The sequence below is a fragment of the Streptomyces sp. NPDC015345 genome, from assembly GCF_043078805.1.
In the GTDB taxonomy this organism is placed as follows: Bacteria; Actinomycetota; Actinomycetes; order Streptomycetales; family Streptomycetaceae; genus Streptomyces.
On sequence record NZ_JBIBTX010000007.1, the window covers coordinates 457,822 to 573,164 of the forward strand.

A 115,343-nucleotide genomic window follows, 5' to 3' on the forward strand; every position below is an offset into this window, starting at 1 on the left:
ACTCCCTGCGCAACGGCGACTGCACGCTGGCCGTCGCCGGCGGCGTCACCGTCATGTCGACCCCCCGCCCGATGGTGGAGTTCAGCCGCATCAGCGGCCTCTCGCCGGACGGCCGCTGCAAGGCGTTCTCCGCCGAGGCCAACGGCATGGGCTTCGCCGAAGGCGTCGGCATGCTCGTCGTGGAGCGGCTCTCGGACGCCCGCCGCAACGGCCACCGGGTCCTCGCGGTGCTGCGCGGATCCGCCCTCAACCAGGACGGCGCCTCCAACGGCCTGACCGCGCCGAGCGGCCCCGCGCAGCAGCGCGTCATCCGCCAGGCGCTCGCCAACGCCGGACTCACCGCCGCCGACGTCGACGCCGTCGAGGCGCACGGCACCGGCACCCCGCTCGGCGACCCCATCGAAGGACAGGCGCTCCTCGCCACCTACGGCCAGGACCGCCCCGAGGACAAGCCGCTGCTGCTCGGCTCGGTGAAGTCCAACATCGGACACACCCAGGCCGCGGCCGGTGTCGCGGGCGTCATCAAGATGGTGCTCGCGCTGCGCCACGGCGTCGTACCGCGCACCCTGCACATCGACGAGCCCACCTCGCACATCGAGTGGGACTCCGCCGGCGTGCGGCTCGCCGACGCGCACGTGCCGTGGCCCGAGACGGGCAGGCCGCGGCGCGGCGCCGTCTCCTCGTTCGGCATCAGCGGCACCAACGCCCACGTCATCCTCGAACACGCCCCCGAACCCCGGCCCGAGACGGTCGAGGCAGCCGATGCGGATGAGGCGGCCGAGGCAGTCGCGGCCGCCGAGGACACCGGTGTCCACCTGCCGTGGGTGATCTCCGCCAAGAGCCCGGAGAGCCTTCGCGAGCAGGCCCTGCGGCTGCACGCCCACGTGAGCGCCACCCCCGGGACGGCCGCCGTCGACATCGCGCACTCGCTCCTGACCACCCGGGCCCGCTTCGAGCACCGCGCCGTCGTCATCGGCCGCGACCGCGAGGAACTGCTGACACGCCTCGCCGCGTTCGGCCGCGGCGACGAGAGCCCCGGAGTGATCCAGGGCACCGCGGCACGCGACACCCGGACCGCGTTCGTCTTCCCCGGCCAGGGATCGCAGTGGGCCGGCATGGCGACCGGACTCCTGGACAGCTCCCCGGCCTTCGCGGAGCGGTTCGGGGAGTGCGCGGCCGCGCTGGCGCCGCACATCGACTGGGTGCCCGCGGACGTACTGCGCGAGCGCGAGGGAGCTCCGTCGCTGGACCGGGTGGACGTGATCCAGCCGATGCTGTGGGCCGTCATGGTCTCGCTCGCCGAGGTGTGGCGCGCGCACGGCGTCGAGCCCGCCGCCGTCGTGGGCCACTCCCAGGGCGAGCTGGCGGCCGCCGTGGTCGCGGGCGTGCTCTCCCTCCAGGACGCGGCGCGCATCGTCGCGCTGCGCAGCCGGCTGATCGGGCGCGAACTGGCGGGGCAGGGCGGCATGGTCTCCGTGCCGGTCGGCGAGGACACGGCGCGGGAGCTGATCGAGCCCTGGGCGGGCCGGATCAGCGTCGCCACGATCAACGGCCCGCAGTCCACCGTCGTCGCCGGTGAGGCAGCGGCCCTCGACGAACTCATGGCCGCCTGCGAAGGCGACGGCGTACGGGCCCGCCGCATCCCCGTGGACTACGGCTCCCACACCCCGCAGGTCGAGCGGTTGCGCGAGGCCCTCCTCGACCTCGCCGCACCCGTGACGCCGCGCCCCGCCCAGGTGCCGATGTACTCGACCGTCACAGCGGAGCTCCTCGCGGACGGCGCGGCCGACGCCGAGTACTGGTACCGCAACCTGCGCGAGCCCGTCCGCTTCCAGCAGACCGCGCAGGCCCTGGCCGACGCGGGCCACGGCGTCTTCGTCGAGGTCAGCCCGCACCCGGTCCTCACCGCCGGCATCGAGACCAGCCTCGCGGACCGCGCGGCCGCCCCCGTGGTCGCGGGCACCCTGCGGCGCGACGACGGCGGCCGCGGCAGGCTCCTGACCGCCCTCGCCGAACTGTTCGTCGCCGGCGCCCCCGTGGACTGGTCGAGCACCTTCGACGGCGGCAGGGCCGTGGACCTGCCCACCTACGCCTTCCACCGGCAGCGCTACTGGCTGGACGCCCCCGCGCCCGCGCAGGGCACCACGGGCTCCGGCACCGACGCCTTCTGGACGGCCGTCGACGGCGGGGACACCGAAGAGCTCGCCGCCGCGCTCGGCGTGGCGGACGACTCCGTGCGCTCCTCGCTCGCCACCGTCCTGCCCGCGCTCTCCGCCTGGCACGGCAAGCAGCGCGAGGAGTCCGCCGTGGACGCCTGGCGCTACGGGATCGAATGGACACCGGTCCAGGACACCCGGGCCCGCCTCACGGGCACCTGGCTGCTCGCCGTGCCCGAGCAACGCGCCGACGACCCCACGGTGCTGGCCATCGGCGCGGGCATCGAGCGCCGCGGCGCCACCGTCCGGCGGGTCCTGCTCCCCGCCGAGCACGCCGAGCACGCCGCCCCCACGGGCGAACTCCCGTACGTCGCCGAGATCTCCGTACGACTGCGTGCCGTCGAAGGACACGAGCAGGCGGCCGGAGTCCTCGCGCTGACCGGGGACGACGAGGACTCCCACCCGGCACACCCGGGCGTGCCCCTCGGCTTCACCCGCACCCTCGGGCTGATCCAGGCCCTGGCCACCACCGCCGTCGCCGCCCCCATGTGGTGCGTCACCAGCGGCGCGGTCACCACCGGCGGCGGCGCCGAACTCACCGCACCCCGGCAGGCGATGGTGTGGGGCCTCGGCCGGGTCGCGGCCCAGGAGTACCCGGACCGCTGGGGCGGCCTGATCGACCTGCCCGCCCAGCCGGGGGAGCGGGACATCGACCGGCTCTGCGCTCTGCTGACCGGCGAGACGGGCGAGGACCAGCTCGCGGTGCGCCCCTCCGGCGTCCGCGCCAGGAGGCTGGTGCGCGCCGCCGCCTCCACGGGACGCGGCGGCTGGCGGACTCCCAAGGGCACCGTCCTGATCACCGGCGGCACCGGCGCGCTCGGCGGCCACATCGCGCGCTGGCTCGCCGGACGCGGCGCCGAGCACCTGCTGCTCCTGAGCAGGAGCGGCGAGCAGGCGGAGGGCGCGGCGGAGCTGCGGGCCGAACTGACCGCGGCCGGGGCCCGGGTGACCATCCGGTCCTGTGACGCGGGCGACCGCGACGCGCTGGCGGCGGCACTGGCCGCCATCCCCGAGGAGCTGCCGCTGACCGCGGTCTTCCACACCGCGGCCGCCCTGGACGACGGCCCGCTGGAGACCCTGACCGTGCCCCGCGTGGCGGCCTCGCTCCGCTCGAAGGCCGGCGCCGCCTGGAACCTCCACGAGCTGACCACGGACGCGGACCTGTCGGCGTTCGTCCTCTTCTCGTCCACGGCGGGCACGTTCGGCGCCGCGGGCCAGGGCAACTACGCGCCCGGCAACGCCTATCTGGACGCGCTGGCCTGGTACCGCAGGGCCCGCGGCCAGGTGGCGACCTCCATCGGCTGGGGCGCCTGGGACCAGGGCGGCATGGCGGAGAAGGACGCCGTCGCCGACCTGCGCCGCAGGCACGGAGTGCCGCTCATGTCGCCGCGCCGCGCCACCCTCGCCATGGAGCGCGCCCTGGCGGGCGACGACACCTTCGTGGTCCTCGCCGACATCGAGTGGGACAAGTTCCAGCTCGCCTACACCGCCGCACGGCCCAGCCCCCTGCTGTACGGCCTCGCGGAGGTCCAGCGCCCCCAGGAGGCGGCGGGGGACGGGCCGGGCACCGGCGGCACGGCCGGCCCCGCGCTCGCCGAACGCCTGCGGGGCCTCGCCCGCAAGGAGCAGGACCGGGTGCTGCGCGAGGCGGTCCGTACCCACGCCGCCGCCGTGCTCGGCCACGACGGGGCCGAATCGGTGCCGCTCGCCCGACCGTTCGGGGAGCTCGGCCTTGACTCGGTGACCGCCGTGGAGCTGCGCAACCGGCTCGGCAACGCGGTCGGCCACAAGCTGCCCGCAGGCCTCATCTTCGACTACCCGACGGTCGCCGACCTCGTCGCCTACCTGCACGACCTGCTGTGCGGCGACGCGACGTCCACCAGCCCGATCGTCGCCGAACTGGAGCGGCTGGACGTCGAGTTGGCGACCCTGCGGGACGACGACCCGGCCAGGGGAGAGGTGGCGGAGCGCCTGGAGAAGCTGCTGCGCCGCGTCAGCCCCGACTCGGTCGTCACCTCGGGCGGCGGGGCCGCGCAGGGCTGGGACCTGGGGGCCGCCTCCCAGGACGAAGTGTTCGCAATGATCGACGAAGAGCTGGGGGAGTCGTGATCCGGACCGGCCGGACGCCCTGCGCGCCGCCCTTGTGACCCGACCCGGAACACGACTGCCGACCCTTTAGTGCGCAAAGGAATGGACCCGTCCCCCATGGCGAATGAAGAGAAGCTCTTCGACTACCTCAAGCGCGTGACCGCCGAGCTCAAGGAGACCAAGTCACGGCTGCGCGAGGCGGAGTCGGCGACCGCCGAACCGGTGGCGATCGTCGGCATGAGCTGCCGCTATCCGGGGGGCGTGGCCTCGCCCGAGGAGCTCTGGCGACTGGTGGCCGACGGCACCGACGCCATCTCCGGCATCCCGCTCGACCGCGGCTGGGACGTGGCGGACCAGTTCGACGTGAGCGGCGAGCGCCCCGGCACCTCGTACGTCGCCGAAGGCGGGTTCCTGCACCAGGCCGCCGAGTTCGACTCCGCCTTCTTCGGCATATCGCCGCGCGAGGCGCTCGCCATGGACCCGCAGCAGCGGCTCCTCCTGGAGACCTCCTGGGAGCTGCTCGAGCGCTCCGGCATCGACCCCACCGCGTTGCGCGGCAGCGACACCGGCGTCTTCGTGGGCTCCAGCTTCCACGGGTACGGCGACCAGGCCACCGCCCCCGACGAGGTGCAGGGCTATCTGCTCACCGGCCGCGCCGACAGCGTCATCTCCGGCCGGATCTCCTACACGCTGGGCCTCGAAGGTCCGGCGCTCACCGTCGACACGGCCTGCTCCTCCTCCCTCGTCGCGCTGCACCTGGCGGTCAGCGCCCTCCAGCGGGGCGAGTGCTCGCTCGCGCTCACCGGCGGCGTGATGGTCATGTCGACGCCCGAGGTCTTCGTCGGATTCAGCCGCCAGCAGGGGCTCTCCCGCGACGGCCGCTGCCGCGCCTTCGCGGACAGCGCGGACGGCACCGGGCTCGGCGAGGGCGTCGGCCTGCTCCTGGTCGAGCGGCTCTCCGACGCGCGCCGCAACGGCCACCAGGTCCTCGCCGTCGTCCGCGGTACGGCCGTCAACCAGGACGGCGCCTCCAACGGCCTCACCGCGCCCAACGGCCCCTCCCAGCAGCGCGTCATCCGCCAGGCCCTGGACGCCGCCGGACTCGCCCCCGCGCAGGTCGACGTGGTCGAGGCGCACGGCACCGGCACCACTCTCGGCGACCCCATCGAGGCCGACGCCCTGCTCGCCACCTACGGCAAGGACCGCCCGCGGGAGCGCCCCCTGCTCCTCGGCTCGGTGAAGTCCAACATCGGCCACACCCAGGCCGCCGCCGGCGTCGCAGGCATCATCAAGATGGTCGAGGCCATGCGCCACGGCACGGTCCCCGGGACGCTGCACGTCGACGAGCCCACGACCCATGTCGACTGGGCGTCCGGCGCCGTCGAGCTGGTCACCGGGAGCCGCGCCTGGCCCGACACCGGGCAGCCGCGCCGGGCCGGCGTCTCCTCCTTCGGCGTGAGCGGCACGAACGCGCACGTCATCGTCGAGCAGGCGCCCGCCGATGAGCCCGAAGAGCCCGCGGATCCCGCCGAGCCGGTCCCGGCGGCCCCGGCCGGGCTGGTGGCCACCGGCACCGTCGTCCCCTGGCCGGTCTCCGGGCAGTCCGCCGCCGGACTGCGCGGACAGGCCGCGCGGCTGCGGGAGTTCACCGACGCCGCCGGCACGTCCGCCGTCGACACCGGCTGGTCGCTGGCCACCACCCGCGCGGGCCTCGAACACCGCGCCGTGGTGCTCGGCGGCACCGCCGACGAGTTCGCCGCGGGCCTGGCCGCCGTCGAGAACGGCGAGCCCGCCGCGGGCGTCGTCTCCGGCGTCCTGTCCGGTGAGCTCTCCTCCGACGTGGTGTTCGTCTTCCCCGGCCAGGGCGCGCAGTGGGCGGGCATGGGCACCGAGCTCCTCGACTCCTCACCGCTGTTCGCAGCCCGCTTCGCCCAGTGCGCGGCCGCCCTCGCCCCGCACATCGACTGGTCGCCCGAGGACGTGCTGCGCGAGCGGGAGGGCGCCCCGTCCCTCGACCGGGTCGACGTGGTCCAGCCGCTGCTGTGGGCGGTCATGGTCTCCCTGGCCCACCTGTGGCGCGGCCACGGCGTCGAACCCGCCGCCGTGGTGGGCCACTCCCAGGGCGAGCTGGCGGCCGCCGTCGTCGCCGACGTGCTCTCGCTCGACGACGCCGCCCGCGTCGTGGCGCTGCGCAGCCGGCTCATCGGCCGGCAACTCGCGGGCCAGGGCGGCATGGTCTCGCTGCCGCTGCCCCGGGCCGCCGCCGAGGAACTCATCGGCCCTTGGGGTGGCCGGATCGACGTCGCCACCGTCAACGGCCCGCAGTCCACGGTCGTGGCCGGTGAGGCCGCGGCTCTGGACGAGCTGATGGCCGCCTGCGAACGCGACGGGACACGCGCCCGCCGCATCCCGGTGGACTACGCCTCCCACACCGCGCAGGTCGAGCGGCTCCGCGAGGACCTGCTCGAACTCGCCGCCCCGGTGACCCCGCGCCCGGCCCAGGTGCCGATGTACTCGACGGTGACCGGCGAACTGCTCGCCGACGGCACGGCCGACGCCGAGTACTGGTACCGCAACCTCCGCGAGCCCGTCCGCTTCCACGACACGATCGAGACCCTCGTCCGCGAGGGCAGCACCACCTTCGTCGAGGCCAGCGCCCACCCGGTGCTGACCGCCGCCGTCGAGGACGTGGGCGGCGCGCTGGACACCGAGGTCGTCGCCGTCGGCACCCTGCGCCGCGGCGAGGGCGGCCCGCGCCGTCTGCTCGCCTCCCTCGCCGAGCTGTGGGTGCGCGGCGTGGAGCCCGACTGGTCCGCCGTGTTCGCCGGGACCGGCGCGGCCCCTGTCGCCCTGCCCACCTACGCCTTCCAGCGCCGCCGCTACTGGCTGGACAGCGCGGCGGGCACCGCCGACGTCTCGGGCGCCGGGCTGACCGCCCTCGCCCACCCGGTGCTGTCCGCGGGCATCGCCCTCGCCGACGGCGAAGGGTACGTGTGCACCGGCCGCCTGGGCCTGGACTCCCACCCCTGGCTCGCCGACCACACGGCGGCGGGCCGCACCGTGGTGCCCGCCTCCGTCCTGCTCGAACTGGCCCTGCACGCGGGCGAGCACCTGGGCGCCGACCGCCTCGCGGACCTGGAGATCCACCAGCACCTCGTGCTGCCCGACGCCGCGCTGGGCAGCACGCCCGCCGTCGACATCCAGGTCGTCGTGGACGCCGCCGACGAGCACGGTGACCGCCGCGTGCGGATCTTCGCGGGCGCCGACGCCTCCGACGAGCCCGAGCGCACCTGGATCCCGCACGCCACCGGCACCCTCGGCACCCGCTCCGACGCAGGTGCCCCAGGTGAACTCGGCGGCGCCTGGCCGCCCGTGGGCGCCACCGCGGCCGACCCCGATGAGCTGTACGCGCGCCTGGCCGAGGCAGGCCTCGCCCACGGCCCGGTCTTCCGCGGCCTGCGCGGACTCTGGCACAGCGGCCGCGACACCTTCGCCGAGGCCGAGCTCGCCGAGCCCGCGACTGGTGACGCCGCGCGGTTCTGTGTGCACCCCGCCCTGGTGGACGCCGCGCTCCAGCCGGACGAAGGGTCGAGCGCCGCCGCCTTCAAGGGCGTCGAGCTGCACGCCACCGACGCGACCGCCGTCCGCGTACGACTGCGCTCCACCGGAGCCGACACGGCCGAGCTGCTCCTGACCGACCCCACGGGCCGCCCCGTGCTCACCGTCGAGCAGGTGACGACCCACCCGTTTGACGCCGCCACCGCCGAGGTGGCCGGGACGCCGCAGGCCCTGTCCTCGCTGTACGAGGTCTCCTGGACGGCACTGCCGGACGCAACCGCCGTACAAGGCAACGGCGTTCAGGCAGTCCTGGGCGGGGGACAGGCACCCGAGGGCGCCGCCCTCCTCGCCGACCTCGACGCGGTGCGCGCTGCCGTGGCGGGCGAAGGCGGGGCCACCGCACCCGACACGGTGTACCTGACCGTGCCGACCACCGCGGGCACGGGAGCGGACACCGGGGCCGGGACCCCGCAGGCCGCCAGGGCAGCCGCCGTCGACGCCCTCGAAGCCGTCCGCGCCTGGCTGACCGACGACGCCCTCGAAGCCGTCCACCTCGTGGTGCTCACCCACCGCGGCACCGCCGTGTCCGCCGACGAGCCCGTAGAGATCCCCGCGGCGACCGCGCGCGGCCTGGTGCGCTCGGCCGCCGCCGAGTATCCCGGCCGCCTCACCCAGATCGACCTCGACGGCACCGCCGCCTCCCTCGCGGCCCTGGCCGACGCCGTGACGGCGGCGAAGGCCGCCGGGGAGCCGGAGGTCGCGCTGCGCGAAGGCGACGCCCGGGTGCCCAGGCTGTCCCGGGTCCGCGACGCCGAGCCCGCGCCCTTCCCGCGCGACGGCGAGGGCCCCGTCCTGATCACCGGCGGCACCGGGGTGCTCGGCGCCGCAGTGGCCCGCCACCTGGTGACCGAGCACGGCGTGCGGGACCTCGTGCTCACCGGCCGCCGCGGCCCGAAGGCCCCCGGCGCCCGGGAGCTGGCCGCCGAACTGGCCGGGCTCGGCGCCGAGGCCCGCGTCGTGGCCTGCGACGTCGCCGACCGGCACGCCGTGGCCGAACTCGTCGCGTCCCTGCCCGGACTGCGCGGCGTCGTGCACGCCGCCGGTGTCCTGGACGACGGCGTGCTGTCCACCCTCACCCCCGAGCGCCTCGACACCGTCCTTCGCCCCAAGGCCGACGCCGCGTGGCACCTGCACGAGCTCACCGGGGACCTGGACTTCTTCGTCCTGTTCTCGTCCGCCGCCGGCGTCTTCGGAGCCCCCGGCCAGGGCAACTACGCGGCGGCCAACGCGTTCCTCGACGCCCTCGCCCAGCATCGCCGCGCCCAGGGTCTGCCCGCGCACTCCATGGCCTGGGGCCTGTGGGCCGACGCCAGTGCCATGACCGGCGTACTGGACCAGGTCGACCTGCGGCGCATCGGCAGGTCCGGCGTCCGTCCGCTGGACACCGCGACCGGGCTCGCCCTGTTCGACGCCGCCCTCGGTCTCGACCGGGCGCTCACCGTGCCCATCGGCCTCGACCTGGCCAAGGCCCGCACCGCCGACACCCTGCCCGCGCTGCTGCGCGGCCTCGTCCGCCCGCGCCGCGTCCTCGGCCGCGCGGCCGCCGAGAGCGCCACCCTGGAGCTCGGCGACCGGCTCGCCGCGCTCCCCGAGACGGAGCGCCGCCGCACCCTCGTGGAACTGGTGCGCGCCCAGGCCGCGGCCGTGCTCGGGCACGACGACACGGGCGAGGTCGGCGCGGACCGGCCGTTCAAGGCTCTGGGCTTCGACTCGCTCACCGCCGTCGAACTGCGCAACCGCGTCAACACCGCCACCGGCGTACGGCTCCCCGTCACCGCCGTGTTCGACCACCCCACGCCCCTCGCGCTCGCCGCGCACCTGCTGCCGCTGGTGCTGCCCGACGCCGCGCCCGCGACCCAGGACCGCCCCCTCACGGTCACCGCGGCCCGCGCCGACGACGAGCCCATCGCCATCGTCGGCATGGGCTGCCGCTTCCCCGGCGGCGTGGCCTCGCCCGAGGACCTGTGGCGGCTCCTCGCAGAGGAGACCGACGCGCTCAGCGACTTCCCCACCGACCGCGGCTGGGACCTGGACGCCCTGTTCGACGCGGACCCGGACCGCGCGGGCACCTCTCACACGCGCACCGCCGGCTTCGTCGACGACGTCGCCGGCTTCGACGCGGAGTTCTTCGGGATCTCGCCGCGCGAGGCGCTCGCCATGGACCCGCAGCAGCGGCTACTCCTGGAGACCACCTGGGAAGCCATGGAGCGCGGCGGCATCGACCCGCTGAGCCTGCGCGCCACCCCGACCGGCGTCTTCATCGGCGGCGCCGTCTCCGGTTACAGCACCGACCTGTTCACGGCGGAGGACGGCCTCGACGGCCATCTGCTCACCGGCAACGCGACCAGCGTCGCCTCCGGCCGGCTCTCGTACACGTTCGGGTTCGAGGGTCCGGCGGTGACGGTGGACACGGCGTGCTCCTCGTCGCTGGTGGCGCTGCACCAGGCGGTGCAGGCCCTGCGGCAGGGCGAGTGCGGCCTCGCCGTGGCGGGCGGCGTCGCCGTCATGCCCACCCCGCGGCTCCTCGTCTCCTTCAGCAGGCAGCGCGGGCTGTCCCAGGACGGCCGCTGCAAGGCGTTCGCCGCGGACGCGGACGGCACCGGCTTCGCCGAGGGCGTCGGCGTCCTGCTGGTGGAGCGGTTGTCGGACGCGCGGCGCAACGGTCATGAGGTGCTGGCGGTGGTGCGGGGTTCGGCGGTGAACCAGGACGGTGCGTCCAACGGTCTGACCGCGCCGAACGGCCCGTCGCAGCAGCGGGTCATCCGGCAGGCCCTGGCGAGCGCGGGTGTGCGGGCCGCCGAGGTCGACGTCGTCGAGGCGCACGGCACCGGTACCCCGCTCGGCGACCCGATCGAGGCCCAGGCCCTGATCGCCGCCTACGGCCAGGACCGGGCGCCGGATCAGCCCCTCCTCCTCGGGGCCCTGAAGTCGAACATCGGTCACACGCAGGCCGCCGCGGGTGTCGCCGGGGTCATCAAGATGGTCGAGGCGATGCGGCACGGTGTGGTGCCGAAGACGCTGCATGTCGACGAGCCGACCCCGCACGTGGACTGGTCGGCGGGCGCGGTGGAGCTCGTCACCGAGAGCCGCGCGTGGCCGGAGACCGGCCGCCCGCGCCGGGCGGGCGTGTCCGCGTTCGGAATCAGCGGTACGAACGCGCATGTTGTCCTCGAGCAGGCGCCTGCGACGGAGCCCGTGACGGACCCTGCGGCGGAGCCCGTGGTGGAGGGCGTGCTGCCGTGGGTGCTCTCCGGCCGCACCGCCGCCGGGCTGCGCGGACAGGCCGCGCGGCTGCGGGAGTTCGCGGCCACGACGGACGCCGCCGACATGGACCTCGCCTGGTCGCTGGTCTCGACCCGGGCGAGCCTCGAACACCGCGCCGTCGTGCTCGCCGAGAACCGCGCCGAACTCCTGGCCGGGCTGGACGCCCTGGCCGCCGGAGAGCCCGCCGGGAACGTGGTGCGCGACATCGCCGCGGGCGACCGTCGCCTCGCCCTGGTGTTCTCGGGGCAGGGGGCTCAGCGGGTCGGTATGGGGCGTGAGTTGGTGGGTGTGCCGGGGTTCGGTGAGGTGTTTGAGGAGGTGTGCGGTGCTTTTGACGGGGTGTTGGAGGTGCCGTTGCGTGAGGTGTTGTGGGCTGAGGAAGGTTCGCAGTTCGCGGGGCTGCTCGATGAGACGGTTTATACGCAGGCCGGGTTGTTTGCGTTCGAGGTGGCGCTGTTCCGGTTGTTGGAGCGGTGTGGGGTGCGTCCTGATTATGTGATGGGCCATTCGGTGGGTGAGTTGGCTGCGGCGTATGTGGCGGGTGTGTGGTCGCTTGAGGACGCGGTGCGGGTGGTGGCTGCGCGGGGCCGGTTGATGCAGGGCCTGCCTGTGGGTGGGGTGATGGTGTCGTTGGAGGCGTCGGAGGAGCAGGCGCTGTCGTGGATCGCGGAGGCTGCGGCGGGTGGGCTGGTGTCGTTGGGGGCGGTGAACGGGCCGTCGTCGGTGGTGGTTTCGGGGTCCGGGGTGGCTGTGGAGCGGGTGGTGGAGCTGGCTCGGGCGGCTGGTTGCCGTTCGCGGAAGCTGCGGGTGAGTCAGGCGTTCCATTCGCCGTTGGTGGAGCCGGTGCTGGAGGAGTTCGCGGCGGTGCTGCGGGAGGTGTCTTTCGGCGAGCCGGGTATTCCGGTCGTGTCGAATGTGACGGGTTCCCTGGCTGGTGAGTTGGGGAGTGTCGAGTACTGGGTGCGTCATGCCCGTGAGGCGGTGCGGTTCGCCGATGGTGTGGAGTTTCTGGTCGCGCGGGGTGTGACGGAGTTTGTCGAGGTGGGTCCCGAGGCCGTGCTGAGCGGTCTGGTGCAGGGCCGGGGTGAAGGTGTGGTCGCGGTGCCCGCGGTGCGGGTGGGCCAGGGTGAACTGGCTTCTTTCGCGCAGGGGTTGGCGCGGCTGCATGCGCGTGGCGCCTCGGTGTCGTGGCCGACGCTGCGTCCCGGGCGCCGGGTCGCGCTGCCCACGTACGCCTTCGACCGGCAGCGCTACTGGCCCCGGCGCTCCGCCCCGGCCGGTGTGGACGCCGCCGTCGGGTCCGTGGGGCTCGAAACCACCGGGCACCCGCTGCTCGGCGCCAGGGTCGGCCTGGCCGATGGCGACGGCGTGCTCCTCACCGGCAGGCTCTCACTGGCGGAGCAGCCCTGGCTGGCCGACCACGCGGTGCTCGGCACCGTGCTCTTCCCCGGCGCGGGCTTCGTCGAGATGGCGCTGCGGGCCGGCGACGAGGTCGGCTGCGACGGCGTCGAGGAACTGACGCTGCACGCCCCGCTGGTCCTGCCCGAGGGCGTCGCAGCGCGGGTCCAGCTGACGGCGGACGAGGCGGACGACGACGGACGGCGCCCCTTCGCGGTGTACGCGAGGACCGGCGACGCCGGAGCCTGGAGCACCCACGCCACCGGAGTGCTCTCCCCGGCCGAGGCGGCCCCCGAACCGCCGCCCGCGGCCCAGGTATGGCCGCCCGAAGGCGCCGTACCCGTCGAGGTGGACGGGCTCTACGACACGATGAGCGAGGGCGGTTTCGCCTACGGCCCCACTTTCCAGGGGCTCACGGCCGCATGGCGGCGCGGCCCCGAGGTCTTCGCCGAGGTGCGGCTGCCCGAGGGCGGGGAAGCGGGCGAGGCGGGCGACTTCTGCCTCCACCCGGCCGTGCTCGACGCGGCCCTGCACGGCGTCTCCCTGCTGGAGGGCTCCGGCGGCGGTGAACCGCCGCGCGGCCTGCCGTTCGCCTGGGAGGGCGTGCGTCTGTACGCCACCGGCGCGGCCGCCGTGCGCGTCAGCCTCGCCCCCGCGGGCACCGGCGGCGTCACGGTCACCATGACCGACGGTGCGGGGCTGCCGCTGGCCTCCGTCGACACGCTCGTCCTGCGCCCGGTCACGGGCGACCAGCTGCGCGCGGCGCGAGGGCACGACGACTGGCTGTACCGGACCGGTTGGGCGGAGGTGTCCCCGGTGGCGGGCGACGGCTCTCGGCCCGCCTGGGCGGTCGTCGGCGACGCGGCCGCGGCCCTCACCCGCGCCGTGGACGCCGACACAGAGGCGTACGGGGATCTCGCGGACCTGGCCGCGGCGATCGACGCGGGAACCGCCGTGCCGGACGCCGTCGTCGTCGCCTGCCCCGACTCCTTTGCCGACGTACCGGAGGCCACGAAGGCGGCCACCGCCTGGGCGCTGGAGACGACCCAGACCTGGCTCGCCGACGACAGGTTCACCCCGTCCCGCCTGGTGCTCCTCACCCGCAACGCGGCGACCGTCGAAGGCGGCACCGCCGCGGGGCAGGGCCTTGAGGGGTCGGACGGGCAGGGCTTCGACGGGCAGAGCCCCGACGGACACGCCCCCGACCCGGCGCACGCCGCGGCCCGCGGGCTGGTGCGCTCCGCCCAGTCCGAGCATCCCGGCCGCATGGTGCAGTTCGACCTGCCGGCCGGCCCCGCCGGCGACGGCACGACGGCGGCGGCACTCGCGCCCGCGATCCGGACCGCCCTCGCGGCCGGCGAACCCGAACTGGTGGTTCGTGGGGATGCGTTGTGGGCGCCCCGGCTGGCCCGTGCCGCGGTCCCCGCGACGCGGAGCCATGACGAGCAGGCACCGGTCTGGGACCCCGACGGCACCGTCCTCATCACCGGCGGCACCGGCGTCCTCGGCAGCGCCGTCGCCCGTCACCTGGCGGGCGAGCACGGCGTACGCCATCTGCTGCTGCTCGGCCGACAGGGCCCCCGGGCCGCGGGCGCCCAGGAGCTGGTGTCCGAACTCGGCGGACTCGGCGCCGAGGCCACCGTCGTCGCCTGCGACGTGGCGGACCGGGAGAGCCTGGCCGCCGTCCTCGCGAACATCCCCGCCGACCGACCGCTGCGCGGCGTGGTCCACTCCGCGGGGGTCGTGGACGACGGCGTCATCTCCTCGCTGACCCCGGAGCGGGTCGACACCGTGCTGCGCCCCAAGTCGCAGGCCGCCTGGAACCTGCACGAGCTCACCGAGGACCTGGACTTCTTCGTCCTGTTCTCCTCCGCGGCCGGCATCCTGGGCGCGGTGGGCCAGGCCAACTACGCCGCCGCCAACACCTTCCTCAACGCCCTGGCCGAGCACCGCAGGGCCCAGGGGCTCGCCGCGCACGCCCTTGCCTGGGGCCTGTGGGAGCAGCGCAGCACGATGTCGGGCGTCATGAGCGAGCAGGACCTCGCCCGCGTCTCCCGCGGCGGCATGTCGGCCCTGTCCATCGAGGACGGCCTCACGCTGTTCGACGCGGCACTCGCCGCGGACGAGCCGGTACTCGTCCCCATGGCGTTCGACCCCGCAGCCGTCCGCGGCGAGGCCGCCGGAATCCCCCCGGTGATGCGCGGCCTCGTCCGCGGGCCCTCCCGGCGGGCCGTGGGCGCCGAGCCCGCCGGCGGGCTCCGCGACCGACTGCGCACCCTTTCCGCCGCCGCCCGCGAGGAGGCGCTGCTGCGGCTGGTGCTGCGGCACGTCACCGCCGTGCTCGGCCACGCCCCCGACAGCGACCTGGAGCCCGACCGGGCCTTCTCGGACCTCGGCTTCGACTCGCTGACCGCGGTGGACCTGCGCAACCAGCTCGCCAACGCCAGCGGAGTACGGCTGCCCGCCACCCTCGTCTTCGACTACCCGACGCCCGCGGCACTCGCCCGCCACCTGCGCTCCGAACTCTTCGGCGAGGCGGGCCCGGAGATCACAGCGGCGGCCCCGGGCCGTACGGCGACTCCGGTGGCGTCCGGTGACGACGACCTGATCGCCATCATCGGCATGAGCTGCCGTTACCCCGGCGGCGTCCGCACGCCCGAGGAGCTGTGGCAGCTGGTCGCCGAGGGCAGGGACGGCGTCACGCCGTTCCCCGAGGACCGGGGCTGGAACGTGCGCGAACTCGTCGACCGGGACGGCACGCGCCCCCACACCAGCTACGTCGGCGAGGGCGGATTCCTGCACGACGCCGCCGAGTTCGACCCCGAGTTCTTCGGGATCTCGCCGCGCGAGGCGCTCGCCATGGACCCGCAGCAGCGGCTCCTCCTGGAGACCACCTGGGAGGCGTTCGAGTACGCGCACATCGACCCCGCCGCCGTGCGTGGCAGCAGAGTCGGCGTGTTCGCCGGACTCATGTACCACGACTACGCCGCCCGCCTGCACTCCGTCCCCGAGGAGGTCGCCGGCTTCCTCGGCAACGGCAACACCGGCAGCATCGCGACCGGCCGCGTCTCGTACACGTTCGGGTTCGAGGGTCCGGCGGTGACGGTGGACACGGCGTGCTCGTCGTCGCTGGTGGCGCTGCACCAGGCGGTGCAGGCGCTGCGGCAGGGCGAGTGCACCCTGGCCCTGGCGGGCGGCGTCGCCGTGATGGCGACCCCGGACTCCTTCGTCGAGTTCAGCCGCCAGCAGGGCCTCGCCCCCGACGGCCGCTGCAAGTCCTTCGCGGCCGGCGCCGACGGCACCACCTGGTCGGAGGGTGTGGGCCTGCTCCTGGTGGAGCGGTTGTCGGACGCGCGGCGCAACGGTCATGAGGTGCTGGCGGTGGTGCGGGGCTCGGCGGTGAACCAGGACGGTGCGTCCAACGGTCTGACCGCGCCGAACGGCCCGTCGCAGCAGCGGGTCATCCGTCAGGCCCTGGCGAGCGCGGGTGTGCGGGCCGCCGAGGTCGACGTCGTCGAGGCGCACGGTACCGGTACCCCGCTCGGCGACCCGATCGAGGCCCAGGCCGTCCTTGCCACCTACGGCCAGGACCGCACCGACGGACAGCCGCTCCTGATGGGCTCCCTGAAGTCCAACTTCGGTCACACGCAGGCCGCGGCCGGTGTCGGCGGAATCATCAAGATGGTCGAGGCGATGCGGCACGGCGTGGTGCCGAAGACGCTGCATGTCGACGAGCCGACCCCGCAGGTCGACTGGTCGGCGGGCGCGGTGGAGCTCGTCACCGAGAGCCGCGCGTGGCCGGAGACCGGCCGCCCGCGCCGGGCCGCCGTCTCGTCGTTCGGCATCAGCGGTACGAACGCGCACGTCGTCCTGGAGCAGGCACCGGTGGAGCAGTCCGCCGAGCCGGTCGTGGACGAGCCGCCCGCCGAGCCCGCCGAGAACGGCACGAGCGCCGTGGTGCCCTGGGCGCTCTCCGCACGGTCCGCCGCCGGGCTGCGCGGACAGGCCACGCGGCTGCGGGAGTTCGCGGCCACCGCGAAGGCGTCCGACACGGACATCGCCTGGTCGCTGCTCTCCGCCCGGTCCGCCATGGAGCACCGCGCCGTGGTCACGGGCCGCACCCGCGAGGAGCTCCTGCGTGGCCTCGACGCCGTCATCTCCGGCGACCCCGCCCCGCACACCGTCCTGGACCGCGCGAAGCCGGGCCGCTCCACGGCTCTGGTGTTCTCGGGGCAGGGGGCTCAGCGGGTGGGCATGGGGCGTGAGTTGGTGGGTGTGCCGGGGTTCGGTGAGGTGTTTGAGGAGGTGTGCGGTGCTTTCGATGGGGTGTTGGAGGTGCCGTTGCGTGAGGTGTTGTGGGCTGAGGAGGGTTCGCGGTTCGCGGGGCTGCTCGATGAGACGGTTTATACGCAGGCTGGGTTGTTTGCGTTCGAGGTGGCGCTGTTCCGGTTGTTGGAGCAGTCGGGGGTGCGTCCGGATTACGTGATGGGCCACTCGGTGGGTGAGTTGGCCGCCGCTCATGTGGCGGGTGTGTGGTCGCTTGATGACGCGGTACGGGTGGTGGCCGCTCGGGGCCGGCTGATGCAGGCGCTGCCCACCGGTGGCGTGATGGTCTCCCTGGAGGCCTCGGAGGAGCAGGCGGGGGAGTGGATCACGGAGGCTTCGGCCGGCGACCAGGTCTCGATCGGCGCGGTGAACGGACCCTCCTCCGTGGTGGTCTCGGGCGCCGAGGCCGCTGTGGAGCGGGTCGCGGAGCTGGCGCGGGCGGCCGGTTGCCGTACGCGGCGGTTGCGGGTGAGTCAGGCGTTCCATTCGCCTTTGGTGGAGCCCGTGTTGGAGGAGTTCGCGGCGGTTCTGCGCGAGGTGGCCTTCGACGAGCCGTCCATCCCCGTGGTGTCGAATGTGACCGGGGCGGTCGCGGACGCGGGCGAGCTGGGTTCGGTCGAGTACTGGGTGCGTCATGCGCGTGAGGCGGTGCGGTTCGCCGATGGTGTGGAGTTTCTGGTCGCGCGGGGTGTGACGGAGTTTGTCGAGGTGGGTCCCGAGGCCGTGCTGAGCGGTCTGGTGCAGGGCCGGGGTGAAGGTGTGGTCGCGGTGCCCGCGGTGCGGGTGGGCCAGGGCGAACTGGCTTCTTTCGTGCAGGGGTTGGCGCGGCTGCATGCGCGTGGCGCTTCGGTGTCGTGGCCGACGCTGCGTCCCGGGCGCCGGGTCGCGCTGCCCACGTACGCCTTCAACCGGCAGCGCTACTGGCTGGACGCCCCCGCCGGCACCGGCGATGCGCACGCTTCCGAGGTCGACCAGGCCTTCTGGTCCGCGGTGGAGGGCGAGGACATGGACGTCCTGGCCCGCACCCTCGGCGTCGACGAGGCGGAGCGGCAGGCACCGCTGCGGGAGATCCTGCCGGTCCTCGCCGACTGGCGCCGCAGGTCCAAGGAGCGTTCGGACCTCGGCGAACTCTGCTACGACGTGCACTGGCGCCCGCTCGCCGAACCGGCCGCACAGCCGACCGGCACCTGGGTGCAGATCACCGCGGGCGGGCCGGTGGCCGCCGCGTGCGTCGCCGCGCTGGAGCGGCAGGGCCTCGACATCGTCACTGTGGACGTCTCCGCCGACCTCGCGGGCGCCACAGACCCCGACGCCCTCGCCGAGCGGATCCGGGCCGCGCTCACGGACACGTCCGTGCGCGGCGTGCTGTCCCTCCTCGCCCTGGCGGACGGCCAGGACGACGCCTGGCCGCTGGCCGCCACCCACGCGCTGGTGCGCGCCCTGGGCGCGGCGGCGGTGACGGCGCCCCTGTGGTGCGTCACCCGGGGCGCGGTCGCCGTCACCGCCGATGAGCAGGCCGGGCCGGGCCAGGCGCAGGTCTGGGGCCTCGGCCGCGTGGCGGCGCTGGAGCACCCGGAGCGCTGGGGCGGTCTCGTCGACCTGCCCGAGGAGTTCGGGGCGCGGGACGCCGCACGGCTGGCCGCCGTCCTGGCCGGGACCACCGGTGAAGACCAGGTGGCGTTGCGTGTCGGCGGGCTCCTCGCCCGGCGGCTGCGGCGCGCCCCGCTCGCGGTCACGGCGGGCGGCGCGGGCTGGACCCCGCGCGGCACCGCCCTGGTCACCGGTGGCACCGGCGCCCTGGGCGCCCACGTGGCCCGCTGGCTGGCGCGCTCGGGCGCGGAGCACCTGGTGCTGACCAGCCGCAGGGGCCCGCAGGCACCCGAGGCGGCGGCCCTGGAGGCCGAGCTGACCGGCCTGGGCGCCCGGGTGACCATCGCCGCGTGCGATGTCGCCGACCGGGGCGCGCTCGACGCGCTCCTCGGCAAGCTCGCCGCCGACGGTGTCCGCGTCAGCTCGGTGCTGCACACCGCGGGCGTCGCCCAGTCCACCCGCATCGACGAGACGCGAGCGGACGACGTGAGCGCCATCAGCGCGGGCAAGGCCGACGGCGCGCGCCACCTCGACGAGGCGTTCGCCGACACGGAGCTGGACGCGTTCGTGCTGTTCTCCTCCACCGCCGGCGTCTGGGGCGGCGCGGGACAGGGCGCCTACGGAGCCGCCAACGCCTACCTCGACGCGCTCGCCGAACGGCGCAGGGCGCGCGGCGCCGTCGCCACGTCGGTGGCGTGGGGCCCGTGGGGCGAGGGCGGCATGGCGGCCCAGGGCGACGCCGAGGCGCACCTGCGCCGACGCGGCGTGCGGGCACTCGCCCCGGACACCGCGCTGACCCTGCTGCGGCACGCGATCGACCAAGGGGTGGCCTGCCTGACGGTGGCCGACGTCGAGTGGGAGAAGTTCGCCCTGTCGTACACCTCGACGCGGCCGAGCACCCTGCTGTCGGACATCCCCGAGGCGCTGCGGGCACAGACACCGGCCGAGCCCGCCGAGGACGGCGCCGACGAATTCGTCCGGCGTCTCTCCGGGCTCTCGGAAGCCGAGCGGCAGCAGGCCCTGACCGAGTTGGTGCGCACGCACGCGGCGGCCGTACTCGGGCACTCGGGGATCGCGGCGATCGAGGCGGACAAGCCGTTCCGCGACGTGGGCTTCGACTCACTGGCGGCCGTCGAGTTCCGCAACCGGCTGACCGGGGCCACCGGCCTCGCCCTGTCGGCCACCTCGATCTTCGACTATCCCACCCCGGCCGAGCTCGCGGAGCACCTGCGCTCCGAACTGGGCGAGGACGAACTGTCGGAGAAGTCGGTGCTGGCCGAGATCGACCGCCTCGAGGGCAGGCTCGCCGCGGTCGCGGCGCAGGCCGCCCCCTCCCCGGACGTCCTGGCCAGGCTGACGGCCCTGGTGGAGCGCTGGTCCTCGGACGCGCCCCGCGAGGCGGCGGCCGAGCACCTGCGGTCCGCGTCGCGGGACGAGGTCTTCGACTTCATCGAGAACGAGCTCGGCCTGTGAACGACAGCGGACCGGGCGGCACGAACGGGCCGGCACACACCGGCGGAACCGCGCGCGGCGGCGAGCGGCAAGGCGTAAGGCGGCGAGACACACGAATGGGACCCACCATGGATGAGGACAAGACTCTCGACTACCTCAAGCGGGTCACCGCCGACCTGCACAAGGTCCGCGGCCGGCTGCGCGAGGTCGAGGACGCCGAGCGGGAGCCCATCGCCATCGTGGGGATGAGCTGCCGGTTCCCCGGCGGCGTCGGCTCCCCCGAGGAGCTGTGGCAGCTGGTGCTCCAAGGGGCCGACGGCGTCAGCGGGTTCCCCGAGGACCGCGGCTGGGACCTGCCCGCGCTCTTCGAGGGCGGCCCCGGCCAGGAGGCCGGATCGGCCACCCGCGCCGGTGCGTTCCTGCACGACGCCCCCGACTTCGACGCGGACTTCTTCGGGATCTCGCCGCGCGAGGCCCTCGCCATGGACCCGCAGCAGCGCCTTCTCCTGGAGACCTCCTGGGAGGCCATCGAGCGGGCCGGGCTCGACTCCAAAGCCCTGCGCGGCAGCAGGACCGGTGTGTTCGTCGGCACCAACGGCCAGGACTACGCCACCCTGATGCTCGGCAACAACCAGTCCGAGCTGGCCGGCTTCATGGGCATCGGCAACGCGGCGAGCGTCGCCTCCGGCCGCGTCGCCTACACCTTCGGCTTCGAGGGCCCCGCGCTCACCGTCGACACGGCCTGCTCATCGTCCCTGGTCGCGCTGCATCTGGCCGCGCACGCGCTGCGCAAGGGCGAGTGCACGATGGCCCTCGCGGGCGGCGTGACGATCATGTCGACGCCCAGCATGTTCACCGAGTTCACCAAGCAGCAGGGGCTGGCGTCCGACGGCCGCGTCAAGGCGTTCGCCGCCGCGGCCGACGGCACCGCCTGGGGGGAGGGCGTCGGCGTACTGCTCGTCGAGCGGCTCTCGGACGCCCGCCGCAACGGCCACCGCGTCCTCGCCGTGCTGCGCGGCTCCGCCGTCAACCAGGACGGCGCGTCCAACGGCCTGACGGCACCGAACGGCCCGTCGCAGCAGCGCGTCATCCGCCAGGCGCTCGGCAGCGCCCGCCTGTCGGCCGCCGAGGTCGACGTCGTCGAGGCGCACGGCACCGGCACCACCCTCGGCGACCCCATCGAGGCGCAGGCGCTGCTCGCCACCTACGGCCAGGACCGCCCCGAGGGCCGCCCGCTGCTGCTCGGCTCCGTGAAGTCCAACATCGGGCACACGGCGGCCGCCGCGGGCGTGGCGAGCGTCATCAAGACGGTGCTCGCCCTCCGGCACGGTGTCGTACCGCCCACCCTGAACGTGGACGAGCCCACCCCGCACGTCGACTGGACGGCGGGCGACGTCCGCCTCGTCACCGAGGCCACCGACTGGCCGAGCACCGGTCAGCCGCGCCGCGCCGGCATCTCCGCGTTCGGCGTGAGCGGCACCAACGCCCACGTGATCCTGGAGCAGTACGAAGAAGAAGCCGCCGAGCCCGAGCCCGCCGACGCGTCCTCCCCGGCCCCCGCCCCGCTCGCCGCCGACGGCGCCACCGTGCCGTGGGCCGTCTCCGGCCACACGCCCCGCGCGCTGCGTGAACAGGCCGCCCGACTGCGTGAGTTCGCCGCCGGTACCGAAGCGGACGCCGGTACCGAGGCGGACACCCTCGCCATCGGCCGCGCGCTCGCCCTGCGCCGCACCGCGCTGCGCCACCGCGCCGTCGTCCTGTCGGGCGAGCGGGACGGGCTGCTCTCCGGCCTCGACGCCGTCGCCGGGCAGGAGACCTCCGCGCACGTCGTGACGGGCGAGGCCGCCTCCTCCGACGCCAAGGTCGTGTTCGTCTTCCCCGGCCAGGGCTCCCAGTGGGCGGGCATGGCCATCGACCTCATGGCCGCGTCCCCGGTGTTCGCCGAGTCCATGCGCGAGTGCGCCGACGCGCTGGCGCGGCACCTCGACTGGGACCCGATCGAACGGCTGCGCAGCGGCGAGAAGCTGGAGCGCGACGACGTCGTCCAGCCCGTGCTGTGGTCCGTCATGGTCTCCCTGGCCCGGCTGTGGCGCTCCCTCGGTGTCGTGCCCGCCGCCGTCGTCGGCCACTCCCAGGGCGAGATCGCCGCCGCCTGCGTGGCGGGCGCGCTGTCCCTGGCCGACGGCGCCCGCCTCGTGGCCCTGCGCAGCCGGGTGTTCGACGAGCACCTGTCGGGCAAGGGCGCCATGTACTCGCTCTCCGCCACGCCCGAGCAGGCCGCCGCGCTCATCGGGGACCGCGCCGGGGTGTGGATCGCCTCGACCAACGGCCCCGAGTCCACCGTCGTGGCCGGCGACCTCGACGCGCTCGCCGAGGTGAACGCCGAGGCCGAGGCCGCCGGACTGCGGCCCCGGAAGGTCGGCATCGAGTACGCGTCGCACACCCCGCACACCGAGCGGGTACGCGAGCAGCTCCTCGACCTCGCCGCGCCGGTCGCCCCGCGCGCCGGGGACACCCCGCTCTACTCGACCGTCACCGCCGCGCCCGCGCGCGGCGAGACGCTGGACGCCGAGTACTGGTACCGCAACCTGCGCGAACCCGTCCGCTTCCACGAGACCATCCGGCTCCTCCTGGACGAGGGCAACACCGCCTTCGTGGAGGTCAGCCCGCACCCCGTCCTGATGACCGCCGTCCAGGACACGGTCGCGAACCAGCCGGCGGGCGCCCGCGCCGTCACCGTCACCGGCACCCTGCGAAGGAACGACGGCGGGACCCGCCGCCTGCTGACCTCCCTCGCCCAGCTGTGGACCGGCGGCGTCCACGTCGACTGGGACGCGGTGTACGGGCCGGTCCCCACCGACGCCGTCGACCTGCCCACCTACGCCTTCCAGCGCAAGCGCTACTGGCTGCCGGCGGGCACCGGCGGCGCGGCCGACGTCTCCGGCGCTGGGCTCTCCCTCGTGGGGCACCCGCTGCTGTCCGCGGGCGTCGAGGCCGCCGACGGCGACCGCTACGTACTCACCGGCAGGATCTCCACCCGCACCCACCCCTGGCTCGCCGACCACCAGGTCCTCGGCCGCGTCCTCGTACCCGGCACCGCCCTGCTGGAACTCGCGCTGCGCGCCGGGGAGTACGCGGGCTGCGACCAGGTCGCCGAACTCATCCTGGAGAGCCCGCTCGCCCTGGCCGCCGAAGGACCCGGTGCCGACGTCCAGGTCACCGTCGGCGAGGCCGACGAGAGCGGCGCCCGCCAGGTGCGGATCTTCTCCCGTGCCGCCGGTACCGAAGGCGGCACGCGGGAGTGGACGGGCCACGCCACCGGCACCCTGACCGCCGAGCCCGCCGCCGCGCCCGCGCCCGAGGAGGCCGCCTGGCCCCCGGCCGACGCGACGCCGGTGCCCGTCGAGGGCCTGTACGACCGGCTGACCGAGTGGGGCTACGCGTACGGCCCCGTCTTCCAGGGGCTGAGCGCCCTGTGGCGGCGCGGCGACGAACTCTTCGCCGAGGTCGCCCTGGACGAGCGGGGCGGCGCCGAGGCCGCCCGGTTCGGCGTGCACCCGGCGCTGGTCGACGCGGCGCTGCACAGCCAGATCGCCACCGCCCTCGACCAGGACGGCGGCGCCGAGCCGAGGCTGCCGTTCTCCTTCGGTGGCGTACGCCTGCACGCCACCGGAGCCACCACGGCCCGCGTGAGGCTCACGCCGACCGGCGCCAACTCCCTGTCCCTGACCATGACCGACCCCGCCGGTCTGCCCGTGCTCACCGTCGACGAGCTCACCTCGCGGCCCGTGGCCGCCGCCGACGTCCGCGAACGCCCGCGCGTGGACGGCCTTTTCCGCCTCGACTGGGTGGCGCTGCCCGAGGCCGCCGAGGCCACGCCTCTGGCTGTGCTCGGTGGCGCGGGCGACCTTCTCGAAGCCGCCGGGGGAACAGTCCGCTTCGACGGACTCGCCGCGCTCCAGGACGCCGTCCGCGCCGGCGATGAGCCGCCCGGCGTGGTGCTGCTGCCCGTGCCCGCCGGAGGCGACGACACCATGGCCGCCACACGTGAGGTGACCGGCGCCGTCCTCGACGCGCTCCAGGCCTGGCTCGCCGCCGAGGAGACCGAGGACATCCGCCTCGCGGTCGTCACCCGCGGCGGCGCCGCCGCCGTGCCCGGAGACAGCGTCGACCCGGTGCACTCCGCGGTCCGCGGCCTGGTGCGCTCGGCCTGCTCCGAGAACCCCGGCCGGATCGTCCAGGTGGACCTGGACGGCGACGCCCGCTCGGCCGCCGCCCTGCCCGCCGCGGTCACCGCCGCCGTCGCCGCGGGGGAGACGGAGAGCGTGGTGCGCGCGGGTGCCCCGCTGGTGCCCCGGCTCGCCCGCGTGGCGCCCGCCGACACCCTCGTCCCGCCCGCCGACGGCGCCTGGAGCCTCGACGTGGACGGCAGCGGCACCCTCGAAGGGCTGCGGCTCGTGTCGTGCCCGCAGGCCGAGGCACCGCTGACCGAGGGCCAGGTGCGGGTGGAGGTCCGCGCCACCGGAGTCAACTTCCGGGACGTGCTGCTCGCCCTCGGCGTGGTCGACGTCGCCAAGTCCTTCACCGAGATGGCCTTCGGCTCCGAGGGCGCGGGCCTGGTCACCGAGGTCGGCCCCGGCGTCACCGGAGTCCGTGTCGGCGACCGCGTCATGGGGCTGCTCTCCGGCTCGTACGCGGGACCGCTGGCCGTCACCGACGCCCGCACCATCGCGCCGGTCCCCACCGGCTGGTCCTTTGCCCAGGCCGCCGCCGTGCCCACCGTGTTCCTCACCGCCTACTACGCGCTGCAAGACCTCGCCCGCGTCAAGGAGGGCGAGTCGCTGCTCGTGCACGCCGCGGCTGGCGGCGTCGGCATGGCCGCCGTCCAACTGGCCCGCCACTGGGGCATCGAGGTGTACGCCACCGCCAGCGAGCCCAAGTGGCCGACCGTGCGGGCCTCCGGCATCCCCGCCGAACGCCTCGCCTCCTCGCGCACCCTGGCCTTCGCCGAGACCTTCCGCGAGGCCGGCGGCGGCCGGGGTGTCGACGTGGTCCTCAACTGCCTTGCACGGGAGTTCACCGACGCCTCGCTCGACCTCCTCGCACCGCACGGCCGGTTCATCGAGATGGGCAAGACCGACATCCGCGAGCCGGAGGCCGTCGAGGCCTCCTGGCCCGGCACGTTCTACCGCTCCTTCGACCTCGGCGAGGCGGGCGCCGAACGGATCGGCGAGATGCTCACCCACCTCGCCCGGCTCTTCGAGGAGGGCGTGCTCACCCCGCTGCCGGTGACCACCTGGGACGTCCGCCGGGCCCCCGAGGCCTTCCGCCACCTCAGCCAGGCAAGGCACGTCGGCAAGGTCGCCCTCACCCTGCCCACGGCCACCCTTGACGGCACCGTCCTGGTCACCGGTGGCACCGGCTCCATCGGCGCCTCCGTGGCCCGGCACCTGGCCGAGCGGCACGGCGTCACGGACCTGGTGCTCACCAGCCGCCGCGGACCCGACGCGCCCGGCGCCGCCGAACTCGTCGCCGAACTCGCCGGACTGGGCGCCACCGCCCGCGTCGTGGCCTGCGACGCCGCCGAACGCGCCGACCTGGAAGGCCTGCTGGACGGCATCGAGGACCTGCGGGGCGTCGTGCACGCCGCGGGCGTCATCGACGACGGCGTACTCACGGCCCTGAACCGCGGGCGGTTCGACACGGTGCTGCGGCCCAAGGCCGACGCCGCCTGGCACCTGCACGAACTCACCCGCGACAAGGACCTCGCCCTCTTCGCGCTGTTCTCCTCGGCCTCCGGAGTGTTCGGCGCGCCGGGCCAGGCCAACTACGCGGCGGCAAACGCCTTCCTGGACGGCCTCGCGCACCACCGCCGCCGCCTCGGACTGCCCGCGCAGTCCCTCTCCTGGGGACTGTGGGCGCAGGCCAGCGGGATCACCGGCGAGCTCGACAAGGCCGACCTCGACCGGATGGCACGCACCGGCGTCCGCGCCCTGTCCACCGGCGACGGCCTCGCCCTCTTCGACGCCGCCACCGGCGACAACCACACCCACACCGTGCCCGTGCAGCTGGACCCCTCCCGGTTCACCGGCGACGTCGCGCCCCTGCTGCGCGGCCTGGTCAAGGCCCCCGCCAAGCGGGCCGCGTCCACCGCGGCCGCCACCGAGGCCGGGGCGGGCGCCGGGCTCGCCGAACGCCTGGCGCGGCTGTCCCCGCAGGAGTGCGAGGAACTGCTCACCGAAGAGGTGCGCAGGCAGGCCGCGGTCGTCCTCGGCCACGACGACACCGAGACCGTGAGCGCGGAGCGGCCGTTCAAGACCCTCGGCTTCGACTCTCTCACCACCGTCGAGCTGCGCAACCGGCTCAACGCGGCCACCGGCCTGCGGCTCCCGGTCACCCTGCTGTTCGACCACCCCACGCCCGCCGCCGTCGCCGCGCACCTCAAACAGCAGCTCCTGCCGGAGGTCGACCCGGCCGCGCTCGCCACGAGCCGGCTCTCCGCCCTGGAGGCACTGCTCGACGAGGTCCCCGAGGACGACCCGGGGCGCGCCAACCTCACCGTGCGGCTGCGCGCGGTGCTCGCGAAGTGGACCGAGAAGGAGGTGGCGGGCGACTCCGTCGACCTGGACGACGCCACCGACGCGGAACTGTTCGAGCTCATGGACAACAAACCCTGGTCCAGCTGACCGGCAGGCGGGCCACCCCGCCGCCATGTGAACCCACCTGCTGACCGCATTCGTTGGATCGGAAGAGGATTGGATGTCGAACGAGCAGAAGCTCCGCGAGTACCTGAAGCAGGCGGTCGCCGACGCCCGCGACTCCTACGCACGGCTGCGCGCCGTCGAGGAGGCCGCCCGTGAGCCGCTCGCCGTCATCGGCATGAGCTGCCGGTTCCCCGGCGGGGTGCGGACCCCCGAGGACCTGTGGGAGCTGGTCGCCGAGGGGCGCGTGGGCATCGCGGACTTCCCCGCGGACCGCGGGTGGGACCTGGGGGCCCTCTACGACCCGGAGGGGCTGCGCCCGCACAGCTCGTACATCCGCAAGGGCGGATTCATCGACGGCGCCGCGGACTTCGACGCCGAGTTCTTCGAGATATCCCCGCGCGAGGCCCTCGCCATGGACCCGCAGCAGCGGGTGCTCATGGAGGCCTCCTGGGAGGCGTTCGAGCGGGCCGGGATCGACCCGGGCACGCTGCGCGGCGAGAGCGCGGGGGTCTTCGTCGGCGGCGTCCTGTCCGGCTACGGCTCGAACGTGGGCAACACGCAGGACAGCGAGGGCTACCTCCTGACCGGCAACGCCTCCAGCATCTTCTCCGGCCGCCTCTCCTACACGTACGGCTTCGAGGGTCCCGCCGTCACCGTCGACACGGCCTGCTCCTCCTCGCTGACCGCGCTGCACCTCGCGGCACAGTCGCTGCGCAACAAGGAGAGCTCGCTGGCCCTGGTGGGCGGCGTGATGGTCATGTCGACACCGGCCGCCTTCACCGAGTTCAGCAAGCAGCGCGGGCTCTCCCAGGATGGCCTCGTCAAGGCGTTCGCGGCCGCCGCCGACGGCACGGCCTGGGGGGAGGGCGTCGGCGTACTGCTCGTCGAGCGGCTCTCGGACGCCCGCCGCAACGGCCACCGCGTCCTGTCCGTCATCCGCGGCTCCGCGGTCAACCAGGACGGCGCGTCGAACGGCCTGACCGCGCCCAACGGCCCCTCGCAGCAGCGGGTCATCCGTCAGGCGCTCGCCAACGCGGGCCTCGCCGCCTCCGACATCGACGCCCTGGAGGCGCACGGCACCGGCACCACCCTCGGCGACCCCATCGAGGCGCAGGCGCTGCTCGCCACCTATGGCCAGGACCGCCCCGCGGACAAGCCGCTGCTGCTCGGCTCGGTGAAGTCCAACATCGGCCACACGCAGTCGGCGGCCGGTATCGCGGGCGTCATCAAGATGGTGCTCGCCCTCCAGCACGGCGTGGTCCCGCCCACCCTGAACGTGGACGAGCCCACCCCGCACGTCGACTGGACGGCGGGCGCCGTCCAGCTGGTGACGGACGCCGTCGCCTGGCCCGAGACGGGCAGGCCGCGCCGCGCCGCCGTGTCGTCGTTCGGCATCAGCGGCACCAACGCCCACGTCATCCTCGAACAGGCCCCGGAGCCCACGGAGTCGGAGTCGGAGCCGAAGACCGGGGAACCGGCCGCGGGCGACGCGGTGACCCCGGTGCTCACCGGCGTCACCGCGCCCTGGCCGCTGTCCGCCAAGAACGAGGCCGCGCTGTACGAGCAGGGCGCCAGGCTGCGCGCCTTCCTCGCCGACGCGGGCGCACCCGACGCGGACGCCGTCGCCGCCGCCCTGGTCCGCACCCGCGCCTCCTTCGCCCACCGCGCCGTCGTCTTCGGCGACGAGCGCCCCGCGGCCCTCGCCGCGCTCGCCGACGGCACGGCGGACGTGCCCGGCCTGGTGCACGGCACCGCACGCGCCGGCGCCAAGGTCGCCTTCGTCTTCCCCGGCCAGGGCGCCCAGTGGACCGGCATGGCCACCGGACTGCTCAAGACCTCGCCGGTCTTCGCCGACGCCCTGCGCGCGTGCGCCGACGCACTGGCTCCGCACACCGACTGGCGGCTGCTCGACGTCCTCGGGGACGAAGAGGCCCTGAAGCGCGTCGACGTGGTGCAGCCCGCCCTGTGGGCCGTCATGGTCTCGCTCGCCGAGGTCTGGCGGGCCGCGGGCGTCACCCCCGATGTCGTGGCGGGCCACTCGCAGGGCGAGATCGCCGCCGCCTGCGCCGCGGGCATCCTCTCGCTGGAGGACGGGGCGCGCCTGGTCGCACTGCGCAGCCGCACCATCGCCGAGGACCTCGCGGGGCAGGGCGGCATGGTCTCCCTCGCCGCCTCCGCCGAGCGCGCCGCCGAACTCCTCGGCGGCCGCGACGGCGTGTGGGTGGCCGTCGTCAACGGCCCCGGCGCGACCGTCGTCGCCGGCGCCCCCGACGTACTCGCCGAAGTCTCCGAGGCCGCGGAGGCGGCGGGGATCCGGGCCCGCACCATCCCGGTCGACTACGCCTCCCACACCCCGCACGTCGAGAGCCTCCGCGACCGGCTCCTGCGGGTCGCCGAGCCCATCACGCCCCGCGCCGGATCCATACCGATGCACTCGTCGGTGACCGTGGAACCCCTCGCCGACGGCCAGGCCGACGCGCGGTACTGGTACCGGAACCTCCGCGAGCCCGTGCGGTTCGCCGAGACGGTCACCGCGCTCCTCGACCGGGGCATCGACACGTTCGTCGAGATCAGCCCGCACCCGGTCATCGCCCCCGCCATCGAGGACCTCGCGGCGGCCGCGGACCGTGCCGACGTGGTCGTCTCCGGGACGCTCCGCCGCGACCAGGACGAGAGCGCCGCCCTGACCCGCGCCGCCGCCACGCTGTGGACCCGCGGCGCCGCCATCTCCTGGGACACCTTCCTGGACGGCGCGGCCGCCACCGCGACCCCGGCCGACCTGACCGGGACCGCCGGGCTGCCGACGTACCCGTTCCAGCGGCGGCGCTTCTGGCTGGAGGGCCCGGCGAACACCGGCGACGCCGCGGGCATCGGGCTCGACCCCGTCACCCACCCGCTGCTCGCCGCCGCCACGCTCCCCGCCGAGTCCGGCGCGGCCGTCTTCACGGGCAGGATCTCCCTGCCGACCCACCCCTGGCTGGCCGACCACGCCCTCCTGGAGACCGTGCTCCTGCCGGGCACCGCCTTCCTCGAACTCGCCCTCGCCGCCGGCCGGGAGAGCGGCTGCGGCCGGGTGCGGGAACTCACCCTGGAGCGCCCCCTCACTCTCACCGCGGACACCGGAGTCACCCTCCAGGTGCAGGTCGCCGAGGCCGACGGGACCGGCGTGCGGACCGCCACCATCCACTCCCGGACCGGCACCGCGGACCAGGAGGAGCCCGCCGAGTGGGTCCGGCACGCCACCGCCACCCTCACCCCCGAAGAGCCCCGGGAAGCGGCGGGGTTCGGTGACCTCCAAGGCGCCTGGCCGCCCGTCGGGGCCACCTCCGTGGAGCTGGGCGACTTCTACGGCGCGCTGTTCGAGCGCGGCTACGAGTACGGTCCCGCCTTCCAGGGCCTGCGGTCCGTCTGGCGACGCGGCGACGAGGTGTTCGCCGAAGTGGCCCTGCCCGAAGAGGCCACCGCCGACGACTTCCTCGCCCACCCCGCCCTCCTCGACGCCGCCCTCCACGCCATGGGCCCGGGCGGCCTGTTCGGGGACGAGGGCACCGTGCGCCTGCCGTTCGCCTGGTCCGGCGTCCAGACCTGGACCGACGGCGCGACCTCGCTGCGCGTACGGCTGACCAGGTCCGGCGGTGACGGCGGCGACGGCGTACGGCTGCTCGTCACGGACGCCGCGGGCACCCCCGTGGCCTCCGTGGACGAGTTGGTCCTGCGCCCGCTCGCCGCCGCCGACGTCCGCGCGGCCCCCACCCGGTCGCTGTACGTCCCGCGCTGGGACGCCTGGCGGCCCGCGACCGCGGCCGCCCCCCTCACCGCCTTCTGGCACCCGGGCACCCCGCTCGCCGAAGTCCTCGCCGACGATCCCGCGGTGGTGCTGCTCGACTGCACGACCCGGGGCCTGCCCGACGGCGACGGCGATGACGTGCCGGCCAAGGCCCGCGCCCTGACCGGCGCCGTGCTGGCCCACGTCCAGGAGTGGCTGGCGCGGGAGACGCCCGCGCGGGCCCGGCTCGCCGTGCTGACCCGAGGCGCCGTCGGCATCACGCCCGAGGAGCTGCCCGATCCGGTGCAGGCTCCCGTGCGCGGCCTGCTGCGCTCCGCCCAGTCCGAACACCCGGACCGTTTCCTGCTGGTGGACACCGACGGTGAGGCCGCTGATGTGCCCGTGGCGGTCCTTGCCGCGGCCGTGGCTGCCGACGAGCCGGAGGTCGCCCTGCGCGGCGACGCCGCGTTCGTCCCGCGCCTGACCCGCCCCGACGCCCCGGCCCTCTCTGACGGCGCCGATGAGGGTGGTGTGTCGTGGTCGGGTGGGGGTCCGGTGTTGGTGACGGGTGGCACGGGTGTGGTGGGTGCCGCGGTGGCGCGGCATCTGGTTGTCGCGCATGGTGTGCGTGAGCTGGTGTTGGTCAGTCGGCGTGGTGAACAGGCGCCGGGGGCTCGTGAGTTGGTGGATCAGCTGGTGGAGCTGGGTGCCGAGGCGCGGGTGGTGGCCTGTGACGTGGCTGATCGTGCGGCGGTGGATGGCTTGTTGGCGGAGTTGCCCGACGTGCGTGGTGTCGTGCATGCGGCGGGTGCGGTGGACGATGGTGTGGTGACGGGTCTGACCGTGGAGCGGTTGGAGTCGGTGCTGCGGCCGAAGGTGGATGCCGCGTGGCATCTGCATGAGGCGACGCGTGGTCGTGGGGTTGAGTTGTTCGTGTTGTTCTCGTCGGCGGCGGGTGTCTTCGGTTCGCCGGGTCAGGCGAACTACGCGGCGGCGAATGTGTTCCTGGACGCGTTGGCGGTTCGCCGTCGCGCCGAGGGTCTGCCCGCGCAGTCCCTGTCGTGGGGGCTGTGGGAGGAGACCAGCGAACTCACCGCCACCCTCGGCGAAGCCGACAAGGCGCGGCTCGGCCGCGGCGGACTACAGGCCCTCGGCACCGACGAAGGCCTCGCCCTCTTCGACCAGTCGCTGTCCCTCGACGCCCCGCACCTGGTGCCCGTACGCCTCGACCTGTCCCGCGCCCGCGCCGATGGCCGGCAGGTGCCCCCGCTGCTGCGCGCCCTGGTGCGCACCCCCGCGCGCCGCGCTGCCGGCGCTTCCGCGGGCCGCGGCTGGCGCGCGAAGTACGACGCGACGCCCGAGGACGGGCGCTACAGCCTGCTCGTCGACCTCGTCCGGGCCCAAGTCGCCTCCGTGCTCGGTCACTCCGGCGCCGACGCGGTCCCCGTCGACCGGGGCTTCAAGGACCTGGGCTTCGACTCCCTGACCGCCGTGGAGCTGCGCAACCGCCTCAACGAACTGACCGGCACCCGGCTGCCCGCGACCCTGGTGTTCGACTACCCGACACCGGCCGCGCTCGGCGCCCACCTGCACGGCCTCCTCGCCGGTACCACCGCACGGCGGGAGAACACCGTGGCGCGGGTCGTCGCGGACGACGAGCCCATCGCGATCGTCGGCATGAGCTGCCGCTTCCCCGGCCACGTGGACTCCCCCGAGGAGCTGTGGCGGCTGCTCGCCGACGGCGGCGAGGGCATCAGCGCCTTCCCGACGGACCGCGACTGGGCCCTCGACTCGTTCTTCGACCCCACGGGCGAGCGCCCCGGCACCTCCCTGGTGGACCGGGGCGGATTCCTGCACGACGCCGCCGACTTCGACGCCGCCTTCTTCGGGATCTCCCCGCGCGAGGCCGTGACCATGGACCCCCAGCACCGGATGCTCCTCGAACTGTCCTGGGAGGCCATCGAGCGCGCGGGCGTCGACCCGACGCGGCTGCGCGGCAGCAGGACCGGCGTGTTCTCCGGCCTGATGTACCACGAGTACGCGGCGCGCCTGCGCTCCGTGCCCGAGGACGTCGCCGGTTTCCTCAGCAACGGCAACGCGGGCAGCGTGGCCACCGGGCGCGTCTCCTACACCCTCGGCTTCGAGGGCCCCGCCGTGACCGTGGACACGGCCTGCTCCTCGTCCCTGGTCGCGCTGGACATGGCCGTCAGCGCCCTCCAGCGCGCCGAGTGCGACCTGGCGCTCGCCGGCGGCGTCACCGTCATGTCGACCCCGACGATCTTCGCGGAGTTCACCCGCCAGCGCGGCCTCGCGCACGACGGCCGCTGCAAGGCGTTCTCCGACGCGGCGGACGGCATGGGGGTCGCCGAAGGCGCCGGCATGGTCCTCGTGGAGCGGCTCTCGGACGCGCGCCGCAACGGCCACCGCGTCCTCGCCGTCATCAAGGGCTCGGCCGTCAACCAGGACGGCGCCTCGAACGGCCTGACCGCGCCCAACGGCCCCTCGCAGCAGCGGGTCATCCGCCAGGCGCTCGCCAACGCCGGTCTCACCACGTCCGACGTGGACGTCGTCGAGGCGCACGGCACGGGCACCTCGCTCGGCGACCCGATCGAGGCCCAGGCGCTGCTCGCCACGTACGGCCAGGACCGGGACGGCAACCAGCCGGTCCTGCTCGGCTCGGTGAAGTCCAACATCGGTCACACCCAGGCCGCCGCCGGTATCGCGGGCGTCATGAAGATGGTGCTCGCCCTGCGGCACGGCACCGTGCCCAGGACCCTGCACGCCGAGCGGCCCAGCGAGCACATCGACTGGACGGCGGGCGCCGTCGAGCTGGCCACCGAGGCCGTCGCCTGGCCCGAGACGGGCAGGCCGCGGCGTGCGGCGGTGTCGTCGTTCGGCATCAGCGGCACCAACGCCCACGTCATCCTCGAACAGGCCCCCGAGGCCCCCGAGGTCTCGCAGGCCTCCGAAGCCTCCGAAGCCCCAGAGGCCTCCGAGCAGGGGACACAGCGGCCCGAGCCGGTGCTCGCGGCCGCCGACGGCGCCGTCCTGCCGTGGCTCGTCTCGGCCAAGTCCGCGGCCGCGCTGCGCGGCCAGGCCGAGCGGCTGCGCGCCTTCGCCGACCGGGGGGCCGACCCCGCGGCGACGGCCGCCGCGCTCATCGGCGGCCGGACCGCCTTCGACGAACGCGCGGTCGTCCTCGCCGCCGACCCCGCCGGCTTCGCCGAAGGCCTCGCGGGCCTGGCCCGCCAGGACCCCGAGACACCCGGACTCGTCACAGGAACCGTGCGCCCCGGCGCGAGCGTGGCCTTCGTCTTTCCCGGCCAGGGCGCCCAGTGGACCGGCATGGCGCTCGGTCTCCTGGAGTCCTCGCCGGTCTTCGCCGAGGCCCTCCGTGAGTGCGCCGACGCGCTCGCGCCGCACGCGGAGTGGCGGCTGCTCGACGTCCTCGGGGACGAAGAGGCCCTGAAGCGCGTCGACGTGGTGCAGCCCGCGCTGTGGGCCGTCATGGTCTCCCTGGCGAAGGTCTGGCAGCACACCGGCATCACACCCTCCGTGGTCGTCGGCCACTCCCAGGGCGAGATCGCCGCGGCCTGCGTGGCCGGTGCCCTGTCGCTCGCCGACGGCGCCCGCCTCGTGGCCCTGCGCAGCCGCGTCATCGCCGAGGAACTCGCCGGACGCGGCGGCATGGCCTCGCTGACCGTGCCCGCCGCCGAGGCCGAGGCCCTCATCGACCGGTACACGAACCCCGACGGCGCCGCCGACCCCGCCACCGGCGTGGTCATCGCCGCCGTCAACGGCCCAGGCGCCGTCGTCGTCGCCGGTGACGAGGGACCGCTGCGACAGCTCCTGGACGGCTGCGAGGCCGACGGGATCCGCGCCCGCCGCATCCCCGTCACCTACCCCTCGCACGCGCCCCAGGTCGAGCTCATCAAGGACCGGCTTCTCCACGAACTCGGCGACATCAGCCCGGCACGGCCCGAGGTCACCTGGCGCTCCACCGTGACCGGCGAGGAAGTGCGGGGCCCGGAGGCCGACGCCGAGTACTGGTACCGCAACCTCCGGCAGCCGGTGCGCTTCGCCCAGGTCGTCGCCGACCTCATGGAGAGCGGCGTCGACACCTTCGTCGAGATCAGCCCGCACCCGGTCACCACCGCGGCCCTGGAGGACGCCGCGCTGAAGTCCGACGGGCGCGAGGTCGTCGTCACCGGCACCCTGCGCCGCGACGAGGACGAGCGCACCGCCCTGCTGCGCAACGCCGCCGCCCTGTGGACCCGAGGCCTCGGCGTGGACTGGACGGCGCTCGCCCCGGCCCCGGACGCGCCGGCCGAGACCGTGGACCTGCCGACGTACGCCTTCCAGCGTGAGCGCTACTGGCTCGACGCCCCGCAGGACTTCGGGGACCCGGGCGGTGTCGGCCAGGAGGCCACCGACCACCCGGTGCTCGCCGCGGCCGTCGTCCCCGCCGGTACGGACACCATCCTGTTCACCGGCAGGCTCACCGCCCCGGCCGCGGCCTCGCCCGCGGAGCACACGGTGCTCGACACGCCCGTGCTGCCCGGCGGCGCCCTGCTCGACTGGGCGCTGTACGCCGCCGACCGCCTCGGCCTTCCCGGCGTCGCGCACCTGGAGCAGCACGAGCCGCTGCTCCTGGCCCCCGACGGCGCCGTCCGCGTCCAGGTGATGGCCGCGGCACCCGACGAGGCCGGGCACCGCCGTCTCACCGTCCACGCACAGCCCGACGGCGACACCACCGCGGAGTGGACCCTGCACGCCACCGCCGAGCTGCGCCCGACGGCCGAGGAGACCGACGAGGCGTACGCGCGGCTCGCGGGCGCCTGGCCGCCGGCTGATGCCGCCCCGGTGGACACGTCCGCCCTCTACGGCGAACTCTTCGCAGCGGGGCAGCAGTTCGGCCCCGCCCTCCAGGGACTGCGCGCGGCCTGGCGTTCCGGCGACGACATCTACGCCGAGGTCGAGCTCGCCGAGCAGGCCGCCGACGGCCTGGCGCCGCGCGCCGCGCTGCTGGAGTCCGTCTGCCACGCCTGGCGCCTGACCGACGCGGGCGGCTTCGGTACCGCGGGCGCCCTTCAGCCCACCGTCTGGCAGGGCGTCCAGGTACGGGCAGGCGGCCTCGACACCGCCACCGGTCCGGACGTGGCAGACGACGCCCGGACCGTACGGGTCCTGCTGACCCCGGCCGATGACGGCGCCCTGCGGGTGCGTGCCACCGGCGCCGACGGCACCCCGCTGCTCGGCGCCGACCGGGTCGAGCTGCGTCCGCTCACGGCGGCCCGGCTCCGCTCGGCCGGTGCCACCGCGGCGCGTTCGCTGTACGAGGTGCGCTGGGAGCGCCGCAGGTTCGACGACCCTGCGGGATCGCCGAGTTCGATCCTGTGGGACGCCGCGCGGTCGGCCGAGGAGATCGGGGCCGCAGTCGCCGACGGTGCGCGGTTCGTCCTCTTGGACGCCGCTGCCCTGGTCGACCACGGGCACGAGGGGACCGGCGGCGAGGAGCTGCCGGAGCGGGTCCGTGAGGCGGTGACCGCCGCCCTCGCGCGTGCCAAGGAATGGCTCGCCGACGAGGCGCTCGCCGACGCGCGGCTCGTCGTGGTCACCCGGGGCGCCGTCGCCGTGTCGGGCACCGGCCCGGTGGACCTCACGCAGGCCGCCGTACGCGGTTTCCTGCGCTCGGCCCGCGCCGAACACCCGGACCGCTTCGTGCTGGTGGACACCGACGGTGAGGCCGCTGATGTGCCCGTGGCGGTCCTTGCCGCGGCCGTGGCTGCCGACGAGCCGGAGTTCGCCCTGCGCGAGGGCGAGACGTACGTACCCAGGCTGGCCCTGGTCGGCGCGGATGCCGCCGGCGCTGATGAGGGTGGTGTGTCGTGGTCGGGTGGGGGTCCGGTGTTGGTGACGGGTGGCACGGGTGTGGTGGGTGCCGCGGTGGCGCGGCATCTGGTTGTCGCGCATGGTGTGCGTGAGCTGGTGTTGGTCAGTCGGCGTGGTGAGCAGGCGCCGGGGGCTCGTGAGTTGGTGGATCAGCTGGTTGAGCTTGGTGCCGTGGCGCGGGTGGTGGCCTGTGACGTGGCTGATCGTGCGGCGGTGGATGGCTTGTTGGCGGAGTTGCCCGACGTGCGTGGTGTCGTGCATGCGGCGGGTGCGGTGGACGATGGTGTGGTGACGGGTCTGACCGTGGAGCGGTTGGAGTCGGTGCTGCGGCCGAAGGTGGATGCCGCGTGGCATCTGCATGAGGCGACGCGTGGTCGTGGGCTTGAGTTGTTCGTGTTGTTCTCGTCGGCGGCCGGGGTCTTCGGTTCGCCGGGTCAGGCGAACTACGCGGCGGCGAATGTGTTCCTGGACGCGTTGGCGGTTCGCCGTCGCGCCGAGGGTCTGCCCGCGCAGTCCCTGTCGTGGGGGCTGTGGGAGGAGACCAGCGAACTCACCGCCACCCTCGGCGAAGCCGAGCTGCGGCGTATGAGTGCCGGTGGGGTCCTGCCGTTCAGCACGGAGGAGGGGCTCGCGCTCTTCGACCGTGCGCTCGCGAGCGGCCTGCCGCACACCGCGCCGGTCCAGCTGGACCGCGCCCGGCTGCGCGGCGGCGAGGACACGCCCGCGCTGCTGCGCGGCCTCGTGCGCTCGGCGCCGCGCCGCGCCACGGCGCCGGACGCACAGGCGCTGCGCGGCCGGCTCTCCGCACTGCCCCCGGCCGAACGGAACGAAGCCCTCCTCGAAACGGTGCGCGGGCAGATCGCCGCGGTCCTCAAGTACGGCACGGCCGACCGGATCTCGGCCACCCGGCCGTTCACGGAACTCGGCTTCGACTCGCTGACCGCCGTCGAACTCCGCAACCGCCTCGCCCGGATGGCCGGCACGAGGCTGCCCACCACGCTCGTCTTCGACTACCCCACGCCCGAGGCGCTCACCGGCCGTCTGCTGGAGATCCTGCTGCCGGGGACGGAGGCCGAGGAGTGGGGCAAGGAGACCGTCGACCGGCTCGAGGCCATGCTCGACGACGAGCGCGACGAGACCGAGGTCAACAAGCTGACGGCCCGTCTGGAGACCCTGCTGCTGCGCTGGCGGGAACGCTCCAGGACGCTGGCCGACACCGCGCCCGGCGGCGGCAGGGCCGAGGACGCGGGGGCCGACGAGCTGAGCGAGGTCAGCGAGGAAGAGCTGCTGCGCTACATCGACGACGAGATCGGGCTGAGCTGATGCACGCACGGCCCACCAGCACGTTCTGCACGACGAGGGGTTTCGGACATGGCTGAGAAAGAGCAGGTCGTCGAGTACCTGAAGCGGGTGACGGCGGATCTCAAGCGAACCAGGGACCGTGTCCGAGACCTGGAGGAGGCCGAACGCGAGCCCATCGCGATCGTCGGCATGGGCTGCCGGTTCCCGGGCGGGGCCGGCACGCCCGAGGCCTTCTGGGAGCTGCTGCGCGACGGCGTGGACGCCATGAGCGACTTCCCCGCCGACCGCGGCTGGCAGCAGCCCGAGGGCGCCACCCGCCCGCAGGGCGGCTTCCTCGACACGGCCACCGAGTTCGACGCCTCCTTCTTCGGCATATCGCCGCGCGAGGCCCTGGAGATGGACCCGCAGCAGCGGCTGCTCCTCGAGACCTCCTGGGAGACCTTCGAGCACGCCGGGATCGACGTCACCGGCCTGCACGGCAGCAAGGCCGGCGTGTTCATCGGCGTCAACGGCGCCGACTACCCCGGCATGCTCAACCACGCGGGACACGAGTCCCTCGGCCACCTGCTGACCGGCAACGCCTCCAGCGTCGTCTCCGGCCGCATCTCCTACACCCTCGGCTTCGAGGGCCCCGCCGTGACCGTCGACACCGCCTGCTCCGCCTCCCTCGTGGCGCTCCACCTCGCGGCCCGCGCGCTGCGCTCCGGCGACTGCCCGCTGGCCCTCGTCGGTGGCGTCACCGTGATGGCAACCCCGGGCGTCTTCGCCGAATTCGGCAAGCAGGGCGGTCTCTCCGCCGACGCCCGCTGCAAGGCGTTCGCAGAAGGTGCCGACGGCACCGCGTGGGGCGAGGGCGTCGGTGTCCTGCTGGTGGAGCGCCTCTCTGACGCCCGCCGCAACGGCCACCGCGTGCTCGCCGTCGTCCGGGGCACCGCGGTGAACCAGGACGGTGCGTCGAACGGCATGACGGCGCCGAACGGTCCGTCCCAGCAGCGGGTCATCCGCGAGGCGTTGGCGAGCGCGGGTGTCGGCGCCGCGGACGTGGACGTGGTGGAGGCGCACGGTACGGGGACGTCGCTCGGTGACCCGATCGAGGCGCAGGCGCTGCTCGCCACGTACGGGCAGGAGCGGCCGGGTGGCCGGCCGCTGCTGCTGGGTTCGGTGAAGTCGAACATCGGTCACACGCAGGCCGCAGCGGGTGTCGCCGGGGTCATCAAGATGGTGCTGGCGATGCGGCACGGCGTCGTGCCGCCCACGCTGCATGTGGACGAGCCGAGCAGCCACGTCGACTGGGCGTCCGGCGCCGTGGAGTTGGCGACTGAGAAGGTCGCGTGGCCGGGGGAGGGGCCACGGCGCGCGGGTGTGTCCTCCTTCGGGATCAGCGGTACGAATGCCCACGTGATCCTGGAGCAGGCGCCTTTGGAGACCGCGGGCCAGGAGGCCGGGAAGCCGGTTCCCGGGGTGGTGCCGTGGGTGCTGTCCGCCAAGTCGCCCGCCGCGCTGCGCGCCCAGGCGGCGCGGCTGCGCGAGCACGTCGAGCGGGACGTCGACCTCGCGGGAACAGCGGTCGCGCTGGCCACCACCAGGACCGCCTTCGAGCACCGCGCCGTCGTCCTGGCCGAGGACGCCACGGGCTTCGCCGCGGCCCTCGACACCCTGGCGGACAAGGGCACCGCGGGCCGCCACCTGGTCCACGGCACGGCGCGGCCCGGCGCCAAGACCGCCTTCGTCTTCGCGGGGCAGGGCGCGCAGTGGGAGGGCATGGGAGGGCAGTGGTACGAGCGGCTGCCCGCGTTCGCCGCGGCGTTCGACGCCGTCTGTGCCGCCGCCGACCCGCAGCTCGACGTCCCCCTGGCCGACGTGGTGCTCGCGGGCTCCGCCGGACGCTCCTCGGACCACGCGGACCTGATCCACCGGACCGGCTACACCCAGATCGCCCTCTTCGCCGTCGAGGTAGCGCTGTTCCGCACCCTGGAGGCGTGGGGCGTGCGCCCGGACGTCGTCCTCGGCCACTCCATCGGTGAGATCGCCGCCGCCCACGTGGCCGGGGTCCTCTCCCTGGAAGACGCGGTCACGCTGGCCGTCGCCCGTGGCGCCCTCATGCAGCGGCTGCCCGAAGGCGGCGCCATGCTGGCCCTCGACGCCACCCGGGCGCAGGCCGAGGCATGGCTGCGCGCCCTGCCCGAGCAGCACCGGGAGCAGGTGGCCGTCGCCGCGGTCAACGGTCCCTCCGCCGTCGTCGTGTCCGGCGCGTCGGACGCCGTGGACCAGGTGGCGGAGGCCGCCGCCCGCGCGGGCAGGCGCACGCGCAGACTCCAGGTCAGCCACGCCTTCCACTCGCCGCTCATGGAGCCGGTGCTCGACGAGTTCCGCTCCGTGCTCACGCGGCTCACCTTCTCCCGCCCGGCCGTCCCGATGGTCTCCACCGTCACCGGCAGGCTCGCGGCGGACGACATCACGTCCCCGGACTACTGGGTGCGGCACGCCCGCGATGCCGTCCACTTCCAGGACGCCGTGCGCGCCGCGGAACCACGCGTGGACGCCTTCCTGGAGATCGGCCCGCACGCCGTGCTCACCCGCCCCCTGGAGGAGAGCCTCTCCGAGGGCCACCGCGCCACCGTCACCTCCGTCGCCCACCGCGAACGGCCCCTCGTCGCCGCCCTGCTGCGGGCGGTCGGCGCCCTGTGGACCGGCGGCGCCGACGTGGACTGGCGCGCGCTGCTGCCCGCCGTACCCGCGGTCCAGGACCTGCCCACGTACCCCTTCGAACGGCAGCGGTTCTGGCCCCGCGTCCCGCCGCGCCGCGCGGGCGACGTGAGCGGGGCGGGCCTCGCCGGGCTCGACCACCCGCTGCTCGGCGCCGCCGTCAGCGTCGCCGACGGCGGCGCCGCGGGCGGCTCCGTCCTCACCGGCCGCGTCTCGCTCGCCACCCACCCCTGGCTCGCCGACCACGCCGTGGTGGGCGCCGTGCTCCTGCCGGGCACCGCCTTCGTCGAACTCGCCCTGCGCGCCGGGCAGAACGTGGGCTGCGGCCACCTCCGCGACCTCACCCTGGAGACCCCGCTCGTCCTCGCCCCCGAGGACGCCGTGCAGATCCAGGTCGGCGTCGGCGCCCCCGACGACGAGGGCCACCGCCACGTCGTCGTGCACTCCCGCATCGAACCGTCCGACGACGGCACGAGCGGCGTCGAGACCGAGTGGATCAGGCACGCCCAAGGCGTCGTCGCCCCCGCCGTCCCGGGCCCCGACGCCGACGACTTCGGCGCCGTCACGGGCGCGGTGTGGCCGCCCCGCGGCGCGGCCCCGGTCGAGACCGAGGACTTCTACCCCGCCCTCGCCGAGCAGGGCTATGCCTACGGCCCCGCCTTCCAGGGGCTGCGCAGGGCCTGGCGGCGGGACGGTGACTTCTACGCGGACGTGGAGCTGCCCGAGGGCGCGGCGGACGACGTCACCGGCTTCGGCATCCACCCGGCCCTGCTCGACGCCGCCCTGCACGGCATCGGCCTCGGCGGCGTGGTCGACGACGCCGAGAACACCTCGCGGCTGCCGTTCGCCTGGTCCGGCGTGCGGCTGTGGGCGAGCGGCGCCCGCACCGTCCGCGTCTGCCTGACGACCACGGGCACCGCCGCCGTACGCGTACGGATCGCCGACGCCACGGGCACCCCCGTCGTCGGCATCGACGAACTCGTGCTGCGGCCCGTCTCCCAGACCCCCGTCGGCCCGCGGCGCGCGGTCGTCGCGGAGTCGCTGTTCACCGAGGCCTGGGAGCCCAGGAAGGCGGTCGCGCGGGACGCCGCCGCGAGCGAGGCCCCGCGGCTCTGGGGCCCGGACACCTCCCTCGACGCGCTGACGGGCGCCGACACCGTGCTCCTCGACTGCGCGGGGGACGGCGGCACCGACATCCTCGAAGGGGTACGTGCCCACGTGGGCCACGCCCTGGCACACATCCACGCATGGCTGGCGCACGACGCCTCGGCCTCCGCCCGGCTGACCGTCCTGACCAGGGGCGCCGTCGAGGTGCACCCCGGCGAAGGCGCCGACCCGGTCCAGGCCGCCGTGCACGGCCTGGTGCGCTCGGCACGCTCCGAGCACCCCGAACGGTTCGCGCTGCTCGACCTGGCACCCGGCGCCGACCCCGCCGACGTCCCCTGGCCCGCCGTGGGCGCCGCCCTCGCCGACCAGGAGACCGAGATCGCGGTCCGGGGCGGCGACGTCTTCGTGCCACGCCTGGTGCGTACCGCACCCGACGCCGAGGCCCCGGCCCCCTGCTCCGGGCAGGGCACCTTCCTGGTCACCGGTGGCACCGGCGTCATCGGCTCCGCCGTCGCCCGCCACCTGGTCACCGCCCACGGCGTACGCGACCTGGTCCTCGCCGGGCGGCGCGGCGCCGACGCGCCGGGAGCCACCGGACTCGCCGAGGAGCTGCGCGCGGCCGGCGCCGAGGTGCGCCTCGCCGTCTGCGACGTATCCCAGCGGTCCGAGCTGGCCGAACTCATCGGCTCGCTGCCCGAGTTGCGCGGCGTGGTGCACGCGGCCGGCGTCCTGGACGACGGCATGGTCACCGCGCAGACCGCCGAACGCCTGGACACCGTCCTGCGGCCCAAGGCCGACGCCGCCTGGCACCTGCACGAGCTCACCAAGGAGCGGGACCTCGATCTGTTCGTCCTCTTCTCCTCCGCCGCCGGCGTCTTCGGCTCCCCGGGCCAGTCAAACTACGCGGCCGCCAACACCTTCCTGGACGCGCTCGCCCGGCATCGCCGCGCGTCGGGCCTGCCCGCGCACTCGCTGGCCTGGGGCCTGTGGGCCGACATCAGCGCCATGACCGGCACGCTCAGCGACACCGACCTGGGCCGGCTCGACCGCGGTGGCCTGCGCGCCTTCAGCGCCGACGAGGGCCTCGCCCTGTTCGACGCCGCGGTACGGCTCACCGCGCCGGTCGCCGTCCCCGTACGCCTGGACCTGCGAGGCCAGGCCGACCCGCCCGCACTGCTGCGCTCCCTGGCCAGGCCCGCCCCGCGCCGTGCGGCGGCCGCCCCCGCGGCCGTCTCGTCGGCCTGGCACGAACGGCTGCTCGGCCTGCCGGACGCGGAGCGCGTCGCCGCGCTCGTGGACCTGGTGCGCGAACACGTCGCCACCGTCCTCGGCCACACCAGGCCCGAAGACATCGCGCCGGAGCAGTCCTTCGACGCCCTCGGCTTCGACTCGCTGACCGCCGTCGAACTCCGCAACCGCCTGGCCGAGTTCACCAAGGTCCAGCTGCCCACCACCCTCGTCTTCGACTACCCGAGCCCCGAGGCGCTGGCCGGCTTCCTCGACGAGGCGCTGGCAGGCCCCGCCGAGCGCGGCGCACACGCCGTACGGGCGGGGGCCACCGACGACGACCCCATCGCCATCGTCGGCATGGCCTGCCGCTACCCCGGCGGCGTCGGCTCCCCCGAAGAGCTGTGGGACATGGTCGCCGGCGGCCGCGAGGGCATCGGAGGCTTCCCCGCCGACCGCGGCTGGGACCTCCAGCGGCTCTACGACCCCGAGCCCGGCCGCACCGGATCGACGTACGTCCGCGAGAGTGGATTCCTGTACGACGCCGCCGAGTTCGACGCGGGATTCTTCGGTGTCTCGCCGCGCGAGGCCACCACGATGGACCCGCAGCACCGCCTGCTCCTCGAGACCTCCTGGGAGGCCATCGAGCGCGCGGGCATCGACCCGACGAGCCTGCGGCGCAGCAGGACCGGCGTGTACGCGGGCCTGATGCACCACGACTACGTGGCACGGCTCCAGGAGATCCCCGAGGAGATCGCGGGCTATCTCAGCAACGGCACCGCGGGCAGCGTCGCCTCCGGCCGCATCGCCTACACCTTCGGCTTCGAGGGCCCCGCCGTGACGATCGACACGGCCTGCTCCTCCTCCCTCGTCGCCCTGGACATGGCCGTGTCCGCGCTGCGCGGCGGCGTGTGCGACCTGGCGCTCGCCGGCGGCGTCGCCGTCATGGCGACCCCCGGTGTGTTCACGGAGTTCGGGAAGCAGGGCGGCCTCGCCCCCGACGGCCGCTGCAAGGCGTTCGCCGACGGCGCCGACGGCACCGCGTGGGGCGAGGGCGTCGGTGTCCTGCTGGTGGAGCGCCTCTCTGACGCCCGCCGCAACGGCCACCGCGTGCTCGCCGTCGTCCGGGGCACCGCGGTGAACCAGGACGGTGCGTCGAACGGCATGACGGCGCCGAACGGTCCGTCCCAGCAGCGGGTCATCCGCGAGGCGTTGGCGAGCGCGGGTGTCGGCGCCGCGGACGTGGACGTGGTGGAGGCGCACGGTACGGGGACGTCGCTCGGTGACCCGATCGAGGCGCAGGCGCTGCTCGCCACGTACGGGCAGGAGCGGCCGGGTGGCCGGCCGCTGCTGCTGGGTTCGGTGAAGTCGAACATCGGTCACACGCAGGCCGCAGCGGGTGTCGCCGGGGTCATCAAGATGGTGCTGGCGATGCGGCACGGCGTCGTGCCGCCCACGCTGCATGTGGACGAGCCGAGCAGCCACGTCGACTGGGCGTCCGGCGCCGTGGAGTTGGCGACTGAGAAGGTCGCGTGGCCGGGGGAGGGGCCACGGCGCGCGGGTGTGTCCTCCTTCGGGATCAGCGGTACGAATGCCCACGTGATCCTGGAGCAGGCCCCCCGGGACACCGCGGGCCAGGAGACCGGGAAGCCGGTTCCCGGGGTGGTGCCGTGGGTGCTGTCCGCCAAGTCACCTGCCGCGCTGCGGGCCCAGGCGGCGCGGCTGCGCGAGCACGCCGTCGCGCCGGACGTGGACCTGGCGGGGACGGCCATCGCGCTGGCCACCGGCCGGACCGCCTTCGAGCACCGCGCCGTCGTCCTGGCCGAGGACGCCACGGGCTTCGCCGCGGCCCTCGACACCCTGGCGGCCGGGGACGCTCCCGGTGACGACGCCGTGCTCGGCACGGCGCGCGGGGCACTCAGGACCGCGTTCGTCTTCCCCGACCGGGCCGAAGGGCTGCCCGAGGCGGCACGCGAACTCCTCGAAGCCTCACCGGTGTTCGCCTCCACCATGGCCGAGTGCGCCGCTGCCCTGGCCCCGCACACCGGATTCGCGCTGCTCGACGTCCTGCGTGAGGAGCCCGCGCGGCTCACCGACCCGGCCGTCGCCCACCCCGTCCTGTGGGCGGTCACGGTGTCGCTCGCCGAGATGTGGTCGGCCGCGGGCATCACCCCCGCCGCCGTCGTCGGCATCGGCGGCGGCGAGATCGCCGCGGCCTGCGCCGCCGGCATCCTGTCCCGCGCCGACGGCGCACTGCTCGCCGCCGAGCGGGGCCGCCTCCTCGCCGAGCACCAGCCCGAGCACGAGTCCGGGCACGAACCCGTGGCCGTGCGTGACGTGACGGCCCGCGCCCCGCGACCCGACGCCCCGAGCGAGCGGTCGACGGCACCGGCAGGCCGGATCACCACGGGCGACGCACGCATACGGATGTACTCGGCCGCCACCGGGTCACGCCTCGGAGCCGAGGACCTGGACGCGACGTACTGGCACGACACCCCGCGCGAGCCCGTCAGGCCGGACGCCGCGGTGAAGGCGCTGCTCGGCGACGGCGTCGAGGCCATCGTCGAGCTGGGCACCCTCGTCTCCCCGGAGACGACCGCCGCCGTCGAGGAAGCCACGGCCGCCGACGGCCCCGCCCTCCTCGTCACCGCCGCTCTACGGGACGCCCACGAGGGGCGCCCCGCACCGCTGTCGACCGCCGCGGCACTGTGGGCACGCGGCGGCACCGTCGACTGGACGGCCCTGCTCGACACCTCGGCGCGCCCCGCCGACGTACCCACGTACGCCTTCCAGCGCCGCCGCTACTGGCTGGACGTCTCCGCACCCGCGGGCGACGCGGGCACCGTCGGGCTCACGGCGGCCGGCCACCCGCTGCTCGCCGGCGCGGTCGAGCCCGCGGACAGCGACACGGCCCTGCTCACCGGCAGGCTCGCACGGGCCACCCACCCCTGGCTCGCCGACCACGCGGTCGCGGACACCGTCGTACTGCCCGGCACCGTCCTGCTCGACTGGGCGCTGTACGCGGGAGGCAGGCTCGGCTGCGCCCAGGTGGCCGAACTCGCCCTGGAAGCGCCGCTGGTCGTGGACCCCCACGCCGCCGTGCACGTCCAGGTCCAGGTCGGCGCGGCGGACGAGGCGGGTCTGCGCACCCTGACCGTGCACTCCCGGCCCGAACCGGGGGCCGGCGAGGAGGCGGGAGAGTGGACGCGCCACGCCCGCGCCGTCGTCGCGCCCGTCCCGCACAGCCCCGTGGACACCACCGGGTTCCGCGTCCTGTCCGGAGCCTGGCCGCCGCCCGGCGCCCAGGCCCTCGAACCGGCCGCGCTCTACGCCGCCCTGGAGGAGCGGGGCCACTTCCACGGGCCCGTCTTCCGCGGCCTGCGCGCCGCCTGGCGCAGCGGCACCGACCTCTTCGCGGAGGTGACGCTGCACGACGAGGCCTCCGCCGCGGCGCACGGCTTCGGCGGCCCGCACCCGGCCCTGCTCGACGCCGCGCTGCACGCGCACATCGCCGAGCCTCCCACGGACACGGACACGGACACGTACACGGACACGGACGCGGACACGGGCGGCGCGCGGGTTTGGCTCTCCGCCGGCTGGGGCGGGGTCCGGGTCCTGGACGCCACGGGCACCACGAGTCTTCGCGTACGGCTGTCCGACGCGGGCGACGGCGCGCTCGCCCTGCACCTGGCCGACACCACCGGACGGCCGGTCGCCGAGGTCCGCGAGGTGACCATGCGGGCGGTGCCCACCGCCGGCTTCCGGCGCGCAGAGGACACCGAGGCCCGCACCCCGCGCACCCCCGCCCGGCAGCCCACCGACCGCCCCGCGCAGTCGGGGCGGAACGCCGTCGCACGGATCCTGGCCGCCGATCCCGACAAGCGGGCCCGGCTCGTCGAGGACCTCGTCCGCACCGAACTCGCCGCGGTCCTCGGACACGGCGACGCCGAAGTCATCGACGTGGACGCCGACTTCCTCGACCTGGGCGTCGACTCGATGGCGGGCATCGACATGCGCGCCAGGCTCGGCTCCCTGCTGCGCCTGGAGCTCCCCGCGGCCACGCTGTTCGAGCACCCGACCACGGCGCTCCTCGCCGCGCACCTGGTCGACCTCGTCGGCACCGCACCCGAGCCGGACGACGCGGGCACCACCGGCACGGCACCCGCCGCCCCCGCATCGCCGTTCGACAGCCTGGAGGCCCTCTACCGCCAGTCCTACGCCCTCGGCACGGCGGGCTCGACCGGCATGGACCTCATCCAGGCCGCGGGCAGGCTGCGGGCCGCCTTCGGCTCCGAGGACGCGGCGGAGCAGGCGCAGGAGCCGATCCGTCTCGCCAGGGGCGACGCGGACCGGGCGGCACTCGTGTGCGTCCCGGCGATCACGGCGACCGCGGGCCCCCTCCAGTACGTCGGTCTCGCCCAGCGGATCGAGGGCGAACGCGACGTGATGGTGCTGGTCAACCCGGGCTTCGTGGAAGGGCAGTTGGTGCCCGGCTCGTTCGAGGCGTTCCTCGACGCCCAGGTCGAGGCGCTGCGCTCGGCCGTGGGCTCGCGGCCGTTCGTGCTCCTCGGGCACTCCGCGGGCGGGCTGATCGGCCACGCGCTGGCCACGCGTGCGGAGCGGGCGGGGCTCACCCTCGTCGGCACCGTCGTCCTGGACACCTTCCAGGCCGGCACGGAGTTCTCCGCCGACCTGAGCCGGGCCATGATGGAGGGCCTCTTCGCCCGCGAACACCTCTTCGGAAGCGGCGCGTTGAGCGGCGTACGACTCAGCGCCATGGGGCATTACCACACGCTCATGGACGAGTGCGAGATCGCGCCGACCGAGGCTCCGACGCTCTTCGTACGCGCCGAGGACCCCCTGAAGCACCAGGCCGACGGCTTCGACGACGAGAGCTGGCGGGCCTCCTGGTCGCTTCCGCACACGCTGGTCACCGCACCCGGCGACCACTTCACGCTCATGGAGGAGCACATCGGCGCGACCACCGCCGCGATCCGCGCCTGGCTCGCGGAGCGTGGCATCTGAACCACCGGTCGGCACAGGGCAGTTCGCCCACCCCTTTCATAGGAGACAGCGCAGTGATAGTTCTTGGTTACAACGGGTTCTCCCGCGCCGCCGAGCTCTTCGGCAAGCTCTACGGCTATACGCAGGACAGCGTCGACCGGCACAGCTTCCTCGGCCACGACGCGGCCGCGTCGCTGTTCATCGACGGCAAGCTGGTCGCCGCCGTCGAGGAAGAGCGCATGAACCGGCAGAAGAAGACCACCGCCTTCCCGATCAACGCCATGCGCTGGGTCCTCGGCCAGGCGGGGATCGACTTCGCCGACGTCGACTACTACGCCTTCGGCTGGCGGTTCACCCCGGAGTTCGCCGACGACGCCATCTCCAAGCTCGCCGGGGCGCCGATACCCCCCGAGTACAAGTTCCAGGCCATCTCCGGCTTCGGCGAGCTCTACACCGGCATGCTCGGCAAGACCGCCATCCTGGAGGACTTCGCCCGCAACACCGGCCACGAGCTGACCGAGGACAAGCTCATCACGGTCCCGCACCACCGGGCACACCTCGCCTGCGGCCGCACCTTCGCCGGTTTCGAGGACGCCGCCTTCCTCATCAGCGACGGCCAGGGCGAAGCGGACAGCGCCATCATGGGCGAGGTCCGCGACGGCGAGGTGAAGGTCTTCGAACAGTTCACGATCGACTCCCGCAACTCGATCGCCCAGCTCTTCGCCGAGATCACGCGGTATCTCGGATTCACCCCGAACAACGACGAGTACAAGGTCATGGGCCTCGGCGGGTTCGGGCAGCCGCCGGCGCGGGAGGACAACCCCCTCCTGAACCACGTCATCACCTTCGACGGCCCCGGGCGCTACGCGCTGGCCCTGGCCGACGACCCGCGCGGCCCCCGCGCCTACCTCCCCCTCTTCGACGAGATCTTCGGCGGCAACGACGACAACCGGGGCGAGTTCGAATTCCAGGTCCGGGTCGCGAGCGCCGCCCAGCAGGCCCTCGAAGTGGTCACCGCGCACCAGCTGCGCGCCCTCGCCGACGTCACCGACCTGCGCGACCTCATCTACGAGGGCGGTGTGGCGCTCAACTGCGTCAACAACACCAAGCTGCTCGAGGAACTGCCCTTCGAGCGCGCCGAGGTCAGCTTCGGCGCCAGCGACCCGGGTGTCTCCATCGGCGCCGCCGCCCACGTCGTCCGCGAGAAGAACGTCCCGATCGTGCCGGTGAAGACGCCCTACCTCGGCCCGGAGTACACCGCCGAGGAGATCGTCGCCACCCTGGACGGCTACACCGACCGGGTCACCTGGGAGGAGTACGCCGACGGCGCGATCGTCGCGAAGACCGCCGAACTGCTCAGCGGCAAGACCGTCATCGGCTGGTTCCAGGGCCGCACCGAGTACGGCCCGCGCGCGCTCGGCAACCGTTCCATCCTGGCCAACCCGTCACACGCCGACATGAAGGACGTCATCAACACCCGCGTCAAGCACCGCGAGCCGTTCCGCCCGTTCGCCCCCATCGTCCTGGAGGAGAACGCGGCCAGTGTCTTCGAGCTCGGCAAGAAGCAGCGCTCGCCGTACATGACCTTCGTGTTCCCCGTGAAGCCCGAGTACACGGAGAGGATCGCGGCCGCCACGCACGTCGACGCCACCTCGCGCATCCAGACCGTTACGGACGACAGCAACCCCCGACTGGCCGCGCTGCTGCGTGAGTTCACCGCGCGCACCGATGTGCCGTGCCTGGTCAACACCTCCTTCAACGTCGCGGGCGAGCCGGTCGTCTGCTCCCCGAAGGACGCCGTCGAGTGCTTCCTCGGCACCGACATCGACTACCTCGTCCTCGGCGACCACCTGGTCACGAAGCGATGAGCGCACCCACCGGAATCGCCTGGCGCGCCCGTACGGCGCTCGTCCTGGAAGCGGTAGGGGCGGCGGCCACGGTCGGCCCCGTCCTCGCCGTCATCGAGGTGTGCAGGGAACTGCTCGACGGCGACCCCGACGGGGGCAGGATCGGCCGGCTCGTCCTCCTGGTCGCCGCCGCGGCGGTCGTCGGATTCGTGGCCCAGCTGGCGGGTCGCGTCCTGAGCAAGGAGGCGGGGGCGCGCACCCAGTACGCCCTGCTCCTCGCGGTCACCGGCAGGCTGCGCGGCGCCCATGCCGCCCGCCCGCTGCACGCCGCCTGGCAGGAGCACGGCACCACTCTGGGCCGTGACATCCACTCGATGGGCGTGATGGTCGGCCGGGCCGGATCGGAGCTCCTCTCGGCCGTCCTGGTCTTCGTCCTGTCGATCGGCTATCTGTTCTGGGTCGACTGGCTGATGGCGCTCATCACCCTGGCGCCGATCCTGCTGGGCTTCGCCGTCTTCGGTTTCATCTCCGCCCGCTTCTTCAAGGAGATGGCGACCGACTACGCGACGAGCATCGGCGGCATCGACGCCGTGCGGCCCACCCTCACCCTGCCCCAGCGCGTCAACCCCGTGGGCACCCGGGCCGACACGGCCGAGGCCACCCGTACCTCGGCCCGCAGGCTGGCCGACGTCACCGACGAGTTCAGCGAGTTCTTCCGCGTACGCATCGGCTCGCTGCTCGGCGGCCGCGCCCTCGCGGAGATCGCCTTCTCGCCGCTGACCGTGCTCGTCTTCGTGCTGTGCGGAGGAGCGCTGCTGATCCGCTCGGACTCGCTGGCGCCCGCCGACCTGGTGCCGTTCCTGCTCCTCGGCGCGGGGCTCGCGGCGCCCCTGCTGGCCATCACCTACTTCCTGGAGGAAGTGGGCGAGGGCAAGAAGGCGGCGGCGCGCCTGACGCAGTTCGCCACGGGGAGCGCACCGGCAGGACCCGGCGACGCGAAGCCGAAGTCCAGGCCGAAGGCGGACGCGGGAAAGGAGCCGGAGCCGCAGGAGGACCCGGGTCCCGCCGTCGAGCTGCCCGAGCTGCCGGAGCGGGGCGTGGTGACGGTCGTCGCCGCCACCGACGCGGACGCCGACGCGATCATCGACGGGATCACCGCACAGACCCCCGCGGAGCGGTTCGCCGCGGTCGAGGCCGACCCCGCGGTCGTCATCGGCGCGATCGGCGCGTACATCACCGCCGACCGTGCCGACGGCGATCCAAAGGAGGCCGAGCGGGCCGCGCGCGCCGCCGGCTGCCACGAGTCGATCGCCGCGCTGCCGCGCGGCTACGACGCGATCGTGGGCACCGAGGCCCCCCAGTCCTACCCCGAACTCCAACGGCTCGCGCTCGCCCGGCTGCTCGCCGCCGACCGCGACGTCGTCCTGCTCGACCAGCGCGCCTTCCCCGGCGACCCGGACACCCTGCGGACCGCGGTCACCGGCTTGCGGGAGCGGGCCTGTGTGGTCGTCGTCGCCACCGGTCCGCCGGTGGTCACCGACGGGCGGTTCGTGGTGAGCGAGGCGGGAAAGGTGGTCGCGTCCGGCACCCACGAGGAGCTGGCGGGACCCGGCGGACCGTACGCCGGACTGTTCGACCCGGCCCGGGACGCGCGGCTCGCCGCGGGCTCCGCGGCCCTTTCCACGGCGCCCGCGCGATCCACCGGAGGCGCGGCGTCCCAGGAGGTGGCCCGATGAGGCCCGTACTCGCTCTCTTCCTGCACGCCACGGGGCAGCGGGCGCTGCGCTCGCTCTGCCTGTTCCTGCTGGTCGGCTCCGTGATCCAGGGCGTCGCTTTCGCCCTGGTGGTGCCGGTCACCGAGGACCTGCTCACGCCCGGCGCGGCGGTGCCCTGGACCTGGATCGGCGTCATGGCCGCCGCCGGCGTGGTGTACGGGGTGCTCCACCACCGCAGCGTGCCGATGGGCAACGACCTGGGCGCCGAGCTGGTGACCACCCTGCACAGGGCGGTCGCCGAGCGCACGCAGAAGCTGCCCAACCGGGAGCTCGACGCGAGCCACTCCGACCGGCTCGCGGCGCTGGACGGCACCGCGGTCGTGGTCCTGATGGGCCTGCCCGCCCACGTGCTGCGCCCGGCGGTCGCGGCCGTCGCCACCCCGCTGACGGTGATCGTCATCAGCGCCTTCTTCGACGTACGCGTCGCGCTGACGCTGGCCGGGGGGCTGGCTGTCCTCGCGCTGTGCTCCCTTCTCGTGGCCCGGCTGCTCGTGCGGCGCGAGGAGCCGGACGGGGCGGAGTGGCTGCGGCGGAGCTACGGAAAGCCGGGCACGCCGCACTCCGGCGGCCACGTGCTGCCCGCCACCGGCGAGGTGCTGCTGTGGCGTGTGGTCGAGCTCGCCGCCTGCGCGGCGGTCGGTGTGTGCGCCTGGCTGGCCGCCGGCGACGACGGCCTGACCGGGACGGAGGGTGTCGCGCTGATCGTCCTGGCGGTACTCACCTACCGGCCCATGATGGAGGCCGTCCTGCTGACCAGCACCATCATGAACGCCCGCGAGGTGATGGCCGGCATCGGCAAGCTCCTCGGCACGCACGAGGAGAGCGGCGCGCGCGACGGCCGCCCTGCCGCCGACTGGCCCGGCAGCGCCGACGTCGTCTTCGACGGTGTGGGCCTGACGATCGAGGGCACGGCGGTGCTCGACGGGGTCTCCTTCGCGACCGCGGACGGCACCACCACGGCGCTCGTCGGCGCCCCCGACGGCATCCGGCTGCTCCTCGGCGACCTGCTGACCGGCGATGTCACCCCGACCTCGGGGCAGGTGCGGATCGGCGGCACGGACGTCGCCGCCCTCGCCCCGTCCGTGGTCGAAGGGCACATCGCCCGCGTCTCCCCGCAGGCACCGGGCCTCACCCGCGAGGAGGCGGCCCTGGTGCTCGGCTCCTTCCCCGAGGGGTCGGCGGAGCGGCCCGGCGTGCGCGAGGCGCTCGGCCGGCTGCGGGCCGCGGTGGAGGAGGAGGCGGCACTGTCCGAGCGGGACCGCTGGCGGCTCGCGCTGCTGCGGGCGCTGCGGGACGACCCGTCGCTGGTGGTCGTGGACGCGACCGCGGGCACGGACCCGTTCGTCGCCGACGCGCACCTCGCCGAGCTGCTCGCGGAGCTCACCCGTGACCGCACCTGCTGGCTGATCGCGGGCATCGGTGGTGAACTGCCGCCGTACGGCAGCCTGTTGGAGGTCACGGCTGCCGGTGTGACCCCGGGGACGCCCGCGCAGAGCTGACGGGCGCAACCCACCAGGACGGTGCCGGGCCGCAGCCGTGAGGCTGTGGCCCGGCACCGGCCGGGGTTCCGGAGCGGGGCGCGTTACGCGCCGTCCGCCCACAGGCCGTGGTGCTGCCGGTACCAGTCGACCGTCGCCGCGAGCCCGTCGTCGAACGGCACCGCCGGCTTGTAGCCCAGGGCGCCGGAGATCTTGGAGATGTCCATCGCGTACCGCCGGTCGTGGCCCTTGCGGTCGGTCACCCGCTCCACCATCGACGTGTCCTTGCCGAGCAGGTCGAGCAGTCGCCCGGTCAGCGCGCGGTTGGTCAGCTCCGTGCCGCCGCCGACGTTGTAGACCTCGCCGGGTTCGCCGCCCGCTGCGACCAGCGCGATGCCCTGGCAGTGGTCGTCGACGTGCAGCCAGTCCCGTACATGCGTGCCGTCCCCATAGAGCGGCACCTGCTGGCCGGCCAGCAGACGGGAGACGAACAGCGGGATTATCTTCTCCGGGTACTGATACGGGCCATAAGTGTTGGAACCGCGGGTGACGCAGACCGGAAGTCCATGCGTCCGCTGAAAAGCGAGAGCCATCAGGTCGGAGGAGGCCTTCGACGCCGCATAAGGGGAGTTCGGGGAGAGGGGCGCCTCTTCCGTCCATGGTGTCCCTTCGGCGTCGAGCGAGCCGTACACCTCATCGGTCGAGACATGCACGAATTTCCCCACGCCCGCCGCCAGGGCGGCGGTCAGGAGCGTCTGCGTCCCGAGCACATTGGTCCGTACGAACTCCTCGGCCCCGGAAATGGAGCGGTCGACGTGCGACTCGGCGGCGATATGCACGACGAGATCGCTGTCGCGCAGCACGTCGCGCATCAAGGGGGCGTCGCAGATATCGCCCTCCACGAAACGCAGCGAGGGATTGTCGAGAACAGAGGTGAGGTTTTCTTTCCGGCCCGCGTAGGTGAGCTTGTCGAGCACCACCACATCGGCTCCCGTGAGGGCTGGATATGCACCCTGCACCGCGTGCCTGACGAAATTAGATCCGATGAAGCCGGCACCACCGGTGACAACTATGCGCACTGGACGCCTTTCAGTCTTGACGGGCTTGTCGGGAAATCTCCATCAGATACTTTCCGTAATCGGTTTTCGCGAGCCGACTGCCGAGGTCGTAACAGGCCGTGGCGTCGATGAAGTTCATACGGAAAGCAATCTCCTCCAGGCACGCTATCCGTACCCCCTGACGCTGCTCCAGCGTCTGCACGAACTGCGAGGCCTGGAGGAGGGAGTCGTGGGTGCCGGTGTCCAGCCAGGCGAACCCGCGTCCCAGGTTGACCATCCTGGCCCTGCCCTGCTCCAGGTAGACGCGGTTCACATCGGTGATCTCAAGCTCGCCGCGGCGCGACGGCCGCAGGTTCTTGGCCACGTCCACGACGTCGTTGCCGTACACGTACAGGCCGGTGATGGCCAGGTTGGACCGGGGTGACGTGGGCTTCTCCTCCAGGGAGACGAGCTGCCCGTCGGCGTCCACCTCGCCGATGCCGTACCGCTCGGGATCTCCGACCGAATAGCCGAAGAGGACGCAGCCGTCGACGTTCCGAGTCTCGGCCTGGATCATTCTGCCGAGGCCGGGACCGTGGAAGATGTTGTCGCCGAGCACCAGCGTCACGGCGTCATCGCCGATGAATTCCGCGCCGATGATGAATGCCTCGGCGATGCCATTCGCCTCCGCCTGCTCGGCGTATTCTATGCTCAGACCGAGCTGACTGCCGTCCCCGAGCAGATCGCGGAACGTGCCCAGATGCCGTGGCGAAGAGATGACAAGGATTTCCTGTATGCCGCCCAGCATGAGTGCCGAGAGCGGATAATAGATCAGGGGTTTGTTGTACACCGGGAGTATCTGCTTCGACACGGCGTACGTTAACGGGTAGAGCCGGGTGCCATTGCCCCCGGCCAGAATGATGCCCTTCATGCGGCCAATATCTCCGTAAACGACTGGGTGGACTGGACGTTTCCGAAGGGTGGCCGGGAGGTTGGGTGCGGTCACATCCGCTTCGGATGCCGCTGACACGCGCTCAAAGCGGCGTTGTCTTACCGTTGTTCAAAAGCGAGCGTAGGCTTGCGTGATCGCCTCTGTCAATGTGACTCCTGACTCGTCCAGTTGTAAACATGGATATCCCAACTCCGTTCTGCCGCAACCATGTTGTCCTCACTCCTTTTCGGCCCGCACCAGCCCGTTGTCGCGCGCCGCCCCACCCTGCGCCGCCCCGTCGACGCGACCCCTCGGCCGTGGCCGGCTCGCCGATCCGTGGGACCTCGGGTAACCTTTCGACGTAAGGCAGGCCCACTGTCCTGCGCATGAGCCCCCGTACCTCTTTGGAGGACCAGACATGGTCGGGGGCGTTTTGCTGTGTCTTTGTGGGAGTGACCTGCGCCGTTTCGCGTGAAAATGTGAGACTTATGCGTTTCCTTGAGCCCGGTACGGGGCGGCATGTATCAACTCCTCCGGTTCCCTACGACCTGACGTACGACGACGTCTTCATGGTGCCGAGGCGCTCCGCCGTCGGTTCCCGTCAGGGTGTCGACCTGACCTCGCCCGACGGGACCGGCACCACGATCCCGCTGGTCGTCGCCAACATGACCGCGATCGCCGGCCGGCGCATGGCCGAGACCGTCGCCCGCCGCGGCGGCCTCGTCGTCATCCCCCAGGACATCCCGATCGAGGTCGTCACCGACGTCGTCTCCTGGGTCAAGACGCGCCACCACGTCCTGGACACCCCGATCGTCCTGGCCCCGTCGCAGACCGTCGCGGACGCCCTCGCGCTGCTGCCCAAGCGCGCGCACAACGCCGGTGTCGTGGTCGACGCCGACCAGAAGCCCGTGGGCGTCGTCACCGACACCGACCTGAACGGCGTGGACCGCTTCACGCAGCTCTCCGAGGTCATGTCCAGGGACCTGCTGCTCCTGGACGCCGACATCGACCCGCGCGACGCGTTCAACAAGCTGGACCACGCCAACCGCCGGTACGCCCCCGCCGTGGACAAGGACGGCCGCCTCGCCGGCATCCTGACCCGCACGGGCGCCCTGCGCGCCACCCTCTACACCCCGGCCGTCGACGCCAACGGCGGCCTGCGCATCGCCGCCGCCGTCGGCATCAACGGCGACGTGGCGGGCAAGGCCAAGCAGCTCCTCGACGCGGGCGTCGACACGCTCGTCGTGGACACCGCCCACGGCCACCAGGAGTCGATGATCGCCGCGGTCAAGGCCGTGCGCGCGCTCGACCCGCGGGTGCCGATCGTCGCGGGCAACATCGTCGCCGCCGAGGGCGTGCGCGACCTCATCGAGGCGGGCGCCGACATCATCAAGGTCGGCGTGGGCCCCGGCGCCATGTGCACCACGCGCATGATGACCGGCGTCGGCCGCCCGCAGTTCTCCGCGGTGTTCGAATGCGCCGCCGAGGCGAAGAAGTACGGCAAGCACGTGTGGGCCGACGGCGGTGTCCGCCACCCCCGCGACGTCGCCATGGCGCTGGCCGCCGGTGCCTCGAACGTCATGATCGGCTCCTGGTTCGCTGGTACGTACGAGTCCCCGGGCGACCTCCAGCACGACGCCCAGGGCCGCGCGTACAAGGAGTCCTTCGGCATGGCCTCCGCCCGCGCGGTGCGCAACCGCACGAGCGAGGAGTCGGCGTACGACCGGGCCCGCAAGGCGCTCTTCGAGGAGGGCATCTCGACCTCCCGCATGTTCCTCGACCCGACCCGTCCGGGCGTCGAGGACCTGATCGACTCGATCATCGCGGGCGTCCGCTCCTCCTGCACCTACGCGGGCGCGGCGTCCCTCGCGGAGTTCACCGAGAAGGCCACGGTGGGCATCCAGAGCGCCGCCGGATACGCGGAGGGCAAGCCGCTGCACGCCAGCTGGAGCTAGTCACCTCCGTACCGGACACCTCACGAAAGGCCCCCTCGGAACACTCCGAGGGGGCCTTTCGTCGTCGTCGCGGAAAGGGTGGAACGCAACGGACTAAACGGACCGCGCAACGAAGACGCACATATGACGGAAGTGCGCAATGATCAACTGGTGTTGCGCAAGGTTGCTGCATTACGGTCGGGAAGGCGCGGACCTTAGAGTCAGGCGCTGAACGTGGTGTGGCGGGGACTGCCTGCTCGGTGGTTCCCGTCTTCCGACACGGGTGCCATGGGTCCCCGCCGCCGTGACCGGCAGCGATGAAGGAGCCAGCGCGTGCTCGACCAAGGCGCACCCCCGCAGAACCGCCCAAGCCCCCCGGGCCTCTCCGGGCTCGGCGGCCGTTTGATGCGCCGCAAGCCGGTGGAACTCCTGGTCGCGGAGGGTGGCCAGGGTGAGGGAGGCTCGCTGAGGCGCTCCCTCGGCATGTGGCAGCTCACCATGATCAGCATCGGTGCCACGCTCGGCACCGGCATCTTCGTCGTCCTCGGCGAGAGCGTCCCCAAGGCCGGCCCCGCCGTGACCGTGTCGTTCGTGATCGCCGGACTCACCGCCCTCTTCTCGGCACTCTCGTACGCGGAACTGGCGGGCTCCATACCCGTCGCCGGCTCCTCGTACTCGTACGCGTACGCAACGATGGGCGAACTCATCGCCTGGGTCTGCGGCTGGTGTCTCGTCCTGGAGTACGGCGTCTCGGTCGCGGCCGTCGCCGTCGGCTGGGGCGAGTACCTCAACGAACTCCTCGACGGGACCATCGGCGTCACCATCCCCGCCGTGCTCTCCTCCGCACCCGGCGAGGGCGGCGTCATCAACCTGCCCGGCCTGATCGTCGTGCTGCTGGCCATGGTGTTCCTGCTCGGCGGCGCCAAGGAGTCGGCGACGGCCAACACGGTCATGGTCATCGTGAAGATCGCCGCGCTCGTGCTCTTCTGCACCATCGGCTTCATGGGCTTCAAGTCCGGCAACTACTCCGACTTCATGCCGCTCGGCACGGCCGGCGTCAGCGCCGCCGCCGCGAGCCTGTTCTTCTCGTACATCGGCTTCGACGCCGCCTCCACCGCCGGTGAGGAGGCGAAGAACCCGCAGCGCGACCTGCCGCGCGCGATCATGCTCTCGCTGATCATCGTCACGGCCCTCTACGTCCTGGTCGCGGCCGTCGCCGTCGGCGCCTGGAACTGGAAGGACTTCGAGGGCTCCGAGGCCACGCTCGCCGCGATCATGAACGACGTCAGTGGCCAGAACTTCTGGGGCACGCTGCTCGCCGCCGGCGCGGTCATCTCCATCGCGTCCGTCGTCCTGACCGTCCTCTACGGCCAGACCCGCGTGCTGTTCGCCATGTCGCGCGACGGCCTCGTCCCCAAGGCCTTCGGCAAGGTCAGCAAGAAGACGGGCACGCCCCGCGTGAACACCGTCATCGTGTCGCTGTTCTGCGCCGCGCTCGCCTCGGTCATCCCGCTCGGCAAGCTCGTCGACGCCACCAGCATCGGCACGCTCTTCGCCTTCGGCCTGGTCAACATCGCCGTGATCGTGCTGCGCCGCACCCGCCCGGACATGCCGCGCACCTTCCGGGTGCCGCTCGGCTGGCTCTTCCCGGTGCTCGGCTTCGGCTTCTGCGCGTACAACATGTTCAGCCTCGACTCCGTGACGTGGGTCGTGTTCGGTGTCTGGATGGCTGTCGGCCTCGTGTTCTACTTCCTGTACGGCATGCGCCGCTCCCGATTGGCCACAGCAGAAAAGTGATCGACCCCCCGTGCGACTGAACGATCTCGACGAACGCATCGTGCACGCCCTCGCCGAGGACGCCCGCCGCTCCTACGCCGACATCGGCCAGCTGGTCGGGCTCTCCGCGCCCGCCGTCAAGCGGCGCGTCGACCGGCTGCGGGCCACCGGAGCCATCACGGGCTTCACGGTGCGGGTGGACCCCGCGGCTCTCGGCTGGGAGACCGAGGGGTTCATCGAGATCTACTGTCGCCGCAATACCTCGCCGGAGGCGATCAAGCGGGGGCTCGAGCGGTACCCGGAGATCGCGTCCGCGTCCACCGTCACGGGGGATGCGGACGCGATCGTTCAGGTCTTCGCCGCGGATATGCGGCATTTCGAGCGGGTGCTTGAGCGGATCGCGGGGGAGCCGTTCGTTGAGCGGACGAGGTCGGTGCTGGTGCTTTCGCCGTTGATGCGGAGGTTTTCTTCCGGGTCGCCGGCGTAGCTGTTCGGGTCTGCGGGTGCGGGTTGGTGGGGGCTGGTCGCGCAGTTCCCCGCGCCCCTTGGGTGGGTGGGGTCTGGGTCCGGGTTTTCGGGTGCGGGTTGGTGGGGGCTGGTCGCGCAGTTCCCCGCGCCCCTTCGGTGGGTGGGGTCTGGGTTCGGGTTTGCGGGTGCGGGTTGGTGGGGGCTCGTCGCGCAGTCCTCGCGTGTCTTACGGGGCCTTCGGGTACGGGACCTTCCACGGGGTTACGTGGAAGTCGCCCGTGCCGCTCTTGACCTTCTCGTGTGGGGCCGAGCTGGTGCACTTCGGGAGGTTCTTCGTGCCGTCGGGGCCGCCCACGGCCGCCCAGCTGTAGCCCACGCGGTCGGTGCCGCCCGTGTCGTGGACCGTGAAGCCGACCCGGCCGCCCTTGATGTCCTTCAGGTTCGTGGCGGTGATGATCCCGGTCGCCGTGGCCACCTTGCCGCCCGTCATCAGGCAGTCGATGCGGCCCTTCGCCCAGCCGCCCTCACCGCCCGGCTTGTCCAGATGGACGAAGCGGAAGGTGCCGGTCGCCTTCGACGGGTCGCCGTTGTCCTGAGCCGCCAGATGCGCGTCGAAGGTGAACGTCACGTCCTCCGTGGTCTCGCGGTACATCTTCGCCGTGCCGGTGAGCGCGGCGGCCTCGCGCTCGGTGGCCTTGTCGGCCGTGTGGGGCGCTGCGGTCGACGAGGCGGGGCGTGACACGTCCTCCCCGGACGCGACGGCCACACCGGCCACCCCCGCGGTCATGAGGAGCGCGGCGCCCACCGCCAGGGCGCGGCGGCGGTCGAGGACGCGGTCGATGGTCGTACGGCTCATGGGAGGCCTTCCCTCTGCCAGGCGTTCACCCGGTCTCTCCGGGTGTCATCACGCTCTCGCGGAAGGGGGCCCCGGCACGTCCGGCCACGGGCGGCACTCCGCTTCCCCCGCGCGGCGGGGACGGCCGCGCGGGCCCTGCGCCCGTGGGTGGACAGCGCTGATACGTGAGGCGCGTCTCCCCGCGCAACGAATCACCGCCGATGACCCGCCACGCGCAACAGATCGCGCGGCTGCCCGCAACGGTCGCGCCTTGTCCCGGCAAGGCCGCCGACCGTACCGTCTAACGGACCCCACCTGCCCCTTCGTACGCCCTGAGGATCAGCCATGCCTGCGCTGCGCACCGCCCTGCTCCAGAGTTCCGGGCAGCTCGGATCCGTCACCGAGAACCTCACGGCGCTCGACGAGGCGGCGGGACGCGCGGCCGCCGCGGGGGCCGGACTGCTGGCCGCTCCCGAGCTCTTCCTCACCGGCTACGCGATCGGCGACGGCATCGCCCGCCTCGCCGAGCCCGCCGACGGCGCATCGGCCACGGCCATCGCCGAGATCGCGGCCCGCCACGGCGTCGGCATCGTCTACGGCTACCCGGAGCGCGAGGGCGAGGCGGTCTACAACTCCGCGCAGCTGATCGGCCCCGACGGCGCCCGGCTCGCGAACTACCGCAAGACCCACCTCTTCGGCTGCTTCGAGCGCGACTCCTTCACGACGGGCGAACAGCCCGTCGTCCAGGCGGAGTTGGGCGGCGTCCGCGTCGGCCTCATGATCTGCTACGACGTGGAGTTCCCGGAGAACGTCCGCGCGCACGCCCTCGCCGGCACCGACCTCCTGGTCGTCCCCACCGCGCAGATGCACCCCTTCCAGTTCGTCGCCGAGTCCGTCGTGCCGGTGCGCGCCTTCGAGAACCAGATGTACGTCGCGTACGTCAACCGGGTCGGCCCGGAGGGAGAGTTCGAGTTCGTCGGGCTCTCCACGCTGGCCGGTCCCGACGGCGTGGCGCGCGCCCGCGCGGGCCGCGGCGAGGAGCTGGTCATCGGTGACGTCGACCCGGAGTTCCTGAGCGCCTCCCGCGAGAACAACCCCTACCTGCGCGACCGCCGCCCCGGCCTGTACGCGTCCCTCGTCTGAGCCCAGCCCCCCCCACCTGCCTTTTTCAGTTCCGTGCAAGGAGTCCGTACCCCATGACGTCCACGGTGCCCACCGCCATCCAGCACACCGACGCCCAGCCGCCGATCACCATGTTCGGCCCGGACTTCCCCTACGCGTACGACGACTACCTCGCGCACCCCGCGGGCCTCGGCCAGATACCCGCCACCGAGCACGGCACCGAGGTCGCCGTCATCGGCGGCGGCCTGTCCGGCATCGTGGCCGCGTACGAACTGATGAAGATGGGCCTCAAGCCCGTCGTGTACGAGGCCGACCAGATCGGCGGCCGGCTGCGCACCGTCGGCTTCGAGGGCTGCGACCCCTCGCTCACCGCCGAGATGGGCGCGATGCGCTTCCCGCCGTCCTCCACGGCCCTCCAGCACTACATCGACCTGGTGGGCCTGAAGACCAGCCCGTTCCCCAACCCGCTCGCCGAGTCGACCCCCTCGACGGTCGTGGACCTCAAGGGCGAGTCGCACTACGCCGAGACCGTCGAGGACCTGCCGCAGGTCTACCGCGACGTGGCCAAGGCGTGGGCCGACTGTCTGGAGGAGGGCGCGGACTTCTCCGACATGAACCGCGCGCTGCGCGAGCGCGACGTGCCGAAGATCCGCGAGATCTGGGCCAAGCTCGTCGAGAAGCTCGACAACCAGACCTTCTACGGCTTCCTCTGCGACTCCGAGGCCTTCAAGTCCTTCCGGCACCGCGAGATCTTCGGCCAGGTCGGCTTCGGCACGGGCGGCTGGGACACCGACTTCCCGAACTCCATCCTGGAGATCCTGCGCGTCGTCTACACCGAGGCCGACGACCACCACCGCGGCATCGTCGGCGGCAGCCAGCAGCTGCCGCTGCGCCTGTGGGACCGCGAGCCGCAGAAGATCGTGCACTGGCCGCTCGGTACGTCCCTGAAGTCGCTGCACGGCGGCGAGCCCAAGCCCGCCGTGACCCGCCTGACCCGCACCGCGGGGAACCGCGTCACCGTCACGGACGCCTCCGGCGACATCCGCACCTACCAGGCGGCGATCTTCACCGCCCAGTCCTGGCTGCTGCTCTCGAAGATCGAGTGCGACGACTCGCTCTTCCCCATCGACCACTGGACGGCGATGGAGCGCACCCACTACATGGAGAGCTCGAAGCTGTTCGTGCCGGTGGACAGGCCGTTCTGGCTGGACAAGGCCGTCGACGACAGGGGAAACCCGACCGGCCGTGACGTCATGTCGATGACGCTCACCGACCGGATGACGCGCGGCACCTACCTGCTGGACGACGGGCCGGACAAGCCCGCCGTCATCTGCCTCTCCTACACCTGGTGCGACGACAGCCTGAAGTGGCTGCCCCTGTCGGCGAACGAGCGCATGGAGGTCATGCTCAAGTCGCTCGGCGAGATCTACCCGAAGGTCGACATCAGGAAGCACATCATCGGCAACCCGGTGACGGTCTCCTGGGAGAACGAGCCCTACTTCATGGGCGCCTTCAAGGCGAACCTGCCGGGCCACTACCGCTACCAGCGGCGCCTGTTCACCCACTTCATGCAGGACCGGCTGCCCGAGGACAAGCGCGGCATCTTCCTCGCGGGCGACGACATCTCCTGGACGGCCGGCTGGGCCGAGGGCGCGATCCAGACCGCGCTGAACGCCGTGTGGGGCGTGATGCACCACTTCGGCGGGTCCACGGACGCCACCAACCCCGGCCCCGGCGACGTCTACGACGAGATCGCCCCGGTCGAGCTGCCCGAGGACTGACGGGCGGCGCCGGGCGGCCGTCTAGACCCCGGCCGCCCGCGCGGCCTCGTACACCGCGGCGGCGACGTCCTTGAGCTCCTGGGCGTCCCGCGCGGACACCGCGAGCTCCACGATGATCTCCTCGACGCCGACCGCCGCGTGCGCCGCGAGGTCCTCGGCGATCTGCGCGGCGTCGCCCTGGAAGGGGGCGCGGCCCTCGCCGACGTACGCCCTCGGCGTGTAGCGGGCGTTGGCCCGCACCACGGTGCGGAGGGGCCGCTCCCGGCCCCGCTCCGCGGCCGCCTCCCGCACCTTGGCCCACTGCGCGGCGAGGGCCTCGGGCCCCATGCCCAGCGGCATCCAGCCGTCGGCCCGGTCCACGAGCCTGCGCAGCGCGCGCGGGCTGTTCGCGGGCAGCAGGATCGGGATCGGCCGGGCGGGCTTGGGGCCGACCGCGGCGGGCACGATGGTCGTCAACTCCCCTTCGTACGCCACCGGGTCGGGCCCCCACACCGCGTGGCAGACGTCGATGAGTTCGTCCAGGACCTTGCCGCGCCGGGCGAAGGGCGCCACCGACGCCGCCGCGTACTCGTCCAGGGACCAGCCCGTGCCGAGGCCCGCGACGACCCGGCCGCCGCTCGCCGCGTCCAGCGTGGCGAGAGAGCGGGCGAGCTGGAGGGGGACGTGCAGCGGGGCGATGAGGACGCTGGTGCCGAGCGCGACCCGGTCCGTGGCGGAGGCGGCGAGCGCCAGGGTGATCAGCGGGTCGGCGACCGAGCGGTAGTGGTCGGGCCAGGCGCGGCCCGGAATGCCGTACAGGCCCTGCGTGGCGGGGTCGGGGCACAGGACGCGCTCGAAGACCCACACGCTCGCGTAGCCGATGTCCTCGGCGGCCCTGGCCACCGCCGGGACGTCGCGTCCGATGGCGTACTGCCTGCCCTGCGGGAGGCTCAGTCCGAGTCGGGTCGCCATGCCTGTGCTCCTTCGCGTCGGGGCCTTCGACGCAACGTACAGGGAGCGCGGTGCCGGGTGGGCGGTTCGGTCAGTCCGGCAGCGGCGTCAGCAGGATGCGGCCCACCAGTCCCACCGCCCCGTCGAGGCGCTCCCCGAACTCCCGCGCGACGCCCGGCAGATCGCGCAGGGCCCACAGGGCGCGGGCGGCACCCCACGCGCCGTCGCGGGCCCGCTCCAGGCTCCAGGAACCCGCCAGATGCGTCAGCGGATCGCCGATCTGGAGGAGGTCGGGACCCGGCATCAGCTCTTCGCGGATGCGCTCCTCCAGTGTGACGAGGATGTCGCCCACGCCGTCGAACTCGTCCTCCAGATCGGCCGGTTCACAGCCGAGCGCACGGCAGGAGTCGACGACGGCGAGCGCCAGGTCGTGGCCGATGTGCGCGTTGATGCCGGCGAGGGCGAACTGCAGCGGACGTACGCCGGGATGGTGCCGGTACTGGAACAGCGGACGCCAGCAGGCGGGCGGCCGGCGCTCCTCGGCCGCCGCGTCGACGGCGGCGAGGTAGCGCTCGGCGAACCGGACGCCGAGCGTGGTCGCCGCCCGGGCGTCCGGGAAGACGCCGAGGCCGAGGTGCCGGCCGACCTCCTCGGTGACGGAGAGATAGACCCGGTTGAAGACGGCCACCCCGTCGCACGGCGGCAGGTCGTCGCCGAGCGCACGCATCCGCGCCACCACGCCGTCGACCCCGCGCCGCGGGACCCTGGACTCTGCGAACCGCTCCAACTGCGCCATGCGGGCAGCGTCGCAGCCCCGCCCCGCCCCGCACACCGGCGCACCGCCCACTTCCCCGAAACGAGGGACGCGGGGTGCCGGGAGGCGGGGCGTGTGGGGGTGGCGTGAGGGGCGGGGATGTGGTGGCGTCGGCCGCCTTCGGCTGTGGCCGCCGACGCCGTTCCACTGCCGCCGGGCGCACGCGTCGGCTCAGGCGGAGGGCCGTGTCTCGCGCTCACGTCGCGGCGGGGCGGGGTGCCGGGCGGGTTGGGCGCGTCTGCCGTCGCCTCGCCCGGCGTCTTCGCTCCGTCCTACGTCGAGGAGTCGGCGCGTGCTCGAGCCGCTGTCGCCGCCGGGCGCACGCGGCGGCTGAGGCCGAGGGCCGTGGCTCCGATGATCAGGGCCGTTGCCACGAGGAGCGCGCTGGCCCACAGGGGTGAGCGGTAGCCGAGCCCCGCGGAGATCGCGAGGCCGCCGAACCAAGGGCCGAGCGCCCCGCCCACGTTGAACGCGGCCGTGGCGAAGCCGCCGGCCAGGGTGGGGGCGGCCGTCGCCGCGTAGAGGGCCTGCGAGATCAACGTGGAGCCGACGCCGAACGACAGCGTGCCCTGGACGAGGACCAGCACGAGCACGGCCACCGGGGACGCGGCCGTCACCGCGAGAAGGACCCACCCGCCGAGCAGCGCGAGCGAACCGAGGACCAGGAGCGGCACGGGCCGCACGTCGGCGACGCGACCGCCCACGGTGACCCCGACGAACGAACCGATGCCGAAGAGCGCCAGCACCACCGGCACCCAGCCAGGGCCGAGCCCGGTGACCTCGGTGACCAGCGGCGCCAGGTAGGTGAACGTGCAGAACGTCGCACCGTTCACCAGCGCGCCGAGCAGCAGCGTCGACAGGAGCCGCGGGCCGCGGAGCGCGCGCAGCTCACTGAGCGCGCTCGGCCCGGCGGCATCCGGCGCCCCGGCGGCACCGGCCGGCACGGCCCGCGCGATGGCGATGACGGCGGGCACGGAGAGCAGGGCCACCGCCCAGAACGCCGAACGCCACCCCCACACCTCGCCGAGCACCGCCCCCGCGGGCACGCCCGCGACACAGGCGACCGTCACGCCGCCGAGCAGCGCCGACGTGGCGCGCCCCTTGGCGCCCGGCTCGACCATGCTCGTGGCGGTCACGAGGGCGACCGCGAGGAAACCGGCGTTGGCGAGGGCGCCGATCACCCGCGTCACGAGCAGCAGCGCGAAGCTCGTGGTGAGCGCGCCGACGACATGGACGAGCAGGAAGGTGACGAGGAAGGCCAGCAGCGCGCGCCGCCGCGAGAAGCGACGGCTCAGCAGGGCCATCAGCGGCGCACCGATGACCATTCCCACGGCGAAGGCCGAGGTGAGATGGCCCGCGGACGGGATGGAGACATCCAGGTCCCGGGCGATGTCCGACACGAGGCCGGACAGCATGAACTCGGAGGTGCCTTGCGCGAAGACGGCAAGTCCGAGCAGGTAAAGGGCAAAGGGCACAGCGAAACTCCGCAACCACGGTGTGGATCGATCGAAACGATCAGGACACGGGAGCGGTGATCCGGTGGCTGTGCGAGCGCGCGGAAGGCGGCACGTAACGGTCGCAGGCGTCAGTGCGACGGCGCGGGAAGCCACCGAACGACCGGTGGCCGGAGTCTGTCGGACTCGGGGCTGGACATGGCGCGCACGGTAGCCCGCCGGTGCGCACCACGTCCACCGGATTACCGGGCGCCGCCGCTCCGGCTCTCGCTCTTCTCGTCGTACGTCGACGTACCCGCGTCCAGCAGCGGTTCCTGGGTCTTGAGGTGCGGCGGTGCGAACGCGCGCAGCACGTGATAGCCGGTGATGACGACGATCGTGCCGAGCGCGATGCCGCTCAGCTCGAAGTTGTCGGTGAACTTCAGCGAGACGCCGCCGACGCCGATGATGATGCCCGCGGCGGCCGGCACCAGGTTCAGCGGGTTGCGCAGATCCACCTTGGCGTTGATCCAGATCTGCGCGCCGAGCAGGCCGATCATGCCGTAGAGGATGACGGTGATGCCGCCGAGCACACCGCCCGGGATCGCCGCGACGACCGCGCCGAACTTGGGGCAGAGCCCGAAGAGCAGCGCGAAGCAGGCCGCCGCCCAGTACGCGGCCGTGGAGTAGACGCGGGTCGCCGCCATGACCCCGATGTTCTCGGAGTACGTCGTGTTGGGCGGGCCGCCGACCGCGGTGGAGAGCATGGACGCCGCGCCGTCGGCGGAGATCGCCGTGCCGAGCTTGTCGTCGAGGTCGTCACCGGTCATCTCGCCCACGGCCTTGACGTGGCCCGCGTTCTCCGCGATCAGCGCGATGACGACCGGCAGCGCCACGAGGATCGCCGACCACTCGAAGCTCGGCGCGTGGAAGGAGGGCAGCCCGATCCAGTCGGCCCGGCCGACGGCGGACAGGTCGAGGCGCCAGTGGTCGACGACCTTGCCGGAGCCGTCCGCCGAGTGGATCTTGCCGAAGACCTGGTCGAGGACCCAGGAGATGCCGTAGCCGAAGATCAGGCCGAGGAAGATGGCGATGCGCGACCAGAAGCCGCGAAGACACACCACGGCCAGGCCGGTGAAGAGCATCACCAGCAGCGCCGTCCACTGGTCCTGCGGCCAGTACGTCGAGGCGGTGACCGGCGCCAGGTTGAAGCCGATCAGCATGACGACCGCGCCGGTCACGATCGGCGGCATCGCGGCGTGGATGACCCGCGCCCCGAACTTCTGCACCGCGAGCCCCACCAGGAACAGCGCGGCGCCGACCACGAGGACCGCGCCGGTCACCGTCGCGCTGGAGCCGCCCTGCGCGCGGATGACCGCGGCGACGCCCACGAAGGAGAGCGAGCAGCCCAGGTAGCTGGGCACGCGGCCGCGGGTGGCGAGCAGGAAGATGACGGTCGCGACGCCCGACATCATGATGGCCAGATTCGGGTCGAGACCCATCAGGACGGGCGCCACGAAAGACGCGCCGAACATGGCCACCACGTGCTGCGCGCCGAGCCCGAAGGTCCGCGGCCACGAGAGCCGCTCGTCGGGCCGCACGACCGCGCCGGGAGCGGGGGTACGGCCGTCACCGTGCAGTTTCCAGCGCACGCCGAGATCCATGGTGAGTGTCGCTTTCTGTGCGCTGGACCGGGCCGCGTCCGTGTCACGCGTGGCCCGAAATGATCGACGCCATGTTAATGCGACGTCAGTGCGACTTCTCTCCGGTCGGCTGCGCGCTCTGCGGCCGAGCCGCCTTGCGGCCGTCCGTCCGCAGCACCCCCGCGAAGATCGCGAGGCCGAACGCGAGCACTGTCACCAGGCCGAAGGAGGTCACGAGGCTCGTCACGTCCGCCAGCGTCCCGATCGCGGAGGGGGCGATCAGACCCGAGGTGTACGTGATGGTCGCGACACCCGCGATGGCCTGGCTGGGGTTCGGACCGCTGCGCCCCGCCGCGGCGAACGCCAGCGGCACCACGACCGCGATGCCGAGACCGAGGAGCGCGAAGCCGCCCATGGCCATGACCGGGTGGGAGGCGAGGACCACCAGCAGCCCGCCGAGCGCCGCGAGCACCCCGCCGACACGCACCGTGCGCACCGCGCCGAACCGGTTCACCACCGCGTCGCCCGCCAGCCTCGCGACGGCCATGGTGAGCGTGAAGCCGGTGGTGGACGCGGCGGCGACACCGGCTGAGGAGTCCAGGACGTCCCGCAGATACACCGCCGACCAGTCGAGGCTCGCCCCCTCCGCGAAGACCGCGCAGAAGCCGACGGCACCGATGAGCAGCGCCGACTTGGGCGGCAGCGAGAACCGCGGCGGCACCTCCTCCTCGGGCGTCGCCTGGAGGTCGAGGACGCCCTGGCAGGCGGCGAGGCCGAGCGCGGTGAGCGCCGCGGCGGCCAGCGCGTGGTGCAGCCGGGCGTCCGAGCCCAGGTGGGCGGCGACGGTACCGGCCGCGGAGCCGATCAGGGCGCCGACGCTCCACATGCCGTGCAGGCCCGACATGATCGACTTCCGCATACGGGTCTCGGTCTCGACGCCGAGCGCGTTCATCGCCACGTCCGACACGCCAGAGGTCGCGCCGTACACGAAGAGCGCCAGGCAGAGCGTGAGCAGGTTCGGCGCGAGCGAGGGCAGGATCAGGGAGAGCGTCCACATCGCGAGGAGCCCGCGCAGCGCGTTGCGGGCGCCGAAGCGGTGGCTGATCCGGCTCGCGAGCGGCATCGCGACGGAGGCGCCGATCGCGGGGAAGGCGAGCGCGAGGCCGAGCATGCCCGCGCTGACCGATGCGTGCTCCTGGATCCACGGCACCCGGGTGGCGAAGGAGCCGGTGACCGCGCCGTGCACACAGAAGACGGCGGCCACGGCGATCCGCGCGCGCCGCAACCGGCTGTCGTCGTAGACCACTTCACTCATTCCGTTCCGCCCCTCCTGGCATGGGTCCCGCTACGGCGCAGGTGTGCCCCGATACGGCGCGTAAACTATCAGGAACCCTGCCTGATAAATAGAAGCCCTTGTGGAAGGATCCCGGCATGCCTGCCTCACCCAGTACCGCCCGGGCCATCAACGACCGGCTCGCGCTGGGCTTCCTACAGAGCGAAGGGCCCCTGACCGCGAACCAGTTGAAGCAGCTCACCGGCCTGTCCCGGCCCTCGGTCGCCGATCTCGTCGAACGCCTCCAGGGGTCCGGACTCGTCACCGTCGTCGGTGAGGCGGGTGCCCAGCGGCGCGGCCCGAACGCCCGGCTCTACGGAATCGTCGCCGACCGGGCGCACCTCGCCGCGCTCGACGTACGCACCGACAGTGTCTCCGTCGTCGTGACCGACCTGCTCGGCGCGGTGCTCGCCGAGGTGTCCGCGCCCATCGGCGGCGACACCGCGTCCGCGGTGGAGAGCGTCCTCACCCTCGTGGAGAGCGCCGCGCGCGAGGGCGGCGCCCAGCGGCTGCACACCGTCGGCATCGGCGCGCCCGGCCTCATCGACCCGGTCACCGGCGACCTGCACGACACGACCTCCCTGCCCGCCTGGCACCGCGGCCTCGCCGGCGCCCTCCAGGATCGGCTCGGCGCGCGCGTCCTGGTGGAGAACGAGACCAACCTCGCGGCCCGCGCCGAACAGCGGGACGGCGCCGCCCGCGACCGGGACACCTTCGTGCTGCTCTGGCTCGGCGAAGGCGTGGGCGCGGCCGTCGTGCTGGACGGGGCGCTGCGCAGGGGCGCTTCCGGCGGCACCGGGGAGATCGGCTTCCTGCCGGTGCCGGGCACGGGGTCCCTGCCGTCCGCCACCGCCTGTGAGGGCGGTTTCCACTCGCTGGCCTGCGCCGCCGCGCTCCGTGCGCTCGGCGCGGAGCACGGGCTCGTGCGGCCCGGCATGTCCGCCGCCGACGTGGTGCGGCACGCGGTGGAGGCCCGCGAGGACGCCTTCCTGGACGCCGTCGCGGACCGCGTGGCCATCGGCACCGCCGCGATGGCCGCGATCCTCGACCCCGGGTGCGTCGTACTCGGCGGCGAGGTGGGCCGCGCGGGCGGCACCGCCCTGGCCGCCCGCGTGGAGACCCGCGTCACCGCCATGTCACCCCTGCCCACGGAGATCCGCGCCGGCGAACTGGGCGGCTCGGCGGTGACCCGCGGCGCACTCCTCGCGGCCCGGGACGCGGCCCAGGACGAACTCTTCGGGCCGCGTCCCTGAGCGGGGGAGTGGCTGCGGCGGAACCGGGTGGCCCGGCGGTGCCGGACTCCTCGTGGCCGTGCCCCTGCCCGGCCCCGCTATCTAAGCCAGGCCCAGTTACCGCTACCGCTACCGCCCCGCCAGGAACTCCTCGAACGTGCCCTTCCCCACCGCCCGGCCAGGAGCGAGGTGGCCGCCCTCGCGCATCGCGCGGTATGTCCTGCCCGCGAGGGGCACCCGCAGCACCGGGCGGCGTTTGCCGGTCGTCCGCAGGTAGGCGTGGGCCAGGTCGGTGAAGGTGCGGACCTGGGGGCCGCCCATGTCGGCGACCCGGCCGGCCGGGGGAGCGGCCGCCAGTTCCGCGAGGCGCGCCGCGACCTCGTCGGCCGCGATCGGCTGATCGCTGACGCCCGCCGGCAACAACAGGACGGGAAGCTTGGCCGCCCCGGCCAGCACCCTCAGGACCAGGTCATGGAATTGCGTGGTCCGCAGCACCGTCCAGCCGAGCCCGGACTCCTCGACCAGCTTCTCCACGGCGAGCTTCGCCCGGTAGTAGCCGAGCGGCACCCGGTCGACGCCGACGATCGAGATGTAGACGAGGTGCCCGACGCCGGCCTTCCGCGCCGCCTCGATCAGATTCCGCGCGGCCCGTTCGTCACCGCCGCGCGGCGTGCTCGCGCAGTGGACGATCACGTCCACACCGGCCACCGCGGCGTCCAGCCCCGGCCCCGCCCCGTCCCGCAGATCGACGGCGTACGGCTGCGAGCGGCGGCTCAGCACCCGCACGTCGTGGCCGTCCGAGCGCAGCCGCTCGGTCACGAGGCGGCCGAGGGTTCCGGTGCCGCCGGTCACCAGGATCGTGGTCATCACAAGGCTCCTTCACAGTGCGGGACGCCGCGTCCGCGTCCGTCACCAGCTCAGAACCGGGCAGCCCGCGAAAACGTGACACCCGGCCCGCACACCACGGCTCAGCGCGCGGCCAACTGGCGCTCCGCGAAGGCCAGCTTGTCCGGATTGACCACCGTCCGCACCCCGCGCACGGCCCCGCCGCCCATCTCGAACGACGCGATGCCCATCAGCCGCCCCGCCACGTGCGCGACCAGCGCGGGCGAGCCATTGACCTCGGCGTACGAGAAATCCATCGCGGACCCGAAGTTCTCCATGCCGCCCACCAGGAACCGCACCACCTTCGCGCGCCCCAGGATCGGCCTGCGGGCCGCGGTGACCTTGCCTCCGCCGTCGCCCCACCACGTCACGTCCGCGGCCAGCATCTTCTCCAGGCCCGCGACGTCCCCCTCACGGGCCGCGACGAGGAACGACTCGACGAACTCCCGCCGCACTTCACGCCCCGGCTCGAAGCGGGGCCGCTCCTCGGCCACCGCCCGCGTCGCCCTGCGGTACAGCTGACGACAGCCGGCCTCGCTCAGCTCCAGCACGCCCGCGATCTCCCGGTGGCTGTACGCGAACGCCTCGCGCAGCACGTACACCGCGCGCTCCCTCGGAGTGAGCCGCTCCAGGAGGGCGAGCAGCGCCATCGACACGGAGTCCCGCTGCTCCGCCGCCTCCAGCGGGCCGAGCACACCACCGGACGTGATCACCGGCTCCGGCAGCCAGGCCCCGACGTACTCCTCACGCCGGGCGCGGGCCGACGTCAGCCGGTTCAGACAGAGGTGGGTGACGACCTTGGCGAGCCAGGCGGCGGGCCGTTGGATGTCCGCGCGCCGCGCGCCGCTCCAGCGCAGATACGCGTCCTGGACGGCGTCCTCCGCCTCCTGCGCCGAGCCGAGCATCCGGTACGCCAGGCCGAACATACGGGGGCGGTGGGACTCGAACTCCTCGGCCAGGGCCGTCATCGTGCTCACGCCCACAGGATGTCAAATCCCGTGGGCGTGAGCGTCAAGGGGTCAGCAGGCTCCCATGTCCTGCCAGACACCCCACTCGCCGCCGGCGCCCGGCTCGTCGCCCTTCGTCCACCACTTGGCCTTCCACGTGCGGGACTTGTGGGAGACGGTCGTCCCGGAGCCGTACTCGGAGGACGAACTCCAGGCGGGAGCCGTGCACTTGCCCGGCAGCGGCGGGTCGGTCGGGCCCGGCGGGTCCGTCGGTCCTGTGCCCGTGCCCGGCTCGACGACCGTGGTGCCGCGCGCCAGGTCACCCGCGAGCGCGTACGTCGTGCCGCTGATGTTCACCGTCCAGTTCCACGGGGTGGACACCGGCAGGTAGTAGTTGAAGGAGAGGTCCACGGACGCGCCAGGCGCCAGGGCCTGCCAGGCCGGGAGCTTCAGCGAGACCCGGTGGAAGTCGCCCTTCAGACCGCCGACGTTGCTGCCCGTGTGGTCGCTGCTGATCACCTTCGTACCGAAGCCGGACTGGTCGGAGGCGTTGCCCGGGGCGGAGGTGGAGTAGTCGAACTGGAACTCCGTGCCACCCGGCAGCGCCGTCCTCGTGTTGTTGGTGATCTTCACCTTGGGCGTGATCGGGTAGTTGGAGTCGCCGAGCTTGAAGTCACCGAACTCCACACCGATGTCCACGGCCTTGGTGGGCATCTCCTTGTTCGCGACCTTCGCGCCGTACGGCTTGGCGGTCTTGAACTTGTCGTGCATCAGGGAGGTGAGCGTGTCACCCATCTCGTACTGGCCCTTGGCGGCGTTCCAGTCGTAGTCGCCCGCCATCTCCCAGACCATCGTCCCGCCGATGCCCCGGTCGATCACGTAGTCGGCCTTCTTCGCCACCGACTCCTCGTCCTCCGTCGACAGGAAGACCTTCTTCTCGGCGTTCCACAGCCACGGCGCGACCAGCGCGGAGCTGTACTTGCGCGCATAGTCGCCGGTCAGCTTGGTGTCCGCCGGGAAGCCGTACTTCGTGACGTAGTCGCCGACGATCCCCTTCTCCAGGTTCTTGGCGTGCCACATCGGGTTGGAGCCCGCGGGGGACTCCTTGCCGTTGTCGTCCTTGTCGTGCCAGAGGTTGTCGATGCCGACCGCGCCGTCACCGCACTTGGTCAGCCCGGAACCGGCCGGACAGCTGCTCGCCGCCGCCTTGCCCCACAGCCCGTCGGTGCCGCCCTGCACGTTCTTGTGGCCGCGCGTGTAGTACGGCAGGCCGATGTTGATGCGTCCGGCGGGCATCGAGCCGCGGAAGTAGTGGTAGGCCCAGTCGGTGTTCAGATAGCCGATGCCGCCGTACTGCTGGCTGCCGTAGACACCCGCGGCCGCCAGCTCGGCGTCCTTGCCGTCGTCGAAGAGGGAGGCGTTCGGACCGACGTACTCGTTCCAGGCGCCGTGCAGGTCGTACGACATGATGTTGACGTAGTCCAGGTACTTCTGGACCTGGAAGGTCTCCATGCCGCGCAGCAGATAGCCGGACGAGGGGGCCGCCACGGTCAGCATGTAGTGCTTGCCGTCGGCCGCGCCCGCCTTGTCCAGCTTCTCGCGCAGGGCCTTCATCAGGGCCGCGTAACCCTTGACCAGGCCGCCGCGCCGGGCGTTGGAGATCGGGAAGTCGGCCGGGTGGCCCGCGTCCTTCATCGAGGTCGGGTACTCGTAGTCGATGTCGACGCCGTTGAAGCCGTACTTCTTGATGAAGGCGACCGCGGAGTCGGCGAAGGTGTTGATGCCCGCCTGGTTCACCGAGCCGTCGGCGTTGGTGGCCATCGAGTAGAAGCCGCCGGAGCCCACGCGCTTGCCGTCGTCACCGAAGTAGCCGCCGGTCTCGGCCCAACCACCAACCGATATCAGCGTCTTGACGTCCGGGTGCTGCTTCTTGAACTTGTTGAGCAGGTTGAAGTGGCCCTTGTAGGGCAGCGCGGGGTCCATCTCGGCGCCCGCGACGCCCGGCCAGGTCATGCCGGTGGCGGCGTTCTTCTCGCCGTCCGGGCCGACGGAGACCTTGTTGTCCTTGTCGACGTGCGCGAAGGCGTAGTTGACGTGGGTGACCTTGTCCCAGGGGACGTCCGGGGCGAGGTAGGCGGGCTCACCGTTCTTGCCGGTGCGCCAGCCCGTGAAGTAGCCGATGACGCGCCGTTGGTGGTCGGCGCCCATCTTCTCGCGCCCGTCGCCGTCGTAGACGGAGCAGTAGGGGACGTCGACACCGGGTGTCTTGTAGAGGCCGTCGGGACGGCAGGACGCGTGGTCGGTGGACGCGTCACCGGCGGCGTGCGAGACGCTGCCGGAGACCATGCTGAGCAGCATTCCGGCGACGGCGGCGCCGGTCGCGAACAGCGCTGGTCTCGCGCGGTTGAGGGACGGCAAGAGGGCCTCCTGGGGGCGGTGCGGAACACGCACGGTGCGGAACGCGAACGGGGCGGCTCCGAGGTGACGCAGAGATTAAAAGGACTAGACCAGTCGGTCAATAGGTCTGGACCAAAATGGTTGAAGAGAAGATCGAGTGGGCATGCTGTGAGCCAGGCCACAGTCGATCACCCGCATGGCCCTCGATCGGACGTGGCAGACTGACCACGTACCAGAAGCAGCGCACTCCGGGGTCGGTGTAATTCCGAACCGGCGGTTACAGTCCGCGACCCGGCCGCCTCCAGCGGCCGGTTGACCAGGTGAAATTCCTGGACCGACGGTGAAAGTCCGGATGGGAGGCAGTGCGCGGCGGGCGGGCATCTTTGCGCGCCGTCGTAGTGACGTGTTCCTGGCCCAGGCCAGGAGTGGTTTCCGGGATCTCCCGGGACAGGTGTCATTCGACGTCGGCGTCGCTCCAGGTGTCGTCGTCCGTTACATGTCGTCGTCATCGACAGCCCCGGAGTCCGTGCCCGAAGAGGCAGGAGGACCCGGTGGCCACCGCCGTAGCCGAAGCAGCCGCCATGCGGCGCGCCATCGCGCTGGCCGCGCGCGGACTCGGTTCCACCAGCCCCAACCCCGTCGTCGGCTGCGTCATCCTCGACGCGTCCGGCGAAGTCGCGGGCGAGGGCTGGCACCAGCGGGCCGGCGGCCCGCACGCCGAGGTCAACGCCCTGCGCGCCGCGGGCGACGCGGCCCGCGGCGGCACCGCCCTCGTCACCCTGGAACCCTGCAACCACACCGGCCGCACCGGCCCGTGCGCGCAGGCCCTCATCGCCGCCGGCGTCACCCGCGTCGTCTACGCCGTGGCCGACCCCAACCCCACCGCGACGGGGGGCGCGCAGACCCTGCGGGCGGCCGGGATCTCCGTCGAACAGGGCCTCCAGGAGGCGGCGGCCGCCGAGGGGAACGCCGCCTGGCTGACCTCAGTGCGGCTCGGCCGCCCCCACGTCACCTGGAAGTACGCCGCCACCCTCGACGGCCGTGTCGCCGCCGCCGACGGCACCAGCCGCTGGATCACCTCCGCCGAGTCCCGTGCCGACGTACACCGGCTGCGCGCCGAGAGCGACGCCGTCGTCGTCGGCTCCGGCACCCAGCGCGCCGACGACCCGCACCTCGCCGTGCGGGGCGTCGAGGGTGCCGTCCAGCCGCTGCGGGTCGTCGTCGACACCAACGGCACCGCCGTCACCCCCGGCGCCCGCGTCCTGGACGACACGGCGCCGACGCTGATCGCCGTCGCCGAAGACGCCACGCCCGCGTACGAAGGCGCGGAAACCGTCCGGCTGCCGCGCTCGGCGGAGGGCGGGTTGGACATTCCAACCCTGCTCGACGTGCTCCACGCGCGTGGCGTGCGCTCCGTCCTCCTCGAAGGCGGCCCGACGCTCGCCGGGGCCTTCGTCGCCGCCCGCGCCGTCGACCGCGTCGTCGGCTACCTCGCCCCCGTCCTGCTGGGCGCGGGCCCCGCCGCCCTGAGCGGCGGCGGAATCACGACCATCACCGAAGCGTTGCGGCTCGACGTGAGCGAGACCGTCCGCCTCGGACCCGATCTGCGCGTCACCGCGACCCTCGTAACGAAGGAGCACTGAAGTGTTCACCGGAATCGTCGAAGAGCTGGGCGAGATCACCGCCGTCGAGAACCTCCCCGACGCGTCCCGGTTCCGCCTGCGCGGCCCCGTCGTCACCGAGGGCGCCAAGCACGGCGACTCCATCGCCGTCAACGGCGTCTGTCTTACGGTCGTGGAGCACGAGGGCGACGAGTTCACCGCCGACGTGATGGCCGAGACCCTCAAGCGCTCCAGCCTCGGCGCGCTCACGGTCGGCTCCCGGGTCAACCTGGAGCGCCCCACCTCGGTCGGCGCGCGGCTCGGCGGCCACATCGTGCAGGGGCACGTCGACGGCACCGGCACGATCGTCGCGCGGGAGCCCTCCGAGAACTGGGAGATCGTCAAGGTCTCCCTGCCCGCCGACCTCTCCCGCTACGTCGTGGAGAAGGGCTCCATCACGGTCGACGGCGTCAGCCTCACCGTGGTCGAGGCCGGCCCCGACTACTTCACCATCAGCCTCATCCCCACCACCCTCGCGCTGACCACGCTCGGCATCAAGCAGCCCGGCGACCCGGTCAACCTCGAGGTCGACATCATCGCCAAGTACGTGGAGCGCCTCCTCGGCGACCGCGCTCAGCAGCAGGAGGCCACCAAGTGAGCTGGCTCAACTCCGAGGCGTTCACGGCCTTCGGCCAGCACATCATGTGGTCCGACATGATCGGCAACACCGTCGGCCTCATCGCCCTCGCCCTGGGCTGGCGGCGCTCGATATGGACCTGGCCCGCCCAGCTCCTGTCCGGTGTCATCCTCGTCGCCGCCTACGCCTCCGCGCAGCTCTCCGGCGGCGTCGGCAAGCAGCTCCTCGTCATCGGCGTCGCGCTGTGGGGCTGGCGGCTGTGGACGCGCGGCACGCAGCAGGCGCAGGACGGCTCCATCGCCATCCGCTTCGCGACCTGGAAGGAGCGGGGCGTCCTGCTCGCGGGCACCGCCGTCGGCACGCTCGCGGTCGGCGCGCTGTTCACCGCCGTCCCCTCACTGTCCTGGAACCCCTGGCCGGACGCCTACATCTTCGTCGGCACACTCGCCGCGATGGTCGCCCAGGCCCGCGGCCTCGTCGAATTCTGGTTCGCCTGGCTGCTCGTCGACGTGGTCGGCGTGCCGCTCGCCTTCAGCAGCGGCCTGGCCTTCTCCGGCCTCGTCTACGTCGTCTACCTCGCCCTTGTCCTGTGGGGCATGCGCGACTGGTGGCTGCGCTCCCGCGCGGCGGCCTCCCGGCCCGTCATGGAAGGAGCCCCGGCATGACCACGGCACCTGTCTGGTACAGCACCGCCCTCAACGAGGACACCTCGGACCTGTCCCTCGACCCGGTGGAGCAGGCCATCCGCGACATCGCGGCCGGCCGCCCCGTCGTGGTCGTCGACGACGAGGACCGCGAGAACGAGGGCGACCTCGTCGTCGCCGCCGAGAAGGCGACCCCCGAGATCGTCGCCTTCATGATGAGCGAGTGCCGCGGCCTGATCTGCGCCCCCATGGAGGCCGAGGAACTCGACCGGCTGCGGCTGCCGCAGATGGTCGAGGACAACACCGAGTCGATGAGCACGGCCTTCACCGTCTCCGTCGACGCCTCCGCCGCGCACGGCGTCACCACCGGCATCTCCGCCGACGACCGCGCCACCACCCTCCGCCTCCTCGCCGGCGGCGCGGCCGCGGCCGGCGACTTCGTGCGCCCCGGGCACATCTTCCCGCTGCGCGCCCGCTCCGGCGGCGTCCTCGCCCGCAACGGCCACACCGAGGCCGCCGTCGACCTCGCCCGCCTCGCGGGCCTGCGCCCCGCCGGCGCCATCGTGGAGATCGCGGGTGAGGACGGCAAGATGCTCCGCCTGCCGGAGCTGATCCCCTTCGCCCGCAAGCACGGCCTGACGATCATCTCCATCGAGGACCTGATCGCCTACCGCCGCTCCTCGGAGCCCACCGTCCGCCGCGAGGCCGAGGTCCGGCTGCCCACCGCCTTCGGCGACTTCACGGCGTACGGCTACCGCTCCACCGTCGACGGCGTCGAACACGTCGCCCTCGTCCACGGCGACATCGGCGAGGGCGAGGACGTCCTCGCCAGGCTGCACTCCGAGTGCCTGACCGGCGACGTCTTCCACTCGCTGCGCTGCGACTGCGGGCCGCAGCTGGAGGAGTCCATGCGGCGCATCACCGAGGAGGGCCGCGGCGTCGTCGTCTACCTCCGCGGCCACGAGGGGCGCGGCATCGGCCTGCTCTCCAAGCTGCGGGCGTACGAACTCCAGGAGCGCGGCAGCGACACCCTCGACGCCAACCTCGAACTCGGCCTGCCCGCCGACGCCCGCGACTACGGCGCGGGCGCCCGCATCCTGGACGACCTCGGCGTGCGCGGCGTACGGCTGATGACCAACAACCCCGACAAGGTCGACGCCGTCCTGCGGCACGGCCTGAAGGTCGCCGGGCGCGAGCCCATGCCGGTCCAGGCCGGCGAGCACAACCTCCGCTACCTGCGCACCAAGCGGGACCGGATGGGCCACGACCTGCCCTGGCTGGACGCCCCCGGCGTCTCCGCCTGCGGCAACCAGTAAGCACCCACCCCCGTCATCGAGAACCGAATCCGAGAACCGAAGGAGAAGCGCGTGAGCGGCAAGGGCGCACCCGAACTGAGCGTGAAGAACTGCGGCGACCTGCGGGTCGCGGTGATCGCCGCGCAGTGGCACCAGAAGGTCATGGACGGCCTCGTCGACGGCGCCCTGCGCGCCCTGAACGAGCTCGGCATCAGCGAGCCGACCGTCCTGCGCGTGCCGGGCAGCTTCGAGCTGCCGGTCGTCGCGAAGGTCCTGGCCGGACGCGGCTACGACGCGATCGTGGCGCTCGGCGTCGTCATCCGCGGCGGCACCCCGCACTTCGAGTACGTGTGCCAGGGCGTCACCCAGGGCCTCACCCAGGTCTCCGTCGACACCGGCGTCCCGGTCGGCTTCGGCGTACTGACCTGCGACACGGAGGAGCAGGCCCTGGACCGCGCGGGCATCGAGGGCTCCAGCGAGGACAAGGGGCACGAAGCGGTCACCGCGGCCGTGGCCACCGCCACCACGCTCCGTACCGTCTCCGAGCCCTGGCGCTGAGCGGGTCCGGGCGGGCGCGTAGAGTGAACGGCATCATGTCCAAGAAGACTTTCGAGGAGCTCTTCACCGAGCTCCAGCACAAGGCCGCCAACGGCGACCCCACGACCTCCCGCACCGCCGAGCTGGTCGGCAAGGGCGTCCACGCCATCGGCAAGAAGGTCGTCGAGGAGGCCGCCGAAGTCTGGATGGCCGCCGAGTACGAGGGCACGGAAGCAGCCGCAGAGGAGATCTCGCAGCTGCTCTACCACGTCCAGGTGATGATGGTCGCCCGCGGCATCTCCCTCGACGACGTCTACGCCCACCTCTGAGCCGTACACCCTCCGTACGCCAGCCGAACCAGCTCGACTCCCCATCACGCAAAGGAAGCCCGCCTCATGCTGCGCATCGCCGTCCCCAACAAGGGTTCACTGTCCGGACCTGCGTCGGCGATGCTCCATGAGGCCGGATACCAGCAGCGCAAGGAGTCCAAGGAACTCGTCCTCGTCGACCCCGAGAACGAGGTCGAGTTCTTCTACCTCCGGCCCAAGGACATCGCGATCTACGTCTCGGCCGGCAGGCTCGACATCGGCATCACCGGCCAGGACCTGCTGGTCGACTCCGGTGCCGACGCCGAGGTGATCCTGCCGCTGGGCTTCGCACGCTCCACCTTCCGCTTCGCCGCGAAGCCGGGCACGGCCACCGGCATCGAGGACCTCGCGGGCAAGACCGTCGCGACCTCCTACGAGGGCATCGTCGCCAAGCACCTCGCGGACAGCGGCGTGAGCGCCTCCGTCGTCCACCTCGACGGCGCCGTCGAGACCGCCATCGAACTCGGCGTCGCCCAGGTCATCGCGGACGTCGTGGAGACCGGCACCTCCCTGCGCAACGCGGGCCTGGAGGTCTTCGGCGATCCGATCATGAAGTCCGAGGCGGTCGTCATCCGGCGCACCGGCGCCGACGCCGCCGAGCCGAAGGTGCAGCAGTTCCTCCGCCGTCTCCAGGGCGTCCTGGTCGCCCGGGCGTACGTGATGATGGACTACGACTGCCGCGCCGAGCACCTGGAGCGGGCCGTCGCCCTCACGCCGGGCCTGGAGTCCCCGACGATCTCCCCGCTGCACAACGAAGGCTGGGTCGCCGTGCGCTCCATGGTCCCCGCCAAGGAGGCGCAGCGCGTCATGGACGACCTGTACGCCCTCGGGGCGCGGGCCATCCTCACCACCGCCATCCACGCATGCCGTCTCTGAACCCGCAGAAGGACCCGCCTCGTGTCTGAGCTCCCCGCTCTCCCCGTCACCTTCCGGCCGAAGCGGACCAGGGCGGTGCTGCTCGGCGCGGGCGCGGTGATGTTCGTGGTCATCACGGTGATCGCCTTCCTGCTGCCCAAGCTCAGCCCGGGCGAGCGGGCCAGCTTCGTCTTCACCGGTGTCCTGCTCTTCGGCGTGCTCCTGGTGCTCAGCAGGCCCAAGGTGGTCGCCGACGACTCCGGTGTGTCCGTCGTCAACATCGCGACGAGCCGCCGTCTGGCCTGGGCCGAGATCGTCCAGGTCACCCTGCGCCCCGGCGACCCCTGGGTGTTCCTCAACCTCAGCGACGGCACCAGCCTGCCCGCCCTCGGCATCCAGCCCGGCATCGCCAGGGAGCAGGCCGTCGCCGACGCCAAGGCCCTGAGAGCCCTCGTGGACGCCCGGACGCCGCAAGGGGACTGACGTTCCGCGGCGCGTCGTGATTAATCTGGTGGCGGGGCGCGCCCAGCGTGCCGCCCCGCCCCTGACGGGCCCGCCCGGCCCCCAGGGGCTCCTGCTATCCGAGGAGTGACTCCCTCCGGCGATGGACGGATCGTCCTGTAGTACCTGCGCCGCCCTCTCCCGACATACCGGGACCCGTACGACCGGAGGGGCGGCGGCATGACAGTCCCCCTTCTGCTCCTCGCGGCGGCATTCCTGCTGATCCTCGCCAACGGCTTCTTCGTGGCGGCCGAGTTCGGCCTCGTCACCGTCGAGCGGCCCGACGCGGAGAAGGCCGCGGCCGACGGCGACCGCCGGGCCCGCACGGTCGTCGACGCCCTCAAGGAGCTGTCCTTCCAGCTCTCCGGCACCCAGCTCGGCATCACCATCACCTCGCTCGTCGTCGGCATGCTCGCCGAACCCGCCCTCGCGCACCTGCTCGCGGGCCCGTTCACGGCGATCGGTGTTCCCGGCGGTGCCGTCGGCGGTGTCTCCGTGATGGTCGGCATGCTGCTCGCCTCCGCCGTGCAGATGGTCATCGGCGAACTGGTGCCCAAGAACTGGGCGGTCTCCAGGCCGCTCCAGGTCGCGCGGTTCGTCGCGGGCCCGCAGCACGTCTTCGCGCGGCTCTTCCGGCCGGTGATCTCCCTGCTGAACGCCGTGGCCAACCGGCTGGTGCGCGCTCTCGGCGTCGAGCCCGCCGAGGAGCTGGCCTCGGCCCGCACCCCCGGCGAACTGGTCTCCCTGGCCCGGCACTCGGCCCGGGCCGGCGCCCTGGAGCAGGACACCGCCGACCTGTTCGTCCGTACCCTCTCCCTCGGCGAGCTGACCGCGCAGCACGTCATGACGCCGCGCGTGAAGGTCAGCGCGCTCCAGTCGTCGGCGACCGCCGAGGACGTGGTGAACCTGACGCGCGCCACCGGCCTGTCCCGCTTCCCGGTCTACCGCGAGCGGATCGACGAGATCGTGGGCATGGTGCACCTCAAGGACGCCCTCGCGGTCCCCGCCCACGAGCGGCTGCGCACCCCGGTGAGCCGCATCGCGCAGGCCCCCCTCCTCGTCCCCGAGACGCTGCCCGTGCAGCCGCTCCTGGCGCGCCTGCGCAGCGAGCAGCCCATGGCCGTCGTCGTCGACGAGTACGGCGGCACCGCCGGGGTGGTCACCCTGGAGGACATCGTCGAGGAACTCGTCGGCGAGGTGCGCGACGAACACGACCTGCTCGACGTGCCCGAGCTGTGTCCCGTGCCGCCCGAGGACGGCAGGCCCGCGTGGGACGCCGACGGCAGCTGCCGCGTCGACACCCTGCGGCGCATAGGACTCGACGTACCCGAGGGCCCCTACGAGACGGTGGCGGGCCTCGTCGCCGATCTCCTCGGCCGCATCCCGGCCCCCGGCGACCGGGCCGAACTCCCCGGCTGGCGGCTCTCCGTGCGCCAGGTCGGGCACAACCGCGCCGAGCGGGTCAGGATCGCCATGACGGCGGACGCCCCGGCGCTCGCGGCGGCCGCGGAGGCGGGCCGATGAGTCTGCTCCAGCTCCTCTTCGCCGTCCTGCTGGTGCTCGCCAACGGCTTCTTCGTCGGCGCCGAGTTCGCGCTCGTCTCCGTACGCCGCAGCCAGATCGAGCCCCTGGACACCAAGCGGGCCCGCCAGGTCCTCTACGGTCTCGAACACCTGCCGCAGATGATGGCGGCCGCCCAGTTCGGCATCACCGTCTGCTCGCTGACGCTCGGCGCCGTCGCCGAGCCGACCGTGGCGCACCTCCTGGAGCCGCTCTTCCACGCGGCCCACCTGCCCGAGGGAGTGATCCACCCCCTCGGCTATGTGATCGCCCTCGCCGTCGTCGTCTTCCTGCACCTCGTCATCGGCGAGATGGTCCCGAAGAACCTCGCGATGGCGGCCCCCGAGAAGACCGCGCTCTGGTTCAGCCCCGGCCTGGTCGCCTTCGCGCGGCTGTGCCGGCCCGTCACGGTGGCGCTCGGGGCGTGCGCGCGCGTCGTCCTGAAGCTCTTCGGGGTGGAGCCCAAGGACGAGGTCGAGGCGGTCTTCACCAGCGAACAGCTCAACCGCCTCGTGGAGGACTCCGGCCAGGCGGGCCTGCTCGACCCCGAGGAGCAGGAGCGCCTGGAGGACGCCCTGGAGCTGGGCTCCCGCCCGGTGACGGACGTGCTCCTCGACCCCGCCTCGCTGGTCACGGTGGACGCCTCGGTCACCCCGGCCCAGGTGGTCGAGCTGACCGGCCGCACCGGCTACTCCCGCTTCCCGGTCCGCGCGGAGAACGGCGCCTTCATGGGCTACCTCCACGTCAAGGACGTACTGGATCTGGAGGAGACCGACCGGGCCGTGCCCCAGCAGGTCTGGCGCCCGATGACGACACTGCGGGCGGAGCTGCCGCTCGACGACGCGCTGACCGTGATGCGGCGCGCCGCGACCCATCTGGCGCAGGTCGCCGACGCCTCGGGCAGGGTGCTCGGCCTGGTCGCCCTGGAGGACGTCCTCGAACTCCTGGTCGGCGAGGTCCGCGACCCGGCACACCGGGTGGCGGTGCCCCGCAGGCCGCAGGAGGCCACGATCGGGCGCGGCAATCTGGACGGCGCACTCGTCGGGTGAGGGGGGCGTTCGACGGGCGGCGGGACGCGCCGGGCTCAGCAGCCCGGCGTGTCCTGCGGCCCGCGCCCCGAGAGCACCTCCCCGTACGCCTGCATCAGGTCCGGGAGCCGCAGTGTCGACAGGTCGTCGCGGTCCGGCTCGCCCGGATAGCCGGAGAGCCGCAGGTCGCGGTAGGCGCAGCTCTTCTCGTAGAGCGTGCGCAGGAAGCGGCCGTTGCCCAGCTCGTCGATCCAGCCCTGGCCGACGACGTGCCCGCTGATGGAGCGCAGCTCCTCCACGGCCTCCTCGTCCCACACGTCGCCGTTCTCGGCGGCCAGCACCTCGCCGATCGCCGTCAGCTCCAGGGGGCGGTACGAGGGGAAGTCGACCCGCGTCGTGAACCGCGAGGACAGGCCGGGGTTGGTGGCGAGCAGCCGGTCCATGCCCTCGGGGTAGCCGGCGAGGATCACCACGAGGTGGTCGCGGTTGTCCTCGGCCCGCTTCAGGAGCACCTGGAGCGCCTCGTCGCCGTAAGCGTCGCCCTTGCCATAGCCGGAGTTGGAGAGGGAGTACGCCTCGTCGACGAAGAGGACGCCGCCGATGGCCGAGTCGATCAGTTCGTTGGCCTTCACGGCGGTCTGGCCGAGGTACTCGCCGACGAGGTCGGCGCGCTGCGCCTCCACCAGATGGTCGCCGCCGAGCAGCCCGAGGGCGTAGAAGACGCGGCCGAGGATGCGGGCCACGGTGGTCTTGCCGGTGCCCGAGGGGCCCGAGAAGACGAAGTGTCGTTTCGGCGGCTGCACGGGCAGGCCCTGCGCGGTCCGCAGGCGTGCCATGTTCAGCTGCGCGGAGAGCGCCTTGACCTGGCGTTTCACCGGCTCCAGGCCGACCATGCCCTCCAGTTCGGCGAGCGCGGCCGCAAGGAGCGCGGGGTCGGTGGGCCCCGGCGGCAGCTGCGTGGGCCCCGGCTTGATGGGGATGACCGCCTTCTCGCGGACGGCGTCGGCCTCGGCGGAACCACTCTGTGCGGGGGGCGGCCCGCCCGGCGGGGGTTCGAGGCCGGTGACCTTCACGTCGCGGCCCTCGGTGCCGAAGAGGACGTCGATGCCGTCGGGCCCCTCCAGCGCGTCCTGGCCGCCGCCCGCCAGGCTGATCGCGGCGGCGAGGTCGGCCGCCTCGTCGTAGCCGTCGCCCTCGGCGATCGCCGCGAGCCGTGCCGAGGTGTCCATGAAGGCGGCGTCGACCCGGTGCACCGCGCGGTACAGGGGCAGCGCCGCCGCCGAGCGTCCGGTGCCCTCGTGCGCGCGGGCCAGCCAGTACCGCAGCTCCTTGCGCTGGGGCTGCTCGCTGCGGCACCGCATCAGGGCGGCGGACAGCAGCGGCTCGGCCTGGCCGTACATCTCCAGGCGCACCCGGGCCATGCCGCCGAAGAGCCCCGCCTCGATGCCCAGCATCGGGTCGTCGATGAGCGGGTCGGTGTGCCGCACCAGCTGCTCCCAGTCCTTGACCAGGTAGGCGCGGCAGGCGTGCAGGAAGCGCACCTGCGGGTCCGCGTCGACGGGCGGCAGTCCGGCGAGCGCCCGGTCGAGCTCGGGGACGTGGCGGCCGTCGAGCCAGTGCGATGCGTGGGCGAGCAGCAGGTCGCGCGAGCTCTCCAGGACGGGCTGGACCCACCAGCCCAGCCAGTACCAGGAGTTGAGGGCGCGCGTGTGCCGTGCGCGCTGCTCCCCGAACCGGGACCGGTGCTGGAACATCCGCAGCAGCGCCGTCGTCGTGTCGACGCGCAGCGCGTGCAGCCCGAGCCAGCCGTCCGCCATGCCGGGATCCATCCGCACCGCGGTACGGAACTCCTCCTCGGCCTGCGGATAGGCGCCCATCGTGTAGGCGTCGACGCCCCTCAGCCAGGCGAGGTCGGCCGGTGCGGGTGAGCCCACCGCGTCGAAGTCCATCACGTCCCCCACAAACCGTGCCCCCGTTTGCGTACCACCGGGCCGGTGCCCGCCGGCCACTTACTGAACCGCCGTGCTGCGGACGGGAGTTGATCCGGCGCGCAGAGCATCCGTCCGGAAAAGGCGCACCGATAGGCATCGTACCTGCGGGGGAGCGGTCGGCCGTAGGGTGCCGCAGTGCCGGATCGGCCGGAAAGGGCCGCCGGGGAGCGGGGCCGATGGTGACCGAGGGTGAGCGAATGGCGGCTCGGAGCGGTCGGGGATCGGGCCCGGAGGGCAGAACGAAGCCCCCGATCACGGGGGAACAACCGGGGGCTTCGCGTCTGCGGGCGGCCTCGGAAGGCCGCACAATCAGAACGTAAGTCCTGTAAGGTCCCTGGGTCAAGCGTAGTTGGGGCACTCGTGAAAAGTCGCCGGGCCAACTGGAAGGCGTCTTCCGGAGGTTCAGCGGACCGCCGACGACCCATCACCCTGTGTCACGGCTTGGGTTCCGACTGGCGCCCCACTGGGCCCCCGCAGCACCTCGTATCCCTCTGGACACTGTCGTACCAGGAGGTCGGCGAAGGGCCGGGAAGGGTCATCGGTGAAGTGCCGCAGTTCCGCCGGCTCCCACCCGTCCCAGAAGTCCCGCTGGACCGCGCCGTCCCTGCGGCGTCCCCGCTGCCACGCCGCCGCGCGCGGCACGTCCATCCACAGCACGGCGGCGAGGTGTCCGCGCAGCGCCCGGCGCCCCGCGCCGACGCCCTCGACGATCACCACGGGCGCCGGTGGCAGGGTCCGCTCGGCGGGGCCGAAGCGGCGCTCGGTCCAGTCGTACGGGGCGTAGCGCGCCGTCTCGCCGCGGGAGAGCGGGTCGAGGATCTGCCGCCGCAGCCGCTCGGTCCAGCCGAACAGCTGATCGTGGCTCGCGATGTCGTCGAGCCGCAGGACCGGCGCGCCGCCGAGCGCCTCGGCGAGGCGCCGCGCGAACGTCGACTTCCCCGAGCCCGCGTGCCCGTCCACGGCGACCAGCCGGACGGGGCCGCACGAGGGCGGCAGGCCGCGCAGGGCGGTCGCGAGAGCGGGCAGCCGGGTGGGCGAGGTGCGCGGGGTCTGCGGGGCACGCGGGTCAGGGGCCATCACCGGCAAGCCTACGGTGCGCGGAAGCAGGTGTTCCGCGCGCCGACCCAGGTCATGCCATTGGTTGAGGCCAATATTGATGCGCGCGGTGGTGCCCGAAGCGCTGGCAGAAGACGGCCGGGACCGGCCATAGTTGCCCCACTTCCGTGCGGCCGACCACTTCCGTGTACCTGACCCGACCCTTCCGGCTCCGGCCGGAGACCACGTCGACTGGGGGTCCCCCTGATGGACCGAGCTGACCACCCCGACCGCCCCGACACCATGTCCCGCAGATCCGTGCTCGCCACGGCCGCCGCCCTGACCGCCCTCGCGGCGACCACGGGCCCCGCCCTGGCCGCGGGCGGCACGGCTCCGGCGCGCCGCGCGCCGCGCGCGGACCGCTTCGTGGACAACCGCTTCTGGACCTCGTACGAGGACTGGCGGGCCGGCACCGCCGAGGGCACCGCGGTCGTCACCGGAGGCCGCCCCGGCCTGCGGATCGCGAAGCCCGCGGGCCGCACCGACTACACCGACCCGCACACCGGCAGGACCGCCGCCTGGGAGCACGCGCGCTGGACCTCGCCCACGCACCGCTCCACCGTCCCCGCGACGGAGGTCATCGCCTCCTGGAACGCGCGCACCCCCGCCGGGACCTGGCTCCAGGCCGAGCTGATGGTCACGTACGCCGACGGCTCGGACAGCCCCTGGTACGTGATGGGCCGCTGGACCTCCGGCGACGACAAGGAGACCGACATCCGGCGGACCTCGGTCGACGGCCAGACCGACGGCAAGTCGACGGTCTGGACGGACACGCTCTCCCTGGACGACGCGACGGCCGGTCCGCGCGTCGTCTCCTACCGGCTGCGCCTGACGCTGTACCGCACGCCGGGCACCACCGCGACGCCGACGGTCTGGCGGCTCGGCGCGATGGCCTCGGCGGTCCCCGACCGCTTCACGGTTCCCGCCTCCGCGCCCGGCGTCGCCAAGGAGCTGACGGTCCCGCGCTACTCGCAGGAGATCCACGTCGGCCAGTACCCGGAGTACGACAACGGCGGCGAGGCCTGGTGCAGCCCCACCTCCTCACAGATGATCATCGAGTACTGGGGGCGCAAGCCGAAGCCGGAGGACCTGGCCTGGGTCGACCCCTCCTACGCCGACCCGCAGGTGTGCCACGCGGCCCGCCAGACGTTCGACTACCAGTACGACGGCTGCGGGAACTGGCCCTTCAACGCGGCGTACGCGGCGACGTACACCGACCTCCAGGGCGTCGTGACCCGGCTCGCCTCGCTCACCGAGCTGGAGCAGCTGATCGCGGCGGGCATCCCGGCCATCACGTCCCAGTCGTTCCTCAAGGAGGAGCTGACGGGCGCCGGGTACGGCACGGCGGGGCATCTGATGACGGTCATCGGCTTCACGGCGGACGGCGACGTGATCGCCAACGACCCGGCCTCGCCGAGCAACGACGCGGTGCGCCGGATCTACAGGCGGCGTGAGTGGGAGAACATCTGGCTGCGCACCAAGCGCTACAACTCCACCGGCAAGGTCGTCTCCGGCACGGGCGGCGTCTGCTACCTGTACTTCCCGGTGAAGCTCAGCACGGCGCAGCGGCAGGCCCTCGCGGTGGTCGGCATCCGCTGACGGGTGCCCGGGGGCGCGGGCCGCGGTGCCCGCGCCCCCGGCGGGCCTCACGTCACCGGGTCCACCACCCAGTCCGGGTGCCCCGGCATCGGCGGCGTCTTAGAGCCGTACAGCCAGGGCCGCAGGAACCCCTCCAGGTCCTCGCCCGCTACCTTCGACTCCAGGTCGACGAAGTCCCGCGTGCTCGCCGTGCGCCCCTGGAAACCGCTCACCCAGGCGCGTTCGATCCGCTGGAACGTCGCGTCGCCGACCTGCTCGCGCAGCGCGTACAGCACGAGCGCGGAGCCGTCGTAGCGCATGCGCTTGAAGAGGTTCGGCTCGGTCGGCTCGGCGGGGGCGCCGAAGTCCTTGCGCCACTGGTCGTGCGCGGCGTACGCGGTCTTCATGGCGGCCTCGAAGCTGTCGCCGCCGTTGGCCTCCGAGTAGAGGCGTTCGTAGAAGCGGGCGTGGCCCTCGCTCACCCACAGATCCGACCAGCTCTCCAGGGCCACGCTGTTCCCGAACCACTGGTGGGTCAGCTCGTGCACCAGATTCCGCTCGGCGTCGACCTTCGTGCCCAGCAGGTCGGCCTTGGGCACCAGGGAGAGCGTCTGGGTCTCCAGGGCGACGCCGAGGTCGGTGTCGCCGACCAGGACGCCGTAGCGGTTGAAGGGGTAGGGGCCGAGCCGCTCCTCCAGCCACTTCACGTGGTCGGGGGTGAGCTTGCGGTACTCGGCGGTCGGCTCGACCAGAGCTTCGGGGACGACGTCCCGCAGCGGGAGCCCGCCGGGGCCCTCGCCGTCGACCAGCCGGAACTTCCCGACGGCCAGCTGCACCAGCTGTGTGGAGAGCGGCTGCTCGGAGTCGTACGTCCAGCGGACCCGGCCGCCGGGGGCCTCGACGCGCGAGACCAGCTTGCCGTTGGCCACGGCCGTGCGGTCGCTCGGCGTGCTGATGCGGAAGGTGATCGGCGCGCGCCGGCTCGGGTGGTCATCGGCGGGGAAGATCATGCGGGCGCCGTTCGGCTGGGGGTAGACCACCGTGCCGTCCGGCGTGGGTATCCAGCCGTAGTCCTCGATGGCGTCGTCGCGGTGCCGGGTCTGGCTGGGGTCGGCGGTGTACGTGACTCTGACCGTGAAGGAACTGCCCTTGCGTATCGGTGTCTTGGGGGTCACGGTCAGCTCGTCGCCCTCGCGGGACGCGCCGGCCTTCGAGCCGTTGACCGTCACGGCGTGCAGGGTGTTGCCCGCGAAGTCCAGGTTGAAGCGGGAGAGGGCCTGGGTGGACGTGGCCCTGATGGTCGTCGCCGCCTCGAAGGGCGTCTTCGGCGCCTGCCAGTCGAAGTCCAGGTAGTAGCGGTCCACCCGGTAACCGCCGTTGCCGTCCAGCGGGAACAGCGGGTCGCCGAGGCCGGGCGCGCCCGGCGAAGGCTTGCCGCCCGTGGCCGGGGCGGCCTGCGAGACCGGGGCGGTCAGGGCGGCCGCCACGGTGATCGCGGCCGCGAGGGCGAGCCGTGCTCCGCGGTGGGGCGTCCGGTTCGTGCTCATCGGGAACCTCTCGGTCGGATGGTGCGCGGACGTACGTCGTGTCTCGTTCTAGACGCACGGCGCTCCGCCCGAGTTGTGGCGTGACCAAGGTCTCGCCCCCGGACAGGTTTCCTGCTGGCATGGTGGAGGGGTTCCATGGGGGGACACCGCTGCCGGAAGAATCAGTGAGAAGACATGACCGCGTTCTCTGCCACCGCCGTCCGCGTCCGGGCCCGTACCGGCGGCCCCAAGGAAGACGGGCCGAATCTCCTGGAGCACCTCGCGGGCTGGACGCTCGTCGTGGTCCTCGCGATGCTCGTCACGCAGACCGGTCTGCTGTGACCCCGCCGACGTAGTCGCCGTTGCCGTCCGCGCCGGCCCGCCAGTGCCGGTGCGGGACGCCCACCAGGCCGTACAGCCACCGCACCGGTGACCGCCGGGGCAGCAGTGTGAGCCCCGCCACGATCGCGAACAGCGGCAGCCCGAGCCATCCGCCCAGCAGACGCACCAGCACGCTCGCGAGGAGCGCGCCCACGAACGGCAGCCCGTACACCCCGGCGCCGGCGATGACGACGGCGAGGACCCTCGGCACCTTGCGGTCCTCGTCGGCTCCCGGCAGCGACCAGCCCTCCATGAGCCAGCCGACCCCGGTCGCCAGCATGGTGCCGATCACCGCGGCCCCGAAGAGCAGCAGCGCCAGGAACGTCCCGGACGTCACGAAGTCCAGTACGTGGTTGACGACGCTGTCCCTCGGCCAGTCGGCGAAGTCGTCGGCACCGGGGGAGAGGAACCGCTCGTAGCCCCGGCCGTCCCACCCGTGGACGAGCGTCCCGAACAGCAGGAAGTACCCGCCCACGCACTGGAGGCAGGCCCAGTAGCCCGCCCCCGCGAGCACCAGCGCCTGCGCCACGAGGAACCCGAGGATCGCGGCCACCGGGATCCCGCCCGCGTAGCCGAGGACGAACCCCGCCCATACGTCCTCGTGACCGGCCGCGACGTGCATCGTCGCCCACGCGGGGTTCTGCCACAGCAGGAAGAGCCCTGTCGGCACCATCAGGACGGCGGCGAACAGCGCCGTGAGCGCCAGATAGGGGTTGGCGGCCCGGCTGCGGGTGCGCGGCCCCTCACCGGCGTTGATCCGCTCCCACACCTGCAACTGGCGCCCCGCACAGAGCGCGAAGGTCGCGCCGATCGCGTACGCCCAGAACAGGGCGGCCTGGATCTGGATCACACCACGCCCCTCACGCCGAGGCCTTCAGGGAGAGCCCGCCCGCCACGATGGAGTCGGAGGTGACCAGGGCCTGTTCGGCGCTGACGTCCGTCATGAAGACGAACGGCGGTACGAGGGGCGGCACCGGCAGCCTGTCGGGGGTGAAGGTCAGACAGAGCAGGCCCTCGACGCACCCCCTGAACTTGGTCAGATACAGCGTGACCGAGCCGCTCAGGTCCAGCGTGTCGGCGCCCAGGGCGAGTTCCTCGCCCCCGTCCCGCGTCGTCAGCTCGTAGTCGGTGAGCGAGGCGGCCTTCATCCGGAGCACCATGACCTTCAGCGGGCCGTCCGCCGTCGGGATCTCCTTGACGCCCGCCACGATGAAGCCCTGCGGGGCGAAGAGCGTGGTGGTGATGGTCGGCGGCGTCCTGGCCGCCACGATCGAAGGGGCGGGAGCCGCCCTGGCCGGGGTTCCGTTCACGATCCCCGCCACGATCACCACCGGCAGCAGCACGGCGAGCGTCCGCGTGCCCTGTCCGTCCCGGACCCTCGGCGGCGCCGGGTCCTCCTCGGCGTCCTCGGGCACCGGCGTCCACCCGAAGCCCATGGCGCTGCCGGCGATCCCCAGGAGCATGCCGACGAGGAACCCGCCGAGGTTGGTGGCGGCGAACGACAGCACCGACAGGATCAGGGCGTTGACGCTCACATAGTGGTGCGTGTGCGGCAGGAACCACAGGAAGAGCCCCGCCACCACCAGCGCGATCCCGATGCCGACCGCCGCGATCCCGCCGAGCCCGAGGCTCACCAGGACCGTCAGCGGCGAGAGCGGCACCAGCAGCAGTTCGGCGCCGCCGAGGAGCAGCAGCAGGCCACCCCAGAACGGCCGCGTACGCCGCCACCTGCGCAGCACCCGCCGCTGCCGGGGCCAGGGCAGCCGCCGGTCGAGGGGGCCGCCGCCGTCCTCGCGGAAGGGTCTGACACCACCTCTGCCGCCGCCGGTCAGAAGCACTTCTTGCCGCCGAGGCTGACGTCGACCCGCATGCCCTTGAGCCGGAAGTTCCCGCCCGTCGCCGACCAGGCGTGGGACTTCACCCCGGAGACCGTGATGTCCCCGGCCTGGAGCCCGAACTTGCCCCGCTCGCCCTTGACCCCGGGCACCTCGTCCAGCGTCGAGGCGTCCCGGCCGATCTGCGCGGTGCCGAAGCGGGCGTCGCCCACCAGGTCCTCGCCGTCGATGACGAGGTTGCTCGCGGTGACGTTGCCCGCGTCGCCGCCCGCGGTCAGCTTGAAGACGACCGTGCCGAGCGGGGTCTTCACCTCGGCGGCCTGGCAGATGTCGGACAGGGTCGCGTCCCCGATCCCGAGGAGCGCCACCGGGTGCCCCTTGCCGTCGATGTCCCGGTCCGTCTGGACGTACGAGGACAGGCCCTCGCTCGTCAGCTTGCCCGAGGAGACCTGGAAGCTGGTGCCCGAGACTGCGAAGGACGCGGCGAGCGCGCCCTCGGCCATCACGGACGCCATCACACCGACGGCCAGGACGGCCGGCATGGCCACCACGGCCGTCTTCCTCCAGGAGGTCCTGCCCTCGCGTAACGCGTTGCGGCTAGCGCCCACTGTCTTCCTCCCGTACGTCGTTCCGCGTCGTCAAACGTGCGTGTTCCGCGTCGTCAAGCGTGCGTAAGGGGAGTGCGTGAAGCGCCGTCGGGAGCCGGTCGGCAGGTGGCACCGCTCTGCCATACTGCGGACATCCCACGGCAGTTGGAGACTAGGGCCGAAATTGAATAATAGTCAACAGCGCGGTACCGACCGTTCCGCGGCTCGCCGCGCCGAACTCATCACCATCGGCCGGAAGCTGTTCGCCGACAGGTCCTACGACGCTCTGTCGATGGACGACATCGCGAAGCAGGCGGGCGTCGCCAAAGGGCTGATCTACTACTACTTCAAGTCCAAGCGCGGCTACTACCTCGCGATCATCGAGGACTCCGTCGCCGACCTGGTCGCGCGCGCCGGACGGCACGACGACCTGCCGCCCGTGGAGCGCGTGCAGCGCACCATCGACGGCTATCTGCGCTATGCCGAGCACCACCAGGCCGCCTACCGGGCGATCATCAGCGGGGGAGTCGGCTTCGACGCCGAGGTGCACGCCATCCGCGACGGCGTGCGCGAGGCGATGATCAAGACGATCGCCGAGGGGACGTACGGCCGCGCCGACATCCCGTGTCTCGCCCGCACCGCGCTGCTCGGCTGGCTGTGCAGCGTCGAGGGCATCACGCTCGACTGGGTCGGGCACCGCGGTCTGGCGCGCGACCGGGTCTGCGCCCTCCTCGTGCGCACCCTCGGGGACACGCTGCGCGTCATCGAGGACTTCGAGCCGTCGTTCCCGGCGCCTTCGCGGCCCTGAGGCGGCTGCGCGCGAAGGGGCGGGAGCCGACCGGCTCCCGCCCCAACACACGTGCCGAGTACGTCAGTTGATGGCCTTGATCAGCTCACCGTTCGCCGTGTCGCCGCTGAGCTCCCAGAAGAACGTGCCGCCGAGGCCCGCCTGGTTCTTGTAGTTCATCTTCCCCGCGATGGTCGCCGGGGTGTCGTAGCTCCACCAGTTGTTCCCGCAGTGGGCGTACGCGGTCCCGCCGACCGTGCCGTTCGCCGGGCACTTGGTCTTCAGTTCCTTGTAGTCGTCGATGCCCTGCTCGTACTTGCCCGCGGCGGGCCCGGTCGCGGTGCCGCCGGGGGCCTTCTGCGTGACGCCCGTCCAGCCGCGTCCGTAGAAGCCGATGCCGAGCAGCAGCTTCTGGGCCGGGATGCCGAGGCTCCGGAGCTTCTTGATCGTGGCGTCGGAGTGGTACGAGGCCTTCGGGATGCCGGTGTAGGAGGTGAGCGGCGAGTGCGGGGCGGTCGGCCCCTTCGCGTCCCAGGCGCCGAAGTAGTCGTACGTCATCGGGTTGTACCAGTCGACGTACTGGGCGGCGCCCGCGTAGTCGGCCGCGTCGATCTTGCCGCCCGCGGAGGCGTCCGCGGGGATCGCCGCCGTCACGAGATTGCCGCTGCCGAACTTCGCGCGGACCGCGGCCATGAGCTTCTTGTACGCCTCGCGCCCGCTGGTGTCACACGTCAGGCCGCAGGCGTTGGGGTACTCCCAGTCGATGTCGATGCCGTCGAAGACATCGGCCCACTTGGAGTTCTCGACCAGGTCGTAGCAGGACTGGGCGAACGCCGCCGGGTTCTTCGCGGCCTCCGTGAAGCCGCCCGACCACGTCCAGCCGCCGAAGGACCACAGCACCTTGAGGTCCGGGTGCTTCTTCTTGAGCTTGCGCAGCTGGTTGAAGTTGCCGCGCAGCGGCTGGTCCCAGGTGTCGGCCACGCCGTCGACGGACTGGGCGGCGGTGTAGGCCTTGTCCGTCGCCGCGTAGGCGTCGCCCATCGCGCACTTGCCGCCCTGGACGTTGCCGAAGGCGTAGTTGATGTGGGTGAGCTTGGCGGCGGAGCCGGACGTCTCGATGTTCTTGACGTGGTAGTCCCGGCCGTAGACACCCCATTCGGTGAAGTATCCGACGACCTTCGAACCGGCGGCGGCCTTGGTCGTCGGGGTCCTGTCCGGTTCGGCGGCGGCGCTGCCGGCCCCGCCGAGGAGGCCCGCGCCGAGGACGGCGCAACAGGCGGTGGCGATCAGGGCGCGGAGGCCGGGGCGAGGGGAGTGCGATCTGAGCATCATGTCTCCTCGTGGGGGGGAAACCAGTGAGACGCGGGGGACGGGGGTTGCTGCTGGGGACCCGCGGATGTGCTGTGCCGGGAGCCTTTGGCATGAACGCGGTAAGTCGTTCAATGGAACACTAGGAGGACTAGACCAGTGCGGTCAATGGTTCGGACCAATCCGGCCGCCCGCGACGATCTCCGGCTATCTTTCGAGTAAGCGGTCGTTAACCAGTGACTGGCTGCCGCTGATCGGGCATACTCAACGCGCCGCAGTCGCTGGTCAGCCGCTTCCGTGACCCGGGAGAGACCCTGGCTCGGCATCGTTTCCGGCGTCGCCGCCTCACCCTGCGCGGGCGCCCGCCGTAGCCCGACAGGGAGGAGAGCGTCATGCCCGACCACGCCCCGCAGCCGGTGGATCGCCAGCTGCCGACGGATGAGGCCAGGGATCTGCTCGCGCTCGTCCGGGACATCATCCAGCGCGAGATCGTTCCGCACGCGGCGCAGGAGGAGGAAGCCGGACGCTTCCCGCGCGAGGTCTTCACCCTGCTCTCCGAGGCCGGACTGCTCGGTCTCCCGTACGACTCCGAGTTCGGCGGCGGCGACCAGCCCTACGAGGTCTACCTCCAGGTCCTGGAGGAGCTCGCCGCCGCACGCCTGACCGTCGGCCTCGGCGTCAGCGTCCACTCGCTCTCCTGCCACGCGCTCGCCGGGTACGGCACCAAGGAGCAGCAGGGCGAACACCTGCCCGCCATGCTCGGCGGCGGCCTCCTCGGCGCGTACTGCCTCTCCGAGCCGGCGTCGGGCTCGGACGCCGCCTCCCTGCGAACGAAGGCCGTCCGGGACGGCGACCACTGGGTCATCGACGGCACCAAGGCCTGGATCACGCACGGCGGCGTCGCCGACTTCTACACCCTCCTTGCCCGTACCGGCGGCGAGGGCGCCCGGGGCGTCACCGCCTTCCTGGTGCCGGGCGACGCGGAGGGGCTGACCGCGGCGGTGCCCGAGAAGAAGATGGGCATGAAGGGTTCGCCCACCGCGCAGATCCACTTCGACGGCGTCCGCGTCCCGGACTCCCGCCGCATCGGGGATGAGGGCCAGGGCTTCGCCATCGCGCTCTCGGCGCTCGACTCGGGGCGGCTCGGCATCGCGGCCTGCGCCATCGGTGTGGCCCAGGCGGCGCTGGACGAGGCGCTCGCGTACGTCACCGAGCGGCGGCAGTTCGGCCGGCCGATCGTGGACTTCCAGGGGCTGCGCTTCATGCTGGCGGACATGGCGACGCAGATCGAGGCGGGCCGGGCGCTCTATCTGGCGGCGGCCAGGCTGCGCGACGCGGGCCGGCCGTTCGCCAAGCAGGCGGCCATGGCCAAGCTGCTGTGCACGGACGCCGCGATGAAGGTGACGACGGACGCCGTGCAGGTCCTCGGGGGCTACGGCTACACGGCGGACTTCCCCGTGGAGCGCTTCATGCGCGAGGCGAAGGTGCTCCAGATCGTCGAGGGCACCAATCAGATCCAGCGCATGGTCATCGCCCGTCACCTCGCGGGTCCCGAGACGCGCTGAACTGACCCCGGGGCACGGGCGGCGCCACCAGCCGGGTCCACTCCGGGTCGTGGCGCCCGGGCAGCGTCCGGCCGCGGTCGATCCAGTGACGGATCAGGGCGCGGTAGATCGGCGGGTCCTGAAGATGGGGCTGCGGGTGGGGCGGCTGTGGATGGGGCGGCTGCGGGCGGGGGGCCGTCGGGGGTTGCTGATACGCATGTTGCTGGTACGCATGTTGCTGGTACGCATGCTGCTGGTACGTCTGCTGACGCGGCTCTGCCTGCTGAGCTCGCGGGGGAACCGATTCTGCGGAGGCGGGCACCATCACCAGGGTGCGTCGCCGACGGCTGGTGGGGACGTGCGTCGGGCCCATGTCCGTGGGGGTCATGCCAGACCAACGCCTGCCCGGGCACCGAAGTCACCGCCCTGCGGATTAGGGCGTCAGTTCATGGCATCCGCGTGTCGGGGGCGGCGGACGGGCCGCATCCGCACCCCGGGCGCGAGCGCCGCCCGGGAGCGGCCTGAAGCGCGCGGGGATCGACGTAGCGCGCCCCGAAGCACGCGTGCGCGCGGCGGACGGCCCGGCGCGCCCCCGGGGCTGGATCCGTTGCCCTGCGCTCGGGGCGTCTACTCGCCGGGGAGCACGGGGCTCGGCTCGGCCTGGCTCGGTCCGCGGGGTGGGCCCAGCCCGCGGCAGGCACCCGGCCCGGCTCCCGCCCCGCCCGAAGCCCGCCTCGCCCGGACGCGGCCGCGCACGCACGTCTATGGCTCCGGCCCAGCGACTGACGTACCGTCAACTCCACGCCGAACTGCCGCGCGCCCAGGGAGGTTTCCCGTGGAGGACGACCGTCCGGTACCGCTCGACGAGTACCCCGTGCACCAGGTCCCCCTGTCGATGAAGCACGTCGCGACGGGCGACCGCAACGCCTACGACCGGTGCATCTACCACCTCTTCGACCACGAGGGCCACGCCCTGCTGATCCTCGGCCTCGGCGTCTATCCGAACACCGGAGTCATCGACGCGTACGCCACCCTCCGCACCGGCGACACACTGCACGCCGTACGCGCCGCCGACGCCCTCGGCGACGACCGGACGGACCTCTCGGTCGGCCCCCTGCGCATCACCGTCGACGAGCCGCTGCGCCGGCTGCGGCTGGAGTGCGCCGCCGACCCAGGTGACCCCGCCTCCCTGTCGTACGACCTCACCTGGAACGCCGACTTCCCCGCGCTCTGGGAACCGCACCACATCCAGCGCCGCGGCGGACGGCTCACCCTCGAAGGGCGCCGTTTCGTCCAGGTGGGCCGCCCCTCGGGGACGATCCGCGTGGGCGGCGAGGAGATCCCCGTGACGGCGGGGGAGTGGACCGCGACCCGCGACCGCAGCTGGGGCGTGCGGCCCATCCCAGGGGAGGAACGCGGGCGCCTGGAGGAGGAGTTCGCCGCCGAGGGCTTCCACTGGATCTGGTGCCCGGTGCGTTTCGATGACCGCTTCCTGATGGTCGTCGTCCAGGAGGACGCGGACGGCTACCGCACCCTCAACGACGCCACCCTCGTCCGCCCGGGCCACCGCGACCGCCAACTCGGCTGGCCCCGCGCCGACATCGTCTACCGCCCCGGCACCCGCCACCCCGAGCACGCCGTCATCCACCTCACGGACCCCGGCGGGCACAAGCCCCTGGAACTCGGCGTCGAGGTGCTCGCCTCGCTGCCCCTGGCCGTCGGCGCGGGCTACCCGCCCGCCGACGACTGGCAGCACGGCACCTGGCGAGGCCGCGGCTGGACCGACCGCCGCATCTACGACCTCTCGGACCCCGCGGCCCACCCGCTGGCCGCATACGGGGTCATCGACCACGCCGCGCGCTTCACCCTGGACGGCCGCACGGGCCACGGCATCTTCGAGCACGGCAGCTTCGGCCGCCACGACCCGAGCGGGTTCACCGGTTTCGACTCCGTGGCGCCCTGAAGGCCGCCGCCGGTTCGACGAAGGAGCACGGACATGGCATCGGCACCCCGCCCCCGTACCACCACCCGTGACCCGGAAGAACTCGCCCGCCGCCTCACGGCCTGGCTCGACACCCGGCTGCCCGGCGCCAAGGTGGTCGACATGAGCGTCCCGGAGTCCAACGGCATGTCCAGCGAGACCCTGCTCTTCACCGTCGAGCACCCCGAACCACCCTCGCGGGGCTGCGCGTTGCGCCTCGCGGCCGACCCGACGGCGTACACGATCTTCCCCGTCTACGACATGCCGCGCCAGTACCGCACCATGCGGCTCGTCACCGAGCACACCGACCTGCCGGTGCCGCGTGTCCTGTGGCTGGAAGAGGACCCCGGACCGCTGGGTGCGCCCTTCCTCGTCATGGAGCGGGTCGAGGGCCGCGTACCGCCGGACGTCATGCCCTACACGTACGAGGGGAACTGGCTGCACGCCGCCACCGACGCCGAACGCGCACACCTGGAGGAGGCCTCGGTCGCCGTGGTGGCCCGGCTGCACGAGCAAGTCCCGGCGGATGAGGTGGAGTTCCTCGCACTGCCCGGCGAGGGCGGTCCGCTGCGCCGCCATGTCGAGGCCCAACGCGCCTACTACGCATGGGTGGTGAGTGGACTGCCCCGCTCACCTCTGATCGAGCGTGCCTTCGACCGCCTCGAAGAGCTGTGGCCGGACACCGTCGGCGAACCCGTCCTGAACTGGGGCGACGCACGCATCGGCAACATCGTCTACGACGGCTTCGAACCCGCGGCCGTCCTCGACTGGGAGATGGCGGCGCTCGCCCCGCGCGAGGTCGACCTCGGCTGGATGATCTACCTGCACCGCTTCTTCCAGGACCTGACGGTGAGCTTCGGCCAGCCGGGGCTGCCGGACTTCCTGCGCCGGGACCGCGTCGAGGACACGTACGCCCGGCTCACCGGGCACACCCCGCACGCCATGGACTTCTACACGCTGTACGCGGCGCTGCGGCACGCGATCGTCATGCTGCGCGTCGCCTACCGCCGGGTCCACTTCGGCGAAGTCGCCGCGCCCGGTGCGCCACAGGACACGGACACGCTGATCCTGCACCACGGCAGCCTCGCGGCCATGGTGCAGGGCAGCTACTGGTGAATCAGGCGGCGGGCCGCTGCTGTTGGGGCGCGCGCAACGGGCGTGACCCCGGACCGCCCACGTGCGAGAACGGCTGCGTCCGCCAGTCGAGTCCCTGAGGGAGCGTCAACAGCAGGGCGGTGTCCTGCTCCTGAACCTCCATCGACTCGTCGGTGGGCGTGGCGTCCGTGGCCGCGCGGCCCGTGCCGGCACAGACCGTGAGCCCGAACGGGTTCCACGGAGTGGGGCACAGCGCGTGCTCGGGCAGGACGTCCTCGTCGGCGAGGAGCGCGATCGGCTGCCCGCAGTCAGGGCAGTTCACGCGGTACATCTCAAAGGTGTCGTAGGCGTCGAGAAGGGCGTCAGCCGGTTCGACACCCTCCGGCTCGGGCTCGGCGACCTGCTGCTGCTTGGCGCGAGTGGACCTGCCGGGGCGCTTCAAATTCTGCATGGGACTCTCCCCCTTGGGTGGGCCGACAAGGCGCTGCGGCCTCGACCACAGCAAGCACTTCCCGTCCCGTCGTAGGGGTAATCGTGGCATCCCATCGGACACGGTCACAGCAGTGTGGTGTTCGTCACATGCCCGAGGGAGTTGCCCCGGCGTGCGAGTCCTTCGGGTGCTCAGGTATCCGCAAGGATCAAGAGCCCTGTAGGTTCGGCGCATGGAGGAGCTGGACCGACAGATCGTGCAGCTGCTCGTCAAGGACGGGCGGATGAGCTACACCGACCTGGGCAAGGCCACGGGCCTGTCCACGTCAGCCGTGCATCAGCGGGTGCGCCGCCTTGAGCAGCGCGGCGTCATCCGTGGCTATGCCGCGGTCGTCGACCCCGAGGCCGTGGGGCTGCCCCTCACGGCCTTCATCTCGGTGAAGCCGTTCGACCCCAGCGCACCCGACGACATCGCCGAACGCCTCGCCGGCGTTCCGGAGATCGAGGCGTGCCACAGCGTCGCGGGGGACGAGAACTACATCCTCAAGGTCCGCGTCGCCACCCCACTGGAACTGGAGCACCTGCTGAGCCGTCTGCGCGCGCTCGCCGGTGTCTCCACGCGGACGACCGTCGTGCTCTCCACGCCCTACGAGGCCCGCCCGCCGCAGGTCTGAACAGCATGCGCTTTCTGCTCGTGCGCGGCCCCCTGGGGGGCCTCGAAGGGGCGCCCGGTGGCCGCCGAGTCGACGAGCGGACCCCCGCACCGGGCGGCGCGCGCCCTGGGGTGACCCCCGCGTCGGCCGCCCCTCCACAGGGGTGAGACTGGACCCATGAGCCAGAGCACCGCCCCCGGGAACGACGCCCAGGGCCCCCAGGATGCCCACAGCCACCGCACCGTGCTGCTGCGCGGCGGTGACGTCCACAGCCCCGCCGATCCCTTCGCCACCGCGATGGTCGTCGAGCGCGGCCATGTCGCCTGGGTCGGCTCCGAGGGCGCGGCGGACGCCTTCGCCGACGGCGTCGACGACATCGTCGACCTCGAAGGCGCCCTGGTCACCCCGGCCTTCACGGACGCCCACGTGCACACCACGGCCACCGGCCTCGCCCTCACGGGACTCGACCTGTCGGGGGCCCGATCGCTGGACGACGCGCTCGTACGCGTACGCGAACACGCCGCCGCACGGCCGCACGACACCGTCCTGCTCGGCCACGGCTGGGACGCCGCCCGCTGGCCCGGCGGCCGCCCGCCCACGCGCGCGGAGCTCGACGAGGCCACCGGAGGCCGGCCGCTCTACCTCTCCCGCATCGACGTCCACTCGGCGGTCGCCACCACCGCGCTGCTCGACCTGGTGCCCGGCATCACCGAGCGCACCGGCTTCCGCCCGGACGCCCCGCTGACCGGCGACGCCCACCACGGGGCGCGCGCCGCCGCCCTCGCCGCCATCACGCCCCTCCAGCGCACGGAGGCCCAGCGCGCCGCCCTGCGGCGCGCCGCGTCCCTCGGCATCGGCTCCGTGCACGAGTGCGCGGGCCCGGAAATCTCCGACGAGGACGACTTCACCGGGCTGCTGCGGCTCGCCGCCGACGAGCCGGGGCCGCGCGTCGTCGGCTACTGGGCCGAGCACGGCGAGGAAGGTGTGGCCCGCGCCCGGGAGTTGGGGGCGCTCGGCGCCGCCGGTGACCTCTTCGTGGACGGCGCCCTCGGGTCCCACACCGCCTGCCTCCACGAGCCGTACGCCGACGCCGCCCACACCGGCACGGCCCACCTGGACGCCGCCGCCGTCGCCGCCCATGTCGTGGCGTGCACCGAGGCGGGCCTCCAGGCGGGCTTCCACGCCATCGGGGACGCCGCGGTGAGCTCCGTGGTCGACGGCATGCGCCAAGCCGCCGAGAAGCTCGGCCCTGCGCGCGTCCGGGCCGCCCGGCACCGCGTGGAGCACGCCGAGATGCTCACCCCCGAGACGATCGCGGGCCTCGCCGAGTTCGGCCTCACCGCGTCCGTGCAGCCCGCCTTCGACGCCCTGTGGGGCGGCGAGGACGGCATGTACGCCCAGCGCCTCGGCGCCGACCGGGCGCGCACCCTCAATCCGTACGCGGCCCTGCTGCGCGCCGGTGTGCCCCTGGCCTTCGGCTCCGACAGCCCCGTCACGCCGCTCGACCCCTGGGGCACGGTCCGCGCCGCCGCCTTCCACCGCACGCCCGAGCACCGCGTCTCCGTGCGCGCCGCGTTCACCGCCCACACCAGGGGCGGCTGGCGCGCCGTCGGCCGTGACGACGCGGGTGTCCTGGTGCCGGGCGCGCCCGCGGACTACGCGGTGTGGCGCTCCTCCGACCTCGTGGTGCAGGCCCCGGACGACCGCGTGGCCCGCTGGTCGACCGACCCGCGCTCGGGCACGCCCGGCCTGCCCGACCTGTCGCCGGGCGGTGAACTCCCGGTCTGCCTGCGCACGGTGGTGGGCGGCCGGACGGTCCATGCGGGGCCGGACGAGTGATGTCCCGGCGGTGCGCGGCGCCGATGGCGGCCCGCCGGGGTTCCGCGCGACCTGGGAATCCTCGGCGCTGACCTGGTGGCCTTCATCGTCACCGCAGCTCACCGGGCTATTGACAGAGAGCCGTCGTGGGCCGGTAGGTTCGGCCGGGTCCACCACAGGACGTCCGAGAGGCGAACCTCCACGCAGTCGTCGAACGCCGCTGGGTCATGGGTGGTGTGCCGCACCGGCGCACCACCACTGGGAGCCAGGTCCAGCGCCCGCGACGCGGAGGCGAGGGAACGTATGAGCCGATCGGCAGGTGTGACCCGGGTGGGGCCCGGACGCTCAGTAGACAACGGCTTTCGGTCGATCCGCAGCCAGCGGGTCCCAGGTCGGCCCGAAGGGTGCCGGGCCCCGATCCGCAGTGCCGGCCGCCACTACCTCCGTGCCGCCGCTGCGGCGCAGGCCGCGGCCACTATGGTTGTCCTCTGCGTACGAACGAAGGGGCAGTAGTGAACGACGGCGGTCGGGTCTTCGAAGCGGGAGACCAGGGGAGGCAGTTCGGCTCGCTCGGCACGGCCTTGGTGATCATTCCGACCTACGACGAGGCGGAGAACATCACGTCCATCGTCGGCCGGGTGCGGGCCTCCGTGCCGGACGCGCACGTCCTGGTCGCCGATGACAACAGCCCCGACGGCACCGGCAAGATCGCCGACGAGCTCGCGGCCGAGGACGAGCAGGTGCACGTGCTGCACCGCAAGGGCAAGGAAGGCCTCGGCGCCGCCTACCTCGCGGGCTTCCGCTGGGGGCTCGACCACGACTACGGCGTGCTGATCGAGATGGACGCCGACGGCTCCCACCAGCCCGAGGAACTGCCCCGGCTGCTGACCGCGCTCAAGGGCGCCGACCTCGTGCTCGGCTCCCGGTGGGTGCCGGGCGGCCGGGTCGTGAACTGGCCCAAGCACCGCGAGTTCATCTCCCGCGGCGGCAGCACCTACTCGCGCCTGCTGCTCGATGTGCCCATCCGGGACGTGACGGGCGGCTACCGCGCCTTCCGCCGCGAGACCCTCGAAGGCCTCGGCCTGAGCGAGGTCGAGTCGCAGGGCTACTGCTTCCAGGTCGACCTGGCGCGCCGCGCGATCAAGGCGGGCTACCACGTCGTCGAGGTGCCGATCACGTTCGTCGAGCGCGAACTGGGCGACAGCAAGATGAGCCAGAACATCGTCGTCGAGGCGCTGTGGCGGGTCACCGCCTGGGGTGTGGGCGAGCGGGTGGGCCGGGTCATCGGGCGCAAGCAGCCCTGAGCGGCACCTGCGCCCCGCCTTCTTGATCATACCCCTTATCCCGGCCTGAGGCGGACCCAGGCACACTGGGAGCATGACGACTGGCGCACCGCCTCCCATCCGACCCGCCAGGCCCCGGCGCTCCGGGCCCCTGAGGTTCCTGCCGCTCGGCGTCGCCGCGTGGCTCGTCCTGGAAATCTGGCTGCTCACCGTCGTGGCGGGCGCCACGAACGGGCTCGTGGTCTTCCTGCTCCTGGTGGGCGGCCTCGTGCTCGGCTCCGCGGTGATCAAGCGCGCGGGGCGCAGGGCCTTCCGCAAGCTCAGCGAGGCGGTGCAACAGCAGCAGAGCGGCATCCCGCCCGAGCCCGCCGCGTCCGGCGGCGGCGGGGCCCTGACGATGCTGGGCGGTCTCCTGATCATCCTGCCCGGCCTGATCTCGGACGCCCTGGGCCTGATCCTGCTGGTGCCGCCGGTCCAGAAGGCCCTCGGAAAGTACGCGGAGCGCACGTTCGAGCGCAAGGTCCGCGAGGCGACGCCCGGCGGCCTCGGCGACCCCTTCCAGCAGGCGCGCATGCACCGCCCGGACGGCAAGGTCGTCCAGGGCGAGGTCATCAGGGACGAGCCGCCGGCGCGCGGCCCCCGCCCTGACGACCCGCAGCTGCCGCACTGACGGCGTGCCGTCGGAAAGACCGACACGAAGAAGAGGCGCAGACACACGAGGCGCAGACGCACGAGGGCCGGGGCCACTGCTGAGCAGTGGCCCCGGCCCTCGTACTTGTGCTGCTGTGCGGTTGTGTGCCGGGTCCGTCGTCAGGCGGACTTGCGGCTGTCCCGCGGATGCACCGCGATGTTCATGGCGCCGGACCGAAGGACCGCGAGGCGCTCCTCCAGGACCTCTTCGAGTTCCTCTCGAGTACGGCGCTCCATGAGCATGTCCCAGTGCGTACGCGCCGGCTTGCCCTTCTTCTCCTCAGGTCCGTCGCCGTCTACCAGGAGTGCCTGGGCCCCGCAGACCTTGCACTCCCACTCCGGCGGGATCTCCGCCTCGACCGAGAACGGCATCTCGAAACGATGTCCGTTCTGGCATGCGTACTCCACGGCCTGGCGCGGAGCCAGGTCGATGCCGCGGTCGGTCTCGTAGCTTGTCACCACGAGGCGCGTGCCGCGAAGAGCTCGCTCACTCATGAATCGTGCCTCCCGGGCTTGTCGCCCACAGGACAGGTGTCGCTGTCGTCGTCATCCGGTCAACGTCCGGTCGGCGGTAAAGATTCCCGTTCAGGGTCATGCGTCGCCGTCGTATGCCGCCCCTTGTTGTACCCACCAGCGCCCGGTTTGTCACATCTGACAGCAGATGTCACCCAGCGTTTCTGAATCTCCAGCTCGCAGTAACGGTCCGCCTGGCAGGCCAAACGCGTACACTACCGGCCTTTGCCCTCAGTTGTTAAATCCTCTCGGGTACGGGGTTCCCCGCGTCGCGCACCGCACGCCTCACCGGCACCCTCGCGAGCAGCACGAAACCGAGCGCGAAGAAGGCCACGAGGGAGACGATCGCGTCCCGGTAGCTCCCGGTGAGCTGATAGGTGAGACCGAAGATCAGCGGCCCCAGCCAGGCCATCCCGCGGTCGCTGATCTCGTACGCGGAGAAGTACTCGGCCTCCTTGCCGCGCGGCACCAGGTGCGAGAAGAGGGAGCGGGACAGGGCCTGCGTGCCGCCGAGGACCAGGCCGATCCCCGCCGCCAGGACGAAGAACCACGCGGGCGCCCCCGAGGGCAGGAAGTAACCCGCCCCGATCGTCACGGTCCAGGCCACGAGGGAGCCGAGGATGACGCGCTTGGCGCCATGGACCCGGGCGAGCCTGCCCATGGTGAGCGCCCCGGCGACCGCGAGCAGCTGCACCAGCAGGACCGCGACGATCAGCGTGGACTGGCTGAGCCCGAGCTCCTCGGAGCCGTAGACGGACGCCTGGGAGATCACCGTCTGCACCCCGTCGTTGTAGACGAGGTACGCCAGCAGGAAGGCGAGCGTGTGAGGGTGCCTGCGCATGTCGCGCACCGTCGCCGCCAACTGCCGCAGGCCCCCGCGCGACGCGCCCTCCGACGGCGCCGCCCGCCGGTCGCGCAGCCGCTTCAGCGGTACGAGGGTGAAGGCGCCCCACCACACACCGGCCGACGCCAGGCAGATGCGGACCGCGGTCGACTCGGAGACACCGAAGGTGTCATGGGCGAGGAACAGCACCAGGTTCGCCACCAGGACCAGGGCGCCCGAGGCGTAACCGAAGGCCCAGCCGCGCGAGGAGACCGCGTCGCGCTCCTCGGGAGGGGCGATCTGGGGCAGGTAGGAGTTGTAGAGCACCATCGAGACGGCGAGCGAGGCGTTGGCGACGATCAGCAGGAGGCCGCCGAGGAGATAGCGGTCGCCGTCCAGGAAGAACATCCCCGCCGTCGCGGCCGCCCCCAGGTACGCGGCCACGGCGAGCAGCGGCTTCTTGCGCCCGGTGCGGTCGGCGGCGGCGGCCGCCAGCGGCATCACGAAGACGGACACGAGCACGGAGGCGGACACCGCGTACGCGAAGAAGGAGCCCGCGCGGACCGGGATGCCCAGCGGGTGCACGTACCCCTCCGGGTCGGCGGCCGCCTTGGCGATCTCCGTGAGGTAGGGGCCCAGGAACACGGTCAGGACGCTGGTCGAGTAGACCGAGCACGCCCAGTCGTAGAAGTACCAGCCGCGCTGTTCGCGCCGCCGTTCGGCGGCGGCTTCGTCGGCCGCGGCCGTCCGCTCGGTGTCGGTGCCCACCCGTGACCTCTGTTCCCCGTGGTGCGAAGCCGCCCTCGGGCGGTCCGACCCGTCAGATCCAGGCCCCCCGGTCCTCCAGCACCTCGCGCAGCGTCTCGATGTGATCGGAAACTATGCCATCCACGCCCAGGTCCAGCAGGGCTGCCATCCGCCCGGCGTCATTGACGGTCCACACGTGGACCTGGAGCCCGCGCGCGTGGGCGGCCCGCACGAAGCGGTGATCGACCACCCGTATCCCGCCGTGCGTCTCGGGCACCTGCGCGCAGACCGCCGAGCGGCGGAGAACCGCCGGGACGCCGTATGACCGCATGCGCAGCGCCGCCACGCCCCGCGTACCGAACGACGTGGCGAGGCGCGGGCCCGCGAGGCGCTGCGCCCGGGCCACGCGCGCCTCGGAGAACGAGCCGACGCAGACGCGGTCCCAGGCCCCGGCGCGACGGATCAGGTCGAGCAGCGGCGCCAGCGCGGGGTCGGCCTTCACGTCCACGTTCCAGCGCACTTCGGGGAAGGCCTCCAAGAGCTCTTCGAAGAGGGGCACCGGCTCCGTGCCGGCCACGCGCGCGTGGCGCACCTCGCTCCACGGGAGGTCGATGATGCGGCCCGCCGCGTCCGTCACGCGGTCGAGCGTCGCGTCGTGGAAGGCGACGAGGCGGCCGTCGGCCGTGGCGTGCACATCGGTCTCGATGTAGCGGTAGCCGAGACCGACGGCGCGCCGGAAGGCGGCGGCGGTGTTCTCCAGGCCGTCCGCGGCGCCCCCGCGGTGGGCGAGGGCCAGGGGTCCCGGGTGATCGAGGTAGGGATGGCGTACGCGCGTGGTCACCGCTGAAGTATCGCCTCCGAAGGACCGCCGGAGGCGATGACGTTTCCCGCGCCGGGTGCGGGCGGGGCGAAGCGGCGCAGGAAGAACTGGGCGAGCGGACCGATCGACAGCGCGTAGAGGACCGTGCCGGCGCCGACCGTGCCGCCCAGGGCGAAGCCGGTGACGACGACCGTCGCCTCGATGGAGGTCCTGATGAGCCGGATCGAGCGGCCGGTGCGCCGATGCAGGCCCGTCATCAGGCCGTCCCTCGGCCCGGGGCCGAACGCCGCCGTGATGTAGAGCCCGGTCGCCACTCCGTTGAGCAGGACCCCGGCCACGAGCAGCGGTACGCGTACGGCGAGCGCGTGGGCGTCAGGGAGCAGCGCCAGGGTGGCGTCCATCGCCACGCCGCAGACGACGACGTTCGACACCGTGCCGAGGCCGGGGCGCTGGCGCAGCGGGATCCACAGCAGCAGGACCGCCGCGCCCACGACGATCGACACGGACCCGATGGACAGACCGGTCAGCTCGGCGAGGCCCTGGTTGAGGACGTTCCACGGTTCGGGCCCGAGCCCCGCCTCGACCATCAGCGCGGAACTCGCGCCGTACAGCGCCAGCCCCGCGTACAGCTGGACGAGCCGCCTCGTGAGATGCGGCCTCAGACGCCGCCGCGGCTGTGGCTCGGTGACGGACAAGGAACGCTCCCCAGTAGTGCCGGTGGCTTGACGCATGACACCCTGTGGCTTGGAAGCAGACCGAAACCATGGCCAATCCGGGGAAGGTGGACTGGGAATCATGGCTCAGTGGACTTCAGCGATGGGCTCGACCCAGTTGGCCCGGCTCCTCGCCTCCCAGCAGGCGCCTCCCAGCGGCACCGGCGCCCGCCGCCCGCCCGCCTACCGCGCGCTCGCCGACGGCATCCGGCTGCTGGTGCTCGAAGGCCGCGTCCCCGTCGCCGCGCGCCTGCCCGCCGAACGCGAACTGGCGGTGGCGCTCGCCGTCAGCCGCACCACCGTGGCCGCCGCCTATGAGGCATTGCGCAGCGAAGGCTTCCTGGAGTCCCGCAGGGGAGCGGGCAGCTGGACCGCCGTCCCCGCCGGAAACCCCCTGCCCGCGCGCGGGCTCGAACCGCTGCCTCCGGAGGCGCTCGGTTCGATGATCGACCTGGGCTGTGCGGCGCTGCCCGCGCCCGAGCCGTGGCTGACCCGCTCGGTGCAGGGCGCCCTCGAGGCGTTGCCCCCCTACGCCCACACGCACGGCGACTACCCCGCGGGCCTGCCCGCCCTGCGCGAGATGCTCGCCGAGCGCTACACCGCGCGCGGGATCCCGACGATGCCCGAGCAGATCATGGTGACCACCGGCGCGATGGGCGCCATCGACGCGATCTGTCATCTCTTCGCGGGGCGCGGCGAACGCATCGCGGTGGAGTCCCCCTCGTACGCCAACATCCTCCAGCTCATGCGCGAGGCGGGCGCCCGGCTCGTTCCCGTGGCCATGGCCGAAGGGCTGACGGGTTGGGACATGGACCGCTGGCGGCAGGTCCTGCGGGACGCGGCGCCCCGGCTCGCGTACGTCGTCGCGGACTTCCACAACCCCACGGGCGCGCTCGCGGGCGAGGACCAGCGCAGGCAGCTGGTCGAGGCGGCCCGCTCGGCCGGCACGGTCCTCGTCGTCGACGAGACGATGAGCGAGCTGGGGCTCGAACCGGAACTCACCATGCCGCGCCCCGTCTGCGGGTTCGACCCGGCCGGCTCCACCGTCATCACCGTCGGCTCGGCGAGCAAGGCCTTCTGGGCGGGCATGCGCATCGGCTGGGTGCGGGCCGCACCCGACGTGATCCGCAGCCTCGTCGCGGCCCGCGCCTACGCCGATCTGGGCACCCCCGTGCTCGAACAGCTGGCCGTGAACTGGCTCCTGAACACCGGCGGCTGGGAAGCCGCCGTGGACGTGCGCAGGGAGCAGGCCAGGGAGAACCGTGACGCGCTGGTCGCCGCCGTACGCCGCGAACTGCCCGGCTGGGAGTTCGAGGTGCCGCGCGGCGGTCTGACGCTGTGGGTGCGCACCGGCGGCCTGTCCGGGTCACGGCTCGCCGAGGTGGGCGAGCGCGTGGGGGTGCGGGTGCCGTCAGGGCCGCGCTTCGGTGTCGACGGTGCCTTCGAGGGCTATGTGCGGCTGCCGTTCACCGTGGGCGGCGCGGTGGCCGAGGAGGCGGCGGTGCGCCTGGCCGCAGCCGCCCGCCTCGTGGAGACGGGCGCCGGGGCGGGTGCGGAGGTCGCGCAACCGTTCGTGGCCTGAGCCCGGCCCCCTCTGCCGAGTTCAGCTCTCCGCCGGGACCGGCTCCGCCCCGGCGATCGTTTCGGGAAGCTCCTCCGCGGCCTCGTCGGCGGTCTCGGTGTCCGCCGGAGTGCTCCGCGGCGGCAGCAGTTCCATGACCGCGAGGCGGTGCGCCTCGCTGGTCGCGTCGTCGTACGGGTCGGGCGTCGCGGGCACCTGGATGCGGTGCACCGGGCCGGGGCCGAGCCGCGCGTAGCCCCGGCCGGGGGGGACCTCGGCGGTGGGCGTCGTGGCGGGGCGCGCACCGAGGACCTCCTCCAACTGGTCGGGCAGGGCGGGCCCGAGCACCACACGCGCGCGCGTGTGCTGCCGTACGGAGTCGCTCAGGGCGTCCAGGCAGTCCAGCTGGTCCGCGACGACCACCGTCACGTTCGCCGCCCTGCCGTGCCGCAGCGGTACATGGAGCAGCGACTGCGGGTCGTCGCGCCCGTCGGCGGCGGCGAGGTGGCCGAGCGCGCTCGGCCGGTCGAGGAGGATCCACAGGGGCCGCTTGATGTCCTCAGGCGACGGGCGGCCCGCCTGCCGGGCACGGTTGGCTGCGATGAGCCTGCGCTCGGTCTCGTGCGCCGCCCATTCGAGGCTCGCCAGCGCCCCGGCCAGCCCGCACTCGATGGCCAGGACTCCTTCGCGGCCCGCGAGACAGGCGTAGTCGCCGGTGCCGCTGCCCTCGACGACGAGGACATCCCCGTACCGCAGCGCCTGGAGTGCGACGGAGCGCAGCAGTGTTGTCGTGCCACTGCCCGGCTGGCCCGCGATCAGCAGGTGGGGCTCGGTGGAGCGGATGCCGGTGCGCCACACGACGGGGGGTACGTCGCGCTGCTCCTCGCCGTCGGCCACCGGCAGGGTGCGCCGGACGCCGGTCTCGTCGGTGAAGCCGAGGACGGTCTCCCCGGGGGCGGTGACGAAGCGCTGGGCCGCGATGTCGGTGGGCAGCGGGGGCAGCACGGCGACGGTCAGTTCGTTGCCCTCCTCGTCCCACGCGAAGTGGTATTCGCGTCCGCGTCCCGACTTCGCGTGCAGCAACTGCTCGATCCGCGCGCGGGACTCGGCCTCGCCGTCCGTGAAGTACGCGGGATAGCGCACCACGAGCCGGGAGATCCGTCCGGTGTCGTCGAATTCGTAGGAAGGGAACGCCTTGTCCCATTCGCCGCCGTGGGCGAAGAGCGGGGCGGGGTCCTCGGGGACCGAGAAGTACGGGACGAGCGCTTCGTAGAGGCACCGCAGCCGCTGTGCCTGCGCCTCGTCGGGGCCGGCCGGCGCGCGCCCGGTGCGGTCGCGGCCCGTCCACGCGGCGGCCCCCATCAGGGCGATGAGGGCGATCCCCGGGCCGTAGGGGACGAGGACCACGACCAGTAGCACGGAGGCCACGAAGAACAGGAGCGGTCCGCGCTTGTCCTTGGGTGTGTCGACCCACTTGCGCCGCCCGGCGGCAGCCAGCCGGCGCAGTCCACGAGCGATCGTGATCAGCGGGTGGAGAACGTCCGTGGCGCTGTCGACGGCCGACCGTGCCAGCTCCCGGCCTCGCGCGAGGGTCGCGGTGCCGTTGCTCAGGATGCGGGGGAGTGGGCGCCTGGCCACGTCAGTCTCCTGGAGGTGCGTACGAAAGTGCCTACGAAAGGCAGGGGTGTCAGAACTTGATCCCGCCCAGCAGGCTCGCCAGGCTCGCGCCGCCGGCCTTGATGCTCGGGGCGATGGCGGTGCCCGCGAGGTAGAAGCCGAAGAGTGCGCAGACCAGGGCGTGGGAGGCCTTGAGTCCGTCTTTGCGGAAGAAGAGGAAGACGATGATGCCGAGCAGGACGACGCCCGAGATGGACAGGATCATGAGGGTTCTCCTGGTTGATGGGGACAGTCACCATGAGTTCTTCCAGGCTCACAGGATGTATCCATACGACAAAAGGTGCAAATGAGTGAAATAAGCGAAATTTCCCTCGAATGGCAGAGCTGGGCAGAGCTGTGCCAGGCGTCAATGGCCGACTCGGAGGGGCCCCGAGCCCGCCGTGATCTTTGCCTCGGCCGGGCCGCGTCATGTGCCGCCGAGCGCAGTACCCTGTCGATTCACTCGTACGGCTGCACCGGCAGCGCATCCCAGAAAGGCGGACGCCCCCATGAGCGAAGCCCCCGACCCCGAGGTCGTGGAGCTGGCGACCAAGATCTTCGATCTGGCCCGGCAGGGTGACGCCGCGGCGCTCGCGGCGTACGTCGACGCGGGCGTCCCCGCCGACCTCACCAACGACAGCGGCGACTCGCTCGTGATGCTCGCCGCCTACCACGGGCACGCCGACGCCGTCCACGCCCTCCTGGAGCGTGGCGCGGACGCCAACCGCGCCAACGACCGGGGGCAGACGCCGCTCGCCGGCGCCGTCTTCAAGGGCGAGGACGCGGTCGTCCGGGCCCTTCTGGACGGCGGGGCCGACCCGGCCGCCGGGATGCCGTCGGCGGTGGACACCGCACGGATGTTCCAGAAGACGGAGCTGCTGAAGCTGTTCGGGGCCGCCTGAGCGGGTAGCCGACCAGCAACGACGGGGGCGATGGAAATGTGGTCGCGGCGGGCATGACCGCCGGGTCATCATGACGACGTGATTCACGGACGCGACGGCGGGGCAGATCTTGCCGCACCGCGCGGGCCGTGAGCGGCCCGCCCCCGGACCTCCGTCCGGGACCCCCAGGGCCACGGACGAGAGGCAGAGGAAGATGGTCTTCGACAAGCAAGAGACGGCGGGCGGCCCGACGTGTTGGCGCGCGGCCAGGTAATGCGTGATTCCCGGTTGCGTCGACGCTTGATGTGAGGCTGTTTCCCATGTTCGATCCGGTCATAGCGCCCAGCGGTACGCTGCTCGGCCTGTTGCAGCGCGGCCGCGGCGACGGCACGCTGCACGCACTCACGGCACCGCGGTCCGAGGCGCTCGCCGCCCTCGACCACTGCGTGCTCAACGATCCACGCCACGACTGGCAGGTGGAGAACCGCTCGCTGTACTACGCCCGGCTCTACCTCGACCTGCACGGCGGGCTCGGCGCGATCGAGCGGCACCTCTTCGACGCCGAGGACGTCCTCAACACGGACGACTCACGCACCGGTCTCGCCCTCGCCGTCCTCGGGCACCTCGCCTCGTACGGCAGGTACGACGCCCTGGAGCTCCTGCGGCGGTACGCGGCCTTCGGCACGAACTGGGCGTGGGCCCTGGACGAGCTGGCCCTGCGCGACGACGACGCGGGCCTGCGCGCCCTCGCCGCCCCCGTGCTCGCCAGATTCCCCGCCGACGCCGAGGGCGAGGCCGAACTGGCCGCCACCGTCCGCGACGCCTACGAACCACGGCCCTGGCGCCTGTGGGAGGAGGACCCCCGCGCCGATATCGGCGCCCGCGTGCGCGCCGCGCGGGAACAGGGCTCCTTCGACCGCTGGCAGCGGCAGATGCGGCCGGCCGGCCCCCGCCCCGGCTGGAGCGTCCAGGCCGTCTTCGACTGGGCCCAGGAGGGCCTCGAACGCGGCGCCGTGCTGCACGTGCCCGCCGCCCGCTGCCTGAGCGCCGTCGCCGGACCCGAGGACCGCGCCGAGATCGTCGAGGCCGCCCGGAGCGGCTCCGAAGGGGCGCGCGGCACCGCCCTGCGCTACCTGGCCGACGCCCGTGATCCCGCCGTCCTCGACCTCATCGAGTACGCCGTCGAAGGACACTCCCCGGTCGTGGTGGACGCCGCGACCGAGGCCTTCGAACGGATGGGGCACCCCGCCGCCGTCGAGCGCGCCCGGCGCTGGGCCTACCGCCCCGACGCCCTGGGCGCCGCCGCCGGACGCGTGCTCGCCTGCCGGGGCGACGCGCAGGACAGCAAGCTGGTCCTCGCGGCGCTCCGCGAGGCGGTCCGCGGCGAGGGACCCGACGCGCCGACGCTCTGGACCCTCGTCGACGGCGCAGGCCGCCTCGGCATCGCCTGCGCGGCCCCCGTGCTGCGCCACGTCTACCGCGAGACGGCCTCCTCCCAATTGCGCGGCCGCGCCGCCCGGGCGCTCGCCGCCACCGACCCCACCTTCGCCACGGGCTTCGCCGTCGAATGCCTCTGGGACTGCGAGGAATCCACCCGCGGGGTCGCCGCGCGCCACGCCGAGACCGGCGACGCCCGCGTGGTCAACCGCTTGCGCAGGCTCGCCTCCGACCCCGCCGAGGAGGACGAGGTACAGACGGTGGTACGGAGCAGGATCGGCCCCGACGCCGACGCTCCCGCGGTGTAGGCCTGACGCCGACGCCCGCGTGGTGTCGGCCTTGACGCCGACATCCGCGTGATGACGCGGAACCGGTCAGCGGCGGCCCGCGGCCACGAACCATACCGGCGTGCCCGGTGGCGCCTGGGCCGCTGACGCCAGGTCGGTCTCCCGGACGACCGCGATCACCGGGTAGCCGCCGGTCGTCGGATGGTCGGCGAGGAAGACGACAGGCCTGCCGTCCGGCGGCACCTGCACGGCACCCGACACCATGCCCTCGCTCGGCAGTTCGGCCGGGAGCGCGCGCTCCAGGGCGGGGCCTTCGGTGCGCAGACCGATGCGGTTGCTCGCCGAGGACACGCGGTACGCGCGCGTGGTGAGCGTGTTCAGGGCCGCCGGTGTGAACCAGTCGGCGCGCGGCCCGAACGTCACCCGCAGCACCAGCTCCCGGGGCGGGCCCTGCTGCGGGACGGTGTCCACGCGCGCGTGCGTGCCGCTCGCGCTGCCCAGCGGCAGCACCGCACCGTCCGCCAGCGGGGGCGGGCCGAGCCCGGAGAGCAGATCCGTGGAGCGGCTGCCGAGCACCGCCTCCACGGCCACCCCGCCGTCGAACGCGATGTACGTCCGTACTCCGGAGAGCGCCGCCCCGACGTCCAGGAGCGCCCCCGCGGGCACCCGTACCGGCGCTCCCCACGGGGCGGGGCGGCCGTCCACCGTCACGGGGCAGGGCGCGCCGCCGATCGCCACCGTGACGGGGCGGCGGGGGCGTACGGCGCAGCCGGTGAGGGTGGTCTCCAGGACGGCGGCGTCCGGCGGGTTGCCCACCAGACGGTTGACCAGGCGGGCCGTGGACGGGTCCAGGGCCCCGGAGCGCGGCACCCCGAGGTGGGCGTGCCCGGGGCGGCCCAGGTCCTGGACGGTGGTCAGCGCCCCGGCCCGTACGACGGCGAAGGCACGGTCGGTCATCGCGCCCCCTTCGGCGAGGTGTCCGCCACGAAGCGCACGCGTACGCCGGGGGAGAGCAGCGCGGCGGGCACGCGCGCGTGGTCCCACAGCACGGCGTCCGTCGAGCCGATCAGCTGCCAGCCGCCGGGCGAGGCGCGCGGATACACGCCCGTGTACGGGCCTGCCAGGGCGACGCTGCCCACGGGGACGGAGGTGCGGGGCGTGGCCCGGCGCGGGACCTCGTAGCGCTCGGGCAGCCCGGTCAGGTATCCAAAGCCGGGCGCGAACCCGCAGAAGGCGACGCGGAACTGCGTCGCCGCGTGGATCCGCGCCACCTCGGGCACGGCCACCCCCCAGTACGCGGCGACGTCCGCGAGGTCCGGACCGTCGTACCGGACCGGGATCTCAAGGACCGCGTCCGCGCGCGCGGGCAGCGGCGGGATCTCCCAGCCGGGCAGTTCGGCCCCGACCCGGGTGGGCTCGTCGAGGCCGTCGAGGAGCACCGTGCGGGCCGCGGGGACGATCTCCCGGACCCGCAAGGACCCCGACGCCCTGCGGCGCAGCAGCTCGGCGTGGAGGGCCTGCGCCTCGACGCCGTCGGCCACTTCGACGAGCAGGGCCTTCTCGCCCACCGGCAGCACCCTCACGCGAAGGCCGCCACACGTACACCGGCCGCCTCCAGACGGTTCCGGACCCGGCGGGCCAGCTCCACCGCCCCTGGAGTGTCGCCGTGCAGGCACAGCGACCGTGCGCGGACCGGGATCTCGCGGCCGGTGCGGGAGGTGACCGTCCCGGACCGTGCCATTCCCAGGGACCGTTCGACGACGGCGTCCGCCTCCGTGATGACGGCACCCTCGCTGCCCCTCGGCACCAGCGTGCCCTCTTCTGTGTAGGCGCGGTCCGCGAACGCCTCGGTGACGGCAGGGAGTCCCGCCTTCGCCGCCGACTCCAGGAAGCGGGAGCCGGGCAGCCCGAGGACGGGCAGCGAGGCGCCGGCGAGCAGCACTCCCTCGACGACGGCGTGAGCCTGGCCCTCGTCGTGGACGACGCGGTTGTAGAGCGCGCCGTGCGGCTTCACGTACGACACGCGCGTGCCCGCCGCGC

The 115,343-nt window shown here is 73.1% G+C and carries 63 protein-coding genes, 2 pseudogenes and 1 riboswitch (2 of these 66 only partly in view); of the genes and pseudogenes, 37 read left to right on the forward strand and 28 right to left on the reverse strand.

The features are described from left to right. From ACF062_RS29010 to ACF062_RS29045, 8 genes and pseudogenes are all read left to right on the forward strand, one after another. Window positions 1-4,325, forward strand: a pseudogene (locus ACF062_RS29010) (type I polyketide synthase); its annotated part reaches 6,823 nt to the left of the window's first position; the annotation flags it as partial. Between the two features lie 96 nt (window positions 4,326-4,421). Beyond that, on the forward strand, window positions 4,422-19,973 hold the full coding sequence (locus ACF062_RS29015) for a type I polyketide synthase (protein WP_392142603.1): 15,552 nt from the start codon (window positions 4,422-4,424) through the stop codon (window positions 19,971-19,973). 113 nt (window positions 19,974-20,086) lie between these two features. Continuing rightward, window positions 20,087-26,638 (forward strand): annotated as a pseudogene (locus ACF062_RS29020) (SDR family NAD(P)-dependent oxidoreductase); the annotation flags it as partial. Window positions 26,639-26,741: 103 nt separating this feature from the next. Continuing rightward, window positions 26,742-37,637 (forward strand): type I polyketide synthase, encoded by a 10,896-nt coding sequence (locus tag ACF062_RS29025; protein ID WP_392142695.1) that lies wholly within the window; start codon window positions 26,742-26,744, stop codon window positions 37,635-37,637. Window positions 37,638-37,685: 48 nt separating this feature from the next. Beyond that, window positions 37,686-47,681, forward strand: coding sequence for an SDR family NAD(P)-dependent oxidoreductase (locus tag ACF062_RS29030; RefSeq protein ID WP_392142604.1), 9,996 nt, complete (start codon window positions 37,686-37,688; stop codon window positions 47,679-47,681). Between the two features lie 53 nt (window positions 47,682-47,734). Further along, window positions 47,735-49,528: a carbamoyltransferase gene (locus ACF062_RS29035; protein WP_392142605.1), complete on the forward strand. Its 1,794-nt coding sequence runs from the start codon at window positions 47,735-47,737 to the stop codon at window positions 49,526-49,528. Continuing rightward, a complete protein-coding gene (locus ACF062_RS29040) occupies window positions 49,525-51,243 on the forward strand; it encodes a hypothetical protein (RefSeq protein ID WP_392142606.1) in 1,719 nt (572 codons plus the stop codon). The genes ACF062_RS29035 and ACF062_RS29040 overlap by 4 nt, the downstream gene beginning before the upstream one ends. After that, a complete protein-coding gene (locus tag ACF062_RS29045) occupies window positions 51,240-52,781 on the forward strand; it encodes a hypothetical protein (protein ID WP_392142607.1) in 1,542 nt (513 codons plus the stop codon). Before ACF062_RS29040 ends, ACF062_RS29045 begins: the two co-directional genes overlap by 4 nt. Before the next feature lie 83 nt (window positions 52,782-52,864). Here the strand turns inward: ACF062_RS29045 and rfbB are convergent, their stop codons facing one another. Next, window positions 52,865-53,839: a dTDP-glucose 4,6-dehydratase gene (gene rfbB, locus ACF062_RS29050; RefSeq protein ID WP_392142608.1), complete on the reverse strand. Its 975-nt coding sequence runs from the start codon at window positions 53,837-53,839 to the stop codon at window positions 52,865-52,867. A gap of 10 nt (window positions 53,840-53,849) precedes the next feature. After that, window positions 53,850-54,728, reverse strand: coding sequence for a glucose-1-phosphate thymidylyltransferase RfbA (rfbA, locus tag ACF062_RS29055; RefSeq protein ID WP_392142609.1), 879 nt, complete (start codon window positions 54,726-54,728; stop codon window positions 53,850-53,852). A 488-nt stretch (window positions 54,729-55,216) separates the two neighbouring features. Between rfbA and ACF062_RS29060 the strand changes: the two genes are divergently transcribed. The 3 genes from ACF062_RS29060 (at window position 55,217) to ACF062_RS29070 (ending at window position 58,925) form a co-directional block, all read left to right on the forward strand. Then, window positions 55,217-56,683, forward strand: coding sequence for a GuaB1 family IMP dehydrogenase-related protein (locus ACF062_RS29060; RefSeq protein ID WP_392142610.1), 1,467 nt, complete (start codon window positions 55,217-55,219; stop codon window positions 56,681-56,683). 312 nt (window positions 56,684-56,995) lie between these two features. Next, window positions 56,996-58,459: an amino acid permease gene (locus tag ACF062_RS29065; protein ID WP_392142611.1), complete on the forward strand. Its 1,464-nt coding sequence runs from the start codon at window positions 56,996-56,998 to the stop codon at window positions 58,457-58,459. A gap of 10 nt (window positions 58,460-58,469) precedes the next feature. Next, complete coding sequence (locus ACF062_RS29070) at window positions 58,470-58,925, forward strand: Lrp/AsnC family transcriptional regulator (protein WP_223773496.1); 456 nt, start codon at window positions 58,470-58,472, stop codon at window positions 58,923-58,925. Between the two features lie 207 nt (window positions 58,926-59,132). Here ACF062_RS29070 and ACF062_RS29075 read toward each other — a convergent pair whose 3' ends face one another. Beyond that, window positions 59,133-59,762, reverse strand: a complete 630-nt coding sequence (locus ACF062_RS29075; protein ID WP_392142612.1) for a Repetin — start codon at window positions 59,760-59,762, stop codon at window positions 59,133-59,135. A 324-nt stretch (window positions 59,763-60,086) separates the two neighbouring features. On the opposite strand from ACF062_RS29075, the gene ACF062_RS29080 reads away from it, so the two are divergent. Both ACF062_RS29080 and ACF062_RS29085 read left to right on the forward strand, forming a co-directional pair. Next, window positions 60,087-60,884 carry a carbon-nitrogen hydrolase family protein gene (locus ACF062_RS29080; RefSeq protein WP_392142613.1) on the forward strand — a complete coding sequence of 266 codons (798 nt, stop codon included), beginning with the start codon at window positions 60,087-60,089 and terminating at the stop codon, window positions 60,882-60,884. Between the two features lie 53 nt (window positions 60,885-60,937). Then, complete coding sequence (locus tag ACF062_RS29085) at window positions 60,938-62,644, forward strand: flavin monoamine oxidase family protein (protein ID WP_392142614.1); 1,707 nt, start codon at window positions 60,938-60,940, stop codon at window positions 62,642-62,644. Between the two features lie 21 nt (window positions 62,645-62,665). Here the strand turns inward: ACF062_RS29085 and ACF062_RS29090 are convergent, their stop codons facing one another. The 5 genes from ACF062_RS29090 to ACF062_RS29110 all read right to left on the reverse strand — a co-directional run bounded on the left by ACF062_RS29090 (window position 62,666) and on the right by ACF062_RS29110 (window position 68,779). Then, window positions 62,666-63,595, reverse strand: coding sequence for an LLM class F420-dependent oxidoreductase (locus ACF062_RS29090; RefSeq protein WP_392142615.1), 930 nt, complete (start codon window positions 63,593-63,595; stop codon window positions 62,666-62,668). A 70-nt stretch (window positions 63,596-63,665) separates the two neighbouring features. Beyond that, on the reverse strand, window positions 63,666-64,370 hold the full coding sequence (locus tag ACF062_RS29095; RefSeq protein ID WP_392142616.1) for a DUF5995 family protein: 705 nt from the start codon (window positions 64,368-64,370) through the stop codon (window positions 63,666-63,668). Window positions 64,371-64,660: 290 nt separating this feature from the next. Beyond that, window positions 64,661-65,863 carry a Cmx/CmrA family chloramphenicol efflux MFS transporter gene (locus tag ACF062_RS29100; protein WP_392142617.1) on the reverse strand — a complete coding sequence of 401 codons (1,203 nt, stop codon included), beginning with the start codon at window positions 65,861-65,863 and terminating at the stop codon, window positions 64,661-64,663. Window positions 65,864-66,084: 221 nt separating this feature from the next. Then, window positions 66,085-67,485, reverse strand: coding sequence for a uracil-xanthine permease family protein (locus ACF062_RS29105; RefSeq protein WP_392142618.1), 1,401 nt, complete (start codon window positions 67,483-67,485; stop codon window positions 66,085-66,087). An 85-nt stretch (window positions 67,486-67,570) separates the two neighbouring features. Next, window positions 67,571-68,779 carry an MFS transporter gene (locus ACF062_RS29110; RefSeq protein ID WP_392142619.1) on the reverse strand — a complete coding sequence of 403 codons (1,209 nt, stop codon included), beginning with the start codon at window positions 68,777-68,779 and terminating at the stop codon, window positions 67,571-67,573. A 116-nt stretch (window positions 68,780-68,895) separates the two neighbouring features. Here ACF062_RS29110 and ACF062_RS29115 point away from each other — a divergent pair, with 116 nt between their 5' ends. Continuing rightward, window positions 68,896-70,050: an ROK family transcriptional regulator gene (locus tag ACF062_RS29115; RefSeq protein ID WP_392142620.1), complete on the forward strand. Its 1,155-nt coding sequence runs from the start codon at window positions 68,896-68,898 to the stop codon at window positions 70,048-70,050. Between the two features lie 108 nt (window positions 70,051-70,158). Here the strand turns inward: ACF062_RS29115 and ACF062_RS29120 are convergent, their stop codons facing one another. The 3 genes from ACF062_RS29120 to ACF062_RS29130 all read right to left on the reverse strand — a co-directional run bounded on the left by ACF062_RS29120 (window position 70,159) and on the right by ACF062_RS29130 (window position 74,219). Next, window positions 70,159-70,896, reverse strand: a complete 738-nt coding sequence (locus ACF062_RS29120; protein WP_392142621.1) for an SDR family oxidoreductase — start codon at window positions 70,894-70,896, stop codon at window positions 70,159-70,161. 101 nt (window positions 70,897-70,997) lie between these two features. Continuing rightward, a complete protein-coding gene (locus ACF062_RS29125) occupies window positions 70,998-71,882 on the reverse strand; it encodes an RNA polymerase sigma-70 factor (RefSeq protein WP_392142696.1) in 885 nt (294 codons plus the stop codon). Window positions 71,883-71,933: 51 nt separating this feature from the next. Continuing rightward, window positions 71,934-74,219: a chitinase C-terminal domain-containing protein gene (locus tag ACF062_RS29130; protein ID WP_392142697.1), complete on the reverse strand. Its 2,286-nt coding sequence runs from the start codon at window positions 74,217-74,219 to the stop codon at window positions 71,934-71,936. 278 nt (window positions 74,220-74,497) lie between these two features. Further along, window positions 74,498-74,628: riboswitch (FMN riboswitch) on the forward strand. Between the two features lie 181 nt (window positions 74,629-74,809). Here ACF062_RS29130 and ribD point away from each other — a divergent pair. The 10 genes from ribD (at window position 74,810) to ACF062_RS29180 (ending at window position 83,305) form a co-directional block, all read left to right on the forward strand. Next, window positions 74,810-75,901 carry a bifunctional diaminohydroxyphosphoribosylaminopyrimidine deaminase/5-amino-6-(5-phosphoribosylamino)uracil reductase RibD gene (gene ribD / locus ACF062_RS29135; RefSeq protein ID WP_392142622.1) on the forward strand — a complete coding sequence of 364 codons (1,092 nt, stop codon included), beginning with the start codon at window positions 74,810-74,812 and terminating at the stop codon, window positions 75,899-75,901. A 1-nt stretch (window position 75,902) separates the two neighbouring features. Beyond that, entirely contained in the window at window positions 75,903-76,517 is a 615-nt protein-coding gene (locus ACF062_RS29140; protein ID WP_392142623.1) for a riboflavin synthase, read from the forward strand. Between the two features lie 44 nt (window positions 76,518-76,561). Next, entirely contained in the window at window positions 76,562-77,161 is a 600-nt protein-coding gene (locus ACF062_RS29145; protein WP_223778932.1) for a nicotinamide mononucleotide transporter family protein, read from the forward strand. Continuing rightward, window positions 77,158-78,456: a bifunctional 3,4-dihydroxy-2-butanone-4-phosphate synthase/GTP cyclohydrolase II gene (locus tag ACF062_RS29150; protein WP_392142624.1), complete on the forward strand. Its 1,299-nt coding sequence runs from the start codon at window positions 77,158-77,160 to the stop codon at window positions 78,454-78,456. The genes ACF062_RS29145 and ACF062_RS29150 overlap by 4 nt, the downstream gene beginning before the upstream one ends. A 51-nt stretch (window positions 78,457-78,507) precedes the next feature. Further along, window positions 78,508-78,993, forward strand: coding sequence for a 6,7-dimethyl-8-ribityllumazine synthase (gene ribH / locus ACF062_RS29155; protein WP_127908985.1), 486 nt, complete (start codon window positions 78,508-78,510; stop codon window positions 78,991-78,993). 35 nt (window positions 78,994-79,028) lie between these two features. Then, window positions 79,029-79,301, forward strand: a complete 273-nt coding sequence (locus tag ACF062_RS29160; protein ID WP_392142625.1) for a phosphoribosyl-ATP diphosphatase — start codon at window positions 79,029-79,031, stop codon at window positions 79,299-79,301. A gap of 66 nt (window positions 79,302-79,367) precedes the next feature. Next, complete coding sequence (gene hisG, locus ACF062_RS29165; RefSeq protein WP_392142626.1) at window positions 79,368-80,216, forward strand: ATP phosphoribosyltransferase; 849 nt, start codon at window positions 79,368-79,370, stop codon at window positions 80,214-80,216. Window positions 80,217-80,237: 21 nt separating this feature from the next. After that, entirely contained in the window at window positions 80,238-80,678 is a 441-nt protein-coding gene (locus tag ACF062_RS29170; protein WP_392142627.1) for a PH domain-containing protein, read from the forward strand. A 198-nt stretch (window positions 80,679-80,876) separates the two neighbouring features. Further along, a complete protein-coding gene (locus ACF062_RS29175) occupies window positions 80,877-82,220 on the forward strand; it encodes a hemolysin family protein (protein WP_392142628.1) in 1,344 nt (447 codons plus the stop codon). Continuing rightward, window positions 82,217-83,305, forward strand: a complete 1,089-nt coding sequence (locus tag ACF062_RS29180) for a hemolysin family protein (RefSeq protein WP_392142629.1) — start codon at window positions 82,217-82,219, stop codon at window positions 83,303-83,305. Before ACF062_RS29175 ends, ACF062_RS29180 begins: the two co-directional genes overlap by 4 nt. Before the next feature lie 35 nt (window positions 83,306-83,340). Here ACF062_RS29180 and ACF062_RS29185 read toward each other — a convergent pair whose 3' ends face one another. Next, complete coding sequence (locus ACF062_RS29185) at window positions 83,341-85,233, reverse strand: AAA family ATPase (protein WP_392142630.1); 1,893 nt, start codon at window positions 85,231-85,233, stop codon at window positions 83,341-83,343. 444 nt (window positions 85,234-85,677) lie between these two features. Next, window positions 85,678-86,352 carry a uridine kinase gene (locus ACF062_RS29190; protein WP_392142631.1) on the reverse strand — a complete coding sequence of 225 codons (675 nt, stop codon included), beginning with the start codon at window positions 86,350-86,352 and terminating at the stop codon, window positions 85,678-85,680. A gap of 225 nt (window positions 86,353-86,577) precedes the next feature. On the opposite strand from ACF062_RS29190, the gene ACF062_RS29195 reads away from it, so the two are divergent. Beyond that, the gene (locus tag ACF062_RS29195; RefSeq protein ID WP_392142632.1) at window positions 86,578-87,969 is read left to right on the forward strand and encodes a peptidase C39 family protein; all 1,392 of its coding nucleotides are present in this window, start codon (window positions 86,578-86,580) and stop codon (window positions 87,967-87,969) included. 47 nt (window positions 87,970-88,016) lie between these two features. Here the strand turns inward: ACF062_RS29195 and ACF062_RS29200 are convergent, their stop codons facing one another. After that, window positions 88,017-89,495 (reverse strand): M1 family metallopeptidase, encoded by a 1,479-nt coding sequence (locus tag ACF062_RS29200; protein ID WP_392142633.1) that lies wholly within the window; start codon window positions 89,493-89,495, stop codon window positions 88,017-88,019. Between the two features lie 174 nt (window positions 89,496-89,669). On the opposite strand from ACF062_RS29200, the gene ACF062_RS29205 reads away from it, so the two are divergent. Further along, entirely contained in the window at window positions 89,670-89,816 is a 147-nt protein-coding gene (locus ACF062_RS29205) for an SCO1431 family membrane protein (RefSeq protein WP_320591503.1), read from the forward strand. Here ACF062_RS29205 and ACF062_RS29210 read toward each other — a convergent pair. Genes ACF062_RS29210 through ACF062_RS29220 form a run of 3 tightly spaced genes read right to left on the reverse strand, consistent with a single transcriptional unit; the run spans window position 89,794 to window position 92,232 of the window. Beyond that, window positions 89,794-90,705, reverse strand: coding sequence for a hypothetical protein (locus tag ACF062_RS29210; protein WP_392142634.1), 912 nt, complete (start codon window positions 90,703-90,705; stop codon window positions 89,794-89,796). The genes ACF062_RS29205 and ACF062_RS29210 overlap by 23 nt on opposite strands. Window positions 90,706-90,715: 10 nt before the next feature. After that, window positions 90,716-91,693, reverse strand: a complete 978-nt coding sequence (locus ACF062_RS29215; protein WP_392142635.1) for a DUF6114 domain-containing protein — start codon at window positions 91,691-91,693, stop codon at window positions 90,716-90,718. After that, on the reverse strand, window positions 91,684-92,232 hold the full coding sequence (locus ACF062_RS29220; protein WP_239570443.1) for a DUF6230 family protein: 549 nt from the start codon (window positions 92,230-92,232) through the stop codon (window positions 91,684-91,686). Before ACF062_RS29220 ends, ACF062_RS29215 begins: the two co-directional genes overlap by 10 nt. 229 nt (window positions 92,233-92,461) lie before the next feature. Between ACF062_RS29220 and ACF062_RS29225 the strand changes: the two genes are divergently transcribed. Further along, complete coding sequence (locus ACF062_RS29225) at window positions 92,462-93,085, forward strand: TetR/AcrR family transcriptional regulator (protein WP_392142636.1); 624 nt, start codon at window positions 92,462-92,464, stop codon at window positions 93,083-93,085. Window positions 93,086-93,148: 63 nt separating this feature from the next. On the opposite strand, the gene ACF062_RS29230 is transcribed toward ACF062_RS29225, so the two are convergent. After that, window positions 93,149-94,393 carry a glycoside hydrolase family 18 protein gene (locus ACF062_RS29230; RefSeq protein ID WP_356575112.1) on the reverse strand — a complete coding sequence of 415 codons (1,245 nt, stop codon included), beginning with the start codon at window positions 94,391-94,393 and terminating at the stop codon, window positions 93,149-93,151. 371 nt (window positions 94,394-94,764) lie between these two features. Between ACF062_RS29230 and ACF062_RS29235 the strand changes: the two genes are divergently transcribed. From ACF062_RS29235 to ACF062_RS29245, 3 genes are all read left to right on the forward strand, one after another. Continuing rightward, window positions 94,765-95,937 carry an acyl-CoA dehydrogenase gene (locus tag ACF062_RS29235; protein WP_392142637.1) on the forward strand — a complete coding sequence of 391 codons (1,173 nt, stop codon included), beginning with the start codon at window positions 94,765-94,767 and terminating at the stop codon, window positions 95,935-95,937. A gap of 814 nt (window positions 95,938-96,751) precedes the next feature. Further along, entirely contained in the window at window positions 96,752-97,879 is a 1,128-nt protein-coding gene (locus ACF062_RS29240; protein WP_392142638.1) for a hypothetical protein, read from the forward strand. 33 nt (window positions 97,880-97,912) lie between these two features. Next, window positions 97,913-99,013, forward strand: a complete 1,101-nt coding sequence (locus ACF062_RS29245; RefSeq protein ID WP_392142639.1) for a phosphotransferase family protein — start codon at window positions 97,913-97,915, stop codon at window positions 99,011-99,013. A 1-nt stretch (window position 99,014) separates the two neighbouring features. On the opposite strand, the gene ACF062_RS29250 is transcribed toward ACF062_RS29245, so the two are convergent. Next, window positions 99,015-99,443 (reverse strand): hypothetical protein, encoded by a 429-nt coding sequence (locus ACF062_RS29250; protein WP_320591507.1) that lies wholly within the window; start codon window positions 99,441-99,443, stop codon window positions 99,015-99,017. A 211-nt stretch (window positions 99,444-99,654) separates the two neighbouring features. Here ACF062_RS29250 and ACF062_RS29255 point away from each other — a divergent pair, with 211 nt between their 5' ends. The 4 genes from ACF062_RS29255 to fxsA all read left to right on the forward strand — a co-directional run bounded on the left by ACF062_RS29255 (window position 99,655) and on the right by fxsA (window position 103,845). Further along, a complete protein-coding gene (locus tag ACF062_RS29255; protein WP_030789227.1) occupies window positions 99,655-100,095 on the forward strand; it encodes an Lrp/AsnC family transcriptional regulator in 441 nt (146 codons plus the stop codon). Window positions 100,096-100,251: 156 nt separating this feature from the next. After that, on the forward strand, window positions 100,252-101,913 hold the full coding sequence (locus ACF062_RS29260; RefSeq protein ID WP_392142640.1) for an amidohydrolase: 1,662 nt from the start codon (window positions 100,252-100,254) through the stop codon (window positions 101,911-101,913). Between the two features lie 491 nt (window positions 101,914-102,404). Continuing rightward, a complete protein-coding gene (locus ACF062_RS29265) occupies window positions 102,405-103,196 on the forward strand; it encodes a polyprenol monophosphomannose synthase (RefSeq protein ID WP_392142641.1) in 792 nt (263 codons plus the stop codon). Window positions 103,197-103,269: 73 nt separating this feature from the next. Continuing rightward, window positions 103,270-103,845, forward strand: a complete 576-nt coding sequence (fxsA, locus tag ACF062_RS29270; RefSeq protein ID WP_392142642.1) for an FxsA family membrane protein — start codon at window positions 103,270-103,272, stop codon at window positions 103,843-103,845. Between the two features lie 140 nt (window positions 103,846-103,985). On the opposite strand, the gene ACF062_RS29275 is transcribed toward fxsA, so the two are convergent. The 4 genes from ACF062_RS29275 to ACF062_RS29290 form a co-directional block, all read right to left on the reverse strand. Continuing rightward, on the reverse strand, window positions 103,986-104,360 hold the full coding sequence (locus tag ACF062_RS29275; RefSeq protein ID WP_030360404.1) for an RNA polymerase-binding protein RbpA: 375 nt from the start codon (window positions 104,358-104,360) through the stop codon (window positions 103,986-103,988). A gap of 256 nt (window positions 104,361-104,616) precedes the next feature. Next, a complete protein-coding gene (locus ACF062_RS29280) occupies window positions 104,617-105,969 on the reverse strand; it encodes an MFS transporter (RefSeq protein WP_392142643.1) in 1,353 nt (450 codons plus the stop codon). A gap of 52 nt (window positions 105,970-106,021) precedes the next feature. Next, window positions 106,022-106,789, reverse strand: a complete 768-nt coding sequence (locus ACF062_RS29285) for a glycerophosphodiester phosphodiesterase (RefSeq protein WP_392142644.1) — start codon at window positions 106,787-106,789, stop codon at window positions 106,022-106,024. Beyond that, on the reverse strand, window positions 106,786-107,499 hold the full coding sequence (locus tag ACF062_RS29290) for a YitT family protein (RefSeq protein ID WP_392142645.1): 714 nt from the start codon (window positions 107,497-107,499) through the stop codon (window positions 106,786-106,788). The genes ACF062_RS29285 and ACF062_RS29290 overlap by 4 nt, the downstream gene beginning before the upstream one ends. A gap of 64 nt (window positions 107,500-107,563) precedes the next feature. Between ACF062_RS29290 and ACF062_RS29295 the strand changes: the two genes are divergently transcribed. Further along, on the forward strand, window positions 107,564-109,063 hold the full coding sequence (locus tag ACF062_RS29295) for a PLP-dependent aminotransferase family protein (protein ID WP_392142646.1): 1,500 nt from the start codon (window positions 107,564-107,566) through the stop codon (window positions 109,061-109,063). 21 nt (window positions 109,064-109,084) lie between these two features. Here the strand turns inward: ACF062_RS29295 and ACF062_RS29300 are convergent, their stop codons facing one another. Both ACF062_RS29300 and ACF062_RS29305 read right to left on the reverse strand, forming a co-directional pair. Then, window positions 109,085-110,680, reverse strand: a complete 1,596-nt coding sequence (locus ACF062_RS29300) for a hypothetical protein (RefSeq protein WP_392142647.1) — start codon at window positions 110,678-110,680, stop codon at window positions 109,085-109,087. A 49-nt stretch (window positions 110,681-110,729) separates the two neighbouring features. Beyond that, a complete protein-coding gene (locus tag ACF062_RS29305) occupies window positions 110,730-110,924 on the reverse strand; it encodes a hypothetical protein (RefSeq protein WP_018534760.1) in 195 nt (64 codons plus the stop codon). 283 nt (window positions 110,925-111,207) lie between these two features. On the opposite strand from ACF062_RS29305, the gene ACF062_RS29310 reads away from it, so the two are divergent. Beyond that, window positions 111,208-111,600 carry an ankyrin repeat domain-containing protein gene (locus tag ACF062_RS29310; RefSeq protein ID WP_356575032.1) on the forward strand — a complete coding sequence of 131 codons (393 nt, stop codon included), beginning with the start codon at window positions 111,208-111,210 and terminating at the stop codon, window positions 111,598-111,600. A gap of 299 nt (window positions 111,601-111,899) precedes the next feature. Continuing rightward, window positions 111,900-113,324, forward strand: coding sequence for a HEAT repeat domain-containing protein (locus tag ACF062_RS29315; protein WP_392142648.1), 1,425 nt, complete (start codon window positions 111,900-111,902; stop codon window positions 113,322-113,324). A 66-nt stretch (window positions 113,325-113,390) separates the two neighbouring features. On the opposite strand, the gene ACF062_RS29320 is transcribed toward ACF062_RS29315, so the two are convergent. The 3 genes in view from ACF062_RS29320 to ACF062_RS29330 are tightly spaced (each overlapping or abutting the next) and all read right to left on the reverse strand, a layout consistent with a single transcriptional unit that may run on beyond the window. Next, on the reverse strand, window positions 113,391-114,260 hold the full coding sequence (locus tag ACF062_RS29320) for a biotin-dependent carboxyltransferase family protein (protein WP_392142649.1): 870 nt from the start codon (window positions 114,258-114,260) through the stop codon (window positions 113,391-113,393). Beyond that, on the reverse strand, window positions 114,257-114,886 hold the full coding sequence (locus ACF062_RS29325; RefSeq protein ID WP_392142650.1) for an allophanate hydrolase subunit 1: 630 nt from the start codon (window positions 114,884-114,886) through the stop codon (window positions 114,257-114,259). The genes ACF062_RS29320 and ACF062_RS29325 overlap by 4 nt, the downstream gene beginning before the upstream one ends. After that, on the reverse strand, window positions 114,883-115,343 hold the 3' portion of the coding sequence (locus tag ACF062_RS29330) for a LamB/YcsF family protein (RefSeq protein ID WP_392142651.1). 304 nt of this gene lie beyond the right edge of the window; only the last 461 of its 765 coding nucleotides appear in the window; the start codon falls outside the window, past its right edge — the gene reads right to left on this strand; the stop codon is at window positions 114,883-114,885. Before ACF062_RS29330 ends, ACF062_RS29325 begins: the two co-directional genes overlap by 4 nt.

Coding starts and splice junctions, on each gene's coding strand:
- ACF062_RS29105 (WP_392142618.1), bottom strand. CDS start 67,485: ATGGATCTCGGCGTGCGCTGGAAACTGCACGGTGACGGCCGTACCCCC.
- ACF062_RS29230 (WP_356575112.1), bottom strand. CDS start 94,393: ATGCTCAGATCGCACTCCCCTCGCCCCGGCCTCCGCGCCCTGATCGCC.
- rfbA (WP_392142609.1), bottom strand. CDS start 54,728: ATGAAGGGCATCATTCTGGCCGGGGGCAATGGCACCCGGCTCTACCCG.
- fxsA (WP_392142642.1), top strand. CDS start 103,270: ATGACGACTGGCGCACCGCCTCCCATCCGACCCGCCAGGCCCCGGCGC.
- ACF062_RS29220 (WP_239570443.1), bottom strand. CDS start 92,232: ATGCCGGCCGTCCTGGCCGTCGGTGTGATGGCGTCCGTGATGGCCGAG.
- ACF062_RS29250 (WP_320591507.1), bottom strand. CDS start 99,443: ATGCAGAATTTGAAGCGCCCCGGCAGGTCCACTCGCGCCAAGCAGCAG.
- ACF062_RS29015 (WP_392142603.1), top strand. CDS start 4,422: ATGGCGAATGAAGAGAAGCTCTTCGACTACCTCAAGCGCGTGACCGCC.
- ACF062_RS29290 (WP_392142645.1), bottom strand. CDS start 107,499: ATGCGTCAAGCCACCGGCACTACTGGGGAGCGTTCCTTGTCCGTCACC.
- ACF062_RS29045 (WP_392142607.1), top strand. CDS start 51,240: ATGAGGCCCGTACTCGCTCTCTTCCTGCACGCCACGGGGCAGCGGGCG.
- ACF062_RS29150 (WP_392142624.1), top strand. CDS start 77,158: ATGACCACGGCACCTGTCTGGTACAGCACCGCCCTCAACGAGGACACC.
- ACF062_RS29195 (WP_392142632.1), top strand. CDS start 86,578: ATGGACCGAGCTGACCACCCCGACCGCCCCGACACCATGTCCCGCAGA.
- hisG (WP_392142626.1), top strand. CDS start 79,368: ATGCTGCGCATCGCCGTCCCCAACAAGGGTTCACTGTCCGGACCTGCG.
- ACF062_RS29075 (WP_392142612.1), bottom strand. CDS start 59,762: ATGAGCCGTACGACCATCGACCGCGTCCTCGACCGCCGCCGCGCCCTG.
- ACF062_RS29160 (WP_392142625.1), top strand. CDS start 79,029: ATGTCCAAGAAGACTTTCGAGGAGCTCTTCACCGAGCTCCAGCACAAG.
- ACF062_RS29190 (WP_392142631.1), bottom strand. CDS start 86,352: ATGGCCCCTGACCCGCGTGCCCCGCAGACCCCGCGCACCTCGCCCACC.
- ACF062_RS29115 (WP_392142620.1), top strand. CDS start 68,896: ATGCCTGCCTCACCCAGTACCGCCCGGGCCATCAACGACCGGCTCGCG.
- ACF062_RS29305 (WP_018534760.1), bottom strand. CDS start 110,924: ATGATCCTGTCCATCTCGGGCGTCGTCCTGCTCGGCATCATCGTCTTC.
- ACF062_RS29260 (WP_392142640.1), top strand. CDS start 100,252: ATGAGCCAGAGCACCGCCCCCGGGAACGACGCCCAGGGCCCCCAGGAT.
- ACF062_RS29080 (WP_392142613.1), top strand. CDS start 60,087: ATGCCTGCGCTGCGCACCGCCCTGCTCCAGAGTTCCGGGCAGCTCGGA.
- ACF062_RS29295 (WP_392142646.1), top strand. CDS start 107,564: ATGGCTCAGTGGACTTCAGCGATGGGCTCGACCCAGTTGGCCCGGCTC.
- ACF062_RS29095 (WP_392142616.1), bottom strand. CDS start 64,370: ATGGCGCAGTTGGAGCGGTTCGCAGAGTCCAGGGTCCCGCGGCGCGGG.
- ACF062_RS29085 (WP_392142614.1), top strand. CDS start 60,938: ATGACGTCCACGGTGCCCACCGCCATCCAGCACACCGACGCCCAGCCG.
- ACF062_RS29130 (WP_392142697.1), bottom strand. CDS start 74,219: ATGCTGCTCAGCATGGTCTCCGGCAGCGTCTCGCACGCCGCCGGTGAC.
- ACF062_RS29040 (WP_392142606.1), top strand. CDS start 49,525: ATGAGCGCACCCACCGGAATCGCCTGGCGCGCCCGTACGGCGCTCGTC.
- ACF062_RS29060 (WP_392142610.1), top strand. CDS start 55,217: ATGCGTTTCCTTGAGCCCGGTACGGGGCGGCATGTATCAACTCCTCCG.
- ACF062_RS29200 (WP_392142633.1), bottom strand. CDS start 89,495: ATGAGCACGAACCGGACGCCCCACCGCGGAGCACGGCTCGCCCTCGCG.
- ACF062_RS29320 (WP_392142649.1), bottom strand. CDS start 114,260: ATGACCGACCGTGCCTTCGCCGTCGTACGGGCCGGGGCGCTGACCACC.
- ACF062_RS29275 (WP_030360404.1), bottom strand. CDS start 104,360: ATGAGTGAGCGAGCTCTTCGCGGCACGCGCCTCGTGGTGACAAGCTAC.
- ACF062_RS29145 (WP_223778932.1), top strand. CDS start 76,562: ATGTGGTCCGACATGATCGGCAACACCGTCGGCCTCATCGCCCTCGCC.
- ACF062_RS29180 (WP_392142629.1), top strand. CDS start 82,217: ATGAGTCTGCTCCAGCTCCTCTTCGCCGTCCTGCTGGTGCTCGCCAAC.
- ACF062_RS29315 (WP_392142648.1), top strand. CDS start 111,900: ATGTTCGATCCGGTCATAGCGCCCAGCGGTACGCTGCTCGGCCTGTTG.
- ACF062_RS29090 (WP_392142615.1), bottom strand. CDS start 63,595: ATGGCGACCCGACTCGGACTGAGCCTCCCGCAGGGCAGGCAGTACGCC.
- ACF062_RS29120 (WP_392142621.1), bottom strand. CDS start 70,896: ATGACCACGATCCTGGTGACCGGCGGCACCGGAACCCTCGGCCGCCTC.
- ACF062_RS29205 (WP_320591503.1), top strand. CDS start 89,670: ATGACCGCGTTCTCTGCCACCGCCGTCCGCGTCCGGGCCCGTACCGGC.
- ACF062_RS29255 (WP_030789227.1), top strand. CDS start 99,655: ATGGAGGAGCTGGACCGACAGATCGTGCAGCTGCTCGTCAAGGACGGG.
- ACF062_RS29245 (WP_392142639.1), top strand. CDS start 97,913: ATGGCATCGGCACCCCGCCCCCGTACCACCACCCGTGACCCGGAAGAA.
- ACF062_RS29110 (WP_392142619.1), bottom strand. CDS start 68,779: ATGAGTGAAGTGGTCTACGACGACAGCCGGTTGCGGCGCGCGCGGATC.
- ACF062_RS29310 (WP_356575032.1), top strand. CDS start 111,208: ATGAGCGAAGCCCCCGACCCCGAGGTCGTGGAGCTGGCGACCAAGATC.
- ACF062_RS29185 (WP_392142630.1), bottom strand. CDS start 85,233: ATGGACTTCGACGCGGTGGGCTCACCCGCACCGGCCGACCTCGCCTGG.
- ACF062_RS29125 (WP_392142696.1), bottom strand. CDS start 71,882: ATGACGGCCCTGGCCGAGGAGTTCGAGTCCCACCGCCCCCGTATGTTC.
- ACF062_RS29235 (WP_392142637.1), top strand. CDS start 94,765: ATGCCCGACCACGCCCCGCAGCCGGTGGATCGCCAGCTGCCGACGGAT.
- ACF062_RS29030 (WP_392142604.1), top strand. CDS start 37,686: ATGGCTGAGAAAGAGCAGGTCGTCGAGTACCTGAAGCGGGTGACGGCG.
- ACF062_RS29175 (WP_392142628.1), top strand. CDS start 80,877: ATGACAGTCCCCCTTCTGCTCCTCGCGGCGGCATTCCTGCTGATCCTC.